Origin of the sequence: Adhaeribacter rhizoryzae (assembly GCF_008629685.1) — a bacterium.
GTDB classification, from domain to species: domain Bacteria; phylum Bacteroidota; class Bacteroidia; order Cytophagales; family Hymenobacteraceae; genus Adhaeribacter; species Adhaeribacter rhizoryzae.
Genome location: NZ_VWSF01000014.1, coordinates 1 through 115343, shown reverse-complemented (window position 1 = coordinate 115343; position 115343 = coordinate 1). Strand labels below are relative to the sequence as shown.

89 protein-coding genes and 1 tRNA gene (1 of these 90 running past the window's edge) are annotated in these 115343 nt (G+C 44.5%); 49 read left to right on the top strand and 41 right to left on the bottom strand.

The features are described from left to right. The 10 genes from uvrA to F0145_RS17130 form a co-directional block, all read left to right on the top strand. Positions 1–1181, top strand: the final stretch of a protein-coding gene (uvrA, locus tag F0145_RS17175) for an excinuclease ABC subunit UvrA (protein ID WP_150090163.1). The gene continues 1627 nt to the left of window position 1, outside the view; only the last 1181 of its 2808 coding nucleotides appear in the window; the start codon falls outside the window, past its left edge; the stop codon is at positions 1179–1181. 65 nt (positions 1182–1246) lie between these two features. Then, positions 1247–2041 carry a sialate O-acetylesterase gene (locus F0145_RS17170; RefSeq protein WP_150090161.1) on the top strand — a complete coding sequence of 265 codons (795 nt, stop codon included), beginning with the start codon at positions 1247–1249 and terminating at the stop codon, positions 2039–2041. A gap of 445 nt (positions 2042–2486) precedes the next feature. Continuing rightward, on the top strand, positions 2487–3182 hold the full coding sequence (locus tag F0145_RS17165; RefSeq protein ID WP_150090159.1) for a DUF3575 domain-containing protein: 696 nt from the start codon (positions 2487–2489) through the stop codon (positions 3180–3182). Between the two features lie 136 nt (positions 3183–3318). Beyond that, positions 3319–4080 carry a triose-phosphate isomerase gene (tpiA, locus tag F0145_RS17160; RefSeq protein ID WP_150090157.1) on the top strand — a complete coding sequence of 254 codons (762 nt, stop codon included), beginning with the start codon at positions 3319–3321 and terminating at the stop codon, positions 4078–4080. Between the two features lie 119 nt (positions 4081–4199). Continuing rightward, positions 4200–4586: a DUF6150 family protein gene (locus F0145_RS17155; protein ID WP_223816124.1), complete on the top strand. Its 387-nt coding sequence runs from the start codon at positions 4200–4202 to the stop codon at positions 4584–4586. 7 nt (positions 4587–4593) lie between these two features. Then, complete coding sequence (gene prmA / locus F0145_RS17150; RefSeq protein WP_150090155.1) at positions 4594–5427, top strand: 50S ribosomal protein L11 methyltransferase; 834 nt, start codon at positions 4594–4596, stop codon at positions 5425–5427. A 17-nt stretch (positions 5428–5444) separates the two neighbouring features. Then, a complete protein-coding gene (locus F0145_RS17145) occupies positions 5445–10706 on the top strand; it encodes a hypothetical protein (RefSeq protein ID WP_150090153.1) in 5262 nt (1753 codons plus the stop codon). 259 nt (positions 10707–10965) lie between these two features. Next, positions 10966–11610, top strand: coding sequence for a glycerol-3-phosphate 1-O-acyltransferase PlsY (gene plsY / locus F0145_RS17140; RefSeq protein ID WP_150090151.1), 645 nt, complete (start codon positions 10966–10968; stop codon positions 11608–11610). A 77-nt stretch (positions 11611–11687) separates the two neighbouring features. Beyond that, positions 11688–12179, top strand: coding sequence for a YfbM family protein (locus F0145_RS17135; protein ID WP_190277584.1), 492 nt, complete (start codon positions 11688–11690; stop codon positions 12177–12179). 74 nt (positions 12180–12253) lie between these two features. Next, complete coding sequence (locus tag F0145_RS17130; RefSeq protein ID WP_150090149.1) at positions 12254–13615, top strand: dipeptidase; 1362 nt, start codon at positions 12254–12256, stop codon at positions 13613–13615. 279 nt (positions 13616–13894) lie between these two features. On the opposite strand, the gene F0145_RS17125 is transcribed toward F0145_RS17130, so the two are convergent. Continuing rightward, positions 13895–14539, bottom strand: a complete 645-nt coding sequence (locus F0145_RS17125) for a porin family protein (protein WP_150090147.1) — start codon at positions 14537–14539, stop codon at positions 13895–13897. Positions 14540–14771: 232 nt separating this feature from the next. Continuing rightward, entirely contained in the window at positions 14772–15431 is a 660-nt protein-coding gene (locus F0145_RS17120; RefSeq protein WP_150090145.1) for a porin family protein, read from the bottom strand. 266 nt (positions 15432–15697) lie between these two features. Between F0145_RS17120 and F0145_RS17115 the strand changes: the two genes are divergently transcribed. Further along, the gene (locus F0145_RS17115; protein WP_150090143.1) at positions 15698–16846 is read left to right on the top strand and encodes an acyloxyacyl hydrolase; all 1149 of its coding nucleotides are present in this window, start codon (positions 15698–15700) and stop codon (positions 16844–16846) included. Between the two features lie 583 nt (positions 16847–17429). Next, a complete protein-coding gene (locus F0145_RS17110; RefSeq protein ID WP_150090141.1) occupies positions 17430–18851 on the top strand; it encodes a heparin lyase I family protein in 1422 nt (473 codons plus the stop codon). Between the two features lie 157 nt (positions 18852–19008). Here F0145_RS17110 and F0145_RS26280 read toward each other — a convergent pair whose 3' ends face one another. The 6 genes from F0145_RS26280 to F0145_RS17085 form a co-directional block, all read right to left on the bottom strand. Beyond that, positions 19009–19182, bottom strand: a complete 174-nt coding sequence (locus tag F0145_RS26280) for a hypothetical protein (RefSeq protein ID WP_190277583.1) — start codon at positions 19180–19182, stop codon at positions 19009–19011. A gap of 40 nt (positions 19183–19222) precedes the next feature. After that, complete coding sequence (locus F0145_RS17105; protein ID WP_150090139.1) at positions 19223–20197, bottom strand: hypothetical protein; 975 nt, start codon at positions 20195–20197, stop codon at positions 19223–19225. A gap of 109 nt (positions 20198–20306) precedes the next feature. After that, positions 20307–21845 carry a YifB family Mg chelatase-like AAA ATPase gene (locus F0145_RS17100; RefSeq protein WP_150090137.1) on the bottom strand — a complete coding sequence of 513 codons (1539 nt, stop codon included), beginning with the start codon at positions 21843–21845 and terminating at the stop codon, positions 20307–20309. A gap of 91 nt (positions 21846–21936) precedes the next feature. Next, positions 21937–22527 carry a D-sedoheptulose 7-phosphate isomerase gene (gene lpcA / locus F0145_RS17095; protein ID WP_150090135.1) on the bottom strand — a complete coding sequence of 197 codons (591 nt, stop codon included), beginning with the start codon at positions 22525–22527 and terminating at the stop codon, positions 21937–21939. Then, positions 22511–23005 carry a hypothetical protein gene (locus tag F0145_RS17090; protein ID WP_150090133.1) on the bottom strand — a complete coding sequence of 165 codons (495 nt, stop codon included), beginning with the start codon at positions 23003–23005 and terminating at the stop codon, positions 22511–22513. Before F0145_RS17090 ends, lpcA begins: the two co-directional genes overlap by 17 nt. 131 nt (positions 23006–23136) lie before the next feature. Next, positions 23137–24969 carry an ABC transporter ATP-binding protein gene (locus F0145_RS17085; protein WP_150090131.1) on the bottom strand — a complete coding sequence of 611 codons (1833 nt, stop codon included), beginning with the start codon at positions 24967–24969 and terminating at the stop codon, positions 23137–23139. 126 nt (positions 24970–25095) lie between these two features. Between F0145_RS17085 and F0145_RS17080 the strand changes: the two genes are divergently transcribed. Both F0145_RS17080 and F0145_RS17075 read left to right on the top strand, forming a co-directional pair. Beyond that, entirely contained in the window at positions 25096–25917 is an 822-nt protein-coding gene (locus F0145_RS17080) for a glycosyltransferase family 2 protein (protein ID WP_150090129.1), read from the top strand. A gap of 333 nt (positions 25918–26250) precedes the next feature. Next, the gene (locus tag F0145_RS17075; RefSeq protein WP_150090126.1) at positions 26251–26676 is read left to right on the top strand and encodes a DoxX family protein; all 426 of its coding nucleotides are present in this window, start codon (positions 26251–26253) and stop codon (positions 26674–26676) included. Positions 26677–26681: 5 nt separating this feature from the next. On the opposite strand, the gene F0145_RS17070 is transcribed toward F0145_RS17075, so the two are convergent. After that, positions 26682–28361, bottom strand: a complete 1680-nt coding sequence (locus F0145_RS17070) for a capsule assembly Wzi family protein (RefSeq protein WP_150090124.1) — start codon at positions 28359–28361, stop codon at positions 26682–26684. A 299-nt stretch (positions 28362–28660) separates the two neighbouring features. On the opposite strand from F0145_RS17070, the gene upp reads away from it, so the two are divergent. Beyond that, on the top strand, positions 28661–29302 hold the full coding sequence (gene upp / locus F0145_RS17065; RefSeq protein WP_150090122.1) for a uracil phosphoribosyltransferase: 642 nt from the start codon (positions 28661–28663) through the stop codon (positions 29300–29302). Positions 29303–29487: 185 nt separating this feature from the next. Beyond that, a complete protein-coding gene (locus F0145_RS17060) occupies positions 29488–29901 on the top strand; it encodes a hypothetical protein (protein WP_223816123.1) in 414 nt (137 codons plus the stop codon). A 288-nt stretch (positions 29902–30189) separates the two neighbouring features. Here F0145_RS17060 and F0145_RS17055 read toward each other — a convergent pair whose 3' ends face one another. After that, positions 30190–31527, bottom strand: a complete 1338-nt coding sequence (locus F0145_RS17055) for a DEAD/DEAH box helicase (protein WP_150090120.1) — start codon at positions 31525–31527, stop codon at positions 30190–30192. A 380-nt stretch (positions 31528–31907) separates the two neighbouring features. On the opposite strand from F0145_RS17055, the gene F0145_RS17050 reads away from it, so the two are divergent. From F0145_RS17050 to F0145_RS17030, 5 genes are all read left to right on the top strand, one after another. After that, complete coding sequence (locus tag F0145_RS17050) at positions 31908–33242, top strand: dihydroorotase (protein WP_150090118.1); 1335 nt, start codon at positions 31908–31910, stop codon at positions 33240–33242. Between the two features lie 73 nt (positions 33243–33315). After that, positions 33316–33392: transfer RNA gene (locus tag F0145_RS17045), tRNA-His, on the top strand. Positions 33393–33523: 131 nt separating this feature from the next. Further along, a complete protein-coding gene (gene vapB, locus F0145_RS17040) occupies positions 33524–33721 on the top strand; it encodes a type II toxin-antitoxin system VapB family antitoxin (protein WP_150090116.1) in 198 nt (65 codons plus the stop codon). A 9-nt stretch (positions 33722–33730) separates the two neighbouring features. Further along, positions 33731–34126, top strand: coding sequence for a type II toxin-antitoxin system VapC family toxin (locus tag F0145_RS17035; protein ID WP_317133189.1), 396 nt, complete (start codon positions 33731–33733; stop codon positions 34124–34126). A 74-nt stretch (positions 34127–34200) separates the two neighbouring features. Next, on the top strand, positions 34201–35235 hold the full coding sequence (locus F0145_RS17030) for a glycoside hydrolase family 5 protein (protein WP_150090113.1): 1035 nt from the start codon (positions 34201–34203) through the stop codon (positions 35233–35235). Positions 35236–35503: 268 nt separating this feature from the next. Here the strand turns inward: F0145_RS17030 and F0145_RS17025 are convergent, their stop codons facing one another. From F0145_RS17025 to F0145_RS17015, 3 genes are all read right to left on the bottom strand, one after another. Further along, positions 35504–36634: a glycoside hydrolase family 43 protein gene (locus F0145_RS17025; RefSeq protein ID WP_150090111.1), complete on the bottom strand. Its 1131-nt coding sequence runs from the start codon at positions 36632–36634 to the stop codon at positions 35504–35506. 780 nt (positions 36635–37414) lie between these two features. After that, complete coding sequence (locus F0145_RS17020; protein WP_190277582.1) at positions 37415–38065, bottom strand: response regulator transcription factor; 651 nt, start codon at positions 38063–38065, stop codon at positions 37415–37417. Then, complete coding sequence (locus tag F0145_RS17015) at positions 38058–39536, bottom strand: ATP-binding protein (RefSeq protein WP_150090109.1); 1479 nt, start codon at positions 39534–39536, stop codon at positions 38058–38060. The genes F0145_RS17020 and F0145_RS17015 overlap by 8 nt, the downstream gene beginning before the upstream one ends. A gap of 484 nt (positions 39537–40020) precedes the next feature. Between F0145_RS17015 and F0145_RS17010 the strand changes: the two genes are divergently transcribed. The 11 genes from F0145_RS17010 (at position 40021) to F0145_RS16960 (ending at position 58028) form a co-directional block, all read left to right on the top strand. Then, complete coding sequence (locus F0145_RS17010; RefSeq protein WP_150090107.1) at positions 40021–41385, top strand: alginate export family protein; 1365 nt, start codon at positions 40021–40023, stop codon at positions 41383–41385. Between the two features lie 98 nt (positions 41386–41483). Continuing rightward, complete coding sequence (locus F0145_RS17005) at positions 41484–42749, top strand: CmpA/NrtA family ABC transporter substrate-binding protein (RefSeq protein WP_150090105.1); 1266 nt, start codon at positions 41484–41486, stop codon at positions 42747–42749. Positions 42750–42848: 99 nt separating this feature from the next. Continuing rightward, positions 42849–43712 carry a nitrate ABC transporter permease gene (gene ntrB / locus F0145_RS17000; RefSeq protein ID WP_150090103.1) on the top strand — a complete coding sequence of 288 codons (864 nt, stop codon included), beginning with the start codon at positions 42849–42851 and terminating at the stop codon, positions 43710–43712. 178 nt (positions 43713–43890) lie between these two features. Further along, positions 43891–44712 (top strand): ABC transporter ATP-binding protein, encoded by an 822-nt coding sequence (locus F0145_RS16995; protein ID WP_190277581.1) that lies wholly within the window; start codon positions 43891–43893, stop codon positions 44710–44712. A gap of 189 nt (positions 44713–44901) precedes the next feature. After that, the gene (locus F0145_RS16990) at positions 44902–45810 is read left to right on the top strand and encodes a PfkB family carbohydrate kinase (protein ID WP_150090099.1); all 909 of its coding nucleotides are present in this window, start codon (positions 44902–44904) and stop codon (positions 45808–45810) included. A 750-nt stretch (positions 45811–46560) separates the two neighbouring features. Beyond that, positions 46561–49071 (top strand): nitrite reductase large subunit NirB, encoded by a 2511-nt coding sequence (nirB, locus tag F0145_RS16985; protein WP_150090097.1) that lies wholly within the window; start codon positions 46561–46563, stop codon positions 49069–49071. Between the two features lie 100 nt (positions 49072–49171). Beyond that, on the top strand, positions 49172–49543 hold the full coding sequence (nirD, locus tag F0145_RS16980) for a nitrite reductase small subunit NirD (protein ID WP_150090095.1): 372 nt from the start codon (positions 49172–49174) through the stop codon (positions 49541–49543). A gap of 32 nt (positions 49544–49575) precedes the next feature. Next, on the top strand, positions 49576–50955 hold the full coding sequence (locus F0145_RS16975; protein WP_190277580.1) for a NarK family nitrate/nitrite MFS transporter: 1380 nt from the start codon (positions 49576–49578) through the stop codon (positions 50953–50955). A gap of 410 nt (positions 50956–51365) precedes the next feature. After that, a complete protein-coding gene (locus F0145_RS16970; protein WP_150090093.1) occupies positions 51366–54890 on the top strand; it encodes a nitrate reductase in 3525 nt (1174 codons plus the stop codon). 344 nt (positions 54891–55234) lie between these two features. Continuing rightward, on the top strand, positions 55235–56692 hold the full coding sequence (locus F0145_RS16965; RefSeq protein ID WP_150090091.1) for a rubredoxin: 1458 nt from the start codon (positions 55235–55237) through the stop codon (positions 56690–56692). 124 nt (positions 56693–56816) lie between these two features. Continuing rightward, positions 56817–58028 carry a molybdopterin molybdotransferase MoeA gene (locus tag F0145_RS16960; RefSeq protein WP_150090089.1) on the top strand — a complete coding sequence of 404 codons (1212 nt, stop codon included), beginning with the start codon at positions 56817–56819 and terminating at the stop codon, positions 58026–58028. Positions 58029–58039: 11 nt separating this feature from the next. Here F0145_RS16960 and F0145_RS16955 read toward each other — a convergent pair whose 3' ends face one another. Next, on the bottom strand, positions 58040–58366 hold the full coding sequence (locus tag F0145_RS16955) for a DUF7009 family protein (protein WP_150090087.1): 327 nt from the start codon (positions 58364–58366) through the stop codon (positions 58040–58042). Positions 58367–58723: 357 nt separating this feature from the next. Here F0145_RS16955 and F0145_RS16950 point away from each other — a divergent pair, with 357 nt between their 5' ends. The 3 genes from F0145_RS16950 (at position 58724) to F0145_RS16940 (ending at position 61278) form a co-directional block, all read left to right on the top strand. Then, complete coding sequence (locus F0145_RS16950) at positions 58724–59542, top strand: Nif3-like dinuclear metal center hexameric protein (protein WP_223816122.1); 819 nt, start codon at positions 58724–58726, stop codon at positions 59540–59542. Positions 59543–59678: 136 nt separating this feature from the next. After that, on the top strand, positions 59679–60113 hold the full coding sequence (gene moaC, locus F0145_RS16945) for a cyclic pyranopterin monophosphate synthase MoaC (RefSeq protein ID WP_262719806.1): 435 nt from the start codon (positions 59679–59681) through the stop codon (positions 60111–60113). Next, positions 60094–61278, top strand: a complete 1185-nt coding sequence (locus tag F0145_RS16940; RefSeq protein ID WP_150090081.1) for an NTP transferase domain-containing protein — start codon at positions 60094–60096, stop codon at positions 61276–61278. Before moaC ends, F0145_RS16940 begins: the two co-directional genes overlap by 20 nt. Before the next feature lie 7 nt (positions 61279–61285). On the opposite strand, the gene F0145_RS16935 is transcribed toward F0145_RS16940, so the two are convergent. The 3 genes from F0145_RS16935 to F0145_RS16925 form a co-directional block, all read right to left on the bottom strand. Then, positions 61286–61696, bottom strand: coding sequence for a molybdenum cofactor biosynthesis protein MoaE (locus F0145_RS16935; RefSeq protein ID WP_150090079.1), 411 nt, complete (start codon positions 61694–61696; stop codon positions 61286–61288). Between the two features lie 102 nt (positions 61697–61798). Then, positions 61799–62065 carry a hypothetical protein gene (locus F0145_RS16930; RefSeq protein WP_150090077.1) on the bottom strand — a complete coding sequence of 89 codons (267 nt, stop codon included), beginning with the start codon at positions 62063–62065 and terminating at the stop codon, positions 61799–61801. Positions 62066–62248: 183 nt separating this feature from the next. Then, complete coding sequence (locus tag F0145_RS16925) at positions 62249–62491, bottom strand: MoaD/ThiS family protein (RefSeq protein WP_150090075.1); 243 nt, start codon at positions 62489–62491, stop codon at positions 62249–62251. Between the two features lie 125 nt (positions 62492–62616). Between F0145_RS16925 and moaA the strand changes: the two genes are divergently transcribed. Then, positions 62617–63606, top strand: coding sequence for a GTP 3',8-cyclase MoaA (moaA, locus tag F0145_RS16920; RefSeq protein WP_150090073.1), 990 nt, complete (start codon positions 62617–62619; stop codon positions 63604–63606). Positions 63607–63859: 253 nt separating this feature from the next. Here moaA and F0145_RS16915 read toward each other — a convergent pair whose 3' ends face one another. Further along, the gene (locus tag F0145_RS16915; RefSeq protein WP_150090071.1) at positions 63860–64474 is read right to left on the bottom strand and encodes a short chain dehydrogenase; all 615 of its coding nucleotides are present in this window, start codon (positions 64472–64474) and stop codon (positions 63860–63862) included. 303 nt (positions 64475–64777) lie between these two features. Between F0145_RS16915 and F0145_RS16910 the strand changes: the two genes are divergently transcribed. Further along, positions 64778–66001, top strand: a complete 1224-nt coding sequence (locus F0145_RS16910) for an NAD(P)/FAD-dependent oxidoreductase (protein WP_150090069.1) — start codon at positions 64778–64780, stop codon at positions 65999–66001. 101 nt (positions 66002–66102) lie between these two features. Here the strand turns inward: F0145_RS16910 and F0145_RS16905 are convergent, their stop codons facing one another. The 18 genes from F0145_RS16905 to F0145_RS16820 all read right to left on the bottom strand — a co-directional run bounded on the left by F0145_RS16905 (position 66103) and on the right by F0145_RS16820 (position 82229). Beyond that, positions 66103–67485 (bottom strand): NADH-quinone oxidoreductase subunit N, encoded by a 1383-nt coding sequence (locus F0145_RS16905; protein WP_150090067.1) that lies wholly within the window; start codon positions 67483–67485, stop codon positions 66103–66105. Between the two features lie 107 nt (positions 67486–67592). Continuing rightward, positions 67593–69041, bottom strand: coding sequence for a complex I subunit 4 family protein (locus tag F0145_RS16900; protein WP_150090065.1), 1449 nt, complete (start codon positions 69039–69041; stop codon positions 67593–67595). 12 nt (positions 69042–69053) lie between these two features. Then, positions 69054–71003 (bottom strand): NADH-quinone oxidoreductase subunit L, encoded by a 1950-nt coding sequence (nuoL, locus tag F0145_RS16895; RefSeq protein WP_150090063.1) that lies wholly within the window; start codon positions 71001–71003, stop codon positions 69054–69056. 103 nt (positions 71004–71106) lie between these two features. Next, complete coding sequence (nuoK, locus tag F0145_RS16890; protein WP_146894657.1) at positions 71107–71436, bottom strand: NADH-quinone oxidoreductase subunit NuoK; 330 nt, start codon at positions 71434–71436, stop codon at positions 71107–71109. A 147-nt stretch (positions 71437–71583) separates the two neighbouring features. Further along, positions 71584–72102 (bottom strand): NADH-quinone oxidoreductase subunit J family protein, encoded by a 519-nt coding sequence (locus F0145_RS16885; protein WP_146894656.1) that lies wholly within the window; start codon positions 72100–72102, stop codon positions 71584–71586. A 94-nt stretch (positions 72103–72196) separates the two neighbouring features. Next, positions 72197–72724, bottom strand: a complete 528-nt coding sequence (locus F0145_RS16880; RefSeq protein WP_146894655.1) for a NuoI/complex I 23 kDa subunit family protein — start codon at positions 72722–72724, stop codon at positions 72197–72199. A 147-nt stretch (positions 72725–72871) separates the two neighbouring features. Beyond that, on the bottom strand, positions 72872–73117 hold the full coding sequence (locus F0145_RS16875) for a DUF2442 domain-containing protein (RefSeq protein WP_150090061.1): 246 nt from the start codon (positions 73115–73117) through the stop codon (positions 72872–72874). Next, on the bottom strand, positions 73101–73334 hold the full coding sequence (locus F0145_RS16870; RefSeq protein WP_150090059.1) for a DUF4160 domain-containing protein: 234 nt from the start codon (positions 73332–73334) through the stop codon (positions 73101–73103). The genes F0145_RS16875 and F0145_RS16870 overlap by 17 nt, the downstream gene beginning before the upstream one ends. Before the next feature lie 49 nt (positions 73335–73383). Beyond that, on the bottom strand, positions 73384–74469 hold the full coding sequence (gene nuoH / locus F0145_RS16865; RefSeq protein ID WP_150090057.1) for an NADH-quinone oxidoreductase subunit NuoH: 1086 nt from the start codon (positions 74467–74469) through the stop codon (positions 73384–73386). A gap of 6 nt (positions 74470–74475) precedes the next feature. Continuing rightward, the gene (locus tag F0145_RS16860; protein WP_150090055.1) at positions 74476–75468 is read right to left on the bottom strand and encodes a 2Fe-2S iron-sulfur cluster-binding protein; all 993 of its coding nucleotides are present in this window, start codon (positions 75466–75468) and stop codon (positions 74476–74478) included. 164 nt (positions 75469–75632) lie between these two features. Further along, the gene (locus F0145_RS16855; protein WP_150090053.1) at positions 75633–76076 is read right to left on the bottom strand and encodes a hypothetical protein; all 444 of its coding nucleotides are present in this window, start codon (positions 76074–76076) and stop codon (positions 75633–75635) included. A gap of 48 nt (positions 76077–76124) precedes the next feature. Further along, positions 76125–77471, bottom strand: a complete 1347-nt coding sequence (gene nuoF, locus F0145_RS16850; RefSeq protein ID WP_150090051.1) for an NADH-quinone oxidoreductase subunit NuoF — start codon at positions 77469–77471, stop codon at positions 76125–76127. A gap of 131 nt (positions 77472–77602) precedes the next feature. Then, the gene (locus F0145_RS16845) at positions 77603–78112 is read right to left on the bottom strand and encodes an NADH-quinone oxidoreductase subunit NuoE family protein (RefSeq protein WP_150090049.1); all 510 of its coding nucleotides are present in this window, start codon (positions 78110–78112) and stop codon (positions 77603–77605) included. A 63-nt stretch (positions 78113–78175) separates the two neighbouring features. Next, positions 78176–79432, bottom strand: a complete 1257-nt coding sequence (locus F0145_RS16840) for an NADH-quinone oxidoreductase subunit D (protein ID WP_150090047.1) — start codon at positions 79430–79432, stop codon at positions 78176–78178. Positions 79433–79584: 152 nt separating this feature from the next. After that, a complete protein-coding gene (locus F0145_RS16835; protein ID WP_150090045.1) occupies positions 79585–80097 on the bottom strand; it encodes an NADH-quinone oxidoreductase subunit C in 513 nt (170 codons plus the stop codon). A gap of 3 nt (positions 80098–80100) precedes the next feature. Further along, a complete protein-coding gene (locus F0145_RS16830) occupies positions 80101–80643 on the bottom strand; it encodes an NADH-quinone oxidoreductase subunit B (RefSeq protein ID WP_146894646.1) in 543 nt (180 codons plus the stop codon). Positions 80644–80739: 96 nt separating this feature from the next. Next, entirely contained in the window at positions 80740–81120 is a 381-nt protein-coding gene (locus F0145_RS16825) for an NADH-quinone oxidoreductase subunit A (protein WP_150090043.1), read from the bottom strand. 206 nt (positions 81121–81326) lie between these two features. Further along, on the bottom strand, positions 81327–82229 hold the full coding sequence (locus tag F0145_RS16820) for a cation diffusion facilitator family transporter (protein ID WP_150090041.1): 903 nt from the start codon (positions 82227–82229) through the stop codon (positions 81327–81329). Between the two features lie 222 nt (positions 82230–82451). Between F0145_RS16820 and F0145_RS16815 the strand changes: the two genes are divergently transcribed. The 12 genes from F0145_RS16815 (at position 82452) to F0145_RS16760 (ending at position 103325) form a co-directional block, all read left to right on the top strand. Continuing rightward, a complete protein-coding gene (locus tag F0145_RS16815; protein ID WP_150090039.1) occupies positions 82452–85346 on the top strand; it encodes a triple tyrosine motif-containing protein in 2895 nt (964 codons plus the stop codon). Positions 85347–85599: 253 nt separating this feature from the next. Beyond that, a complete protein-coding gene (locus F0145_RS16810; protein WP_223816121.1) occupies positions 85600–88617 on the top strand; it encodes a SusC/RagA family TonB-linked outer membrane protein in 3018 nt (1005 codons plus the stop codon). Between the two features lie 20 nt (positions 88618–88637). Beyond that, positions 88638–90185 (top strand): RagB/SusD family nutrient uptake outer membrane protein, encoded by a 1548-nt coding sequence (locus F0145_RS16805; RefSeq protein ID WP_150090037.1) that lies wholly within the window; start codon positions 88638–88640, stop codon positions 90183–90185. 25 nt (positions 90186–90210) lie between these two features. Next, on the top strand, positions 90211–91101 hold the full coding sequence (locus F0145_RS16800; RefSeq protein WP_150090035.1) for a LamG-like jellyroll fold domain-containing protein: 891 nt from the start codon (positions 90211–90213) through the stop codon (positions 91099–91101). An 80-nt stretch (positions 91102–91181) separates the two neighbouring features. After that, positions 91182–92879, top strand: a complete 1698-nt coding sequence (locus tag F0145_RS16795) for a glucoamylase family protein (protein WP_150090033.1) — start codon at positions 91182–91184, stop codon at positions 92877–92879. Positions 92880–92924: 45 nt separating this feature from the next. Then, positions 92925–94298: a glucoamylase family protein gene (locus F0145_RS16790; RefSeq protein WP_150090031.1), complete on the top strand. Its 1374-nt coding sequence runs from the start codon at positions 92925–92927 to the stop codon at positions 94296–94298. A 278-nt stretch (positions 94299–94576) separates the two neighbouring features. Then, positions 94577–96904: a beta-glucosidase BglX gene (gene bglX / locus F0145_RS16785; protein ID WP_190277578.1), complete on the top strand. Its 2328-nt coding sequence runs from the start codon at positions 94577–94579 to the stop codon at positions 96902–96904. A gap of 120 nt (positions 96905–97024) precedes the next feature. Further along, positions 97025–99337 (top strand): DUF7133 domain-containing protein, encoded by a 2313-nt coding sequence (locus F0145_RS16780; protein ID WP_150090029.1) that lies wholly within the window; start codon positions 97025–97027, stop codon positions 99335–99337. Positions 99338–99650: 313 nt separating this feature from the next. Beyond that, positions 99651–100466: a formylglycine-generating enzyme family protein gene (locus tag F0145_RS16775; RefSeq protein ID WP_150090027.1), complete on the top strand. Its 816-nt coding sequence runs from the start codon at positions 99651–99653 to the stop codon at positions 100464–100466. 67 nt (positions 100467–100533) lie between these two features. After that, positions 100534–100782 (top strand): hypothetical protein, encoded by a 249-nt coding sequence (locus tag F0145_RS16770; protein ID WP_150090025.1) that lies wholly within the window; start codon positions 100534–100536, stop codon positions 100780–100782. Between the two features lie 226 nt (positions 100783–101008). Next, positions 101009–101710 carry a 3-keto-disaccharide hydrolase gene (locus F0145_RS16765; protein WP_150090023.1) on the top strand — a complete coding sequence of 234 codons (702 nt, stop codon included), beginning with the start codon at positions 101009–101011 and terminating at the stop codon, positions 101708–101710. Positions 101711–101810: 100 nt separating this feature from the next. After that, the gene (locus tag F0145_RS16760; protein WP_150090021.1) at positions 101811–103325 is read left to right on the top strand and encodes a sulfatase family protein; all 1515 of its coding nucleotides are present in this window, start codon (positions 101811–101813) and stop codon (positions 103323–103325) included. Positions 103326–104014: 689 nt separating this feature from the next. On the opposite strand, the gene F0145_RS16755 is transcribed toward F0145_RS16760, so the two are convergent. The 5 genes from F0145_RS16755 to F0145_RS16735 form a co-directional block, all read right to left on the bottom strand. Then, a complete protein-coding gene (locus F0145_RS16755; protein WP_150090019.1) occupies positions 104015–106453 on the bottom strand; it encodes an outer membrane beta-barrel protein in 2439 nt (812 codons plus the stop codon). 936 nt (positions 106454–107389) lie between these two features. Then, on the bottom strand, positions 107390–107722 hold the full coding sequence (locus F0145_RS16750; protein ID WP_150090017.1) for a hypothetical protein: 333 nt from the start codon (positions 107720–107722) through the stop codon (positions 107390–107392). Between the two features lie 641 nt (positions 107723–108363). Further along, positions 108364–110454: a M3 family metallopeptidase gene (locus F0145_RS16745; protein WP_150090015.1), complete on the bottom strand. Its 2091-nt coding sequence runs from the start codon at positions 110452–110454 to the stop codon at positions 108364–108366. Between the two features lie 543 nt (positions 110455–110997). Continuing rightward, complete coding sequence (locus F0145_RS16740) at positions 110998–112368, bottom strand: deoxyguanosinetriphosphate triphosphohydrolase (RefSeq protein WP_317133187.1); 1371 nt, start codon at positions 112366–112368, stop codon at positions 110998–111000. A 122-nt stretch (positions 112369–112490) separates the two neighbouring features. Beyond that, on the bottom strand, positions 112491–114560 hold the full coding sequence (locus F0145_RS16735) for a T9SS type A sorting domain-containing protein (protein ID WP_190277577.1): 2070 nt from the start codon (positions 114558–114560) through the stop codon (positions 112491–112493). Positions 114561–115343: the final 783 nt, after the last annotated feature.

Sequence of the window (115343 nt, the reverse complement as noted above, 5' to 3'; positions counted from 1 at the left end):
AAATGATGGAAATCGCCGACCAGATTATTGACATCGGGCCGGAAGCGGGTACAGGGGGCGGTAACCTCATGTTCCAGGGAACTTACGACGATATTGTAAAAACAGCGCAGACCTACACGGGCAAATATTTAAGCGGCAAGTTAGAAGTACCAGTGCCGGCCCAACGCCGCAAATGGCGCAACGCCGTAGAAATATTAGGTGCCCGCGAAAACAACCTCAAAAACGTGAGCGTTAAGTTTCCGCTCGATGTCATGACGGTAATAACCGGTGTGAGCGGCTCCGGTAAATCGACGCTGGTAAAAAAAATATTGCACCCGGCGCTAACCAAAATATTGGGCGGCCACTCCGATGCTACTGGCAAGTTCGATAAAATACAAGGCGATTATTCCAAAGTGGCGCACATAGAATTTGTGGATCAGAACCCAATTGGCAAGTCGTCGCGGTCGAACCCGGTTACTTACGTCAAAGCCTACGACAGCATCCGCACTCTTTTTGCCGACCAGCCTTTAGCCAAAGCTCGCGGTTTTAAGCCGTCGCATTTTTCGTTTAATATTGAAGGCGGCCGCTGCGAAGTGTGTCAGGGCGAAGGTCAGGTAAAAATAGAAATGCAATTTATGGCCGATATTTACCTCAAGTGCGAAAGCTGCAATGGCCAAAAGTTTAAGCAGGATATTCTGGACGTAAAATACCAGGATAAAAATATTGCCGAAGTGCTGGACATGACCATTGCCGATAGCATTGGTTTCTTTAAAGACCAACCCAAAGTAGCCGAAAAACTAAGACCGCTCGATGATGTAGGTTTAGGTTACATCCGGTTAGGGCAATCGTCGAACACGCTCAGTGGCGGCGAAGCGCAGCGGGTAAAATTAGCTTCGTTCTTAACCAAAGGCGCTACCGCACATTCCGAGAATATTCTTTTTATCTTCGACGAGCCTTCTACCGGTCTGCACTTCCACGATATCAGCAAACTGCTTACTGCCATTAACGCCCTGATTGATAAAGGCAACTCGGTACTAATAATTGAGCACAACATGGATATTATTAAGTGCGCCGACTGGATTATTGACATGGGCCCTGAAGGCGGCTTAAACGGCGGGCATTTATTATTCGAAGGCACCCCGGAAGAAATGGTGAAACTAAAAGATAACCAGACTGCTAGGTTTTTGAAGGAAAAATTATAAGCTTACTCCACGAGTTTAATATTTTAGTTACTACATTCACTTTATACCGAAAGCTCTGTAAAAGCATGAAATATTATTATAGCTGCTTAATTGTGTTTCTGCTTTTACTGGGTTGTCAGGTGCCGCATAAATCAGCTAACCAGCAAGCAGATCCCAACTTTCATTTATATTTACTTGTGGGGCAATCAAATATGGCGGGTCGGGGCGCTCCGGAAACAATAGATACTACTGCGGTGCCGGGTTTGTTGGTTTTCGCTAAAGATAAAACCTGGCAGCCGGCCAAAGAACCTTTGCATTGGGATAAGCCCGCTGCCGGTACTGGTCCGGGATTTTCTTTTGGCCGCGAAATGCTGAATAACGCCGGCAATAAAATCCGCATTGGGCTAATTCCGGCGGCGCACGGTGGCTCTTCTATCACAGCCTGGGTAAAAGGTGGCTACCACGACCAAACCAAAGGTTATCCTTACGACGAAGCCATTGATCGGGCCAAAGCAGCCATGCAAGCCGGTGTTTTAAAAGGCATTATCTGGCACCAGGGCGAATCCGATAGTAACCCGGAGGCGAGAGCCTTGCATCTTAACAGGTTAAAAGATTTGATTAACCGTTTCCGGACAGAACTGGGTGCGCCCAATGTGCCTTTTGTAGCCGGTGAACTGGGTTATTTTAAAGATGCTTATAAAAGCATGAACCAGGTTTTAATGCAATTACCGGCGGAGGTCCCGTTTACAGCAGTTATACGTGCCGATGGATTAGTTGATAAAGGTGATGCTACCCATTTTGACGCTGCTTCGGCCCGGGAACTAGGCAAAAGATATGCCCAAGCCATGCAAAATTTACAAAAAAATACTACTGCCAGATAATCACTACGGCCAGATAATCGTTCAAGCCCGAATAGATATTCAATATTTATCTATTTCGGTAAGGCGAAATATTCTTTTAAGAGTTAGGAACAGCTGCTTTGTAAATTCTAAAAGAGGAGGTCTAAGCAATCCATCACTGTCATTCAGGAGGAAACTATTTAGCAGGCAGCCAAATAGTTTCCTCCTGAATGACACCTGTGGACACCATAGCCTTACAAACAATATACAGGCAAATTGTGCGCATCAACAGTTAGTAATTAAGCGTCTTGTTATTTTGGTCTTTAAAATCAGAAAGCAAGACTTTTTTATGAACTCACCTTAATAGAACGAAATATTTATTTCTAAGAGGTTCCTATAGCCTTATGCCCAATACTATATTGGCTTAAGAAAATATTGCGGCTATAAGCAATTAAGCATCAAGGTTTTATTTTGTTGTTTCCTGCCTATGAAAAAAATAATATTCAGGAGAAATATTTTCCTGATTTTGGCGCTGCTTTTTAATCTGGCTAAAGTCCACGGGCAAAACAAGCTAAGCCTGCAATTCCGGGTATCACCTTTAAACTTACTCCACGTGCGGGCGGCAACATTGCAATTTGGCGTGCAGACTACTATAAATAACCGCGTGGGCTTTTCGGTTGACTATGGTTTACCTTACAAAGGGTTATCGAAGCAGTTTGTGAAGAATGAAGAGTACCAATACCGAAATCACGGATATTTTAAACTGCGCGGCGAAATCAAATATTTTTTTCCTCCAACCTGGGTGCAGGCCGAAGCAAATGTGAAGCCTTATGTGGGTGCCGAAGTATTTTTTAGCCCCGAAGAATACCGCAAACTTAATAATTGGTTAATAAAAGACGATGGTGATTATTATTATGAATACTCGGATGTGACCCGCCGAATGTGGGGCAGTTGTATAAAAGTTGGGCTGGAATATTATTTGGGGCAGCGGTTTTTGCTGGATGCTTTTGTGGGGCCGGGTTTACGCTGGATAAAAGTAGACCACCAGACCTTCGGCGAGCAGCCCGGTGATTACAAAGAACCAGCAGATTTTTATTTTGAACCCGTTGACCGGCAAGAAGGCAAATTCAGGCGCCTGCATCTGGGTTTTAACGTTAAGCTCGGCTTTGTAATAATAAAATAATTCACGCCCGAAATAAGGCATTAGTAGCTGTAAATTTAAATCCTGCTTTAACTTTTAGGCATTCCCCGGCAAAATTATTAATCTTACGCCGTATAACGCAATTTTAGATACACAACCCAAAACCAAATAGTATAATATGAGAAAGAAAATTGTTGCCGGCAACTGGAAAATGAATAAAACTTTTGAGGAGGCGCAGGCGCTGGTATCGGAAGTAGTAAATATGGTGCAGGACGAAGTAAACAACCAGGCCGAAGTAGTATTGTGCCCGCCATTCCCTTTTCTGAGCAGCGTAAGCAAGGCTCTGGGCGGAAACAGCAATATTCATTTAGGTGCCCAAAATTGCCACCAGAAAGAAAGTGGCGCATACACCGGCGAAGTGTCGGCCGCCATGTTGAAATCGGTGGGAGTGGAGTACGTAATTCTGGGCCACAGCGAACGCCGGCAATATTTTAACGAAGACAACCAGTTATTAGAAACAAAGGTGAAAGCCGCTTTGCAAGCTGGATTAATTCCAATTTTCTGTATCGGCGAATCGCTGGAGCAGCGCGAGCAGGATTTAACGTTCGACGTTATTGAAACCCAGCTAAAAGAAGGACTTTTCCATGTTACGAACGAAGAGTTTGCGCGCGTGGTAATTGCCTACGAACCTATTTGGGCCATTGGCACCGGCAAAACCGCTACGAGCCAGCAAGCCCAGGAAGTGCACGCTTTCATACGCGAGCAGATTGCCCGCCACTACGATGCCGAAGCTGCTGCGAACACAACTATTCTGTACGGTGGCAGCGCTAACCCGGGTAATGCCCGCGAATTATTCTCGCAACCCGATATTGACGGTGGCCTGATTGGCGGTGCTTCGCTTAAATCGCGCGATTTCACCGATATTATAAAATCATTCTGATAAAAATAAGAATTTTTTGTTCCGGAAATAGTTAATTTGTACCTTAGAGCGGATGTAATTGGGATTATTCTAATTCACTTGCATCCGCTCGGGTATAGTTGCAGTTTAGTTTTTCCGGAATGCTTTATTTTCTGCCTTTATTTTACTTGTTACTGGGCCTTGGCAGCCCGGCGGGTTCGGCTGTTGCCAAGCCCGAAACAATATCGATTGTAGCTCCCCGCGAACCCGAAATCTGCCGCATGTTCGGCTCTGTATACCTTACCGCCGATCCCAAACAAAAAAACTACGCGCGCTTTACCGTATACATCGATACCGAAGATACTTACGCCGATTTATCTGTTTTTAAAGAAACCAACAAGCTTTTTGCCGATGCTCCCGGCATTTGGCACATTACCACGAGCCGCAATTTTGCCGATCACGTTTTATTTATAACCACCAACCGGGCTTTCGCCGATTTTACCATTTATTACACCAAAGCGCGAACATTAGCCGGTTGTAGAAAATAACCTCTATATGGATTTTATCCAAATTACAATTTTTGCCCCCACTGCGTTTAACGACATTTTAACTGCCGAGCTGAGCCAGTACGGTTACGATACTTTCATGGAAACCGACGAAGGTTTGTGCGCCTACATTACCGAAGATATATTCTCGGAAACCGACCTGCAGGAAGTCTTAAATAAATACCGCGAAGCTGCCGGCGAAATAAAATATACCATCGAGAAAATCGAGAAGAAAAACTGGAACGAAGAGTGGGAAAAGAATTTTGAGCCCTTGCTGATTGCGGATATTTGTTCGGTGCGCGCTTCTTTTCACCCAAAACCCGAGGGTGTGGCTTACGACATTGTTATCAACCCGAAAATGTCTTTTGGCACCGGCCACCACGAAACCACTACCCTCATGATAGAGAACCAGCTAACCGTAGACCATGCGGGCAAACGTGTGCTGGATATGGGTTGCGGCACGGGTATTCTGGCTATTCTGGCCTGTAAACTAGGTGGCACCGAAATATTGGCCGTTGACATTGAAGACTGGACCGTAGAAAACGCTCGTGAAAACGCCGACTTTAACGATTGTGCAGCTATTGAAGTGCGTTTAGGCGATGCGGCGGTAATAGAGCAGGAACAACCATTTAATATTATTCTGGCTAATATTAACCGCAACGTATTGCTGGTCGATTTGCCGGTTTATAACAGAATATTAGCAGCTGGTGGTACGTTAATAATGAGCGGGTTTTATACCGAAGATTTAGACCAGATTAAAGAGAAAGCCGCTTCGGTTGGGTTGAATTTTACGAGTAATCGTATAAAAAATAACTGGGTATCAGTGGTTTTTGAAAAGGAGTAGTTTAGTGGGTTTATTATATGAAACAATTTTACTTTAGTTTATTTTTTTTACTGGGGGTGTTGGGCATGGCGCAGGCACAAACCCCAAAACTCTCGAAGGAACCGGCCCAGTTTATGCTGGACGTAAAAACCATGATGGCCGGCACCAAAAACGAAAACGCCATAAAAGTAGCTTCCCGCCTCGAAGAAATTTGGGGCACCAACACTTTAACCAGTAGTCAGCAGGCCAAAGTAATAGCACTTTCCCAGAATATGCTGGTTAAAAAATTAAAAGCCCGGCCGCATCTCGAAAATTTATACGGCGCGCTGGTAAGTGCCGTAAATATTCATAAATTAAATAATGCTGCTTTAGACCAGTTTTTAGTTGTTACGGAAAAAGCCCTCGCCAATGAAAAAATACCCCAGTTCGAAAAATTTCTGCAAACTTCTTATGCTTTCCTAAACACCAAAGTTGTTTACAAATCTTCGGTAAATACCTTGCGGGTATTGGGCGGCAATTTTTCGTTTGCTTACCGCGATGGCACCGAACCCCAGGAAGAACCTGCCCCGGTAAAGCCCGAACCAATTAAAGAAACACCGAAAAAAGCAGCAAAACCAGCCCCCAAAGAAGGCGAAATAGTCTGGAACGATGATTTTAAAGATACGCCACCAGCAACCGCCGCGAGTGAAGATAAAGGAACAATACCCACCAACGGGGCTATTCCGGTAATAATAGGTCCGGTACTTCAGCTGAATAATATTGATTTATTTTTTGTTTCGGGTCCCGATTCGTTGCTGTTAAAACAAACGGAAGGCGCTTTAATGCTGGCCCGTAACGTATTTGTGGGCAATAAAGGCGTATTTACCTGGGCACAGCCCGACGGCGAAGCCACTGCTACGCTTAAAAAGTTTAGCTTCGATATTAGCAAAACGGCGTTTAAAGCCAAAGATGTAACATTAACTTATCCGGCGGTGCTGGAAGCCCCGGTAGATGGTGTTTTTGAATTCCGGAATGTGCGCCGCAAAACCCCTGGTGCCGATACCGGATATCCTAAATTTATTTCCTATACCAATAATGCCCGCCTCAAAAGCATCGGTGAAAATATTAAATATACCGGTGGTATTACGCTGGCCGGTAATAAAATAAGTGCCGGGGCTTTAGACGGTAGCGGTTCCGAAATTACCGTTAGTCGCGAGGGAAGCCCCAAGTTTAAAGCCACTGCTGCTAATTTTATGCTCCAGGATAGCGTTATTTCTTCGGAAAATGCGGCCATCTTAATTTTTAACAAAGCCGATACCATTGCGCACCCTGGTTTAAGGTTAAAATACAGCAAGCCTAACCAAAAATTATTGCTAACCCGCAGCGACCAAACCATGGCGAGCCCGTTTTACAGCTCGCACCACCAAATGGAAATTAGTGCCGAAATGCTGACCTGGGTTTTGCCGGAGCCTACCATTAATTTCTCTATTTTAACAGCTAAAAACGAAGTGCCGGCGCGCCTGGCTTCTAAAGAATATTTTACTGAAGAACGCTACGAACACTTAAAAGGAACCGCCGATTTTCATCCGCTTATCGTGATTGCGAATTTTGCCGATAAGCGCCGCACCAATACGTTTTACCTGGCCGAACTGGCCCAAAGTACTAAAATAAAAGAAGACGAACTGCGCCTGGCGGCTTCGATGCTGGCAAAACAGAATTTTCTGGATTTTAATACCGTTACTGGCCAAATATCGGTAAAGCCTAAAGCCGTGCATTACATGAAAGCGGCGCGGGGCAAAAAAGATTTCGATTTTATTACCCTTAAATCTTTAATGCCATCGGGTAAAAATATTACCCTCGACCTGAATAAAGACGAGATGCTGGTGCGGGGGGTAAATAAATTTTACTTTACCGGCGATTCGGCAGCGGTTTATGCCAAACCCGACAGTAATCAGGTGCGCATTTTAAAAAACCGCGATATTAAATTTAACGGGGCGGTAGTAGCTTCTGATTTGCGGTTCCGGGGTTCTAAATTTACGTTTAAGTACAACGAGTTTCTGATCGAAATGGCTAAAATTGATACCATTGCCATTGCCGCTCCTAAAAAGAAGAAAAACGCCAAAGAAAAAAGTACCGGTAATGAACAATTCAGCAGCAACAGCCTTACCAAATCATCGGGTATTCTTTATTTAAACAAAGCCGATAATAAATCGGGCCGGAAAAAATACGCCAATTTCCCGATGTTTGATGCTATTGGCGGCGCTTACGTATTTTTTAATAAACCCGAAATATTGGGCGGCGCTTACGATACCACCGTATATTTTGCCATTCCGCGCTTTAAAATAGATAGCCTGGGTACCAGTATGCCGGGCGCCGTTGGTTTTCAGGGTAAGTTCTATTCCGGGGGTATTTTTCCGCCTATCGAAACCCAGTTAGCCGTAATGCCCGACCAATCGCTGGGTTTTGAGTATACCGCCCCCAAAAACGGTTTGCCGGCTTATGGTGGCAAAGGTAAGTTTTACAACAAACTTACCATGACCAACAAAGGTTTGCAGGGCATCGGCGAAGTAGATTACCTAACCACCAAACTAAAGTCTAATGCCTTTACTTTTTACCTCGATAAAGTACAGACATTGGGTACGGAGGCTACTATCCGGGAGGCTACCGTGGGTAAAGCGTATTACATGGGCGGTACCTTCCATAAATATGTAATGGAGTGGTTGCCCAAAAAAGATACTATGAATATTAGTACCGTAAGTGAGCCCTTTAAGCTGTATGCCGGCAAATATACGTACCAGGGTATTGCTATTTTAACGCCCGAAGGATTTTTTGGCGATGGGGTTGTAGAAGGCACCGACGGTTTAATTAAATCGCCGAACCTGGCTTTTGCCAAAGACCACTTTAAAGCCCAAAATGCCACCCTCGAAATTAAATCCAGCACGCCGGGCAAACCAGCTTTGCGGGCTTCTGATGTATTGCTGGATTTTAACGTAACCAAGGGCCAGGCCACCTTCTCGCCGGAACGTACCGGGGTAGCCAACACCGACTTCCCGATTTCTCAGTTCCGGACTTCGCTCAGCGGCGGTATGTGGGATGTAAACAAAAAAGTGGTAACCATGCGCCAGTCCGAGGGCAGTAATGGCAGCCAGGCTTACTTTGTTTCGGGTAGGCCGGCCCACGAAGGACTTAAATTTAAAGCTAAATCGGCCAGCTACGACATCAGCAAAAATACCTTAAATATTGGTGGGGTGCCTTATATTGCCGTAGCCGATGCGCATGTAGTACCCGATAGTGGCCGGGTATTTATTGAAAGCGCTAATCTGAAGTCATTGCAAAAAGCTGTTGTTATCAGCGATACTTTAAATAAATACCACCAGCTATACCAGGGCGAAGTAAATATTCTATCGCGGCTAAACTACCAGGGTAATGGCAGGGCCAATTACGTAAACGCCGCCGCCGATACGTTTGCCATCAAGTTCGACAAGTTTGCCATGAAAAACATGGACAAGGTAAAACCAGTGGTAACCGAAAGCGATTTAAATGAATGGAGCAACCGCGATAAAGTAGGTTTGATTAGTACCGAAATAATGCCCGATGATACCACTGCCGCAGTAGTAGCGCCCGTAAAAAAAGGTGGCCTGTTTCGGAAAGCAAGTTTGGTAACCAGTAAGAAAAAAGGCAAAGCCGCTACTGAAGATGCACCAGCCGGCGAAATGCCTGTAACCCCGGAATCTGATTTAGCAATGGAACCGGTGGTAGCTACCCGCAAAAAGAAAAAGAACGCTCCAAAAGTTAACGCGGAGATGCGGCCCGATTCTACGTTGTTAGCCATGAACACCGATGAGCCGGCCAAAAAAGAAAGGCTGCGCTTTTTACGGAAGTCTGATGCCCAGGACGAAACCATGCCGCATACCGAAGCCTTAGCTACCGTAACCGAAAAAGATAAATTTTTGATTGCGCCGGGAGTGGGGTACAAAGGTAATATTACCATGTCTTCGAACCAGCAGTTCTGGAATTTCGATGGCTATGTAAAAGTGGCGGTGAGCGGCGAAGCCGGTGCTTCGGACTGGTTTCCGTACAAAGCAACCGTAAACCCCGCCGAGGTAAAAATTAATATTGAAGCGCCCAAAACAGCCGATGGTACACCGCTTAAAACCGGTTTACACGTAAGCGTAGCCTCTAATAAAATATACAACACGTTTGTTTCGCAGAAGAAAGACGAAACCGATCTGGATATATTTGAGGTGGAAGGGCAATTGGCGTACAACAAAGATCGGAAAGAATTTAAACTGGGCAAAGAGGCCCGTATTGCCGGCCAGGAATATTCCGGTAACCTCATGACCTTTAACGACTCTACCGGTATAGCCAACTACGAAGGTAAGTTTAACCTGATTCAGGCAAGCAAAACGCTTAAGTTAGAAGCCGCCGGCGCCGCAACCGCTAAGCCTAAAGTTAATTTATACGTGCTGAATGCGTTACTGGCCTTTGATTTAAATATGCCGGAACAAGCCCTGAATGCCATGGCCACCGCTTTGGCCAACAATGCCGGCAATGCCCCCGAAGCCATTACCGATAATAGTTTGATGCTGAATAAATTGGCGCAGTTTGTGCCCGCTAAAGATGCCCAGGCCTTTGCTGATCAGTCTAAATATACCCCGTTGCCGGTATTTTCTTCTAAGTTTCAGAAGAGTTTCGTGTTCAGCAACGTAGAGTTACGGTGGTCCGATTCTACCAAAGCCTGGTACAGCAAAAATATGCTGAGCTTATCTAACATGCTCAAAAAAGATATTAATGCGCAGGTGCCCGGCTATATAGAAATCAAGCGCGGCCCGGAATCAGATATTGTTACGATGTATTTGCAGCCTAACCCGGGTTTGTGGTATTATTTCACGTATAACAATAATGTCATGATGGTGGCTTCTACCGACGAAGAGTTTAACCGCCTGGTAACTTCTAAACGCAACAGCAGCTTGCTTACCGCCGAAGAAATAGAGAAAAATCAGTTTGTAACCGATTACCAGAAAGCTTACCTGCAAAACAGCGCCCACGATCCGCTTAAAGGCGTTGCCGGCAGTAAGGCAGCTCCGGTAAAAACCGGTAATTTCGATTTTATGGAAGAAAGCGGCGGCAAGAAAAAGAAAAAAGATAAAGCTGCTAAGTCTGATGATTCGGATATGACGGATATGCCCGCAGCCCAGCCAGCTAAACCCGAAAAACAAACCGATAACATTGCCTTACCCGGTATGACCGAAGAGCCTAAAAAGAAAAAGAAAGGTAAAAAAGGCAAAGAAGATGAAGGTCTGCTGCCCGACATGAACTAATATTTATCTTCTGCAAAACAGAAAGCCGCTCCGTAAGAGCGGCTTTTTTGTGCCCGACGCTAGGCTTATATGCGCCAAAAGCTTTTGGTTAATGCGGTGAAAAATGAGCGTTGCTGCGAAGAACCCTAGAACGGAATTATAATTTGCAGCCCGGTTCGGGTTTGGTATTTTACTATATTTGGGCTAAACTTTCCCGCATAATATTTACTAGTCCGGTTTATTTGCGTTTATTAGGTATAAGTCCTTTCAGATAATATTTATGGATATTTTAATTATTGCCTTTTTCTTAATTGCTGCTTATTTAATTGGTGCTATCCCCACGGCCGTTTGGGTAGGCAAAAAGTTTTACGGGATTGATGTGCGCCAACACGGCAGCGGTAACGCCGGCGCTACCAATACGTTCCGGGTACTGGGTAAAAAGCCGGGTACTTTTGTGATGCTTTTCGATATTTTTAAAGGCTGGGCCGCAACTTCGCTCGCCAATATATTAGTTATGCAGGAATTAATTCCGGATGATAAGCTGGTATTGTTTAAATTAATAATGGGTGCCTTAGCCGTTTTAGGTCATATTTTTCCGGTGTACGTGGGCTTTAAAGGTGGTAAAGGTGTAGCTACGCTCATGGGTATGGTGCTGGCCGTACATCTGCCGGCTGCATTAATTTGTCTGGGTATTTTTATTGTGGTTTTACTTATCTCCAAATACGTGTCGCTGGGCTCCATGATTGCCGCCATTGCTTTCCCGTTGTTGCTTTTATTACCCGCTTTCCACCCCGATGAGCCGCTCTTACTGGTTTTTGGCGTGCTTCTCTCTATTATGGTAGTGTTTACTCACAAGAAAAATATTAATCGTTTGATGCAAGGTCAGGAAAGCAAGGCTAATCTTCCTTTTCTTGGGAGGAAGTAATTACTAGCAGTTATGTTTAGTTAACCTTAATAAAGAACCAGTTAATTAAAATATTAAAAAATAAATATTGTTGCATTATGAGTATGATAGGAAACTTACTTCGGGTGACTAGTTCTGAACTTGAAGAATATTTACAAGACAGTTCACTATTAGAAAACAGAGTCTATGACGACGAAGCCGAAGATCCTAATCTAGTGGACATAGATAAATCATGGGAAGGTATCCTTTTTTTGTTAACGGGACAAAATTTAGAAAATTCTAGTCATCCATTAGCTAAGGTTTTATTTAGTGGACAATTTATAGATGAGGACCAAGACTTAGGCTATGGCCCAGCTCAATATTTAACCCCAGAACAAGTAAAAGAAGTAAATGCTGAAATATCAAAAATTACCATCTCTGAATTAAGCAAAAACTACAATCCAAATAGAATGAGTGAACTGGAAATTTATCCTAATATCTGGGATGAAGAAGATAATCTGGAATATTTAACAGATTACTTCAAAACTGTTCAAGAAGTTTATTCAGAAGCAGCAGGAAGAAATGAAGCTGTAATTACCTTCCTTAATTAAAAATATTAAGGCTACTCACAATAATTACTTAATATTTTAGTCTTTACCTTAATTATAGGACATAGATAAATAAAATGAACAACTACATCCAGGAAAACAAAGACCGATTTATAGACGAATTATTGCAGTTACTGCGCATCCCGTCGGTAAGTGCCGACCCCAAGTTTAAAGGCGATGTGCGGCAAGCCGCCGAATTTATTGCCGAGAAACTGCGCGAGGCTGGTGCCGATAAAGTAGAACTTTGCGAGACCGCCGGCAACCCGATTGTGTACGGTGAAAAAATTATTGACCCAGCGCTGCCTACGGTGTTGGCTTACGGCCATTACGATGTGCAACCCGCCGACCCTTATGAATTGTGGCACTCGCCGCCTTTTGAACCGGTTATTAAAGACGAAAAAATATACGCGCGCGGTGCCTGCGACGACAAAGGGCAAGTGTATATGCACATAAAAGCCTTCGAGATGATGATGCGGCAAAACGAACTGGCTTGTAACGTGAAGTTCATGATTGAAGGCGAGGAAGAAATTGGCTCGAATAACCTGGGTATTTTCGTAAACCAGAACAAAGAAAAGCTGCAGGCCGATGTGATTGTTATTTCGGATACCGGCATTATTGCCAACGATATTCCTTCTATTACCACCGGGTTGCGCGGTATGAGCTACGTAGAAGTAGAAGTAACCGGACCGAGCCGCGATTTGCATTCAGGCTTATACGGTGGGGCGGTGGCCAACCCCATTAATATTTTGTGCCAGATGATTGCTGCGTTGCACGACGAAAACAACCACATTACCATTCCGGGTTTTTACGACAACGTAGAAGAATTATCTTCAGAAGAGCGGGCCGAAATGGCCAAAGCTCCTTTTAGCCTGGAGGAATATAAAAAGGCCTTGGATTTAGGCGATGTACACGGCGAAGCGGGTTATACTACCAACGAGCGGAATTCTATTAGGCCAACGCTGGATGTAAACGGCATTTGGGGCGGCTATATTGGCGAAGGCGCTAAAACCGTAATTGCTTCTAAAGCTTTTGCTAAAATATCGATGCGGTTGGTGCCTAACCAGACTTCCGAAGAAATTACCGAAAAATTTACCCGGCATTTCGAAAGTTTGGCACCGCCCAGCGTAAAAGTGGAGGTAAGGCCGCACCACGGCGGCGAACCAGTGGTTACCCCTACTAATTCGGTTGCTTACCAGGCGGCTAGTCGGGCTTTTGAACAAACTTTTGGCAAGAAACCTATTCCGGTACGCAGCGGCGGCAGTATTCCCATTGTAGCCATGTTTAAAGCCGAACTGGGCATAGATTCGGTACTAATGGGCTTTGGCCTGGATTCGGATGCTATCCATTCACCTAACGAACATTACGGTGTTTTCAACTTCCTGAAAGGCATTGAAACCATTCCGTACTTTTTTAAATATTTAGCCGAAATGAGCAAATAAAATAAAGAAGGCAATAAAAAAGCTGGCTGGTACTTTACCAGCCAGCTTTTTTATTTTAGTACAGTGCTACTTAAGCTAATACTAATTAATGTACTTAAAATATTGAGCTTGTCGAAACATCTAAATCTACTTTATAATGCTGTTATAGATCCTTCGGCAAGCTCAGGATGACAACAATAATGTAAGCCCATTTTCTATTTGATAGTGGTATAAAATAAAGTCAATAAAAAAGCCGGCTGGTAAAGTACCAGCCGGCTTTTTTATTAAGTAAAGGCCTAATTAATTGCCGCCAACCATAAAGCCAATAGTAGCCTGGAATAACGAATGACGGGCATTCATCAGGTCGTTGCCATTGTAATCGTTGGCCAGTTTGTTAAAGCTGCCGTTGTACCGAATGCCCAGGCTCAGGCCATTTTGGGCCATAAAACCCAAACCAGCGGCGTAGCCAACTTCAAACTTGGTTAAGCCATCTTTGTTTAATTCGGTGTAGCTGTTATTTTCAATGTCATTAATGCTTTCTTTTGTTTTGTCATTAATGTTTAATAAATAAGAAGCTATCGGTCCGCCTTCGAAGAATAAGCCGCCCGCATTAACTTTTAACAACACAGGCAAATCCAGGTAATTAAAGCCGCGGCTGCCTTCGCGTTTAATGGTATTGTTGCCAATTTTAAACGTTTCGTCGCGGTACTGGTAACCTTTCTGCGAATACAAAAGCTCCGGCGCCAACGACAAGAAGCCATCGCCTACTAACGGAATGCTGGTGGCAATACCACCTACAAAACCAACTTTACCTTCGTTGTTGGCTTCGTCGGTTAAATCGCCGGCAATATTAGAATAATTAATACCTGCTTTTATCCCAATTTTTTGGGCTTGAGCAAACGAAAAGCTAAAAAGCGCAATAGTGAGAATTAATAATTTTTTCATAGTTTTAATTTGTTAATGGTTTGTAATTCTAAATACAGGAATTACAAAAATCCTGCCTTATATCGTAAAACAGGGCTGTTAGGGTTCAGAATATTTATTACTATTATGTTAATAAACAGAAAACCCGGCCGGCTCATTTATGTATCCTGTTTATTATCTGATACTTAATTAGAGCCAGCCGGGTTTATTCTGGATGGATATTTAATATATCCCGGCCGTATTTTTATTTAAATTAACGACTGCCACCGAGTACATAACTCAATTGCAACTGAAAAGCCGAATGACGGGCATTTACCAATTCGTCGTTATTGGGGTCTGATTTGGCTAAATGGTTAATGCTGCCGTTGTAACGCAAACCAATACCTACACCCATTGGTGTTTGGTAACCTACGCCGGCTACATAACCAATTTCCAGTTCGGCCAGGTTGTCTTTTTCTATTTTCATCCGGGTTTTGTCGTCGTTGCCGGTGCCTTCGTTCTCCATTTCGGTTTTATCCCGGATAGCCAGCAAATAAGATGCCTGCGGACCGGCTTCAAAAATTAAACCGGCGGCATTAACCCGCAGCAGTACCGGTAAATCCAGGTAGTTAAAGTTTCTTTTTCCTTTTAACGAGTATTTTGCGTTGTTAATAGTTACTTCCTGATCCAGGTATTGATAGCCTTTCTGAGAATACAGTAATTCGGGCTGAAGCGATAAGAAGCCATCTCCCACCAACGGAATATTGGCAGTTACACCCCCTAAAAAACCAACTTTGTTGTCGTAGTTAATTTCATCTTGGAGGTTGCCGGCAACATTAGAGTAATTTATACCACCTTTAATGCCTAGTTTAACCTGGGCCTGGGCAATCGAAAAACTAAACAGTGCCACTAGCAGTAATACAATCTTTTTCATAGTTAATAATTTAAATTAATAGATATTGGTTAAGCGTAATAAATTTAAAATTTGTATTATAATAACATAATGTAATTCGGCATACTATACGTATTTTATAAATTTTGTTTCGTTTAATTGCTTATTTTATTTTGTTTAAGCGATTATATTACTTAATGCCAGTATTTTATTGATGATGTATGGTGTTTATAAAATATTTATTTTTTTGTACAAAAATAATTTTGTAGTGGTTTGGGTTGCTTAGCCTGACTGGTAATAACACTTAAGTGCCCCAATTGTTTAATACCTTTGGGTATTATTTAAAAATGATGCGGGCTTTGCTTTCAGGTTTTTTCCGTTTTGGCTTAGGAGTAATTTTATTACTGTTGGTAGGGTTTAAAGGTATAGCGCAAAACCAGGAACCTTTTATCTTGGGAGGCGCCCTGCAGCAAGGTTCTGTTATTGTACATACGCCCAAAATAGAACATTTTGCCGGCACCCACCCAATTGGCTTTGAGTTAAACTTACAAAAACAAACCACCGGTACCCAATATTGGCAACAGCTTTACCGCTATCCGCGTTTCGGCCTTTCGCTTACTTACTTCCAATACCAAAACCCGGTGCTGGGGCAATCGTGGGCTTTCAGTCCTTATTTAAGTTTGCCGGTGCTGCAAAAAAATAACAGCGCGGTTTATTTCCGGTTTGGTACGGGCCTGGCTTATTTAAGTAACCGGTACAATTTTGAACAAAACCCCACCAATAATGTAATCAGCAATAATATTAATGCCGTTATTCAAACCCGCCTGGAATATACCCGGAAAATAAGTGCGCACCTGGGGTTACTAACCGCCGTGGGTTTAAACCATTATTCTAATGGCGGCGACACTAAACCTAACCTGGGCTTAAATATTGCCACAGCTACCGTGGGCCTCAATTATTACCACCAACCCGCACTGCAATTTAAAACCCAGCCCAAGCCGCCCCTAACACAAAAGAATTTTGTTTTTATTAATACCAGCGTCGGGGTAAAGCAGCGCGCCGAAAATGATTTAAATAAATATATTGTAAACAGTATTGCCGTGGGTACGCTGCGCCGCCTGAACCAAAAAAGTACGTTGGCTTTGGCCCTGGAAGGTTTTTACGATCCGTCTTTATTTCCGCGCCGGGGCTGGGACCCACGCGTACCGGCTGGTACCAAACCCGATATCCGGCGCGCTTCCTTAACCGGCGGCCACGAACTAAATTTTGGCAACTTGGCCTTGGGTACGCATGTGGGTTGGTATATTTACCGGCCTTACAAAGCCGATGCCGGTACTTTCCAGCGCCTGGAAATTAAATGGCAATTCCATAAAAACCTGTATTTGGCCGGCGGTTTAAAACTGCACGATCTTATTAAAGCCGATATTTTTGAGTACCGGTTAGGCGTAAGAATTTAAGGCGCTTTCGCTTGCTCCCGTTGATAATCTGTTAAAAGTAATTGCTGGTTAGCTGCTTTTGATTTTGCTTCCCCTTCGAAAAGCACTTAATCTTTTTTGTCTGCCTGCTAATACCAAATAGTAATTATCACCTTCCAGAATCAGAATATAAAAATAGCTTGCTTGTCATGCTGAAAGCATCTATTATCTGGAAAGTAAAGGAGGTAATTCCCGCTCTACTAGAGTTACCTGTAAGAACTTTTGAGCAATAGTTCTTTTCAAGATGACAAATAGAAAGAAGTACTATGTCAGATAGTAAATGCTATTTGGTATAAGCCACGCGGCAAAGCCATTCTGGTGGTTTGTTTTAACTACCCGATTTGAAAGCAATATCTAATAAATACAAATAAATTTAATCAAGCTAGTTCTGGGTAATGCTAATCTTTATTTTCATGTTGTTCGAGCACATTTATATATCAATCATGTGTGTACGAGCACATTTTATTTGATTTTTGTTGTTATTGTAAAATGTAATTAATAAGTTAAGGCTGGTAAGTACAAAAAGTAATATTTTTTAACAACTAAACTAATTTATTAATGGCGTATGAAAAATTTACAACGTTTCAGAATTACTTCGTTTCTGCTGGTTTGGATAATGGTCTTAACCACATTTTGTAAAGAAAAAGAAGATTTAGTTATTGCGAAGGATGTTTCGGGGCAGTCAGTAACCGAGAATGCCTTTAAATTTCCGCCTTTTAAAATAGTAGTGCCCGGCGAAATGGTTACTACTCCGGCGGCTATTGATGGCGTAAATACCAAAGAAAAAATCGTAGATGGCAGTTTATCTACACGCTGGTCGGGTTTGGGCAACCCGCAGTATATTACCCTCGACCTGGGTAAACGCTACACCATTGCCCATGTAAATATTGCCTTCCATACGAGCGGCAGCGCTACCCGCACCTCTAATTTCGATATTGCCGTTTCTTCGGATACAACCAAAGAAAAGAAGTGGGAAATTGTGCTGGCCAACCAGAATAGTGCTCCTAATAACGTGCACCTCCAAACGTTTGATTTCGACGATTTAAAAGGCCGTTTTGTGCGCATTATTGGCCACGGAAACAGCCAGAGCCAGTGGAACAGTTATACCGAAGTAGAAGTTTGGGGCTGGGACAAACACAAATTACCCGACACTACAACACCCGACGATGGCACTGCTAACCTGGTAGCCGATTGGGAAACCGGTGATTGGAGCCAGTGGGATGGGGGCCTGATTGCGAAAGATCGGGCAGCTCAGTTTTCGGTGGTAACTTCGCCGGTGCGCCAGGGCAAATACGCGGCTAAGTTTGTGGTACGGCCCGGCGACCAGTATTGTAAGCCAGCGGGCGGCTGCACCAGCGGCGAACGCACCGAAGTATCGTTGTGGAATTATAAGCGCGAAGCCCTGAACGATGAATATTATTACGGCTGGTCTACTTTATTTCCGGAAGACTGGACCGAACCTTACCGTTGGGGAATATTTATGCAGTGGCACGCCCACACCACTATTTCGCCGCCCATTGCTTTTAATGCCCGCGCCAACCAAGTACAGGTAGATTTTAATTCCGGCAATATTGAAAAGTGGTGGCCTGCGGAGTACGGCGAAAGCTTTACCATCTTAAACGACTTAAGCAAAGGCAAATGGCACGACTTTATTGTGCGGGTTAAATTCCGGCCCGATGCTACCGGTATTTTCGAAGTGTGGCACCGCTTAGAAGGTCAGGCCGAGTTTACCAAAGTGCTATCGCTTCTAAATATTCCAACCTTGCAGTGGACGCCCAATATTAACCAGATTGAAGCCGGTTACGATGTGCCGTTTGTGAAAGATGGTGTAAACGGCTTTACCACCGGTTGCTATATTCAGCACGGTTTGTACCGCGGCAACGGCGATGCCAGCACCGGGACCGGCCAAAATACCAATACTTTATACCAGGATAACTGGAGCCGCGGCGCTACTTACAACGCTGTTCGGGAAAGATTCGCTAATTAAACCACAGCAAAGTTTGAAAACCGCATAAATAAAAAAGAGGCCTTTCGGCCTCTTTTTTATTATACTAAAATATTAAGGCAATGATATACAAATTTGCACCAAAGGGCAATAAAAAAGAGGACTAGTGTCCTCTTTTAAAATTATCTAATTTGAAAGTTTATTTACTCAGGTTAGATAAGACAAGGGTTTTTCCTTTCGTGAGAGCTTTAAGTTTCTCATTAACAACCTCTTTGTCCTTTTTATCTTTCATTCTCTGGGCTGAGATGAAATCGGAAATGATGTTCTCGTACAATCCCTTGTCCTTCACATCTTTTTTAATTGTTGCCATCATAATTTGTGCAATAATAATGATTTTTGGTTTACGAACAATTTTATAGATTGTTTGGTTTTGTTATTTCATCACCACTTACAAATCTAAAGCCTTTTCTGTCAATTACCGCCAGCTTTATAACCCCTCCTACTGAAGGAATTTTCTCAGTATATTTCTGAAGGTCCATTTCAATATGCATCAATAATGCAGCCAATTCTACAGCCTGTTGCAAGCTTAATTCGTTAAGCTTAGCAAGCTTCATTTCTTCTTGCATAGCTTCTGTAATTATTGAACCATCCTGAAGCAAGGAGTCAATATATCCTTCTGGCATATCTTTATCCTCTATATTGAAGTCTTTAAGAATTTTTTTTGCGATTGCAGGGACAAGATAGTAAGCTGTTAATAAATCGCCAAACAGAACTTTATCAGTAGTTCTATTCTGTCCTTCACAGACAACCTTATAAAAACTTGCATACTTACTAAAGTTTACAAGGATTTCCGCTCCCCTTATATCATTTTCGGTAAGCCCAGGGACTTCTACTCTAAATATAACAGTTTCGTTGGAAGAAACTATATAATGAGTAATAATAAATACAAGTGAGCCTATTGATTTAAAGGTAACAAGATGTTGTTTTACTCTAGCATCAATAAGGGATACGAAATTTTCAACTTTTTCTTCAATGGGTAAATCAATATAAGCCACATCTACCTCGTTAACGGCCTTTATTTCTGATATTACCGCCTCAATTCTTTTCCCGTTTAGAACTGCAGCACCTGCAGTAGTAATAGCTGTAAAATTGTCATATTCGAACAGCTTTTCCTCATAGTCCTTTGTAAAAGAGGGTTTTAACTTAAATAGGTTTGCTATTTCTTGGGCATCTAGTGCTATCTGATTACCACCTTGTGATTGTTCCTCTTTTTGTTCTATATATTTGGCAAAATCTTCTAGTTCAATAACTTGCCTAGATGATGTTACAAGTGAATCGGCTATAATTGCCACACCTTTTTTAGCTACTACGCTAGCGATAAACGTCATAATATTATTAAAAGTACATTATTTCGCATTATAATCAAACTTATCTTATTTAACAAATAAGTATATGATAATCTAAATATCTATTTTTTAAGCAAAAAGAAGAGTAAACCTACCCCGCCCAGCCTTCGCGGTCGAGGCTGCGGTACTGGATGGCTTCGGCCAAGTGCTCTATTCTGATTTCGGGGCTATTGGCGAGGTCGGCAATGGTGCGGCTTACTTTTAAGATGCGGTCGTAGGCGCGCGCCGAAAGGCCTAAGCGCTCCATGGCAGTTTTTAACAAAGCTTTACCGGCAGCGTTTATCTGGCAAATATCCTTTACCATTTGCGACGGCATCATGGCGTTGGAATGAATTTCGGGAAAATCTTTAAACCGTTCTTCCTGTATCTGGCGCGCATTTACTACCCGTTCCCGTATTTCGGCGCTGCTCTCCGAGCGGCGGGTTTCCGTCATTTGGTCAAAAGTTACCGGGGTTACTTCTACGTGCAGGTCGATGCGGTCGAGGAGGGGGCCACTTACTTTGTTTAAATAGCGCTGCACCATGCCGGGGCCGCACACACAGTCCTTGTCTGGATGGTTGTAAAATCCACATGGGCACGGATTCATGCTGGCAATGAGCATGAAGTTAGACGGAAAATCGATGGTGAGTTTAGCCCGCGAAATGGTTACCCGGCGTTCTTCTAAAGGCTGCCGCATAACTTCCAGCACGGTGCGCTTAAACTCCGGTAATTCATCCATAAATAAAACGCCGTTGTGGGCCAAGGATATTTCGCCGGGTTGCGGAATGCCGCCGCCACCCACGAGCGCCACATCCGAAATGGTGTGGTGCGGCGAGCGGTAAGGCCGGGTAGAAAGGAGCGAAGCGGCTACACCTAGTTTGCCCGCTACCGAATGAATTTTAGTTGTTTCCAGCGCCTCTTGCATGGTAAGGGGCGGCAAAATAGATGGCAGCCGTTTGGCCAGCATGGTTTTACCGGCACCCGGCGGACCAATCATGATGACGTTGTGGCCACCGGCGGCGGCAATTTCGAGGGCGCGTTTAATATTTTCCTGGCCTTGTACGTCGGCAAAATCGGCCTGGTACTGGTTTACCGTGTTTTGGAATACTTCGCGGGTATCTATTTTCAGCGGCGGTATATCAATTTTGTTATCAAAAAAATCAATGGCTTGCCGGATATTTTCTACACCCAAAACATCGAGTTTATTTACAATGGCGGCTTCTTTGGCGTTTTCGGCAGGTAAAATAAAGCCTTTAAAACCTTCTTTCCGGGCCTGAATAGCAATGGGCAGTACACCTTTAATGGGGCGCAACGTGCCATCCAACGAGAGTTCACCCATAATCAGGTAATCCTTCAGCTTATCACCCAGCATTTGGTCGGAAGCGGCTAAAATGCCCAAGGCAATGGGTAAATCGTAAGCGGAGCCTTCTTTGCGGATATCGGCGGGGGCCATATTTACCAGCACTTTCTGCCGGGGCATGCGGTAGCCGTGCTGTTTCAGCGCCGACTCGATGCGTTGCTCACTTTCTTTAATGGCGTTATCGGGTAAACCTACGAGGTAATAGCGGGTGCCGGGCGTTACGTTTACTTCAATGGTAATGGTGTAGGCATTTACCCCGTGTACCGCGCTGCCAAAAGTCCTGATGAGCATAAAAAAGAAATATTCTTGCTTAAAGTTTTTAGAATAATTGGATTACCAACACGGCCGCCGGCAGATAAATTCCACCGGAATTTTCAAAAATTTAAACCCGCTCGGCCAGGCTTTTCTCGATTAATAAAATTAAAATATGAATAACTTTTATATGAATTTCCTGGATGCGGTCGGCGTAGCGGAAGTGCGGCACGCGTATTTCTAAGTCGGTTAAAGGAGCTAGTTTACCGCCGTCTTTGCCGGTGAGGCTAATTACTTGCATGCCTTTGCGCCGGGCAGTTTCGGCAACTTTCAAAATATTGCTTGAATTACCGCTGGTACTAATGCAAAGTATTACATCGCCGGGCTGGCCCAAAGCCTCTACGTACCGCGAAAACACAGAATCGTAGCCGTAATCGTTAGATACGCAACTCATGTGGCTGGCATCGGAGATAGCAATAGCCGGAATGGCCGGGCGGTCATCGCGGTAGCGGCCGGTTAGTTCTTCGGCAAAGTGCATGGCATCGCACATAGAGCCGCCGTTGCCGCACGATAATATTTTGTGGCCGTTTTGCACGGCGGCAGCCATTAATTCGGCAGCCGCCTGAATGCGGTTAATATTTTCGGGATTGTTTAAAAAGTTGGTTAAAACCTGTTGCGCCTCGTTTAGTTCGGCCAGGATAATATTAGCGGTTTGGTTCACGGTAAGTATCAGAATCAGTATTTCGGGTTGGGTAATTGGTTGGGTTTACCGGTCTGGGCGGTAAAGGAGCCGGGGTAATATCAACATCCGGGTTAATGGGCGTGAGCACGGGCCGCGAAGTTGGCTGCGGATGTTGCACCAAAGGCGGTGCCGCATTTTGGTTAGCCCGGGCAATAGCCAGTTCTTCGTTGTGCTTTTTTATTAATTCCTGCGTTTCTTGTTTCTGGTCATACAGGCTGGCTTTAAGCTCGTTAATTTTGTTCTGGTATTGTTTTACATGGCTCCGTTTTAAGAACAGGATGTAAATATTCTCGGTTACTAGTTCCAGCAGCATCAGTAAGCCGCCCGCCAGGAAAAAGTTAGCGTAAAAACCCGGATTAGTGTTTTGCCCAATATTTAAAATATCTAAATAAATAAGCAGAGCCAACACCAGGTAAATCATTAACAGAATATTGACGGTTTTCTTTACTGTTTCCATAGTTTTTTTAGTTTATAGTAATAAAAGAATATATTTTCTTTTACGCAAGCTTAATCTTACAAGTAAGCCAACGGCCGCATAGCATATTAACTTACCAACGTAGCTTAAAGTGTAAACCAGCTACCAAATATTTAGCTCAGGGCTACCACCTGCATTTGGTTTAACCGGGTATAAAGTCCATTCAGGGCCAGCAATTGCTCGTGGGTACCGCGTTCCATTATTTGGCCTTTCTGCATTACTACAATTTCGTCGGCGTGCTGCACGGTACTCAGGCGGTGCGCAATTACAATCGAAGTGCGGTTTTTCATTAAGTTAGTCAGGGCTTCCTGCACCAGTTTCTCCGATTCGGTATCCAGGGCCGAGGTAGCTTCATCTAAAATTAAAATAGGCGGATTTTTGAGAATGGCCCGGGCAATGCTGATGCGCTGTTTCTGCCCGCCCGATAATTTGCCACCGCGGTCGCCAATAAGTGTATTGTAACCGTTCGGGGTTTGCATAATAAACTCGTGGGCGTTGGCAATTTTAGCCGCATTTATAACTTCGGCTTCGGTAGCGTTAGTTTTGTTAAAGGCAATATTGTTGAAAATGGTATCATTAAATAAAATGGCTTCTTGCGTTACAATGCCCATTTGCTCCCGCAAATCGGCTATTTTTAAATCCCGAACGTCTACGCCGTCAATTAATAATTGGCCACCGGTTACATCGTAAAAGCGGGGCAGCAAATCGGCGAGGGTAGATTTACCGGAGCCGGATTGCCCGATAAGCGCAACCATTTTACCTTTCGGCACCGAGAGCGAAATATTATTTAATACTTTTTCTTTCTCGTATTGGAAATCGACGTGACGGTACTCAATGCCGGATTTAAATTCGGTTAGCGGCAAAGAATTGGGTTTTTCGGTAACTTGTTCGGGGTAATCAATAATTTTGAGGATGCGGTCGCCGGAAGCAATACCCCGCTGAATATTGGTCATGGCGGTAGAAATATTCTTGGCCGGGATTAATATTTGGGAGTAGAGCGCAATAAAGGTAATAAATTCGCTGGCGCTTAAATCTGATTGCTGGTTAATAATTAAATGGCCGCCGTACAGCAGAACGCCTACTACTATCGTAATACCCAAAAATTCCGAAACCGGCGAGGCCAGTTCGCGCTTGTTCCAGACTGAGCTTAATACATCTTTGTAGCGGTTATTTTCTACGTCAAATTTATCCTGCACGTAAGTTTGGGCATTAAAGGCTTTTATTATGCGGTTACCCGAAATGGTTTCTTCCATTACGCTCAGCAAATTACCCAATAAGTCCTGGCCTCGTTTGGCATCGCGGCGTAATTTGCGCCCAATAAAAGCAATAATGCCGCCCGAAATTGGTAAAACAAGCAAAGTAAAAAGGGTAAGCTGGGCCGAGATCATGAACAGGAAAATAAAGTACCCGATAATCATGAGCGGTTCCCGGAAAACTACTTGCACCGAACTAACCACGGAGTTTTCAATTTCGCTTACATCGTTCGAAACGCTCGAAAGTAAATCGCCTTTGCGCTGGTGGTGAAAATATCCCACGTGCAGGTTCGATATTTTCTCGAACAAAGCCCGCCGCAGGTTTCGCACCACGTACGTCCGCATGGAAGTCATAACGCGCTGCGACAAATATTTGAACAGGTTCGATAAAAAGACCGAGACTAAAATAATGATGCAAACATATTGCAGTGCGCCCATTGGTCCTTTCTCGGCCCGGATATTATAAAATGTGTAGTTAAACAGGTCTTTAAAATATTCAATATTTAAGGCAAAAGTGGGTTTGGCAGGAGCCGCTACTTCGGGCGTGGTATTAAATAAAACGTTGAGTAAAGGAATTAGCAGCGAAAAGTTTACCAACCCGAATAAAACGGCCAATATTGCCAAAATAGCATAGGACGGTACAAACCGGCTATAAGGTTTGGCAAAGGCCAGTAAACGGAAATAGGTTTTCATCCGGAGAATAAATGGGTAACAGAAAAACGCTGCAAGTTACGCATTAATCTGCAACGGAACAGGAATGGTGGCGGGTTTAGGTTATTTTGGTACCTTTGCAGCCTGCTAATTACTTAAAAACACAACATGGTCAGTATTATTACAGCGGTGCATAACCAATTGGCAATGAACAAGCTGTTTTACGAAAAGCTGGTAAAATATACCCATAACCCGTTTGAGTTAATCATAATTGATAACAACTCTACGGATGGCAGCCGCGAATTCTTCCAAAGCGTAGGCGCCACCGTTATTCAAAACCAGCAGAATTATTCTTATCCGTACTGCCAGAACCAGGGCATTCGGGTAGCAAAATACGGGGTGCTGGCTTTTTTAAACAACGATATTATTGTGGCCCCGCACTGGGACCAACATATTCTGGAAGCTATGCAGGCCAACCAACTCGATATTATTACCAGTTGCGGCATTGAGCGGGTAGAAAGTGTGCCGGCAACTTTGGCTTTGGGCCGGCGCTGGAAATTAATCAAGAATATTATCAGCAATATTGCCCGCAACGGCTTTACTTTCAGACTCATGGCCAAACTGATGTACGGCGACTGGGAAAAATTCTGCGCCAAACGTTACGCGCGTTTTGGTAACCAGGTGCAGGAAGGCTTTGTAGGCAATTCTGTAATTATGACGCGGCGCGGCCTGGAAAAAGTGGGGCTCTGGGACGAGCGCATTCAGGGCGCTGATTTTGATTTGTATATGCGCAGCAAAAAACGGCATTTGGAGCAAGGCGATGTTAAACCCATGCATATTGCTTTGGGGGTTTTTAACCATCATTTCATCCGCCTTACTGTTAAATCCAAACCCGTAAAATTTGCCGATGCCGGTAATATTATTAAAATAGAACAAAAATGGACCCCGGAAGAAAGGGCACTTTACCTGAAAGATTACGTTGCGATTTAAATAATATTTAAATGTTAATCAAAATAAAAACGGCCGATAATTATTACCGGCCGTTTTTATTTTAACTTAATTATACCAAATAGTAAATTTTACCTTCCATAAAACGCACCTTTATTTTTGTCATCCTGGAAGGACCTTTTGGTTAGAAAATCAAGTAGGCAATATACCTTTTAACGCTAGTTGCCTGTAAGAACGTCTAAACAATAGATTTTTTCAAAATGACAGAGAGCGTATCTATGGAAGATAGCTTATATTATTGGGTATTATATCTGTTGCCGAGCCTCAAAACACTTGATTTATAACATTTAAGCAGGTTTTGAGGTATTATTATACATGGAAAGATATTATGACACAACAACTGCCGGATCTGGTGATACCGGAAGGTTAATATTGCGATTAGCGGTTGGTGGCCTTTTATTGTTGCATGGCATTAGTAAACTCATAAACGGCATTGGTTGGCTGGTAGGTATGCTGGAAGGCAAAGGCCTGCCCGGCTTCTTCGCATACGGTGTTTACATAGGCGAAGTAATTGCGCCCATCCTGCTCTTGTTAGGTTTCCGGACGCGCATTGCAGCTTTGCTGGTGGTTGGTAATATGCTAACGGCCATTATTTTATCGCATATGCAGGAAATAGGGCAGTTAGGTAAAAGCGGCGGTTGGGCCATAGAACTACCGGCTTTATTTTTACTGGGTGCTTTAGCCTTATTTTTCCTGGGCGGCGGACGTTATGCGGCTTCAACCCGCAACCGCTGGGATTAAAAATATTAAAACTCCTGTAGCCGTTGCGGAATATTCCAGCGGAATGATACCGAGGTAAACGAAGCATTGTTGTTCATCAGGTCTAACTCGCTTGTGCGCCGCCGCAATATTTGTTTTACATCGATAAACATGTTGTGCCGGAGCTGCCAGGAAGCTGTTAAATCCAGGTGTAACAGGTTGGTAGCGTTTTGTCCGGCTACTTTGTGCCCGTATTCCTGCTGATTGGGCGCTGGGTAGGGGCGCTGGTTATACGATTTTAAAACGTTAGAACCCCAATTGGCGCTGTCGGCATCTACGCCTTGTTTGGTATACAAAGCTTTGCCCGTCAGGAAAAGGCGGCCGGTGGGCTGGTAACGCAAAATACCAATAAACTCGTACAGGTTAGCCCCCATGGGGTGCGCCAGCGGCTGCCGGTAGTGCTGGTAATTCGTAAACTGATCTTCGTGCTGGTAAGTGTAGGGCCGTATAAAATTAAACTCGCCCTGCGCATCTAAGTTCCGGATGCCGGCCACATCAAAATATTTAGCGCCCAACTGAAAAGACTGCTTATTGGCCCACCAGCCATTGCCCGCCCGTACTTCACTCAGTAAAAACTCATCCAGCATAAATTGCCCGTAAACTTGCGCGGTGCGCAAAATATTGGCTTTAAAATCGAAGCCCAGCAAGGCATTATCGTTGGAGCCTAATTGTTGTTCTACGGAGCGGTAAAAAATAATGGGGTTGAGGTATTGCAACTCAAAGCGTCCTTTGCCCCGCGAAAATATTACTGATTCAAACAATCCCACATTTATGGCCGGGGTAATATTCAGGCTCAGATGGTGGTAAGCAAAATATTTCTTGGGCAGCAACTGATCGCGGAATTCAAAATCCGAATTCATTTCGGCAAATAAATTCATGTAGTGCAGCCGCCAGATTTTGGTGTTCAGCTTCAGGAAAAAGTAAGGCGCGGTATAATCCGATAACACCAATGAGCGGTAGCCATTGCCAATAAAGTTTTTATCGTGACCAAACTGCACGTTAATATCTTTGCTCAGGCCGTAATTAATATAGCCGCGGGCGGTAATAAAATCGTAGCCGGTGGCTTTAAATGGCTTGTAATAACCTTCGTTCGGCACAATATTGTCGCGGTCTATGCGCTCTTCTACGTAACCCGGAAAACGGGCCTGGTTATCGGCCAGAAAAGTGTAAAAGCCTAAGCGGTTGTTAATATTGCCTTCTACCTGCACCCCCCGCGTGTTAATATACCGGGAACCTTCGGTGTCGGAATCTTTGCCCACCTGAAACTGCAACACCGGGTTTACCCGAATGCTATAATCCTGGTCGTCTACGTGAAACAAATCGGGTTTATTGCGGAAAAAATATTTCAGAAAAGGTTTGCCGGTGTGGCGGGTTTCGCGGGTGGTATAATCCCAGTTATCGTTGAGTAAATATTCTTTGTTAAACTTATCGGCTTCCGATAAATTTTGCTGGTCCCAGTGGGCTTCTTCGGCTAGTTTGGCTACGTCCAGGCGCCGGTAGGGTCGGATGCCGGTATGTAAATCTGGTGCTTTACTCCCGTATTTTACCTGAAACCGATCAACAATATGGTAGATTTCGCGGTCGAGGGGAACAAAGGTGCCCTGGGCCAGGGTGCAAAAAGGTGACAACAACAGAAAATAAAGGAAGTAATTTTTGCGCAGGTTCATAGGCGGTAGCAGTCCGAAAAATCGGTTAAAGTAACGAGATATATTTCTAAATCACAATTTGTACTCGAATGGGCAAAATTAGTTTAGGTAGAATTTTTTGCGCGCTAATTACCTTAATTTTAGGCTATAATAGCGGGTAGCAGGCATAGCTAAATTACAAGCTGCCGGTTCTTGTTCTAAACATTTGCCTTTATTAGGTTTTTAGAAGCTATAAAATTTTAAGTTAAGGTAAGAACAAAGTCCGGGGGTTATGTATCTTTAGTCCACCAACTGCTTAACCGGAATTTTAAAGCCAGCCCATGATCTATATTCTTAACCAGGAACCTTCCGTAGCCAATCATTTTATAGCCGAGTTACGCGATATTAATATTCAGAAAGACAGCCTGCGTTTCCGGCGCAATATGGAGCGGATTGGCGAGATTCTGGCCTACAAAATATCAACCCAACTCACTTACGCACCCAGGCAAATCCGGACTTTGCTGGCTTTAACCGAAGAACAAACCTTAACGGATTTTCCGGTGCTGGCTACAGTTTTGCGGGCGGGTTTGCCTTTTCACCAGGGTTTCCTGAATTATTTCGATCAGGCCGGCAGTGCTTTTGTGGCCGCTTACCGCTTAGAAGCAACTACCGAAATAAGCGTGAATGTAGATTACCTGGTGGCACCCTCGCTCGCCGGAAAAGTACTAATTCTGGTAGACCCGATGCTGGCAACCGGAAAGTCGTTGGTTTTAACGTATAAGGCCATGCTGCGCTTTGGTAAGCCCCGCCAGGTGCATATTGCCTCGGTTATTGCCAGCCCCGAGGGGGTAGAGCACGTACAAAATGAGTTGCCAGATGTTAATTTGTGGCTGGGAGCCATGGATGAGAAGCTAAATGAGCATGCTTACATTGTACCGGGTTTAGGCGATGCCGGCGATCTGGCATTTGGAAACAAGTTGTAAATCCGGAAATATTACCATTTCTTTATCTGTTGTTTTCTTTTCAAGAACTTTTGGTTTCGGATAAAAAATGTTAGCCATGTGTATAATAATTGTCGTATGTTTAGCGATTAGTATACATACAAATTAGATTACTAAAGGTGGTGGCTGCCGAGATTTTTAAATATATATCTGTTTTTTTGCTGAGCATGGTCAAGTTCTTTGGCGGACCCTTAGCGGGTGTGTCGTTGGGTTTGTCGTTGGGGGCTACCATGGCCCTGACCGTTGCCGGCATGATGACGAGCGTTTTTATTTTCTCGGGTATTGGCACCCTTTTTTCGAAGTGGTACGCCGAGCAGCAACGCCAAAAACAAAAACCAATATTTACCAAAAAGAACCGCCGGATTGTAAGGGTTTGGCAGCGTTTCGGGATGGTAGGTATTGCTTTCTTAACGCCTATTCTTTTAACCCCGATAATTGGTACCGTAGTGGCTACAGTATTAGGCGCTTCGCAACGTCATATTCTGGTGCACATGCTTTGGAGCGCCGTGTTTTGGGGCGTAACCCTTACTTTCCTGGTTTCGCAGGTTAGCACTCTCAATTTACCTTTCCTGCACCGTTAATTACAATGGTCAGTTAACAGTATTCAGTAAATATTGATTGTTGGTTGTTGAGTGCTTGTGGCGTTGGCGTCTCACCTGTGTCTGTTTTTATCAGGCTTCTGGCCACTTCAACTAACTATTCTTTTAATAATTAATTACAGCGGCCAGAGGCCGGAAGAAAACCTCACGAGCGAGGACGCTCGCGATAGCTGCTATCGAAAAAAAACAGCCTCTTTTTGGTGAGCATAAAAATTACGTCAGTAAAAAATCGAACAACGAATAACGACCAACGAATAACGAATAACGAAACTAAGATTTATTCCGGCGGAAGCCCCTGATTTTGGTTGGTTTTTTCTCCTGGAAAGGCCGGCCGGTGCGCTTATCTATTACGCCTTCGTGGAGTTGTTCTTTTTTCTCGTGGAAAGCGCCTTTAAAGTTGGGGTCAGATTTACGCTTTTGTTTGTCCAGGTCGCGGGCAATTTCTTGCTTTTCCTCAAATCCGGTATCCGTTACAATTACTTCGGGCGGTAAAGTTGCTTCCGGAATCTGCATTTTAATCAGCTTTTCTATTTCGTGGATGTGGTGCATTTCGGCCTCATTGGCAAACGTAATAGAACTGCCGGTTTGCATCGCCCGGCCGGTGCGGCCAATGCGGTGCACGTAATCTTCGTAAATAACGGGCACATCAAAATTAATTACGTGGCTCACATCGCTAATATCAATGCCCCGCGAAGCCACATCGGTAGCTACTAAAAACCGTACTTCGCCGCTCCGGAAGGCTTCCATGGCGTTGATGCGGGTGTTCTGCCCTTTGTTGCCGTGAATAACCCGGGTTACACCGGCTACTTTCCGGTCCAGGAATTTCGAAACGTTTTCGGCGTTTTTCTTGCTTCGGGTAAAAATCATGACCCGGTTAAATTCTTCGGTATTCTGGAATAAATATTCGAGCATATTTATTTTAGTAGGCAAATTGGGGATTTGGTACAGCACCTGCGATACCGTTTCTACGGGCGTGGCCGATGGCGTTACTTCTACCTTCATCGGGAACTCCAAAAACTCTTCCGATAATTTTTCGACGCGTTCGTGCATGGTAGCCGAGAAAAGCAAGTTCTGGCGCTTACGCGGAATTACCTCCAGCAGCCGCCGGATTTGCGGCATAAAGCCCATATCCATCATTTTATCGGCTTCATCCAGCACCAGGGTTTTCAGTTCTTTTAGTACTAAATCGCCTTTCAGGTAAACTTCCATCAGGCGCCCCGGCGTAGCAATTAAAATATCTAATCCGGCTTTAATTTTTTCAATCTGGGTTTTGGGGCCAACGCCACCGTAAATAGCCAGGTAGCGGATATCGGTATATTTACCCAATAATTTTATATGGTCTTCAATCTGCATGGCCAGTTCGCGGGTGGGTGCCACAATTAAGGCCCGCGGGTGGGTGCCCTGCGCAAATTTTACCTTCATGAGCAAAGGCAACACAAAAGCGGCGGTTTTGCCGGTACCGGTTTGGGCAATACCCATTACATCGTGGCCGGCCGTAATCAGCGGAATGGTTTTTTCCTGCACCGGCGTTGGGGCAGTATAACCGGCTTCGGCAACCGCCATTAGCAATTGTTTATTTAATTTAAAATCTTCGAAAGTAGTGGCCATAGCAATAGTATTTACACAAAGGTACGGTAAATAAGCGGTTAGCGATTTGTTTTTAGTTGTTAGGGATTAGTTGTTGGTAATTGGTTGTTAGTTGTTGGTTCTGAATTGGATTTATTTCTGGCGAAAGCAGGCGAGTACGCAACGGCTTAGCTCCCCGCCTTTTTCCAGAAAGCTTGCTTTCCAGGAGGGGTAGGGTGGTATTCTGTCTTAAGTTTAAAGCTTATAACAGGGTTAGTTCTTTAATATTGGTTTGTTTTGTAAGTACTTCTTTGCTTGCTTTGTTACTGGGTTCCAAAATCTTTACCAAGTATTAACATAGCGAATCCATTATCTAGTATCTAATATCTAGTATCTAGCATCTAATATCTAGTATCTGCAACATGAAAACCTATCTCATTAAAAATGCCCAACTGGTTAATGAAGGCCGAATATTCCGGAGCGATGTGTATGTGCAAGATGGCCGGATAAGTCAGGTGGCGGAAAATATTACTTTAACAGCCGATGAAACCATTGATGCCAGCGGTAAATATTTATTGCCAGGCGTAATTGATGATCAGGTGCATTTCCGGGAGCCGGGCTTAACCCACAAAGGCGATATTTTCACGGAATCCAGAGCAGCGGTAGCGGGTGGCGTTACGTCGTTTATGGAAATGCCCAATACGGTACCCAACACCATTACGCAGGAATTACTCGCTCAGAAATACGAGATTGGTGCCAATACCTCGCTGGCGAATTATTCTTTTTTTATGGGCGCCACTAACGACAACCTGGAGGAGGTACTAAAAACAGATCCGCAGAATGTGTGCGGCATTAAAATATTCATGGGCTCGTCTACGGGCAACATGCTGGTAGATAACCAGGCCGTACTGGAGAAAATATTTAAAGAAGCGCCCATGCTGGTAGCGGTGCACTGCGAAGACGAAGCCACCATCCGGGCCAATCAGCAAAAATACGACGAACAATACGGCGAAAATATTCCGATGCGCTGCCACCCCGAAATTAGAAGTGCCGAAGCTTGTTATAAATCATCGTCGATGGCGGTGGAACTGGCGCAAAAGCATAATACCCGCCTGCACATTCTACATATTTCTACCGCCGACGAACTGGAATTATTCCGGAACAATATACCGCTAGCCGAAAAAAGAATTACCGCCGAGGTGTGCGTGCACCACTTGTATTTCGATAAGGATGATTACGAAACGCTGGGCTCTGGCATAAAATGCAACCCCGCCATAAAAGAAAAAAGCCACAAAGCTGCTTTGCTGCCGGCACTGCTAAACGATAAACTGGATATAATTGCCACCGACCACGCGCCGCATACCTGGGAAGAAAAACAGAACCTGTATAAAAAGGCGCCTTCGGGTTTGCCCCTGGTGCAGCACTCGCTGGCCCTGATGCTCGATTTTTATAACCGTGGCGAAATTTCGTTGGAGAAAATAGTGGAAAAAATGAGCCACGCCCCGGCTATTTGTTTTGATGTAGCCGAGCGCGGCTATATCCGGGAAGGTTACTGGGCCGATTTGGTGCTGGTAGATTTAAACCAGGAGCAAACCGTAGCCAAAGAAAATATTTTATATAAATGTGGCTGGTCGCCGCTCGAAGGCAAAACCTTTACGGGTGTAATTACGCATACCTTTGTATCGGGGCACCTGGCGTATGCCGAAGGCCGCTTCGACGAAGGTAAAATGGGCGAACGTTTATTATTTACCCGATAAAAAATTAAAAAATTTAACTTTGCTATTGAAAAACTAAAGATAGTATGTTACCTTTGCATCACTAAATAATACGGTGGTTGTAGCTCAGTTGGTTAGAGCACCAGATTGTGATTCTGGGGGTCGCGGGTTCGAGCCCCGTCTCCCACCCCAAGAAGCCTCTGCGAAAGCAGAGGCTTCTTTGTTTTATAACATATCCTGGTTTTCTTGATAAGATTCATTATCTTCTAATTATCAAAGACAACATTTTATTCCGGAGATTTTGTATTAAACAGAAAAGCCTTATGACAGATATTCAATTATTCTCCCAGATATCGTCTTTGCCACCTGATCTCAAGAAGGAAGTTTCAGACTTTGTGGAATTTCTTAAGCAGAAAGAGAAATCAAAAAAAGAAATAAAAGAACGCCAATTCGGGTATGCCAAGGGCTTTTTTGAGATGGCACCCGACTTTGATGAACCATTAGAAGATTTTAAAGAATAATTTTAAAGAATATATGTAATAGACTTATTCCTGAATAAGCATACGTTCATTTGGTTTATTAATGGTGATGAATCTTTACCGGAGCAAGTTCGAAGGGACATAAAGAATATCAATAATAAATGCTTTATTAGTATTGCCAGTATTTGGGAAATTGCTATAAAGCTAAGCCTTGATAAACTCCGGCTCCAATCAGGTTTTAATAAAATAGCAGACTTGCTGGCCGATAACGACATCGAAATTCTACCTATTATCTATCCACATATTCAGGTACTTTTACAACTGGAATATCACCATTGCGATCCGTTCGATATAATAATTTTAGCCCAAGGAGCTACCGAAAATTTATTAATCCTGACAAAGGATGAAAACTTTTATAAATATCGAGTTAAAATAAAGTGGGGGTAAGGGTTTAAAGCAGCGTTTAAGTTTACTTAATTTTTTATCTTTCTTGCCGAAATATTAAGTAGGATAAAGCCTTAATGAAAACACTACCTGTAATTTTAATTTCCCTCCTTCTGCTTGCTTGTAACCCTTGCTTTGCTCAAAACACCACCTTACCCCAAATAAGCGTGCAAGGCAATAAATTCGTTACCAGCGATGGCAAAACCATTGTATTCCGCGGCTTGGATACCAGCGACCCGGATAAACTCGAAAGAGATAAGCACTGGAACAAAGAATATTTTCAGGCTATGAAAAGCTGGGGCGCCAATGTGGTACGGTTTCCGGTACACCCGAATGCCTGGCGCAAGCAAGGCCAGGAAAACTACCTGAAACTGCTGGATCAGGGCGTGCAATGGGCCACCGAACTGGGCATGTACGTAATTATTGATTGGCACAGCATTGGCAACCTGCGCTCGGAACTTTACCAGCGCGGCAATTACGAGACAACCAAAAAGGAAACTTTTGAGTTCTGGCGCACCATGGCCCAGCATTATAAAGGCAATACCACGGTTGCTATGTTCGAGTTGTTTAACGAACCCACTGTAATGGGCGGGGCAGCCGGTACCTGCACCTGGGCGCAGTGGAAAGAAATAGTAGAAGAAATGATTGTAATTATCCGGGCAAACGGTTCTAAAGCGGTGCCGTTGGTAGCTGGTTTTAACTGGGCTTACGACCTTACCCCGGTGGCCCAGGACCCCATTAAAGCCGAAGGAATTGCCTATGTTAGCCACCCGTATCCGCAGAAACGCGAAAAACCCTGGGAACCAAAATGGACCGCCGACTGGGGCTTTGTCGCTAAGAAATACCCGGTAATCTTAACCGAAATTGGCTTCTGCGGCCCCGACGACAAAGGTGCCCACGTACCAGTTATCAGCGACGAATCTTACGGCGACGCTATTACCAAATACGCCGATGAAAATGGTATTTCCTATACTGTTTGGGTTTTCGACCCGCAATGGTCGCCTATGCTCATCAGCGACTGGCAGTTTACACCTACTCGGCAAGGCCGATATTTTAAAGGCGCACTGCAGAAATACAGCCAGAAACAGCCCGGCGCTCAAAGTAAAAAGTAAGCCAGTAATTATTCAGCAGTTTAAATAATTCCTTATCCTTAATTCAAATCTGTCATTCAGGAGGAAACTTTTTAGAAGATTCAGAAGCGGTAGCTATTGGCAAAATTGAGATTAGATTTATTTAATATTCAATTTAATTTGATCATAGCAACGGTCCTTGAATCAGCTACATAGGTTCCTCCTGAATGACACGCGTGGGTTGAATTCATAAAAAAGCCAGCTCTGTTTTTAGGCAGAAGCTGGCTTTTTGTATTTATTTTAATTGTTATTATTCCTGGTAAGCTGTAATGGTTTCGATGGTACCATCCGGACGGTGGGTAAGCTCGGTAACTTTTACGTTGCGCAGGTGTGTCTGGCCTTTTGAAAGTTCGGTATCGTGGTAGAACAAGTACCACTTATCTTTAACCTGTACGATGGAGTGGTGGTTGGTCCAGCCCAGCACCGGGTTCAGGATTATGCCCTGGTACGTGAAGGGGCCGTAAGGGCTGTCGCCAATGGCGTAGGCAATATTATGGGTGTCGCCGGTAGAGTAGGAGAAGTAATATTTGCCATTATATTTATGCAGCCAGGCGGCTTCAAAAAAGCGTTTATCGTTTTCTTTCGCTAACAAAGGCTTTCCGTCTTTGCCTAATATTTGTACGTTCTTAACCGGTTCGGCAAACTCCAGCATGTTCTGGCTGAGTTTTGCTACTTTTGGCGTTAAAGCTGGCTGGTCGTCGGCGGGGTATTCGTCTTTGGGGTTATATTTGCCGCTGCTCCAGCGTTGTAATTGTCCACCCCAAATACCACCGAAATACATATAAGAAGTGCCATCGGTATCGGTAAATACGGCTGGGTCCATGCTGTAGCTATTTGCGATTGGCTGCGGCTGGGCTTTAAACGGACCAGTCGGCGATTTGCTCGTAGCTACCCCAATCCGGAAAATATCCTGCTTGTCTTTCACTGGAAAATACAGATAATAAGTGCCATTTTTAAAGGCGGCATCGGGTGCCCACAACTGGCGGCCGGCCCACGGAATATCTTTAACATCCAAGGCTACGCCGTGGTCGGTAACTTTGCCGTTGATGCTGTCCATTGATAAAATATGGTAATCGCGCATGGCAAAGTGGTCGCCGTTGTCGTTCTGCGGAATGCCCGCTTCTATGTCGTGCGAAGGATAAATGTAAATGCGGCCGTTAAATACGTGCGCCGAAGGGTCGGCGGTGTAAATTTCGGAAATCAACGGTTTGTTCATGAATTTTCGGCCGGTAGAATCCGCAGTTTGAGCGGTTGTATCTGCCGGCTGATTCGTTGATGTTTCTGTTTCGGCGGCGGGTCTTTTTTGCTCGCAACCGGTTAATAAAGCAGCCGGCAGCGTTATAGCCAGCAAAGCTTTTTTAAGAGAGATAGATTTATACATTTTTATTTGTGTGGATGGTTTATTATTAATTACTGATGTACGAAAGCTAAAAAAGTAAGTCTTGCTTATACTTATTGTCAAAAATACAATAATTGAAAATAGCGCGCAAGTGAAAGTTTAAGGTAGAGGCATTGGAAGAGAAAACTTTTTAAAGAGTTTAATATTTGTGAAATATATTAAGGCCTGAAGTTGGCTTATATTGATGCTACTTACGTTTGGTAGAGGGTAGGCTAATCCTCGGTTTTATGATTTTGGGTTAGCTGCTGTTAATCCTCCCCCTACCCCCTCCAAAGGGGGACTGTTCGTGGTTCTTGTTTAATATTTTGTTTGCCCAAGTAGGTGTTATTAGTTAACACTTATTTTAGTTAGGTCGGGAAAGGCAGCAGCTCCGAAGCAGACTACAGCAGTTTGGGCAGCGAAGACCTTAAAGGATTCCGGTGCGCAGCATTGCGAGGTACGAGCAAAGGAAGACGTTACAGTCTGAGTGCCCAAACGGGGCCTTGCGGCCATGAGCAAACTTAAACAATAGCTAACTGTTAGCACCTATGTATTGAAAGATGAAATCTTTCAAAAGATAACCACTATACTTTCCTGATGTAATAATACTTATCCTATATAATCAGCTTAGAATAACAGATTTATGTTGTTTAATATCTTAAGTCGAAGAAATTGGTTTAAAGATGGATACGCTTTGAAATATATTTTAATAACATACATCACCAAATAATATAAATAAGCAAAAATATACTTCAAAAAAGCAGTGGTCTGTAAACAGCGAGCCTAAACTAATTTTTCTTCTAAAGCCTTCCGCACTAACTCTACAGCATTTTTTACACCCAGGCGTTTCATCATACTGGCCCGGTGGTTATCGATGGTGCGGACGCTGAGATTTAGTTTTTCGGCAATTTCGCGGCTGTTCGAGCCTTCTACAATAAATTTCAGAATAGCTTTTTCCTGTTTACTCAGCTTCTTTTTAGGCGGCAGCGCTGTTTCGGGTGATTTTACTTTTTGCAGGTAAGAAGAGATAATAATATTAGATACCGACGGGCTGTAATATTTCTCGCCGCTGGCCACGGTCCGGATGGCGCGCAGCATTTCGTCGCGGGTCGTATCTTTTAATAAATAGCCGTAAGCCCCGGCCTCTACCGATTTCAGAATATAATCTTCGTTGTTGTGCATCGAGAGCATCAGGCATTTGGTGCTTTTATGCAGTTTGCTGAGCTGGGCGGTGGCTTCCAGACCATTCATAACCGGCATGGCAATGTCTATCATCAGTACATCGGGCGTTAATTCTTTTACTTTGGTGAGGGCTTCGGCACCGTTTTGGGCTTCGCCTACAATTTCTATATCCGTAAGGCCTTCGAGTAAAGACCGAATGCCGTTGCGCACTATGGTGTGGTCGTCGGCTAATATTACTTTTATTTTATGCATGGTCGGTTAGGAGTAAAGGTACTTTTACGTGTATCTGGGTGCCCTGTCCGGGCTTGGAATTTATGTTAATGTCGCCGTTTATAATGTAAACGCGCTCTTTCATGTTGCTGATGCCGTGCGAGGGACCGGATTTACGGGATCGGGTAGATAATTTCTGCGGACTAAAGCCGCGCCCATTATCCAGGATGGTCAGGTGAATATATTTCTTTTTGTGCCAGAGCTCGACGGTAATATCAGTAGCTTCAGCGTATTTTACGGCGTTGTTGAGGGCTTCCTGACTTACCCGGTACAAGCCGATTTCGAGGTTGCGGGCCAGCCTTTTGCCGTTCCAGTTGGTATTAAAAGTTACGTTAACCGCAGCGTTGGAGGCCACCTGCGTAGTTAGTAATTTTAAAGCCGAAGAAATACCAAAATCGTTTAGTACAGCCGGCATTAAATTAAACGAAATGGTGCGGGCTTCTGTAATAGTTTGGCTCACGAGGCTGCGGAGTTCATCCAGGTTTTGTTGGGCGGTTTCGGTAGTGTTTACCGAATCGCCAATTTTCTCAATGCCAAATTTCAGGGCCGTTAGCATCTGGCCCAGCCCGTCGTGAATTTCTAAGGCTACCCGTTTGCGCTCTTCTTCCTGGCCTTCTATTAAGTACGCCGACCGCATTTTCTGCTCGTTTATTTGCTGCCGGTATTTTTCGTCGGTGGCTCGCAGTAAGGCTTCGCGGGTTTCTTCCAGCGATTTATTTACCGCTACCAATTCTTCGTTTACCCGGTGGGTGCGTTGTTCCGAATCGATGAGCAACCCAATGGTACGTTGAATTTGCCGCACGGCCGGCCGGAAAATAAACAAACCTTCCAGGGCCAGAATAATCAGCGTACATAATAATAGTATAAGCTCAATTTGCTGCGAAGCGTTTACCCGCCGTTTGGCTTCGGCATCGTACTGAAAAACAATCTGGTTCATGCCCCCAAGGTAAGCCCGCTCGTTGGCAAGAATTATCCGGATGTTATTTCGGATGTCCGCCGGAACTGGAATATTGGTTGCGTGCTGATGAAAATATTTACTTACAAACTTTGCATTATTATAGATAGCTCCAAAAAGCGGATTAATGGCCGCAAACATAGCCCGGGTAGAATCGCTGTTGTTTACCGGCGTTTGAATATAAGCCAGGTAACCGCTTTGCAATCCTTTATGGCTTTTCTGCCACAAATCCAGCGCTTCATCCAAATCAGCCAGGTAAGTAGCTAGTAGCAAGCTATCGGGTTGCTCCTGCAGCAACAAAACCGTTTTGGTTATTTTCTGGCTGAGCATGCGCTGCCGGCCCGCAATATTTACCACCCGCGAGTCATTGGATTGACTTTCCAGCGAACGCTGCACCAAATATTGCCCACCTATAGATAGTAATGCCACTGCCGTGAGAGCCAGCAAATACAGGCGGGTAATTTTACGGGCAATCTGTGGGTCAGCGGACAAATTCATAATAAGGCGATTAGATGCTGCGGTTTGGTAGTGGTAATTGGTTTTTGGTTTAGGTTAAAGCTATGGTGTTATTGAGCAGCGTAATCTTAACTAAGTAACTATAATAAGTTTAGAGAATTGTTACTTTTTAAGTATTTAATAAAAATACTATAAAGTTGATTATTTTACAAATATACTGTTCAAATGAGGTATGTTTTACAAGAAAACATAAATATTATAAAATAATGGTTAAATATTTAGGTGTATATTGATGTATTAAGTATAATTACTCAAAATTACGGTTAAAATATTAAGTAAATACCTGAGTTAATAAAATATTAATAAAGAGAGTGGCTTAATAAAGAGATAGGTAAGTGAGGAATAAGTAAAATTTTTCAGAAGCTTAAAAAACAGCAATAAAAAACCCTGGAAGAGCGGCAACTCTTCCAGGGCAATAATTAAAGGTTCATTTTAAATTATTTCTAACTTAAAACTATTCAAACTTATGAAAAAAAAGTTACGGAATCAACTTTTCGGCGCGCTATTGCTGGGGCTGTTGAGTAGTAATTTTGCCTTGGCGCAGTTTACCGTTTCGGGGCAGGTACGCACCCGCTCAGAGCTGCGCAACGGGCAGGGTACCCTAACCACCAAAGAGGCGGCACCCGCTTTTTTTACCTCCCAGCGCACCCGCTTAAATGTAGGTTACACCGGTTACCGCTTTAAACTTTTTACCGCTATTCAGGATGTACGGATTTGGGGACAAGATGCCTCTACCATTAACCGCATTACCCCTGATGCTAATGATGGTTTACTCGTGCACGAAGCCTGGGGCGAAATTATGCTATTGGATACTACCGCCGCCATTGAAAATCTCTCTCTAAAAATAGGTCGGCAGGAACTGGTTTACGATGACTCCCGCCTGTTGGGTAACCTGGACTGGCTGCAGCAAGGTCGGCGCCACGATTTGGCTTTGCTAAAACTGGAACACAAGGGTTGGATGGGGCATTTGGGTGTAGCTTATAATCAAAACCAGGAACGGAAGGCCAGTACTATCTATAATGGTATCCCGACCGGCTACACCGCCGGCACCAATGGCATAGGTACTTTGTATAAATCATTGCAGTTTCTGTACCTGGGTCGTAAATTTGGTAAAGGCAATGCCTCTTTTCTGATTCTGAAAGATGACTTTAATAAATACCATATGGATAGCACCGTGCGGGTGCTGGATAAAGGCACCTGGAGTCGGGTAACTTCCGGTTTTTATGTGGCCACCAACCTTTCGCCCAAAATTAGCTTTACCGGCAGCGCTTACCTGCAAGGCGGCAAAGATAAAAATGGCGGCAAACTGCGTTCGCACCTGGTGTCAGCGGCGGCCATGTATGCAGTTTCGCCGCAACTGAGCGTTGGGCCCGGTATTGATTATACTTCCGGCAATAACCGCGTTACGCCTAATGCTACCAACCGGCAGTTCGATCCGCTTTATGGTACGCCGCATAAGTTCTGGGGTAACATGGATTACTTTTACGTAGCCGATGGCTTTGGCAAAAACGGCTTAATTAATTATTACCTCAAATCGCGCTATAAACTAAAAGATAACTTGGTTATGAACCTGGATGCGCACCAGTTTGTGGCTTCTAATAACGTTGTAAACAACGACCGCGTAAGCCTGGATCGTAACTTTGGTACCGAACTCGATTTGGTGGTAAACTACGGCTTAACCAAAATGATAAATCTGGAAGCCGGCTATTCTCACTTCTTTGCTACTTCTACGCTGGCATCTTCGGCGGTAAAGAACGTTTCTAATCCAGATTTGCAGGCCGATTGGGCTTACCTGATGATTAACATCAAGCCAACTTTCCTTTCTAAATAAGTTTTCCGGAACATCTTTCTTGCTTCAAGCAGGCAGTTTTACGGCACTGCAGGGCTACCGCTTTTTATAATATTCTTTAGGACTCAAATAAAATAGAAATGAAAAAATTAAAATTTAGTTTCCCCGCCCTTTTTACGCTGCTATTGGCACTAGCTGCCTCGGCTTTATTCTCGTCGTGTAGTTCGGGCGGAAAATCAGCGGCCGAATCAGAATCTGCTACGACTTCAGAAACGGTTGCTACAGGTAAAAAAATAACCTTGGGTATTATTCCGCTTACCGATTGTGCGCCGTTGGTGGTGGCTTACGAAAAAGGTTTGTTTAAAAAATACGGTTTGGATGTACAGATATCCAAGGAAGCTTCCTGGGCCAATGTGCGCGACAAGCTTTTAACCGGCGAACTGGACGGCGCGCATTGTTTATTCGGGATGCCTTTCTCGGTATACACCGGGGTAAGCGGTAAAGCCGGTTCCGAAATGAAAATTGCCATGCTGCTGAATAACAACGGGCAGGCTATTACGCTCTCGAAAGATTTCTGCGGCAAAGTAGGTTTCCGGAATATTGATGGCGTAGCCGCCGCCGTAACCCAAATGCAGGCTCAGAAAGAACTCACCTTTGCCATGACTTACCCCGGTGGTACGCACGATATCTGGTTGCGTTACTGGCTGGCCGCCGCTAAAGTTGACCAGAATAAGGTAAAAATTATTACCATTCCGCCGCCGCAAATGGTAGCTAACATGAAGGTAGGCAATATGGATGGCTTCTGCGTGGGCGAGCCCTGGAACCAGGTAGCCGTGAAACAAGGCATTGGCTTTACGCATATTTCTACCCAGGATTTATGGAAAAACCATCCCGAAAAAGCTTTGGTGGTAAACAAGCAGTTTAGCGAAAGCCGCCGCGACGACCTGAAAAAAGTAATGAAAGCCGTTATGGAAGCTTCTATGTGGCTGGATGATATGAAAAACCGAAAAGAGGCCGCCGAAATAATTGGTCGTCAGTCGTACGTAAATGCCCCGGCCAAAGAAATTGAAGCCCGCCTGCTAGGTAACTACGATTTAGGCTGCGATTACGGCAAGCACACTTACCAGGACGATTACATGCTTTACCACAATAAAGGCCAGGTAAACTATCCGCGCAAAGCCCACGGCATCTGGTACCTGAACCAATATGTTCGCTTTGGTTACCTGAAAGAAACGCCCGATTACAAAGCCGTTGCCGACAAGCTGATTATGCAGGATTTATATACCGAAGTGGCCAAAGAAATGGGTGTTGCCATCCCGGACGACGACATGAAACCGTTCACCATAAACCTGGACAAAGTTACTTTCGACCCGAACAATCCCAGCGGTCCAGTGGCACAAAAATAAGTCTGTTTACTTATAATAATAAGTTAAAGCTCCTGGTGCCAGTTTTCCTACCTGGCGTCAGGAGTTAAACAAAATCATTTAAAATATCAAATATTTACCATGATGAACGCTCAAACCAGCACCCCCGCCATAGAATTACAGTCTTCAACTTCTTTGGCCAGCCGTATTTCGGTTAAACCTATATTTCAAAAACTGAAACCCTCTTTGGAATCTGCCGCTTATACGCTGGGTGGATTCGGGATTCTGTTATTAGGTTGGTACCTGATTAGTAAGGTTACGGCCGATGCTTTGCCCGGGCCTTTTGCTACGCTAGCTGTTTTCTGGGAATTAATAAAAGACCCATTCTACGATTATGGTCCCAACGACAAAGGTATTGCCCTGCAACTGATTAGCTCTTTGGGTAAAGTGTTTCTGGGTTTTAGCCTGGGTTCGCTGGTAGCTATTCCCTTTGGTATTCTGATGGGCGCAAATTCCTTTTGCCGGAAACTATTGTATCCCATTGTGCAAATATTAAAACCGGTTTCGCCGCTGGCCTGGTTTCCCATCGGTTTGGCCGTTTTTCAATCGGCAGGTTCTGCTACCATCTTTATTATTTTTATTACTTCGCTTTGGTCTACTTTAATCAATACGGCCTTCGGGGTAAGTACCATCCCTGCCGACCATAAAAACGTTGCCAAAGCCTTTGGTTTTTCTACCTGGCGCTACATTACCAAAATTCTGATTCCTTACAGCTTGCCGCATATTATCACGGGCTTGCGTCTTAGTATAAGTGTAGCCTGGCTCGTAATTGTAGCCGGCGAAATGCTTTCGGGCGGTATGGGTATTGGCTTTTTTGTGTGGGATAGCTGGAATGCTCTGAGCCTGGAAAAGGTAATCTGCGGCATCTTAATTATTGGCCTGGTTGGTCTGCTCCTGGACAAAATATTCACCCTGCTGGAGAAAAGATTCTCTTACAGTAATTAGGTGTTAGTTTTTAGTTGTCAGTTGTCAGCGATTAGTAATTAGGAACTAGCTGTTTACATCTCTCAGCTATTCCAGTCTGTCATTCAGGAGGAAACTATGTTGCAGGTGGCCAAATAGTTTCCTCCTGAATGACAGGAGTGAGTTCTTTTCCTTATTCAAAATTTCAAAACAGAATATTATGTACCTCGAAATAAAAAACTTAGAAATATCTTTTCCCACGCCTAAAGGCAAATATACTGCCGTTCGGAATATTGATTTGGAGATTAAAAAAGGGGAGATTGTATCGATTATCGGTCATTCGGGCTGTGGTAAATCTACCATCATGAATGCCGTTGGTGGCATGTTAACGCCTACCAAAGGTACGGTTACTATAAACGGCCAACCGGTAAAAGGTCCTGGTCCCGACCGGGGAATTGTATTTCAGAATTACTCTTTGCTGCCCTGGCTTACCGTGTACGAGAATATTTTTCAGGCCGTAGATGCCGCGGTAAAGAATAAAACCCGGGACGAGAAGAAAGAGATAACGGAAAAATATATTAAGATGGTAGGCTTATCGTCGCACCGCGAAAAGCTGCCGAAACAGATGTCGGGAGGTATGAAACAGCGGGTAGCCATTGCCCGGGCTTTTGCCATTAACCCCGATATGCTTTTGCTCGACGAGCCTTTTGGTGCCCTCGATGCCCTCACTAAAGGCGATATGCACATTGAATTGTTAAAACTCTGGAACCTGGAAAACCGGAGCAAAACCATTATTATGGTTACCCACGACATTGAAGAGGCAATATTTTTATCGGATCGTATTGTGGTAATGACCGATGGTCCGGCTGCCACCATCCGGGAAATTGAAGAATTGCACCTGCCCCGCCCCCGCAATAAAAAAGAGATTGTAAGCATGCCGGAATACAAAATTATCCGCGAACGATTATTAAGCCTGCTGATGGATAAGGTAGAAATTGACCAGGCCGACTTTTACCAAGCTGCAGAAGTGGAGGTAGGATAAGTGCAGTTATCGACAAATTTCGTCATTTTATTTCGGGGTAAACCTAATTAGTATTTGGCTCAATCCAAAATCCTAACACCCTCTTAAGAATTTTATCAGGCTCAGAACCAGGCGTAGGCATAAGTTTAAATTAATATCTTATTTTTGCCGCTTGTTCTAAATCCGAAATAAAATTCTTAAATCTATAAAATGAGCTTATTAGTAATTGGGTCGGTAGCTTTCGATGCCCTGGAAACGCCTTTTGGCAAAACCGATAAAATTGTAGGCGGCGCGGCTTCCTATATTTCTTTGTCGTCGTCGTACTTTGTAAAACCGGTAAACCTGGTGGCCGTGGTGGGCGGCGATTTTCTAAAGTCCGATATCGAATTATTTCAGGAGCACGGGGTAGATACTGCCGGTTTACAGATTAAAGAAAACGAAAAGTCCTTTTTCTGGTCCGGTCGGTACTTCAACGACATGAACAGCCGCGAAACGCTGGTAACCGAGCTGAACGTGTTAGGCGATTTCGACCCAATTATTCCGGAGGCTTATCAGAACTGCGAGTACCTGATGCTGGGTAACCTGGCGCCCCAGGTGCAGCGCACGGTAATCGAGCGACTGCAAAACCGTCCGAAACTGATTGTGATGGATACCATGAATTTCTGGATGGATATTGCTTACGATGAGTTAATCAAAACCATAGCGCTGGTAGATGTGCTTTCTATTAACGATGAAGAAGCCCGGCAGTTATCCGGAGAATATTCGTTGGTGAAAGCCGCTCGGAAGATTATGGCCATGGGACCTAAATATTTAATTATTAAGAAAGGGGAGCACGGTGCTTTACTTTTCGGCCAGAACGAAATATTTTATGCCCCAGCATTGCCGTTGGAAGATGTGTTTGACCCAACCGGAGCTGGCGATACATTTGCCGGTGGTTTCATTGGTTATTTAGCCAAGGCGGGCGATGTAAGCTTTAACAACATGAAGAGCGCCGTTATACATGGTTCGGCTATGGCTTCTTTCTGCGTAGAAAAATTCGGTACCGAGCGATTGGTTAATTTAAGTCAAGAAGAGATAGACGCCCGGGTACAGCTATTCGCCGATTTAGTGCGTTTCTAAAAAATAATTTAAGTAAAAAGCGAAAGCCTGCTGATTAGTAATCGGCAGGCTTTTTTGTTGGTAATGCTTTTTCTATAGGATAAACCCTGAATATTATGCTTTGTAAAACTTGAGTATTTCTACTCATAGTTTTTTATAAGTAATGCAGTCTAAATATTCCCGAACTGTTGATTAGTTCTGGATATAATTCTAATCTTAAAATAGCTTGTTCGGGATAATATTGTTCCACCAAGCTTAAAAAAATACGCCCCCCAGATTAATTACAATGGACAAATACAGGTTATGCTGTTCTTTTTGCACCTGATTTAATACAAAAGGTATAAAAATTAGGCCCTACTGAGGTTAGGTTAGCAGCATTAAAGGACTTTTGTCGGGAAATTAGGAAGAATTGTAATACCAGGTTTCTAATAATCTTGCTCAAAATCTGAAATATTTAAAATAATAGTCTGTTTTTGAAGGTGGTTTTATAGAAAAACATAAATTTTATAAAAAAGTAGTTATAAAAATAACCATGTATAGATGATTTGAGTATTTTTACTCAACAAAAGGTTAAAAATAAAGGCACTTGTCAATAAAAGAGTAGGTTTTTAAATAAAAGAGGTTCAAAAGTAAACCTGTTTGGCTGAAAACTCTACTAAAATGAAAAGTAAAGCCTGAATTTATAAGATACATCCTTAGCAGGAGCGGCAACTCCTGTTAAGGCAATAATTAAAGGTTCATTTTATAATTATTTTTTAAGACTTAAAACCTATGAGCAGTTCTCCAGCACATCCGCAGCGTATAGTAGTAATAGGCAATGGCATGGTCGGCTATAAGTTTTGCGAAAAGCTAGTAGCAAAAGCCCAGCCCGGCGCCTATCAGATAACTGTTTTCGGAGAAGAGCCTCGGCCAGCTTACGACCGGGTACACCTGAGTGCTTATTTTTCCGGTACCACCGCCGAAGAATTAACCATGGCTCCCGTTTCGTGGTACGAAGAGCACAATATTAATCTGCATTTAGGCGAGCTGGTTACCGGCATTAATGCTGCCAGCAAAATAATCACAACGCATAAAGGATTAGAAGTTAGCTACGATAAATTAATTCTGGCTACTGGTTCCAGCGCTTTTGTACCGCCGATAAATGGGGTAGAAAAAGAAGGTGTATTTGTATACCGCACCATCGAAGACCTGGATGCCATGCTCGCCTATGCGCCTAAGGCCAGAACAGCGGCGGTAATTGGCGGCGGTTTACTGGGCCTGGAAGCGGCTAAGGCGGCTATGGATATGGGACTGACTACCCACGTCATTGAATTTGCTTCCCGGTTAATGCCGCGGCAGTTAGATGAAGCGGGTTCCGAAACGCTGAAGAAAAAACTGGAGAGCCTGGGCATCAGCATTCATTTAAACAAAAGTACTACTGCTATTCTGGGTGACCCCGGCGTACGTAAAATGACTTTTGCGGACGGCAGCGAACTCAATGTTGATATGCTGATTGTTTCGGCGGGTATTAAGCCGCGCGATGAGTTAGCCGTAAAAGCCGGTTTATCGGTGGGGCCGCGGGGTGGTATCCTGGTAAACGATGCTTTACAAACTTCCGACCCCGATATATTTGCTATTGGCGAAAGCGCTTTGCACGGCGGCATGATTTACGGCTTGGTAGCACCCGGCTACGATATGGCCGAAACAGTTGTAACCAACCTGGTAGGCGGCGAAAAAACCTTCAAAGGTTTTGATATGTCTACCAAGCTGAAATTAATAGGCGTAGACGTTGCCAGCTTCGGCGATCCGTTTATCTCGGAGCCTAATGCCCGCACCATTGTATTCGAAGACCGGATTAAAGGTATTTATAAGCGCGTTAATATTTCGGAAGACGGAAAATATTTACTGGGTGGTATTTTAGTAGGCGAAGCGGCTAACTACAACATGCTGCTGCAAACGGTGCAAAACCGGATAATCGTGCCACCAGATGCCGAAGATTTAATCCTGGGTAGCCGGGGTGGTAGCTCAGAATCTGCCGGAGCCGGGGTATTGAGTTTACCCGAAGAAGCTACTATTTGCTCCTGCGAAGGCGTAAGCAAGGGCACTATCTGCAATTCTATTAAAGATGAAAAACTGTGCGATGTAGCCTCAATTAAAAAATGTACCAAGGCCGGCACCAGTTGCGGCGGCTGTGTACCCATGCTCGGCGATTTACTCAATGCCACCCTGAAAGAAATGGGTCAGGAAGTAAAACAAGTTTTGTGCGAGCACTTCCAGTATTCCCGCCACGAAATCCTGGATATTGTAAAAGTAAACAATATCCGCACCTTCGACGAGCTAATTAGCCACCACGGCAAAGGCGATGGCTGCGAAGTTTGTAAACCAGCCGTAGCTTCCATTTTGGCCAGCACCTGGAACGAACTCATCTTAAAACAAGCCACCATCCAGGACACCAACGACCGTTACTTAGCCAATATCCAGAAAGGCGGAACCTACTCAGTCGTTCCCCGGATTGCCGGCGGCGAAATAACTCCTGAAAAACTGATTGTAATCGGACAAGTAGCGGCTAAATACGGCCTGTATACCAAAATAACCGGTGGCCAGCGCATCGATATGTTTGGTGCCCGGGTAGACCAGTTGCCTGATATCTGGGAAGAACTGGTAAACGCCGGTTTCGAGAGCGGCCACGCCTACGGCAAAAGCCTGCGCACGGTGAAAAGCTGCGTAGGTTCTACCTGGTGCCGTTACGGTCTGCACGATTCGGTAGGCTTTGCCATCCAGATAGAAGAGCGTTACCGGGGTCTGCGGTCGCCGCATAAATTAAAAGGCGGGGTATCGGGTTGCGTACGGGAATGTGCCGAAGCGCAATCAAAAGACTTTGGTATTATTGCCACCGAAAAAGGCTGGAACCTGTACATCTGCGGCAACGGCGGCGCCAAACCCCAGCACGCGCAACTTTTCGCCACCGACCTCGACACCGAAACCTGCCTCCGTTACTTAGACCGGTTCCTGATGTTCTACATAAAAACGGCCGAACCATTAAACCGCACCGCTACCTGGCTGAATAAAATGGAAGGTGGCATCGACTATTTGCGGCAGGTAATCATCGAAGACTCATTGGGTATTTGTGCCGACCTGGAACGCGAAATGGAATTTATGGTGGATACTTACGCCTGCGAGTGGAAAGAGGTGGTAAATAACCCCGAGTTACGCAAGCGTTTCCAGCACTTTGTCAATACCCCCGAACCAGACCCATCCATTAATTTCCGGCCCGAGCGCGGACAAAAAGTGCCTGTCATCTAAACAGAATAAAATTTATTAAAGCCCAAAATAGGTGGCCAGAAAGGCTACCCTTGGAAGGCTTTTTCCTAAATAATCAATTATTAAATATTCAATTACAGCTATGTTAAGCACACAAAACCCCGATACCCGCTCCTCAGAAGTTACCTATTGGTTTAAAGCGGCCGAAGTAAGTGCTTTCCCCGAAGACGGCGGCGCTTGTGTTAAATACCAGGACCAGCAGATTGCGGTTTTTAACTTTACCCGCCGCAACGAATGGTACGCCTGCCAGAATATGTGCCCCCACAAGCAGCAAATGATTCTGGCCCGCGGCCTCGTAGGCGACCAGTGCGGCGAGCCCAAAGTAGCCTGCCCTTTCCACAAAAAAACCTTCTCGCTTATTACCGGCGAAAACTTGAACGGCGAATGCTACGAGATACAGACGTACCCCGTGAAAGTAGAAGATGGCTTTGTGTACATCGGGATATCAGAATAATATAAACCCAAACCATCGAGATTAAATATTCCATGAAAGCAGTCTCCACTCCTAAAGTAGGCAAAGCCTCCCGTATTAACCTTTTCAGTCTGGCAACGCCGCACATGCGCACGTTTCATGTTACCTGGTTTGCCTTTTTTCTGTGCTTTTTCGGCTGGTTTGGTGTGGCCCCGCTCATGCCCATTATCCGGGAAGAACTGGCGCTAACCAAATCCCAGATTGGCAATATTGTAATTTCGTCGGTCGCCATCACCATTTTTGCCCGCCTGTTAATTGGCTGGCTCTGCGATAAATTTGGTCCTCGTATTACTTACACGTATATATTACTGTTAGGCTCGTTGCCGGTAATGTTTATCGGCCTGAGCAACAGCTACGAATCGTTTTTATTATTCCGGTTGGCCATTGGTGTTATTGGAGCCTCTTTCGTGGTTACCCAGTTTCATACTTCCATGATGTTCGGGCCTAATGTGGTGGGCACCGCCAACGCTACAACCGCCGGTTGGGGCAATATGGGTGGTGGCGTTACCCAAATTATTATGCCGCTTATTTTTGCCGGCTTTGTAGGCTTGGGTTTTGTAGAAGCCAGCGCCTGGCGCTATGCCATGGTGGTGCCTGGTGTAATGTTGTTTTTGATGGGTATTGCCTATTATAAGTTTACCCAGGATACCCCCGAAGGCAACGTCGCCGACCTGAAAAAATCAGATCCAGAATACCGCATGAAAGCCGCCGAAGCCAAAGGCGCTTTCTGGAAGGCCTGCAAAGATATTCGGGTGTGGATGCTGTTCTTAATCTATGGTGCTTGTTTTGGCATCGAAATTACCATCGATAATATTGCCGCCATTTATTACTTCGATAAGTTTAAGCTGAGCCTGGAAACGGCTGGATTAATTGCCGGTTTGTTCGGGATGATGAATATTTTTGCTCGCACCCTGGGGGGGTATTTCGGCGATAAATTTGGTATCCGCTACGGCTTAAGAGGCCGGGTGTTGTTCCTGGCCTTCGCGTTGTTTATGGAAGGTATTGCGCTCCTTTTATTCTCCCAAATGACCGTGCTGTCTATTGCCATAGCTACCATGCTATTCTTTAGCTTGTTCGTGAAAATGTCGGAAGGCGCTACTTACTCCGTGGTTCCTTTTATCAATAAAAAAGCCATTGGTACAGTTTCGGGTATTGTAGGCGCTGGCGGTAACGTTGGTGCGGTGTTAGCCGGATTCCTGTTAAAAGACGAAAGCTTAACCTACAGCGATGCCTTATTTATTATTGGGTGTGTAGTAATAGCCGTTTCTTTTACATCGTTTTTGGTTAAATTTTCCAAAGCCCACGAAGCTGAAGCACAATCTGAAATGGATGCTTCTTTGGGTGATATTCCGGTAACAGAAGGTAAGTTGAAACCGGTTTTAGCAGAGGTGTAAGAAAATTTACCCTTCCGCCCTCCGGGCACCTTCCCTAAAATAGGGAAGAAGTTGCGCCTAACCGAGACGTTGCTACTAAACTTAAATAAAACGCTATCAATATTTTAAGGAATATTTATTAAGACCTGTTAAGAGGGTTGCTACTGGCATACTTCAGCAGTTTGGGCGATGAGGGCCTTTAAGAGTTCCGGTGCCGACGGAGGAGGCATTGCGAGGTACGAGCAAAGGAAGGCTTAACAGCCCGAATGACCAAACGGGGCCTCGCGGCCGGGAGCAAACTTAGGCAGTAACTAACCTTTAGCACATTTACATTGAAAGATGCAATCTTTCAAAAGATATCAGCTACAAAAACAATACTCAGCAAGAATAAAATATTAGCCCTAACCAGCTAAAAAAAGCTTAAGACCAAAATGAAAAAGAGCAAAGAAAAAAGCTTTAAAACCACGTGTTCTTACTGCGGAGTAGGGTGCGGCATCATCGTGCAGCAGGATGCCAAAGGTAAAATCCGGGTAGAAGGTGACCCCGAGCACCCCACCAACAAAGGCATGCTTTGCTCCAAAGGCTTAAACTTGCATTATGTAGCCTCCGATTATTCCGACCGCCTGCTTTACCCAGAAATGCGTTGGGCCAAAAACCAGCCGCGGCAACGGGTAAGTTGGGATACCGCTTTAGACCGGGCCGCTGCCGTTTTCAAATCTATTATTGCCAAGTACGGTCCGGATTCCGTGGGTTTTTATGCTTCCGGCCAGTGCTTAACCGAAGAATATTACGTAGCGAATAAATTGGTAAAAGGCTTTCTGGGTACAAATAATATTGATACCAATTCACGCCTGTGCATGAGCTCGGCGGTAGTAGGTTATAAAATGGCCCTCGGCGAAGATGCCGTACCTACCTGCTACGACGATATTGAACTAGCCGATTGCTTCTTAATTGCTGGTGCTAACCCGGCCTGGTGCCACCCCATCGTATTCCGGCGCATCGAAAAGCACAAAGAAGAAAACCCGGATGTGAAGATTGTGGTGGTAGATCCCCGCCGGACCCAAACCTGTGCCCTGGCCGATTTGCACCTGCAAATTAATCCGGGTACCGATATTGTGTTGTACCATGCCATTGCCCGGCACCTGATAGAAGAAAATTTAATTGACGAAGCCTTCCTGTCGCAGCACACTGATGGGTTCGAAAAGTTTAGAGAGTTTGTGCTGCAGACTTCGCTGGAAGAAGCAGCGGTTATCTGCGATGTTTCCGTAACCGATATCAAGTTGGCGGCTACCTATATCGGCCAGGCCAAAGGTTTTATTTCTATGTGGGCCATGGGCCTGAACCAGAGTGTAATTGGCGTTGATAAAAATTTAGCATTATTAAATTTATCCCTTATTACCGGGCAAATTGGCAAACCAGGGTCTGGTCCTTTTTCCCTGACTGGCCAGCCCAACGCCATGGGTGGACGCGAAGTAGGGGGCATGGCCAACCTGCTTTCGGCCCACCGCGATTTAGCCAATCCGGTACATCGGCAGGAAGTAGCCGATTACTGGGGCGTACCGAGCGTACCGGCGCAACCCGGCCTGACGGCTACCCAGCTATTCGAAGGCCTGCGCGATGACAAAGTAAAAGCCGTTTGGATTATTTGTACCAACCCGTTGGTGAGTTTGCCGGATGCCGCGATGGTAGAAGCAGCCCTAAAGAAAGCCCGGTTTGTGGTGGTGCAGGATATTTCGGGCCGCTCCGATACCCTGCAATACGCTGATTTGGTATTGCCAGCGGCTGGCTGGCTCGAAAAAGAAGGCACTATGACTAATTCGGAGCGTCGCATCAGCTACCTGAATGCCGTATTGCCGCCACCCGGCGAAGCTTTGCCGGATGTGGAAATATTATGCCGCTTCGCCCAAAAAATGCAGTTCACAGGCTTTGATTACGAAAGAGTAAGCGAAATTTACGAAGAGCACGCCGGCTTAACCAAAGGTACTAATATTGATGTTAGCGGCTTAAACTATGCTGATTTAATAGAAAAACAGACCATTCAGTGGCCGGTACCGGTAAGCGGCAATGCCGGTACGCCTCGGTTGTTCCAGGATAAAAAGTTTTATACGCCTAACCAGCGGGCTCAAATTCATACGCCGGCCAGCGTGGTTAACCAGTCGGAACCGTTAACCGGCGAGTTCCCATTGGTGCTCACCACCGGTCGTATCCGCGACCAGTGGCACACCATGACCAAAACCGGCAAGGTTAACAAACTGAACCAGCACCTGAGCAAACCTTTCATTCAAATAAACCCCATTGATGCGGCCTTGCGCGGCATTAACGACGGCGATACGGTGGAAATTTGCAGTGCCCGCGGCAAGGTGTGTGTAAATGCGGTATTAACCACTGATATTAAAACCGGCGTAGTTTTCCTGCCGATGCATTGGGGCAAAATATTAAACCGCGATTTCGGCCGCACGAATAACCTCACGAACAACTTAGTAGATCCCAAATCCAAAGAACCGGATTTTAAATTTTCGGCGGTACAGGTGCAGAAGTACGAAAAGCATTTTGAGAAAATAGTAGTTATTGGGGCAGGGGCGGCGGCCTACCGCTTAATTAATACTTACCGGGAGAAGAACCGACGGGATGAAATTCATGTGTTTTCCCAGGAAGAATATCCGTTTTACAACCGGGTATTGCTGCCGGAATATTTAAATGGTCACCTGGATTGGCAACAACTTGAAAAATTTAAAGCCGGCGAATTAGCCAAACTGGATGTGCATTTGCACCAGGCTACCGGTATTGCGGCCATTAACCGCGAAGACAAAACCGTTACGGATACCAAAGGCCAGGTACATTCTTACGATAAACTAATTATTGCCACCGGCAGCCGGGCCTTTGTACCCAAAGATGTGCCGATGAATTTGCCAGGCATTTTTACCATGCGTAACCGCGGCGATGCTGACCGCCTCAAGACTTTCCTGAATTACAAAGGCCACGTGGTAATTGTAGGCGGAGGTTTGCTGGGCCTGGAGTTGGCGGCTTCGCTGCGCGAAATAGATATCAACGTTACCATTGTTCAATTAAGCTCCCGCCTGATGGAGCGCCAACTCGACCAGATTTCCGGCGATTTACTTCGAGAGTATGTGGAAGAATTGGGCATTCAGGTTTACTTCAACGACCAGGTACAAACCATCTTCCCGAACAAAAACGAACCTGGGCTGGTGGTAAATTTAAAAAGCGGTAAAAACATAACCTGTAATGCGGCGGTTTATGCCATTGGTACCCGTCCGAATATGGAATTAGCCCTGGAGGCGAAGCTTCAGTGCGGCCGGGGCGTAGTGGTAAACGATTATTTACAAACCAGCGACCCCGATATTTTTGCCATGGGCGAGGTAGCCGAGTTTAACGGGGTAGTAAACGGTATTACGATGGCCGCCGAAGCGCAGGCCGACGTAGCCGCCCGCTTCCTGACCGGCGACCAGAGCAGTTATTATACCGGTTCTATCTTCATGAATATTCTAAAACTATCAGGTCAGGATTTATGCTCCTTAGGTATGGTAGAAGCGCCGGATAATAACCCGGATTACGAAGAAGTAATTTTCACCGACAAAGCAAAACGCTACTATAAAAAGTGTATTATTCACCAGGACCGCTTGGTAGGTGCTATTTTAATGGGGGATAAAAGCGAGTTTGCCGAGTTTAAAACGCTCATCGAAAACAAGCTGGAGCTATCGGAAAAACGGATGGAATTGCTTCGCTCGGGTAAAGCAGCCGCCCCGGTGTTGGGTAAACTGGTTTGCTCCTGCAACAACGTAGGCGAAGGCAACCTTACCAATATGATAAAAGGCGGCTGCACCGAGTTCCGGCAACTCTGCCAGCAATCCGGCGCCGGAATGGGCTGCGGCAGTTGCAAACCCGAAGTAAAAAATATTCTGGAAAAGCTGAAAGAAGTGGATGCAATGGTGGTGTGAAATTTACCACCCCTAGCCCCTCCTAAAATAGGCGGGGAACTGCGGCTAACTAAAAGCTACATTCCATCCAGAGCATTAGCCGCAACTCCTTCCCTAATTTAGAGAAGGTGCCCGGAGGGCGGAAGGGTAAAAACTTAGATAGTTACAGGCCAGAAAATACGAAGCAAAGCACTGTCGCGAGCGTCTCGCTCGTGACGGTTTTCATCCGGCCTCTGGCCGCTAGTAATTTTAAATGAATTTTATCGGCCAGAGGCCGAAGAATAAAAAGACACGAGGCGGAGCCTCGCGCCAGCAATGACTAGCATGGCGTAAATACAATAATTAAAAGGTAAGGTTAAAACGGTATGGAGAAGAATGATTTAATCCGGGTATTTGCCAGAGGCGGCGTAGTCTCACCGGGCGATATGAAAAAAATTCTGGAAACGGCCGAAGACTTTGGCAATGAAAATATTCATTTCGGGTCCCGCCAGGATATATTATTCCCGGTAAATATCCGCAGTAAAACGATTCTGGACCATACCTTTCAGGCTATCCGGACCGAGTACGACTTCGACGGAAATAATTACCAAAATATTGTGAGCTCATACGTGGCCGCCGATATGCTGCCCAATACCAGTTGGCTGCATTCCGATACTTATCTTTATATCCTCGACGATTTTGAGCAGTACCGGAGCAAGCTGAAGATAAATATTGCCGATCCGCGCCAAACATTAGTACCGTTGTTTACCGGCAATCTTAATTTTGTTGCTTCTAAACAGGATAATTATTGGTACCTCTATTTGAGTCTGCCCGAACTGGGCGAGGAACTGGTGCTTTGGCCGGCCCTGGTTTTTACCTTTGATGTGGTCCGGACGGTGAAAGCCTTGGAAGCGGTTTATTTGGCTCATCCCGATTTGCCCGTTAACGAATTATTCTCCCAAACCAACGCCCGCATGAAGGCTAATAACCGGCCGCTAGACGGTGGTTTAGAGCTTTCCAAAACGCCGTTCCCGTCTTACGAGGGCATGAACAAAATGGCCGGTGATAAATATTGGTTGGGGCTTTACTGGCGCAACAACTGCTACACCATTAAATTTTTAAAAGCGCTGTGCGATTTGTGCGTCGAAACAAATATTGGTAAAATCAGCCTTACTACCTGGAAGTCATTTATTATAAAAGGTATTGCGGAGAAAGATAAAATTAAGTACGAAAAGCTGCTGGGGAAATACGGTATAAACATGCGGCACTCATCCCTGGAGCTCAACTGGCACTTACCGGTCCTCGACGAAGAAGCCTTGCAATTAAAGCGTTACCTGGTCCGGACTTTTGACCAAAACGATATTAGTACCGAAGGCTTAACTTTTGCCGTTAAAACCGTGCCGATGGTATTATTTACGGCAGTTGTTATCGAGAAAAACCCGGTTTCGCAGTACGCCAATAAATACGATTTATTGGATACTTACAACGTGCTGTATTGCCAGGACTTTAACCCGAATAAACGGAAATATAAAACGTTTGCGAAGGATGTGCTGAAGGAAGATTTAGCGCCTTTGCTAATGGAACTGAGTTGTTTGTATTACGAGCAGCTAAACTACGAGCCCGAAGTAAAAGTAAATAAACCAATAGTTGAAAGTAAACCGCAGCCAAACCTGCACCAATGTCCGGATTGCCTTACCGTTTACGACCCGGCTTTCGGCGATGGCAATATTCTGCCAGGCGTACCTTTCCTGGATTTACCAGCCGATTATACCTGTCCGCTTTGCGATGCTCCTAAAAGTGCGTTTAAGCTAATGCCGACCCATGAAAGCGAAGTAGCTGCTTAAAGTTACAATTGGTGAAAGTAATCTTAGCCAAACTTATTATTTGCAAATAATATTAATAACGGGCTAGAATTAGGCTTTTTCCAGCCGAAATAAAATTTGTAGGTTTGGCTTCCGTTTCCAAGATATGATAACCGTTACTGAAGCCGTCCGCTTAATTGGCGAAAATACTCTAACCTTACCCATAACCGAAGTTACGTTAACAGCGGCTAATGGATCAGTTTTAAGAGAGCCGATTTCGGCCGATCGCGATTTCCCGCCATTTCACCGGGTAAGCATGGATGGCATAGCCATTCGGTTTGCCAATTTTCAGGCCGGTGAAGATACTTTCCGGATTGAAGGTGTGCAACTGGCCGGCGCGCCGCCCCAAACGTTGCATCAAAATGATGGTTGCCTGGAAGTAATGACCGGTGCCATATTACCCGGTAATACCGATACTGTTATTCGGTATGAAGATTTAAAAATATTTGACCGGAATGGCATCCGGTACGCGCATATTTTTGCCGCACCAAAAGGCCGGATGCAGAATGTTCACCAACGCGGTTCCGACCGCCAGGCAGCTGATTTATTAATTCCGGCAGGTACTTTATTGTCGCCCGCTGAAATTGCTGTTATTGCTACTGTGGGTAAAACCACCGTACAGGTTAGTCAGCCGCTCCGCGTAGCCATTATTTCAACCGGCGATGAACTGGTTGAAGTAACAGAAATGCCGCTGCCACACCAAATCCGGCAATCGAACAGCTACCTGTTGCAGGCCGCTTTGCAGGAGCAGGGTGTAAAGGCCCAGCGTTTCCACCTCCGCGACGACAAAGCCGCTTTATTAACGGAGTTGAAAGATTTGCTGTCCCGCTTCGATGCGTTAATATTAAGTGGTGGCGTTTCGAAAGGCAAAGCAGATTTTATTCCGGAAGTTTTAGCCGAATTAGGCGTACAGAAGCTGTTTCACGAGGTGGCGCAACGCCCCGGTAAGCCTTTCTGGTTTGGCCGTGTGGCCAACGGGCCGGTAGTATTTGCGTTGCCGGGCAACCCGGTTTCTACGTTTGTTTGTTTTTATAAATACGTCCGGCCGTGGGTACGGGCTAGTTTGAGCGCGCCGGCCGCCTTAGTACCCAAAGCCATTTTGCAGGAAGAAACAGTTTTTCGGCCCGATTTAACTTATTTTTTACCGGTGAAAGTTGCCATTGGTACCAGCGGCATGCTTACGGCTAAACCGGTCCATATTGGTGGCTCCGGTGATTTTGCCGCACTACTTTCGGCCGATGGTTTCCTGGAATTACCGCAAAAACAAAGTACTTTTTCGGTGGGCGAGGTTTATGCTTTTTATGGTTTTCGTAGTTAGAAATAAAGTTTTTAATGAATACAGTCCAAATCCTTTTCTACCAATATTTTTAAACCTTTGTCGGTACCATTGGGGAGTTTGACTTCAAAACCATTGTGTTCGGAGTTTGCCCAATCTTTTGCAATGGCTGCCGGAACACTAATGGTAATATTATTTTCAGAAAAGGAAGCGGTTACCTCTGTATTTTCATAAGATTTAATCAGCAAATAATTTAAAGTTTCTTTCTGGGTAGGGCCAAATACAACAGACTCTTCCAGGTGGCCAATTTCCCGGAATTTTGCCACTTCGGTTTCCGAAACCCGCACCCGCAGGCTGTTACCCTGAATTCTTAATTTCATAATATTAATTTAAAAAGTAAGATTAGGCTTACCACTGGGTAAAAGCAGTAAACGGTTAAGCTAATTTACTAAAATATTATGCAACATTTTACTATTTAAAAGTATAGTCAACAGCCAGCGGCAACACAAATTACTTTAGAAGCTTTTCTTTCCTTAAGTTGAATCCTAAACTTTAATTAAAATTAGTACTTTAAAGAATAACTACTTAAAATATTCGGAAGGAAAGAACACCTTAAATTAAATGCAGGAATGGCCTCAAATAAAAAGAATATTAACCAGCTAGGAAGAAGAAAATTTATAACTGCATTAGGCAATACCGTTGGGGCTTCGGGGCTAATAACTACACCAATAGTAACAATGGCTAATAATTTATTCCGGCAAAACCAAACCTTTACGGTGCGGCAAATAATAGCGTTATTTTTGAAAGAAGTGCCCGGTGCACCCTTCAATACTACCGTAGATACTTTAGAATCTGGTAGTTTAGACACTAAAGTTACTGGTATTGTAACTACGATGTTCGCAACCTTGGAGGTTATCCGGAAAGCCATTGATTTAGGTGCTAACTTTATAATTGCGCACGAGCCTACCTTTTATAATCACCAGGACGATACGGCCTGGCTGGAGCAGGATGATGTTTACCGGTATAAAGCCGATTTGCTGAAAAAACATAATATTGCCGTTTGGCGCAACCACGATTATATTCATAGCCACAAGCCGGACGGTGTACAGACCGGTTTAGTAGCCGCTTTGGGTTGGCAGAAATATTACAATCCGGAAATCCGTAACCGTTTTGTTATACCGGCTATATCTTTAAAAACAATAATCTCACTCACAAAAGAAAAATTAGGTATCCAGATGGTTCGGTATATAGGCGATCTATCGCAAAATTGCGAACGTATATTACTTTTGCCTGGTGCTTCCGGCGGCAAAAGACATATTGAAGAAATAATTAAGGAGAAGCCCGATGTGATTATGGTAGGGGAGGCGCAGGAATGGGAAACAGTAGAGTACGTGCGCGATGCCCGGGCTAAAGGTAATAAGCTGTCGCTGGTTTTATTGGGCCATGCCGTAAGCGAGGAACCCGGCGCAGAGTGGCTGGTAGCCTGGTTAAAACCCAAAGTGCCCGGCCTTAAAATAACCCATGTGCCATCCCGTAATCCGCTAAGTTTTATCTAATAGATACCTAAATTTTTGTCCCCTTTAAAGGAGGACTTCGAATATTTTGCAAAAAAATTGTTTATCAAGCTTTTTACCTGACGTGAACGAACAAGAAAAAACATTTTCGCATTTAGATGCCGGCGGTAACCCGGCTATGGTAGATGTAAGCGCCAAAGCCGAAACCAAGCGTACGGCCCAGGCCCAGAGCATTGTGGTGCTGGGCGAAGAAATTATGCAACATTTAACCAACGGCGATATTCAAACCAAAAAAGGACCGGTATTTCAGACGGCCATTATAGCCGGCACCATGGGTGCCAAAAAAACTTCCGACCTGATTCCGTTGTGCCATCCGCTGGGGCTGGAAAGCTGCAAATTTAATATTCAGGTAAACGAAGCCAACGAAGTAGTAATTGATTGCACCGCCAGCATAACCGGAAAAACCGGCGTAGAAATGGAAGCCTTAACCGGTGCCACCGTAGCGGCGCTAACTATTTACGACATGTGCAAAGCTTTTTCGCACGACATCGTTATAAAAGAAACAAAACTTATGACCAAAACCGGCGGCAAAAATGACTTCGAACGAAAATAAAGCACCGCATCAGAAACATACACAATTGGCCCGGGCCGCCATTGGGCACTTTGGCCGGGTTGAACTGGCTATTTTGGGTACGCCTTGCGGCAACATAAAAAAGCTGGCATTTGCCATTTCCGAAAATCTGGGTAATAAGCTAAAAATAGCTTATGTAGATGCCGATCATAAAAATGCGGATGCCGAAGCAGCTAATGGCCCGGATTTAAATGCTGCTTTAGGAAATGGAGCGACATTAGAATATACCGATAAAATTACGTTTCAGCGGTTCGATAATAAAATTGGCTGGAATGCGTACGAACAGAAAGCATTATTCCGGCAGGCCGATTTAGTGTTGGTAAACGGCAACCATTTTCCCGCACAAGCGCAGATTATTGTTATTGATCCGGCTAAACCCCTCGAAAAAAAGCTGGATAAACTCACTCGGGTAAAGCTAATATTATTACAGGAAGGTGTAACGGAAGTACCAGATTTTATTCAAAATCATGTAGTAAATTTTCCGGATATTCCGGTTTACCGGTTAACCGATATAGAGAATATTACTGGCTTTGTAGAGCATTATTACCAGGAAAATATACCGCCGCTGCATGGTTTGGTGCTGGCCGGCGGCAAAAGTACCCGGATGCAAAGAGATAAAGGCTCGCTGCAATACCACGGCGCAGACCAGCGTACCCACGTACATCAGTTGATAAGTAACTATTGCCCAGAAGTTTATGTATCGTGCAATGCGGCGCAAGTAACCGAAGTAGCCGGTAAATTACCTTATCTGCAGGACCAATTCTTAAACCTGGGACCAAAAGGTGGTATTTTAACGGCGCTGCAATCTAACCCCAATGCAGCCTGGCTAACTGTAGCCTGCGATTTGCCATTTTTAACTACTGACACTTTAGAATATTTAGTGCAGCACCGCGATTCTACCAAAATGGCTACCGCTTTTTACGATTCAGACGGAAAGTTTCCGGAGCCTTTGCTCACTATTTGGGAGCCGCGTAGCTACCCGCAACTCTTACAGTTTTTAAGTTTAGGATATTCCTGTCCGCGTAAGGCCCTCATTAATTCTGATGTGAAATTATTGACGATTCCGAATGTGCGGGATTTACGTAATGTAAACGATCCGGTGGCTTACGAGCAGACTTTGCAGGAATTAGAAAGAAGAGGAGAGTAGAAATGTTTTATGGATGTGCGGCTACCCACACATCGCCATCTTCAAATTTTTCTTTTTTCCAGATAGGTACAACTTGCTTGAGGGTATCAATAATAAATTCGCAGGCTTCGAAAGACGCTTTGCGATGGGGGGTAGAAACGGCAATTACCACAGCGGCTTCACCAATTTGTAAGGCTCCTTTGCGGTGCACGATAGCTACTTTCTGGATGGGCCAGCGGGCTGTAGCCTGATCAGCAATCTCCTGCATTTTCTTTACGGCCATAGAATCGTAAGCCTCAAAATCTAACTGAATAACCGGTTTGGCCTGCGTCTGGTTACGAACAGTACCAATAAATACATTAATCGCCCCGGCGCCGTCGGCTTGTACGGCATCAATAACAGCCTGCGTGTTAATTGGTTCTTCAGTTATGGCAATCATTTTTTAGTATCAGGTAGTTAGTATTAGGTATCAGGATTTTAACTTTTATTTTGATGATAATGGACTGCTGCTATCGTACATTTTAATGTGTTTAAGTAGACGTTAGGGACGGGTATTTTTTAAGCTGTTTAGTATCATTCTGCTGAATAATAAGAATAAAAATTTTAATACTAAAAGGTCGAAAGCAATTATAAAAGAATGCTCTTCTATTCCTGTTCCACTACAGATTGATTCATAAAGTGCGAAAGGAATAAAATTAAACGGGCTTGGTGGGATTAATATTAAGTAACCAATCGGAACTACAACTATTAATGGAAGTACTATAGCCAAAGCTAAGTTTTTGACATTCATTTCTGCTATATCTATCAAACTAAATTCATTTCTGATTTAAAATAGAACCATCGCAATAAAAATCAGTGTTAAAAGTAGTTTACTAGTATTGTAGTTTACTAAAGGTAGAAATATATTATCAGGTATCATCAAGCATTTAATATCCAAATGATTCAAATACATATAATCCAGATACTTGATACCTGCTACCTGCTACAATATTTACCCACCACAAACCGGCGGAATTAAGGCAATTTCGTCGTGCGCTGATAAAGTTTGCTCTGGCGTAGCGTAGTCATCGTTCACCGCAATCATTAGTGAGGTGAGCTTTTGCAGAGCGGGGTAATCGGCTTTTAAGCTGCTTAGTAACTGATTTACATCAGCTTTTTCGCTTAACTGATAATTCAGTTTAGAAGCCCCAATTATTTCTTTTGTTATGCCAAATAAAGCTATTTTGACTTGCATATCTAATAAAACCTGGATAATGATACAATTTATCTAATTTTAAGTTAACTTGTGCTATATAAATGTAAGAAGCCTGAACTTAAGTTCCACACCGGGAGTTTTGGGAAGAGATGCAAATGCAAAACATGATAGTTGATAATCACGGTCGGGTTTTAGATTACGTGCGCTTGGCGGTAACCGATCGATGCAATTTGCGCTGTTTTTATTGTATGCCCGAAGAAGGCATAGATTATCTGCCCAAAAAGCAATTACTTACTTACGAAGAAATGGAGCGCATGCTGCAGGTTTTGGCCGGCATGGGTATTCGCAAAGTGCGTATTACGGGCGGTGAGCCTTTCCTTCGGAAAGATTTGCTTGCTTTTCTGTGGCGCATCAAAGCCATTCCGGGCATTGAAGAAATTCATATTACCACCAATGGCGTACTCACCGCTCCACTGATACCAGAATTGAAAAAGCTTGGTATAAAATCGGTTAATTTAAGCCTGGATAGCCTGGACCGGGAGCGTTTCTTTAAAATTACCCGCCGCGACGAATTGGACCGGGTAATGGCTACTTTCTACGCTTTACTGCAACACGACATTCCGGTTAAAATTAATGCGGTAGTAATGGAAGGCCAGAATACCGAAGATATTATTCCGCTAGCCCAACTCACCGAAAAATATCCGGTGTCGGTAAGGTTTATTGAAGAAATGCCTTTTAATGGCGGCGCCAATAATCATCCTAGCCTTACCTGGAACTATCTCCGGATTCTGGATGAACTACAGGAAATATACCCCGGCATTACCAAAGCAGCCAATGCGCCTAATGCTACCGCCGAACACTTCTCTATTCCGGGACATGTGGGTAATATTGGTATTATTGCTGCTTATACCCGAACCTTTTGTGGTACCTGCAACCGCATCCGGGTAACCGCCCAGGGCGGCCTTAAAACTTGCCTCTACGGCGACGATGTATTAAATATTCGGGATTTATTGCGGGCCGATACTTCTGATGATAGCTTAAAAGCTGCTTTTTTACAAGCCTTTGGCAATCGGGCCAAAGATGGTTTCGAAGCTGAAGACCACCGCCGGTTTTTATTACCGGTATTTCAATCTATGTCTACGATTGGTGGTTAATTAATACTATAAAAGCTTATCCTGCCTTACCAATAGGTAGCAAAAATCAGGCACACTTTCGGTGAGTAAAGTTAAGCTGCTCTTTTGTTTAAAGGCAGGTGCCAGCTAGTTTTGCGGTTAAGGAATATTTATCCAAATCGTATAAATATTCTTTCCTAGCCGCACTATAATAATAGCTTTTGAACAAACCTCACAGGTCTTTAAGACCTGTGAGGTTTTAAACTATGGCAGCTTTTTAGGGCGTAAATATTTATTAGAAGCCAGCCGGCGCATAACCTTCTACAAAAATCGCTTCTCCGGTTTTGGTACTTTCAACAGCGGTAAGGTAAGCTTGGGCGGTTTCGGCGGCATTGGGCCACGGCGCTGGGTCCATGCCTAAAGCGGCGGCTGTTTCGGCTACCCACGGCGGATGCACAATTAAAATCCGGCAGCCTTGGGTTAAATCCAAGGCGGCTGCTTTGGTAAATCCTTCTAAACCAGCATTTACCATTGCAATCATAGCTGTTTGCGGCGCAGGATTGTAAGCCAGGAAACCCCCGGTAATAACAGCCACGCCGTTCGGGCGCAACCTGGATAAGCCTTTCCGGACCATGTTAATCTGGCCTAAAAGTTTGCTGTTTACACTTAACTGAATTTGATCGTCGGTTAGTTTATCTACCGGTACAAAGGCCGCTTCACCCGCAACACTTACAATGGCATCTACTTCGCCAATTTGTTCATAAAACTGCTCAATGGTAACCGGATCGGTAATATTTACGGATGGGTTGGTAGAACGCGAGGCCGCAATTACTTCGTGCCCTTTACTTTGCAGCAGCTCCAAAACGGCTTTGCCAATAGTGCCGGTAGCACCTAAAACAACTATTTTCATGCTATAATATTTATATGTAAGAGAATATTCTGAACTAAGTTAGCAAGCATTAAACCTTTACATTAGTTTAGCGCTAAGGCCCAAATTATTAATTAAGAGTGGTAATTAAAACGTGGTTTAAAATTTTTTTAAGAAAATTTACTTAAACTGTTAGGAGATAGTTGCCTGGTGTACCAACGGTATAAAAAGGAAGTAAGTTAGCCATTATGCCATATTTTAGGCATGGTCAGCAATTAATTTTACCGGGTTTAAATTAATATTTTTAAGTTCGCATACCATTCCGGATTGAATATTTTTTAACGCATGCAGGCACAAAATTTTGATGTTATAATAGTGGGAGCCGGACCGGCCGGAGCAGCTTGTGCCATTAAATTAGCCCATAGTGGTTTAGCCGTGGCGCTACTCGATAAAGCCGTTTTCCCCCGCGATAAGACCTGTGGCGATGCCTTAAGCATAGATGTGGTGAACCAGTTAGCGATGCTCTCGGATAAATTGGCGGTAGAATTTAATTCCTTAGTTGCAAAAGTACCTTCCTACGGAGTAAAAATATTCTCGCCTAATCATCAGCATGTAGATATTCCGTTCGTTTATAAAAAACAGGAAAGTTGTGGTTATATCTGTCAGCGCCTCGATTTTGACAATTTGCTTTTTCAGCATTTGAAAGAATACCAAAATATTCAGGTTTTCGAGAATTGTGCAGTAGAAAAAGTGGAGCAGCAAACCGGGGGAATATTGGCTCAAACCAGTTTGGGCGATTTTACCGGAAAGATAATAATTGGAGCCGATGGTGCCCATTCCGTGGTATCAAAAAATTTGGGGCCGATTAAAGTAGAAAAGAAACACTACAGTGCCGGGCTGCGGGTTTACTACGAGGGCGTAACTTCTTTTCACGACGATAATTATATTGAGCTTCATTTCTTTAAAGATATTTTGCCGGGCTATTTGTGGGTTTTTCCGCTGCCCGATAATAAGGCCAATGTGGGCATTGGGGTATTGTCGTCGGTTGTATCGGAGAAGAAACTAAACCTGAAAGCATCTTTGCAAAAATTGCTGGAAACTACGCCTAATCTGAAAGAAAGATTTAAAGATGCCCGGCCTTTAGAAACCATAAAAGGTTATGGCTTGCCATTAGGTTCTAAGCCCCGGAATATTTCGGGAGAACGATTTTTATTGACCGGCGATGCGGCTTCGTTAATAGATCCTTTCTCGGGCGAAGGAATAGGCAATGCGATTAGAAGCGGACGGGTAGCGGCCGAACATATTCTGAAGTGCTTTGAGCAGCAAAATTTCTCTGCCCAGTTTAACCTGGCCTACGACAAAGAAATTTACCGGCGTATGTGGAAAGAATTAAAGGTGAGCCACAGTTTACAAAAATTGTGTCGTTATCCGTGGCTTTTCAATTTTGTGGTTAAAAAAGGGAATCAAAGTAAATATTTAAAACAGTTTCTGGTAGAAGCGCTCGCCAACGTAGAAATTAAGCGATTGCTAACGAAGCCGGCTTTTTATTACCGTATGCTGTTTAAATAAAAACAAGCAATCAAGCGGCGCTATTTTCACTTACCGAACTACAATAAAAAAGCGGATGAATAATTTCACCCGCTTTTTTTATTTCTAAATAATATTTCGGTTTATAAAATATTGCTCAGTAAACCAGGAGCAATGCCTAGCACAAAGGTAAGTACGGTCATGAATATTAAAGCGAAAGTAGCTACACTACCTACTGGCACACGGTCGCCGCTTGGCTCGCGCATGTACATGGCAATAATTACCCGGAAATAATAATAGAAACCAACCGCTGCCATTAAAATGGCTACAATAATCAGCCATAATAATTCTTGTTCTAAAGCCGCGCTAAAAATAAATAGTTTGCCAAAGAAACCGCCGGTTAACGGAATACCCGCCAGCGAGCACATCGAAATGGTCATGACCGCTGCCAGCAAAGGATTCGTGCGGCCCAAACCGTTAAAGGCGTTGTATGAAACATCGTCGCGCTGATCGGCTACTAGTTTAAGAATACCGAGAGCGGCAACCGTAGAAACTGAGTAAGCCAGCGAGTAGAAGAAAATAGCGTTTTCGGAGCGATCGTTGAAAGAAAGCAAGGCAATCATTAAATAACCGGCGTGCGAAATGCTGGAATAAGCCATCATCCGCTTAAAGCTGTTTTGTGCTACCGCGCCAATATTGCCAATAGCCAAGGTAACTACGGCCATGGCAATAAGCGTTGGGAACCAAATATTCTGTGCACCGGCAAAAGAAACCGACATTAACTTGTAAAATCCGGCAAAACCAGCGGCTTTCACTACCGTCGACATAAAAGCCATGAAGAAAGTAGGCGTACCTTCGTAAACGTCCGGCGTCCAGAAGTGAAACGGGGCGGCCGAAACTTTAAAGGAAATACCAATTAGGGTAAACAACAAGCCCATGCCCAGGAGCGGTGAGGTTAATTCGTTGTTGCTTTGGGCCGTTGCCGCTGAACTGATTTCAGAAATATAGAAAGTACCGGTAGCGCCGTAAATGAGCACAATCCCGAAAAGCAAAATGCCGGTGGCAAACGAGCCCATCAGGAAATATTTAAGTCCGGCTTCGTTCGATTTCAGGTTTTTCTTGTCGCTGCCCGCCAGTATGTACATACTAATGGATAATATTTCGATACCCACAAAAAGCATCAGCAGGTTTTCGTAAGCTACCATCATAATAGCGCCTACCAGCGAAAACAAGAGCAAAGAATAGTATTCGGCTAAACTATCGTTTTGCTGATCGATGTAGCTTTGCGAGAATGGCAGCACCAGAATAGTGGTTAAAACTACCACGGCGGTAAAGGCTATCGCGAAGTTATCAATCGTCAGCATCCGCTCGAAGTACGTTTGGGTATCGTTCCAGCCGGTTAGGTTTACCACGAAAACAATAGCCAGGAATAACAGCACCAGCGGCATAATTATTTTTTTGGATTTGCTGAACCCAATGAACAAGTTCAGAATACCAAAAGAAGTAAGTAAAATAATTGAATTCATATTTTAGCGGTTAGCTATTAGTGATTAGCTGTTAGTAATTAGTATTATTTAATAATTAAAACCAGCTTTCCTCTTTAATCTAAAATCTAATATCTAGTATCTAAAGTTTATCTGTTAATAATGCCTAATAAATGACCAACCGCTGGTTCGGTCAGGCTTAAGAAGGTGTTCGGGTGTAAACCAATCCAGAAAACCATTACTACCAGCGGAACTAAAACAGCGGTTTCTAAACCGGTTAAATCCCGGAAATTTGCGGTATTGGCATTTTGCTCCCCGAACATTACGCCCTGGAACATACGCAACATATAAACTGCCCCCAGAATAATGGTGGTACCGGCTATAGCGCCCATCCAGTTATTATATTGAAATACCCCGGACAGCAATAAAAATTCGCCCACAAACCCGTTGGTGAGCGGCAAGGCCACGGTACCTAATAATAATATCATAAAGAAAATCGAAAGCGCCGGGGTAGTTTGGGTAATACCGCCCAGGTTTTTAATGTCGCGGGTGTTGGTGCGGCGGTAAATAATATCGATGATAAAGAATAAACCAACTACGTTAACGCCGTGGCTCAGCATCTGAATAATGCCACCCTGCAGGCCGTGTTCGGTTAAGGTAAAAATACCGGCAGCAATCAGGCCCACGTGACCGATAGAAGAATAAGCTACTAAGCGTTTCAGGTCGCGTTGACGTATAGCAATAATAGAACCGTACACAATACCGATTATAGAAAGAACCAGCACCAAACCGTCCCATTGACTTACGCCCTGCGGCACAATAGGCAATAACCAACGGATTACGCCGTAAATACCCATTTTCAGCATAATACCGGATAGCAGCATTGTCGCCTGGGTAGGCGATTCGGTGTAAGTATCGGGTTGCCAGGTGTGGAAGGGGAAAACCGGCATTTTAATGGCGAAAGCAATAAACAAAAACCAGAATATCCAGCTTTGCTGCGTAGTATCTAAGCTTAACTGGTAAAAGGCATTAATATCGGAAGTATGCGTGCCGGGTGTTTGGAAATACAGGTAAACAAACCCCACCAGCATAAACAACGAACCAAAAATGGTATATATAAAGAACTTAAAGGTAATGGGAATCCGGCGCTCGCCACCCCAAACGGCTGAGATAAAATAAATTGGAATAAGGGCTACCTCCCAGAAGAAATAGAACAGGAACGCATCAAACGCAGTGAAAACGCCAATTAAGCCCATTTGCATAAACAGGATTAAAGCGTAAAATACATTCGGGTTTTTGTAGGAGTGCGGGAAAGACGATAAAATAATTAAAGGCACCAGGAAGGTAGTCAGGAAAACCAGTAACAAACTGATGCCGTCCATACCAATGGCAAAATTAATCCCGAAGTTCTCGATCCAGGGCTGAAAATATTGGAACTGCACCTGCGCATTGGGCTGGTACTGCAGCATGGCATATAAAGCAATAATAAATTCTACTACGGCTGCTCCAAATGCCGCCCGCTTGGCGTTCTGGCCTTTTATGAACAGAACCAGTACACCAGCCAGGGCCGGCCAGAAGAGTAATAAGGCTGTAATCATGTTGGGGTTAACTTATCTTATAATAAAGTTCAGGAACAGAATAAGGGCAATGCTGAGCACCATGGCAAAAAGATAAAAGCCAATGGCGCCGGTTTGCAGGAAGCGCAGGTTCCGGCCGCCCAGAATAACCCCTTTGCCGAAGCCATTCACTATCGGGTCTACCAACCCTTTCTCTACAAAGCGGTACAAGCCCGTAGAAAGCCACATTAATGGCCGCACAATTAGGGCATTATAAATTTCGTCGATATAATATTTATTGTAAACCAGTTTGTGCAGCGGCGAAAGCTCGGTTCTTTCATCGGCCGGAACTGATTTTTTACTCACGTAAATTACATAAGCCAGAATAATAGCAACTACCGCTACAGCTACCGAAATAGCCATCAGCATATATTCCGTGGCATGGTCCAAATGAGCCGCTTCAAAGGCCGATGGCACTGCCTGACGGGCATACCCGAATATAGGGCTTAGGAAGTTAGATAAGATATGGTTTTCGCTGAATACCGCCGGCAACCCCATAAATCCACCAACGGTAGAAAGAATAGCCAGGATAATCAGCGGAATGGTCATGCTGGCCGGCGATTCGTGCAGGTGATGCCGTTGCTTATCGGTACCCCGGAAGGTGCCAAAGAAAGTCAGGAACAGCAAACGGAACATGTAAAAGGCCGTCATGAAAGATGTTAACAGACCAAAGGCCCACATGATTTTGCTATGCTCGTATACCTGCGCCAATAATTCGTCTTTGGAGAAGAAACCGGCAAACGGCGGAATACCCGAAATAGCCAGCGTACCAATTAAGAAAGTAATAAACGTAACGGGCAAATATTTGCGAAGGCCACCCATGCTGCGGATATCCTGCTCGCCGCTCATGGCGTGAATAACGCTACCCGCGCCTAAGAATAATAAAGCCTTAAAGAAAGCGTGCGTCAGCACGTGGAACATAGAAGAGGTATAAGCCATTACGCCCAGCGCCAAAAACATATAACCCAACTGGCTTACCGTAGAATAGGCCAGTACTTTTTTAATGTCGTTCTGAAATAAGCCAATAGTAGCGGCAAAAACCGCGGTGGCTAAACCAATAATGGCTATAAAATCCAGTGTAGCAGGCGCGAGGGTATATAATACGTTGGAGCGGATAACCATGTAAATACCGGCGGTAACCATGGTAGCCGCGTGTATCAGGGCCGAAACCGGGGTAGGACCGGCCATTGCATCGGGTAGCCAGGTATATAAAGGCAACTGGGCACTTTTACCCATCGCCCCTACAAATAATAACATGGTAATGGCGACGATAACCGGTTGGTTTACGTCGTGTAACTGTCCGGCCTGCTGGAAAATATCGGCAAAAGTAACACTGCCGAAGGTGATAAATAACAGGAAGATGCCTAACAGGAAACCTAAGTCACCGATGCGGTTAACAATAAAAGCTTTTTTAGCGGCATTATTATACGGCGTAACTTTGTTCCAGAAACCAATAAGCAGGTAAGAGCACAAACCAACACCCTCCCAACCAATAAACATCATTACGTAGTTAGAACCCAGCACGAGCAGTAGCATCGAGAAAATAAACAGGTTCAGGAAAGCAAAGAACTTGCCAAAGCCGGCATCGTGGCTCATGTAGCCCGCCGAATAAACGTGAATGACAAACCCCACACCCGTTACCAACAGCAACATAATCAGCGATAATTGGTCGATCATGAAGGAGAACGGAATCCGGAGGCTGCCTACATTAATCCAATCGAAAAGATCTACCACGTAAGGACGGCCATCGAACTGGAAAAACAGGATAAGCGAAATTATAAAAGCGGCCAGTACGCTGCCGCAGCCAATTAAGCTAATCAGGCTTTTGGGTAATACACGGTTGCCTAAGCCGTTGATCAGAAATCCGAGTAAAGGTAAAAGCGGGATAAGTAAGCAGAACAATGCCATGTCGGAATTAGTGGCGGGTAAGAGGTCTGTTTGCATGCTTTAGTTTTGTTGTTCGTTATTCATTGTTCGTCTTTTGCGAACGAGAAATATTTTATTAAAAAAATCTTGATACCAATGTCTCGCTACCAATGGCTAATTATTACCACTTCAGGTTGCTCAGAATATTAATATCCGTAGAGCGTAAGTTGCGGTAAATCATAACAATAATGGCCAGCCCCACGCACACTTCGGCAGCTGCTACGGCCATGATAAAAAATACAAAAACCTGTCCGTTGGCATCGGAGCGATACGCCGAGAAAGCCGTTAATAATAAATTTACGGCATTCAGCATCAGCTCAATACACATAAAAATTATAATAGCGTTGCGCCGGGTAAGTACGCCGATAATACCAATAACAAATAAGGTGCTGCTGAAAAACAGGTAGTACTGTAAAGGAATGGTTCTGATTACCTCCGGAATTTCGTTCATTTTTAATTAGCTGTAGTAGCTTTTAATATAAAATTGTGTGCTGCAAAAGCGGCGCAAAGTTACCGGCATTTTGCTATTTACCCAATAAATCGGGCTTTTATCTAAATACAAATGGCGGCAATACCGGCCGCCATTTGCATAAATATTTTAAAAGTGACGTTGCTGCGTTTCTTTCTTCCCTAACATTACCGCACCTACCATGGCTACCAAAAACAACACGGATGCCAATTCAAACGGTAATAAATATTTCGTGAACAGCAGGTGGCCCAGGTTTTCAACCAAACCAATTTGCGAATCGAAGTTTTCCGGATCGTAAGAACCTACTTCAGCATCTTTTAAAACGGCAATCATAATAACCAGTAGCAGTCCGCCCGAAATGGCTCCGGCTACTTTGGTCAAGACCGATTTTTTTTGTGCCTGCTCCGTATCCATGTTCAAGTTCAGGAACATAATCACGAACAGGAACAACACCATGATAGCACCCGCATACACAATAATATTTACCGCCGCCACAAACTGGGCATTGAGTAAAATATAGTGCCCCGATAAACTGAAGAAGGTCAGGATTAAGAATAGAACACTATAAACCGGGTTCTTCGAAAACACCACGCCCAGTGCGGCAAACAAGGTTAAAAAGGTCAGGAAATAAAATAAACTACCAGTCATTCGTTTCAATTATGAGTTATGAATTAGAAATTATGAGTTAATGGTTAAGCAATAATTTCTAATTCGCACATTAGCAAATCAGCACCTTAAATAATTAGTACCGGTATTTAATATTATCTTTTGAGTTAGCCTGGTTCAATGGCTCTACCAAACGGTCTTTGCCGTAAATAAACTCGTCGCGCTCAAAACGGGGCGGTACGGTTTTATCGTTCTGCAAAAACACGGCTTCTTTCGGGCAGGCTTCTTCGCACAAGCCGCAGAAGATGCAGCGCAGCATGTTAATTTCGTACGATACCGCGTATTTCTCTTCGCGGTACAAGTGCTCTTCGCCTTTTTTGCGCTCACCCGCTACCATGGTAATGGCTTCGGCCGGACAGGCTACCGCACACAAACCACAGGCCGTACAACGCTCCCGGCCTTGTTCATCGCGGCGCAATACGTGTAAGCCCCGAAATTCCTTGCCAAATTCTCTGGTTTGCTCCGGATATTGGATAGTCGGCTTTTTCTTGAAAAAGTGGCGCATGGTAATAGAAAGTCCGTTGAAAATAGCCGGAAGATACATCTTCTCCGCTACCGTCATGGGTTTCTGTTCCAGTACTTTTTTTCTATTGGTTAACTGCATTTTCTGATTAATATTAAAGTCTCTGGCAGCTTATAAAAATTTAAGAAGCTTTACGGAGAACAATATTCTTAACTAATTTTAATTTAATTCTACTTCGTTCTTACGCCTTCATTCAAGAGTAAGAATCTGGTAAAGTACTTCATCCGCTTATTTAGTTCGTAAAAGCCCCGAAACAGATAAATCTTCATCAATAGATTCCCAATGGATGCCTTTTCCCCGGCCAATAAACCGCCAGTTGTTTCTTTCCTCAGTTGAAGAATCCCTTAATTTAGGAAACCAATCAAGGGGCACACCTAACTCCCGACCATCTACTAACCTAACGTACATTTTAATATCGTCAAACCAAACCGCTACGGCTGATGCTTCTGCTATCTTATCAACTAAAATCTTCATGCCAAGCCTTATTAAATAGTTGTTGATGGTCTAACGTTAATTTCCTTAGTTGATTTATCTCTTTAGCCGAAAATCCATTTGAATACACCAGTTCAACAGGCTCTAACCAAAATTTAGCTTCACAATCACCTTTTTCAACATGAATGTGGGCTGGTTCAGTACCCTCATTGCTATAAAAGAAAAATCTGAATCCAAGTAGTCTTAAAACTGTCGGCATCTGGTTTTACTTTTAAGCCGAAATGGTTATTCCCAATTATTTCGGAGTACTACCAGCCAAAATGCTCGGATAACAAAATAAAGCCGCCAGTTAAAACAATATTAATAATGGCCAATGGAATCAATCCTTTCCAACCCAGGTTTAACAACTGGTCGTAGCGGAAACGCGGTAATGTCCAGCGTACCCACATAAAAAAGAAGATAAATGCAAATATTTTCAGGAAGAAAACCACGGTTCCTAAAATGGTAATAATATTATGCGCAATACGCGGGTCGTTGGAAAGCAACGCTCCAATCTCGTTCTGGAACGGGAAATTAAAACCGCCAAAATACAAGGTGCTCATTACAGCCGATACCACAATAATATTTACGTATTCCGCAAAAAGGTATAAACCCAGTTTCATAGAACCATATTCGGTGTGGTAGCCACCTACCAGTTCCGCTTCCGATTCCGGTAAGTCAAATGGTGTCCGGTTCGTTTCGGCAAAAGCACAGGTTAAAAATATTATAAAGCCCAGGGGCTGGTAAAAAATATTCCAGTTCATGCCCGAAATACCAAACAAAGGTTCGGCTTGCTGCAAGGCTATTTCCCGCAAAGACAAGGTGCCACTCATCATCAAAACCGCTATTAAAGACAAGCCTAAGGCAATTTCGTAGCTAATATTTTGCGAAGCTGCCCGGATAGCACCTAATAAAGAGAATTTATTATTCGAAGCCCAACCCCCAATCATAATACCGTAAACGCCCAGCGAAACCACGCCAAAAATATAGAGCATCCCGATGTTTACCTCAATGCCCTGCAACCGGATTGGCCCGAAATCTTCGAGTACCAACGTATTGCCAAAAGGAACCACGGCGCTGCTCATAAGGGCTGTTAACATAGCCAGCGAAGGGCCGGCAATAAATAACCACTTATTCGCATTGGCCGGTATAAACTCTTCTTTAAAAAACAACTTCACGGCATCAGCTAAAGGCTGGCCTAATCCCCAGAGGCCAACCCGGTTGGGTCCCGGACGATCTTGCAGGAAACCAGCAATCCGGCGCTCGGCCCAGGTGCAGTACGTAGCAATTAGTAAGGTTATACCAAAAATGGCGAGGATAATAAGCGCTTGTATGGCAATTACGGGTATTTCCATCAGGGTTTAAATAGGTCTTGGAATAAGGTGCAATTCTTTGGTGGTACTTTCGGGCAGGTCGGCAATAATTTGCGGATTTACCACGGGCAATTCGTAATGGTTTGCCGAAATGACAGACGCACGGGCAATGTGGCGCGGGCCATCAATAATCCAGTCCGACATTTCTTTTTTCTCGAACCGGCACTCGTTACAGATAAATTCTACCACCTCGCCGTACTCGTTTTTGCGGGCCGTTACGCGTAATACATCGCTGCCCCGGTTCCACAACACTACTTTACCCGAACATTTCGGGCAATCGCGGTGCGCATCAACGGGTTTGGTAAACCATACCCGGTTTTTAAACCGGAAAGTTTTATCGGTTAAAGCGCCTACCGGGCACACATCTATTACATTACCGGAGAAGTCGTTATCAATTACATTTTCGATGTAAGTGCCAATTTCAGCAGCATCGCCGCGGCCTAATACGCCGTGTACCCGTTTGTCGGTAATCTGGTCGGCGGTATACACGCAACGGTAGCACAGAATACAACGGTTCATGTGCAGCTGAATCAGCGGACCAATATCCTGGCGGTCGAAAGTACGGCGCTCTTCTTCATAACGGGTGCCGGAGGTGCCATGCTCATAAGAAAGGTTTTGCAAATCACACTCACCCGCCTGGTCACAAACCGGGCAATCCAGCGGGTGGTTAATTAACAGCATTTCTACTACGCCTTTGCGGGCTTCCAGTACCTGCGGCGATAAGGTGTTTTCTACCACCATGCCATCCTGTACCGGCGTTACGCAAGACGCTACCAGTTTAGGCATTGGGCGCGGGTCTTTTGCCGAGCCTTGGGTTACTTTTACGAGGCACACCCGGCATTTACCGCCGCTGCCTTTTAAAGGCGTATAGTAACACATGGCCGGCGGCACCACTTTACCGCCAATTTTACGCGCAGCATTCAGGATGGTAGTTCCGTCTTCTACCTCTACCTCAATGCCGTCAAAAGTTATTTTAGCCATTTTTATTTAATTATCAGTTGTCAGTCATCGGTTGGTTTTACAACATTAAACTAACATATATTTATTCTTGTATATTTCTTTTTAAAAGGATAATTTATTGTCCCCTTATTTATTATTTAGTGTTAGGTGAGAATCTCAAGTTTATTATTAGAAATGGAATCCTCTCAATCTGAATATTTTTCAATAACAACAACAGGCAGAGGGATATCACCTATGAATTCAGGACTTGTTTTATCGTTTATAACCCTTACAGGCATTGATGTAATATCTCTATATGTCACCTTTAAATAATATGTCTCATCCAAATACTTAAATTCTTGTTTTTCGGAAAACTCCTTTTCTCTAATCTTTAAGTATCTTACCTGTTGATGGTCTACCTCCTTTATATCTAAAACTTTATTAAAGGCTTCATTTAGGTTCTTATATTCATCTATTCCTCCACCTCGTTTAATTACATTAGCTACTCCATCAGTTTTTTCAAGGTATTTAATTATTTCATTTACAATCTTATCCTCTTCAACTCTTTTTTGATGATTGGCAAAATTTAGAATTAGTGGCATTAAACATTTACGTCCAACGTTTTCAAATTGGATTATCACTAATTCCATGCTAATTTGTACTAACATAGTTTAAGAAATTTTATTCCTTAATTTTAGTTAAGCAAACGCCAAATCTTCGGCTCCGCTGTACACGGCCCCTGGGGCAGTTGCTTTTTCCGGGTGTTTCACGTGCCATTCAAATTCATCGCGGAAGTGGCGTACCGCACTGGCTACCGGCCAGGCTGCTGCATCACCCAACGGGCAAATGGTATTGCCCTCAATCTGCTTCGACACGTTTACCAATAAATCAATGTCGTGCATATTGCCGTGGCCGTGTTCGAGGCGATGCAATATTTTCTCCATCCAGCCGGTTCCTTCGCGGCAAGGGCTACACTGTCCGCACGATTCGTGGTGATAAAAGCGGGAGAAGTTCCAGGTATTGCGCACAATACAAGTGGTATCATCCATTACAATAAAACCACCGGAACCCAACATGGTACCGCTTACAAAACCACCTTCGGATAAAGATTCGTAAGTCATTAACCGGGGCGTACCCTCGGCGGTTTTCAGGAATAATTCACCGGGTAAAATAGGCACCGAAGAACCACCGGCTACAATCGCCTTAAATTTTCGGCCTTTCCAGATACCGCCGCAATATTCATCCGAGAACAAAAATTCCTCAACCGGTAAGCCTAATTCAATTTCGTAAACGCCGGGGTTATTGATGTGGCCAGAAGCCGAAATTAGTTTGGTGCCGGTACTGCGGCCAACGCCGATTTTAGCGTATTCGTCGCCGGTATTGTTTATAATCCAGGGCACCGAAGCAATAGACTCCACGTTGTTTACTACGGTTGGGCAGCCATAAAGGCCCCAAACCGCCGGGAAAGGCGGTTTATTCCGCGGGTTACCCCGCTTGCCTTCCAATGATTCTAATAAAGCTGTTTCCTCGCCACAGATATAAGCGCCACCACCGGGGTGCACGTGTAAATCTAAGGAGTAACCGGAACCCAGAATATTTTCGCCTAATAAACCGGCAGCATAACATTCGGCAATTGCTTTTTCTAAAATCCGCAGCACAAACATTAATTCGCCGCGAATATAGATATAAGAGGTACGCGCACCCAACGCATAACTGGAGGTTATCATGCCTTCAATTAACGCGTGCGGAATTTTCTCCATCAGTACGCGGTCTTTGAAAGTTCCCGGTTCCGATTCATCGGCGTTGCACACCAGGTAACGCGGTTTGCCTTCGGGCTTCGCCAGGAAGCTCCACTTTAAACCAGTCGGGAAACCAGCCCCGCCGCGACCGCGCAAACCCGATTTCTTCACCTCTTCCACTACTTCTTCGGACGTCATGGTTTTCACGGCTTTCTCCACGGAGCGGTAGCCACCCATTTTGCGATAGGTTTCCAGGGTATTAATGCCTGGTACGTTTATATGTTCAGTTAATATTTTTAGTCCCATTGTCTATACATTTAGACACTAGTATCAGGACACTAGTATCAAGACTTTGCTATATTATTTATTTTTCAGGCTGAATTTTCAAGTATCTGTTTATAATTTCTGATACCTGCTACTTAATACCTGATACCAATTTATTCTTTACTTAAATCGTCAAGTAATTGGTCCATTTTCTGCGGGTCCAGGTTCTCGTAATATTTTTCCCGGATTTGCAGCATCGGTCCCATACCGCAAGCGGCCAGGCACTCAACTGTTTTTAGGGTAAACAGGCCATCAGCACTATTTTCGCCTACGTGGCAGCCTAAACGGCTCTCCAAATGTTCAATCAGGTGGTCGGCACCGCGCAACATGCAAGGGCCGGTGCGGCATACTTCCAGCACGTGTTTGCCAACCGGTTTCAGGTTGAACATGGTGTAAAAAGTAGCTACTTCGTATACCTCTATTGGTTGAATATCTAATATTTCGGCTACTTTATCTTGCACCTCTGGGCTAACCCAACCACCAAATTCGGCCTGGGCAATGTGCAGAATAGGCAAAATGGCCGATTTTTTCCGGTCGGCCGGATAATGTGAAATATATCTTCTGATTTCGGCCATGGCCGCATCCGAAAATTGTACTTCGTTTTGCGTTGTTGTTTGCTCCATGTATGTATAAGCAATTTCAGCAGGCTTCTTTAACTGGAAAGAAGTCTGCTGATTAAATTAATTTTAAGCGTCTAATTCGCCGGCAATAACGTTCATGCTACTCAAAATCAGAATAGCATCGGAAAGCTGGCTGCCTACCACCATTTCGGGGTAAGCCTGGTAATAAATAAAGCAAGGGCGGCGGAAGTGCAGGCGATACGGCGTACGGCCGCCATCACTCACCAGGTAAAAGCCCAACTCACCGTTACCACCTTCCACGGAGTGGTACACTTCACCAACCGGAGCATCAATTTCGCCCATTACAATCTTGAAATGGTAAATCAAAGCTTCCATGCTGCGGTAAACTTCCTGCTTCGGTGGCAGGAAATATTCCGGTGCATCGGCGTGGAAAGGACCTTCGGGTAAGTTCTCCAAAGCCTGTTGAATAATCCGGAAACTTTGCCAGATTTCTTCGTTACGCACCATAAAGCGGTCGTACGTGTCGCCGGTAGTGCCCACCGGAATTTCAAAATCGAAATCTTCGTAGGAAGAATACGGGTTCATTACGCGCACGTCGTAATCAACGCCAGCCGCCCGCAGGTTAGGGCCGGTAAAGCCATAATTCAGGGCGCGTTCCGCCGTCATCGGACCAACGTCTTTAATCCGGTCCATGAAAATGCGGTTACGGGTAAACATCGACTCGAACTCCTTCATTACTTTCGGGAATCCGGCCATCCAGTCGCGCAGTTTCTGAATGGCAACCGGCGTAAAATCACGCTCCATGCCACCAATGCGGCCCATATTGGTAGTTAAGCGAGCCCCGCTGATTTCTTCGTAAATTTCGTAGATTTTCTCCCGCTCCTGAAACACGTATAAAAAGCCGGTAAAAGCGCCGGAGTCCACGCCCAGAATTGAGTTACAAATCAGGTGGTCGGTAATGCGGGCCAGTTCCATTACAATTACGCGCATGTAATCGGCCCGCTTCGGGGTTTTTACCCCCAATAATTTTTCTACCGTCATCCACCAGCCCATATTATTAATAGGCGAGGAGCAATAGTTCATGCGGTCGGTAAGCGGGGTAATCTGGTAAAACGGCCGGCGTTCGGCAATTTTCTCAAAAGCCCGGTGAATGTAACCAATGGTTGGAACACCCGAGATAATTTTCTCGCCGTCCATTTGTAATATATTCTGGAAAATACCGTGCGTGGCCGGGTGCGTTGGCCCCAGGTTCAGCGTGGTAAGTTCGCGTTCGTTTTCGTTATACTGAGCAGGCAGCGAATCCGGAATTTTTTCTAATCCCAGATTGGTTTTCACCTTCTCTTCTGTTTTATATTCTGCCATGTTTGCGTTGTTCGTTGTTCGTTATTTGTTGTTCGACTGCTCTAATTCCTTAAGACACAATAACAAGTAACGCATTGTTGTTTTTATATTTATTCGTTGTTGTACTTTGTTAAATCCGAGTAACGAACAACGAATAACGAATAACTATAAAATTATCTGCCGAAGAACACGTCTACTTTGTCTTCGCGGGTACCATCTTCCAGCGGATATTCTCTGCGCATGGGATGATAGGTCATGTCTTCAACATTTAAAATGCGGATAAGATTGGGATGACCTTCGAACTGAATGCCGTAAAAATCAAAAGCTTCGCGCTCCATCCAGTTAGCAGTAGCGTACAACTTGGTGGCCGTGGGTACTATCGGGTCTTCAATCGGGAAGAATATTTTGATGCGCAGGCGCTTATTATGTACCAGGCTGTGAACATGATAAATAAGGCCTAATTCCTCTCCTTTGTTCTCCGGATAATGAATGCCGCACATGGTGGTGAGGAAATTCATTTGCAATTCCGCATCGTGGTACAAATGCGTTAAAAGCGGAATAATCTGGTCGCGGGTAGTGGTTACGGTTAGTAAACCATAAGGCTCGTGCGCGTTAAAAATAGCGTCGCCGAATCTGGCTGTAATATTTTCTAGAACTTGCTGATTGGTTAAACCTTGTTCGGCCATTATTTATTGGATGTTGTAAGACGCTAATAGTTCCTGGTATTCCGGAGAATTACGACGGCGCAGCGATTCATTTCGGGCTAAATCCTGTACGCGCATTAAACCATCCAGTACCTGCTCGGGGCGCGGTGGGCAACCCGGTATGTAAACGTCAACCGGAATAATGCGGTCGATGCCTTGCAATACGCTGTAAGTATCGAAAATACCGCCGCTGCTGGCACAGGCACCCATGGCAATAACCCAGCGGGGTTCGGCCATTTGCTCGTAAACCTGCTTCACAATCGGCGCCATTTTCTTCGCAATCGTTCCCATAACCATCAACAAGTCGGCCTGGCGGGGCGAGAAGCTGGGGCGTTCGGAACCAAAACGGGCAATATCGTAGTGGGCGCCCATGGTAGCCATATATTCAATGCCGCAGCAGGAGGTAGCAAAAGGCAAGGGCCACAAAGAGTTACTGCGGGCTATACCTACCACCTTTTCCAAAGAAGTAGCAAAAAAGCCTTGTCCCTCTACGCCGGCCGGCGCCTCAACCATATTTATCTTACTCATGTTAGTCTTATTTTGGTGCTTAGATTAGAAATATCCTAATATCTAACACACTTAAAGCTATAAAAGTTTACGAACCGGGAATTAGGAAAACCAGGATTACTCCCATTTTAATATTCCCTTTTTAATTACGTAGTAGAAGCCCAACATCAGCATGGTCATAAAGACTATCATCTGAATAAAACCTTCCATGCCCAGGCCCCGGAAGTTCACCGCCCATGGGTACAGGAAAATTACTTCTACATCAAATATTACAAAAAGGATGGCCGTCATAAAGTATTTGTACGATACCGGCGTACGGGCATTCCCTACCGATTCTACGCCACATTCCCAGGCAGCATCTTTAACTTTACTGTGGCGTTTCGGGCCAATCAGGTGGGTTACTACAATGGCAAATATTACAAAGCCTAAAGCGGCGGCAAATTGTATTAAAATTGGTAAATAATCCGAAGGTAAATGCGTGGTTGCAGTTGTTTCCATGTTGTCTGCGCTCTCTCGTTAAAATTTGGTGCAAAATTAGATATTATTCAGGGATATTCAAAGGATACCGGCAGGCATCTCGGGTTTAAAGTAAATTTAGAAATTGTTTAAATTAAGATAGTATTGCTTAAATTAATTAACGATACTAAACCGGTTTTAATATTTTTTGTTCAATGTTGTTGCGTAATGGAGTATGCATTGCCTTATTAATGGGTGTGCAAACATTGTTCTTTGTTGCCTGGTTCTTCTAACTGAATAGTGGCGTGCGCAATATTAAATTTATGAAAAAGGTCGTCGTGAATGCGGGGTAAGAGGTTTTCCTGCTGGTCTTCGGTGAGTACTAAGTGGGCGGTAAGCGAATTATCGGTAGTGCTTAGGGCCCAAACGTGCAGGTCGTGTACTTCCTGTACGCCTTCAATATTTATTAAGTATGCCCGAATGGCGCCTAAGTCTATTCCGCGGGGCACCCCGTCGAGCGAAAGCCTTAACGATTCTTTAAGCAACCCCCAGGTGCCGGCAATAATAACCAAAATAATAAGTAAACTCACCACCGAATCTATCCAGTACCAATTAGTATATATAATAATCAGGCCCGAAATAACCACGCCCAGCGAAACCAGCGCATCGGCGGCCATGTGCAGGTAAGCGCCTTTCACGTTCAGGTCATGGTCTTTGTCTTTAAAAAATAATAATGCCGTAACGCCATTAATTAAGATGCCGGCTACTGATACAATAGTAATCCATTTGCCGTTAAGCGGTTGCGCCTGGCCAAACCGGTTAAAGGCTTCCCAGCCAATGGCGCCTACCGCTACCATTAACAAAATAGCATTAAATAAAGAAACTAAAGTAGTAGATTTGCTGTAGCCAAAGGTAAAACGATCGTTAGGCTTTTTTTGTGAGATTTTAATAGCTACCAAAGCCAACACTAAGCTAATTACATCGCTCAGGTTATGCCCGGCATCCGATAAAAGCGCCAGCGAATGCAGCCACAAACCGGCCCCGGCTTCTAAAATTACAAATACCAGGTTTAGCCCAATACCAATTACGAAAGCTTTGGTTAAGTTAGTTGGTACGTGGTGATGGGTATGATCGTGGTGCGCGTGCGACATGATATATAGATAACATTAGGCCGTTCGTTTAGTTTTTGCTACCCTTAAATTAACGGGTTACTATTACTTTTGTTATTTAGTAGCAAATAGCGCTTAAGTACCTGTTTTATTTGGTGGCGGCGGTAAATAAAATAAAAAGCATGGCCTTACCGCTGTGTGTTTCCTGCTTCTTGGGGTTTAATCAAGCCCGCAGCAGGCAATTTTAGTAGGTTTATATTCAAGATGAGTAATATTTTTAAGTTCTTTTTATTTCTACTTTTTTTTACCCAATTAACCGCAACTGGTGGACCGGTCCTGGATATGCAAAATATTGGGGTGCCTTACGTACAGAATTACAGCAAAAGAAATTACCTGGCTGGCAATAAAAATTGGTCGGTGGTAAAAGATAAAACCGGGGTAATGTACTTTGGTAATTCTGATGGTTTACTAACTTTCGATGGCAAATTCTGGAACCTTTACCGGCTGCCCAACCGGCAAATTGTAAGATCTGTAGCTACCGATAACCAAGGTAGTATTTATACCGGCGGTTTTAGCGAATTTGGGTTTTGGGCTTATAACCAAGCCGGAAAGTTTACTTACCACTCCTTAATTAAACTGCTGCCCCGCCACCTGCGGCCTTCTGACGAAATTTGGAAAATATACGTAGACGGCGACCGGGTATTATTTCAATCGTTTGGCGGCATATATATATATGAGAACGGCAAAATTAAAGTGGTACAGGGCCAACAGCCGTTTTTATTTTTGTTTAAGGCCAATAACCGCTTTTTCGCCGAAGTTATAGGCGAAGGCCTTTACGAGCTGAAAAACGATTCGCTACATTTTATAGCGGCTAGTAAAATTTTGGGCAATTCCGGGGTGCTATCAGTTTTGCCTTTTCAAAAAGATAAATATTTAATTGGTACGGCTAAAAACGGCTTGTTTTTGTACGATGGTCAACAAATTACGCCCTGGCAAAACCAAGCCGATAATTTTCTGAAAACCTATCAGTTAAATAATGGTGCCCTGGTTCTAGGTAAATATTTTGCTTTTGGCACCATCCTGAACGGGGTAATAATTCTGGACGAAGCGGGTGGTATTGTGCAGCGGCTGAATAAATCGAGCGGCTTGCAAAATAATACCGTTTTAAATTTATACACCGATAACGAACAAAACCTGTGGGCGGCGCTCGATAATGGCATCGACCGGATAGAAGTAAATTCGCCGCTATATTTTTATTTCGATCAGACCGGGAAATTTGGTACGGTTTATACCAGTTTGGTACACGATAATAAAATTTACCTGGGTACCAATCAGGGTTTGTTTTACAGTAACTGGCCGGCAAATAACGAACGGTTTTTCCATGCTTTCGATTTTACCTTGGTGCCCGGTTCGCAGGGGCAGGTCTGGCATTTATCGGTGCAGGATGGGCAATTGCTTTGCGGCCACAACGAAGGTACGTACCGGGTGCAGGGCAATCAACTAACAAAAATATCGGATGTAAAAGGCGGCTGGGTAATAAAAAAACTAAATGCTAACCCCAATTTATTAATTCAGGGTACTTATACAGGGTTGGTTATTTATAAAAAAGATGCCGCCGGCAATTGGGTGTTTAGCCATAAAATACCCGGTTTTAACCAGCCTTCGCTGTACGTAGAGCAAGATAAAGAAGGCAATATTTGGGTAAGCCACGCTTATAAAGGCGTATACCGGCTTAACCTGAATGCTAATTTAACTAAACTAGCGCATAGTACTTTGTACGGGAAGGCCCAAGGCTTACCCAATAATTATAATGTTAATATTTTTAACCTGGAGGGCAATATCCTGTTTTCTTCGGATGCCGGATTTTACGTGCACGATGAAATCAGCGACCGGTTTGCTCCTTATACCCAGTTAAACAAGAAACTGGGGGCTTTTGCTTCCTCTAACAAAATAATTAAAGCCGGCGATAAAAAATATTGGTTTATTAACCATGGCAAAGTGGCTTTGGTTAATTTATTAGAGCCCGGAAAATTAAAGATTAAAACCAGCCCGTTTGATGTTTTAAACGACCGTATGGTGCAATATTACGAAAACATCAGCCAGATAAATAAGCATATTTACCTGATAAGCGTAGATGACGGCTTTGTTTTTTATAATACCCACACCCGGCTTCATAACCAGAATTCCCTGCCAAAAGTATTAATCCGGAAGGTAGAAAATATTACCGAAAACACGGCGCTTATTACCGAAGTGGGCAGTACGCCCGTACAAATTCCTTACGCCCAAAATAATATCCGGATTGCTTATGCTTTGCCTTATTATAACCAGGCTAAAGTAAAATACAGTTATTTGCTGGAAGGTAATGCCGCCCGGTGGTCTGATTGGCATACCGAAACCGCTAAAGAATTTACCAACCTGCGTTATGGCAAGTACCGGTTTTTAGTGAAAGCCCGGGTAAACGACGAAGCCGAATCCAAAATAACCGTTTTTACTTTTACCATTCTGCCGCCCTGGTATGCTACCGGTTGGGCTTATTTCTTATATGTTGTTTTATTAATTGGCCTGGTTTTTCTGCTCCGGCACCTCTACCGTCGCAAATTACTGCGCGATCAGCAACACATTCAGGCAAAACTGGAAAAAGAAAAAGAAGAATTTCTGCAACAGGAAATTTTAATTAACGAGCAACGCATTGTAAAATTAAAAAACGAGCAACTGCAAGCCGAACTGGCCAGCAAGAGCCGGGAACTGGCCAACTCGGCTTTAAATATTGTGTATAAAAACGAGTTGCTGCAAAATATTCAGGAAGAAATAGTGCAGCTAAAAGATACGGCCGGCAAAAAAATAGCCGCCGACCAACTCCGTAAAATTCAGCGGGTAATAGACGAAGGTAAAACCGATGAGCGGGATTGGAATTTGCTGGAGCACAGTTTTAACGAAGCCCACGAAAATTATTTTAAAAAGCTGCGCTTAGGCCACCCGGAATTAACGCCCAACGATCTTAAATTATGCGCTTACCTGCGCATGAACATGAGCAGTAAAGAAATTGCATCGCTGCTAAATATTACCGTGCGCGGAGTGGAAATACGGCGTTACCGGCTGCGCAAAAAACTGAATTTAGACCACGATAAGAACTTGGTAGAGTTTTTACTGGAGCTTTAAGCTAATTTAAGTACTACATCATTACCTCTCATACTACTTCAAACGCTTTCTCAAAGTACTTTTTTAGGTATATAATATTTACTGAATGAGCTAAATACTTGAAAAATATTTAAGCTTAGAATCGCAAGTTTAAACAAATAACAAAAAATGCAGATATAGGGTTTTTGATGTAGTGATGTAGTGGACCTTTTTTCGGATTTGGGGGTATAATAATAAATATTTGAACCATAATTGTTAACTACCCAAATTCTATATGATGAAAAGAGTCCTACTGTTGTTGTTTTGTTTGTTTACGGTTAACCTGCTCTATGCTCAGGAAAATATTACCGTAACCGGCAAAGTTACAGATGCGGGCACCGGCGATCCCCTGCCGGGTGCAACTGTACAAGTAAAAGGTACCACTTCTGGTGGCGTTGCTGATGTTTCAGGAACTTATACCGTATCGGCGCCGGCTAACGGCACGCTGGTATTTTCTTTCCTGGGATTCATAGACCAGGAAATAGCCATTAATAATCGCACTACCATAAACGTTGCGCTGGCTACCGATGCCAAAGCCCTGGAAGAGGTAGTGGTAGTAGGTTACGGCGTGCAGCGTAAAAGAGATCTTACCGGTTCTATTACTTCGGTAGAAGGCGAATCAATTGCCCGGCAGCCCAACGTTAACCCTTTATCTTCTTTGCAAGGTAAAGTAGCTGGTTTAACGGTGGTTAACAGCGGCCAGGCCGGTGCCAGCCCAACCGTACGTATCCGGGGGGTAAACAGTACCAGCAATACCAACCCGCTGTACGTAGTAGACGGTGTTTTTCAGACCAACATCGATTACCTGAACCCGGCAGATATTGAAAGTATGGAAGTGCTCCGCGACCCATCCTCAATTGCTATTTTTGGCTTGCAGGGTGGTAACGGGGTAATAATTGTAACTACCAGACGCGCGGCCAAAGGCGAAACCCGGATTAATTTCCAGAGTTCTGTTGGGGTACAACGCGTTAGCAAAAAAATTGATGTGGCAGATGCTGCGGGCTTCAGAAGGTTATACAACGCCCAGTTAACTAACCTGAATGCAGCGCCTTTCGATTACACCAATTACACCGGCAACACCAACTGGCAGGATTTAATATTCCGGGATGCCTTAATTACGAACAATAGCCTAAGTATTTCTAACAGCGGCGAAAAAAGCTCGACCCTGATAAACTTAGGTTATAACGAGCAGGAAGGTGTTGTAAAATACAATAACTACAAAAAGTTTGTTGCCCGCGTTAATGAGGAAATCCGAATTAACCAAAATATTAAAATAGGCGGCGATCTTACCGGTTTCCACTGGCGGCAGCAAGGAGCAGGAGTGGGCATCACCAATGCTTTATGGGCAGCGCCTATTGTACCGGTGCAGGCCGGCGAAAACTTGTATTACAGCATGCCTTCTTTCCAGCGGGCGCAGGTAGGTAACCCTATTGCCAGCTTAAACCGGAATACCGGCAATGCGGTTGACCAAGGTTACCGGGTGGTTGGTAGTTTATTTGCCGAAGTTAAATTCTTAAAAGATTTTACAGTGCGTTCATCGGTATATACCGACTTAGGTTTTAATAATTTGCGTAGTTATAGCCCCCTGGCCAACCGGTTTGTAAACCTGGGCGAAGGTACAGCCGCTACCGATACTACTTACGACGCACTTGTCCGGACCAGCGTTTCCCAAACGCAGCAGCAATTCCGGAAATATCAGCAGGACCATACCTTAACGTACAACAAAACCTTTAAGGAAAAGCACAGCGTAACGGCCCTGGTAGGTTTTACCACCTTGTTCAACGGCAGTACGGCGCTTTCGGGCATGCGGCGCGATACTACTTTAAATATTCCGCGCGATCCTAATTTCTGGTACCTGAATGTAGCCGATGCTTCCATGCCTTTGTCTAACAGCGGCAGCGGCGGCGAAGAATCTTATATGTCTTTTTTAGGCCGGATTAATTATTCTTTCGCCGGCAAATATTTAGTAAACGCTACTTTCCGGCGCGATGGCAGTTCTAAGTTTTCACCGAGCAACCGCTGGGGTAATTTTGGTAGTGTTGGTTTAGGTTGGGTAGTAAGCGACGAAGGCTTCTTCCAGAACATTAATCCTTTCGACTTCTTAAAACTGCGGGCAGCCTGGGGTACGGTAGGTAGTGGTTTAGGGTTGCCGGCTAACCTGTATTTACCAGGGCTGGTTACTTCCGATAGGGCCGTGTTTGGCGATAATGTAAATACCTCGGTTTCGCCGGCGTATGTACCCGACCCTAACTTGCACTGGGAAGTTGTGCGCGGGATAGATGTGGGCTTGGATTTGCGCGCTTTAGATAACCGGTTTAATGCCGAAGTTACCTTCTACGACCGTACCACCAAAGATATTCTTACTTCTTTAACCTTGCCGGGTACTGCGGGTAATTATACCTACCGTACCAACCTGGGTAATATTAGCAACCAAGGTATCGAGGTTTCTATGGGCTGGAACGACCAGATAGGAGATGCTTTTACGTACAGCATTGCGCCTAATTTTAGTTACAACAAAAACAAAGTAGAATCTATCGGGCCAAACCTGGAATTCGAAATTTTAGGTAACGGTGGGGTCAATGTTACCAGAACCGGACGTTCTATCGGGTTTTTCTATGGCTACGAGCAAGTGGGTGTTTACCAGTCTACCGCCGCTTTAGACAATCAGCCTAGCTTTACTAACTCGCTGCCCGGCGATATTGCTTACGCTGATAAAAACGGCGATGGCGTAATAACCCCGGCCGACCGTACTTACTTAGGAACGCCTTTCCCGACCTGGAACTATGGCAGTACTTTTTCGGCGGGTTACAAAGGTTTTGATGCCCTCGTAGAAATTCAGGGTGTAGCCGGTAACAAGGTATATACCCAACGCCGCACCGCTACCTTTGCCACATTAAACTACGAAACCAACCGCTTATACGCCTGGAGCGGACCCGGTACCAGCAATATTGAGCCTATTCTGGATAATACCCGCGCTAATAATTACTTGTTCAGCAGTTATTTTCTGGAGCCCGGCGATTATTTCCGTTTCCGTACCGTGCAGTTAGGTTATACTTTCCAGTCTGAGCGCATGAACAAAGCCGGTATAAAGCAATTGCGCTTATCTATCAGCGGCCAGAACATAGCTACTTTCAGCCGGACTTCAGGTTATTCGCCGGAGGCTTCTTTGGCCGATCCAATTGCCAGCGGCGCCGATAATGGATCTTTCCCGGTACCTACTATTTATTCTTTTGGTATTAATGCATCATTTTAAAATTTCTTAGATAATTATATATGAAATTATTTAACAAAGTTCCACGACCTAACAGCATTGCCGTATTATTGCTGGCGGTTGCTTCTACGCTGGCGTCGTGCGACAAAGACTTTTTAGACCGCGCCCCGCAAGGCCAGTATACCCAGGATAATTATCCGTATCCGGGTGGGTCCGGACCTTACGATCAATATTTGTTTGGCGCTTACTCCAGCCTGCGCGATTTTAATGTGCACAGTCAATCGTTTATTGCTATTACCAGTATCCGGAGCGACGATGCCGATAAAGGTAGTACCCCGGCCGACGGTGGCGCTAATGCCATTGACATGGATAATTTTCCGGTAGCGGTAAACAACGGTTTTGCCAATGCCATGTGGTCGGGCTATTTTAACCTGGTAAACAAAGCCAATATTGCTTTAGATCAGGTGGCCAACAACGATGAAATTGTAGCTACGCCCGAAGTAAAAGTACAGTCTGAAGCCGAAGCTAAATTTCTCCGGGCTTACGCTTATTTTATGCTGGTGCGGGTATATGGCCGGGTACCACTCATAGATAAGGTATTTGAAGACCCGGCAGCGCAAGCCAATGTGCCGCAGAGCACCCCCGAACAAGTTTATGCTTTAATCGAAAGTGATTTGCAGTTTGCCGCTGCCAATTTACCTATGAGCTGGTCGCCTACTTTTGTGGGCCGGGCTACCAAGGGTGCTGCTAGTGGCTTACTGGCTAAAGTTTATTTAACCCAACGCAAATGGGCACCGGCCATGACGGCCGCTAATGCGGTTATTACTTCCGGCCAGTATAGCCTGTTTCCTTCTTACGACCGGTTGTTCCGGGAAGAAGGCGAAAACAGCAGCGAATCAGTGTTTGAAGTGCAGGCAACCAGTAGTCCGGCTTTCCCGGATGCCAATGGGGTGCAATACGCCCAGGTTCAAGGGGTAAGAGGAACCGGAACCTGGGATTTAGGCTGGGGCTGGAACACACCAAGCACTAATCTGGAAGCTGAGTACGAAGCAGGCGACCCGCGTAAAAACCGTACCATTTTATATACCAGCACCACCAGCAGCCCCACCGAAGGTTTAACTATTTACGGCGAAAAAACCCCACTGGGCTTACCCAACCCCCGCTACAACCAAAAAGTTTATACCAATCCTTCCCGCAGAGCAGCGGTTAATAATCGGTTTGGCCACTGGTTTAATGTTAGGGTATTACGTTACGCCGATGTGTTGCTGATGTACGCCGAAGCTGCCAACGAAACGGGCAATACGACCGAAGCCTTAGAAAAATTAGAAATGGTGCGCGCCAGAGCCCGCGCCGGCAATAATGCTATTCTACTGCCGGTTACCACTACCAACCAAGACGAATTACGCGCCGCTATCCGCCACGAAAGACGGGTAGAGTTAGGCATGGAGCACGACCGCTTTTTTGATTTGGTGCGTTGGGGTATTGCGGGTGAAACGCTACGCGCCGCCGGTAAAACTAATTTCAATGATGCCCGGGATATTTTATTGCCCATTCCGCAAACGCAGATTGATTTAAGTAAAGGCGTATTAACGCAAAACCCTGGTTATTAATCTTAAATATTACCTACAGAAGAAGATGAAATTCTCTTATTTATATACAAAAGGTTGCTGCCTGGGCATGGCCCTGGCAGCAACCATGCTGGTGTCCTGCGAGTACGATGGCAACCCGAATAAACTGGACGATGTAAGTCCGGCAGATTACGAAGGTAAAATTGATGGCTACACCAGCTCCGAAGAAATTTACCCGGATAACCTGATTGCCTACTGGTCTTTCGACGATACCAAAAACGAAACCATTAGCAATACGGCACCTACTTCTACAGCAAACGATTCGTTTGTAGCCGGTGGCGTTAGAGGCAAAGCGTTAAACCTGAATGCCGGCTGGCTGTATTATGCCAAACAGTTCGAAAACTTTAAAACCGATAAATTAAAAAGTTTTACCATCAGCCACTGGGTACAAATTCTGAATAACGGCTCTAAAAGAACCATGACTTTTCAGTTGGCCCGGCCGGGTATGTTCAACGGCAATATTAACCTGGCTTTAAACACCAATGCTAACCCCGCTTCTAATACCGATATTCTGCGCATTCAGCCTATTTTTAACACCGTGGGCGGCGGCACGCAGGATAACCTTAATAATAATTTATCGCCTAAAATTGGGGCCGATAAATGGACCCACATTGTAATTACCTACGATGGCAACTCCGGTGTTTTTAATATTTGGGCCGATGGCGTAAAAGTAGGTGGTTTCCCCAACCGGGGTGTAGGCAATAATTTATTTAAGGCTTATGAACCAAGCGAAGTAATTATTGGCGCCAATTATAACAGCATACCAGGCAAAGAAGTAAATACCGATGCCAATTTTGCGCCCATGACCGGCCGGATAGACGAAATACGGGTTTATGACATTCCTTTACCCGATGCCCATATTCGCAGCTTATACAATTTAGGAAAAGCGAATAAATAAAGACCAATGCAGCTACCTGTACTTGTGCGTAATGCCGCAACTACAGGTAGCTTTTATTAAGTTCAGATACCCCGCATGCAATGATATATGTTAAACATACCAATGGCAAATGGCTGGCAAAACGCTGTAATGTAACGTTATACTTGTTTTATTTAAGCTGTTTGCTGTTGTGGGCGGGATGTAAAAAAGAAAAAGAAAATACGCCGGCCGATACCTCGCTCTCGTTTACTGTTAACGGGGTTTATAACGGTACTTTAAAATATACCGGCCTCAATACCAAACCAACTATTCAATTCAGCTTTACCGAAGCTGTTAACAGTACCACGCTTGCCACAGGCGTGAAACTAAGTACGCCTTCGGGTGCGCCGCTGCCACTAACTTTTAATTTACAAAATAACGATCAAACCTTAATCGTTACCCCACAAAACAGTTTAAGCGCCTTTTCAGATTATATTTTAACGGTAGATAATTCGTTGCGCACCGTTAGCAGCGGCCGTCTTATTAATCCCGTAACCATAGCGCTAAGCACCGGCCTGGATAGTACCGATAAATTCCCCCGGTTAACCGACGACGAACTCCTGACCTTGGTACAGCGCCAAACCTTTAAATATTTCTACGATTTCGGGCATCCGGTTAGTGGTTTAGCGCGCGAGCGGAATACCTCGGGCAATACGGTTACAAGCGGCGGCTCTGGTTTTGGCATTATGGCTTTAATTACCGGGGTACACCGCGGCTTTATTACCCGGGCCGAGGGGTTGGCCCGGCTGCAGGTAATCGTTGACTTTTTAAAAAATAAAGCCGAGCGTTTTCACGGGGCTTACCCGCACTGGCTCGATGGTAATACAGGCAAGGCAATTGCTTTTAGCGCCAAAGATAACGGAGCCGATCTGGTTGAAACTTCTTTTTTAATACAAGGGCTTTTAACGGCCCGGCAATATTTTAACACCAACAGTGCTGCTGAAACAACGCTCCGGAAAGATATAAATACAATTTACCAGGAAGTAGAATGGGACTGGTTTCGGAAAGACAACAGCAATACCCTGTACTGGCACTGGAGCCCCGATTATAAATGGGAAATGAATATGCCCATCCGGGGCTGGAACGAGAGTTTGATTACGTATGTGCTGGCGGCGGCCTCACCTACGCATACCATACCCAAAAGTGTTTACGACAACGGCTGGGCGGCTAATGGTAGCCTGCGCAACGGCAATATTTATTACGGCCTAACCCTGCCGCTGGGCCCCGAACTGGGTGGGCCATTATTTTTCGAGCATTATTCTTTTTTAGGCCTCAACCCAAAAGGCTTAACCGATGCTTACGCCAATTACGAAGTACAAACCCGAAACCACACCCTCATCAATTATAATTACTGCAAAGCCAATCCAAAAAAATATTACGGGTATAGCGAAAACTGCTGGGGTTTAACGGCCAGCGATATTCAGAACGGCTATACCGCCAGTTCGCCCACCAACGACCGGAGCTATATTGCGCCCACGGCAGCGCTTGCTTCTTTCCCTTACACGCCCCAAGAATCGATGCAGGCGCTTAACTTCTTTTATTATAAACTGGGCGATAAAATCTGGAAAGAATACGGGTTTGTAGATGCTTTCTCTTTGCAGGAAAAGTGGTTTGCCGATTCTTTCCTGGCCATCGATCAGGGGCCAATTATTATTATGATCGAAAACCATAGGAGCGGCTTGCTTTGGGATTTATTTATGAGCGCGCCCGAAGTAAAAAACGGCTTACAAAAGCTTGGTTTTACCAGCCCTAATATTTAAAAGTAAAACACCCCAGTAGTTTTAAATTTTAAAATCTAAAACAACATGAAGAAATACCTTTTACTAGTTGTAATTTTTTTAACCGGAAGTTTTTGGAGCTGCCAAAAGCCGGGCAAAACTTCAGCAACTGAAAATTCCAATGCTTCAGCAACCGAAAATTCGAAGAAATTAAGCGATGATGAACTGCTTACGCTGGTGCAGCGCAACACCTTTCAATATTTCTGGGATGGCGCCGAACCTACCTCTGGTCTGGCCCGCGAACGCATTCACCTGGATGGTGACTACCCGCAAAACGACCAGAACGTAATTACCACCGGCGCCTCGGGCTTTGGGGTTATGGCCATCTTAGTTGGTATCGAACGCAAATTTATCACTAGGCAAGAAGGGTTCCAGCGGTTTCAGAAAATAGTAAGCTACCTCGAAAAAGCCGATCGTTTTCATGGGGCCTGGCCGCACTGGATACAAGGCGAAACCGGTAAAGTAAAACCTTTCAGCCGCAAAGATGATGGCGGCGACCTGGTAGAGTCGGCGTTTCTGGTGCAGGGTTTATTATGCGTACGGCAATATTTTGCTAACGGCAACCCCGAAGAAAAAGCCCTGGCGGCCCGCATAAATAAATTATGGGAAGAAGTAGAATGGGATTGGTATCGCAACGGCACCAACGCCTTGTTCTGGCACTGGAGCCCAAAATACAACTGGGAAATGAATTTTGCCGTGCGCGGATTTAACGAATGCCAGATAATGTACGTGTTGGCGGCGGCTTCGCCTACCCACACCATACCGGCCGAAGTTTACGACCAAGGTTGGGCCCGCAACGGCGATATTAAAGCAAACGCCGAGCAATACGGTTTTAAAATTCCGGTAGATCATCAGGGGGCAAAAGGTAGTGTAGGGCCGCTTTTCTGGGCGCATTATTCTTACCTGGGCTTAGACCCGCGCGGGCTGAAAGACCGCTACGCCGATTACGGAGAAAACAACCGCAACCAAACCCTTATTCACCGGGCGTATTGCATCGATAATCCTAAAAACTACAAAGGCTACGGCGAGAAAGCCTGGGGTTTAACTTCCAGCTACTCGCCCAAAGGCTACGATGGCCATAGCCCTAACAACGATTTAGGGGTTATTACGCCTACGGCGGCCTTATCGTCGTACCCTTATACGCCCAAAGAATCGATGCAGGTAATGCGTTATTTATATGAAGAGTTAGGCGATAAAGTCTGGGGCAAATACGGCTTTTACGATGCCTACAGCGAAACTGAAAACTGGTTTCCGCAACGCTACTTAGGCATCGACCAAGGCCCAATTGTGGTGATGATTGAGAACCAGCGCAGCGGCTTGTTATGGAATTTATTTATGAGTTGTCCCGAAGTACAAAATGGGTTGAAAAAATTAGGTTTCCAAAGTCCGGCTATTAAATAATTGGTTTAAGGCGCAGATCAAAAATTAAAGAATGAGCCGGGTTTGGGCCTTAAATATTAAAATTATTAAGAAAATCAGCTTAAGACACCAGGGTAATCTTCAGGTGTAAGCTTAAAGGAACCAAAATATTCCTTTTGCAAGCAAGGCCGATTTTAAAGCTGCGTCGGGTTTAGAAGCTTTAATAAAGACTTAAGTTAATTTATAAGGCAACCAACCTGCATAACGGATGAATATTAAACGATTAGGTAAATGTGAGAAGGGCCGTTAAAAAATAAGGAATGAGAAATTTAATTATTTACCTGCTTTTAGTTCTAGGCATGGGCTGCCGACCGTTGGCAAACCAGCCTAATAACACAGCGGCTGTTCCTGCCTCATCGGCAATAAACCAGGTTAAAGATCCGGAAATGGACCGCTTTGTAAATGATTTATTGGCGAAAATGACCCTGGAAGAAAAAATCGGGCAGCTAAATTTGTTAGCGGTAGGGTTTGATGTAACGGGGCCGGTGGTCAGCAAAAACGTAGATGAAAATATTAGGCAAGGCAAGGTGGGTGGCGTTTTTAATACCTTTACGCCAACGGCCGCCCGTAAACTCCAGGAATTTGCCGTAAATAATACCCGCCTCAAAATTCCGCTGCTGTTCGGGTACGATGTTATTCACGGCCATCGCACCATTTTTCCTATACCGCTGGGTTTGTCTACCAGTTGGGATTTAACCGCTATTGAAAAGAGTGCCCGGATTGCGGCCGAAGAAGCTTCGGCCGATGGCCTGAACTGGGTATTTTCGCCGATGGTAGATATTGCCCGCGATGCCCGCTGGGGCCGGATTGCCGAAGGTTCCGGCGAAGATCCTTGGTTCGGTGCGCAGGTAGCCAAAGCTATGATAAAAGGTTACCAAGGCAATGACTTAACCCAAAATAATACCGTATTGGCTTGCTTAAAACACTTTGCCTTGTACGGAGCCGCCGAAGCGGGCCGCGATTATGGCACTACCGATATGAGCCGGCAGCGCATGTACAATGAATATTTTCTGCCCTACAAAGCCGCCGTGGAGGCTGGAGTAGGCAGCGTTATGACTTCTTTTAACGAAGTAGACGGCATACCCGCTACGGGTAATAAATGGCTCCTGACCGATGTTTTGCGCCAGCAATGGGGTTTTAACGGCTTAGTGGTAACCGATTATACCGCCATTAACGAAATGGTAGCGCATGGCGTAGGCAGCGAAGCTGAAGCCGGGGAGTTGGCCCTGAAAGCCGGCACCGATATGGACATGGTAGGCGAAGTGTTTATCAAACATTTGGGGCGGTCGGTGAAAGAAAATAAGGTAACGGAAGCCGAAATAAACCAGGCGTGCCGCCGGATTTTAGAAGCCAAATATAAATTAGGGTTGTTCCAGGACCCTTACCGCTACACCAACGAAAGCCGCACTGCTATTATCATGCAACCGGAATTTCTGGCCGCCGCCCGCGATATTGCCCGCAAAAGCATGGTGCTGCTCAAAAACAAAAATAATGCCTTACCTCTGAAACAATCGGGTTCCATTGCGTTAATTGGCCCGCTGGCTAACCGGCAACGCGATTTAATTGGTAACTGGAGTGCCGCCGGCGACTGGAAACAAGCCGTTTCGGTGGAACAAGGCATCCGTAACGTGGTGGGCAATAAAGTTAAAATAAATTATGCCCAGGGTGCCAATATTGCCGATGATGAACAAATGATAAAAAGGCTGAACGCGCACGGCGGCAACCTGGATATAGATAATCGTTCGTCCGCAGCCATGATTCAGGAAGCAGTGCGGGTAGCCCGGTCTTCCGATGTAATTGTGGCCGTAGTGGGCGAGTCGCAGGGTATGAGTGGCGAGGCCGCCAGCCGGTCCGATATTAGCTTGCCGGGGCAACAACTCGAATTATTAAAAGCCCTGAAAAAAACTGGTAAACCGTTAGTGGTGGTGTTAATGAATGGCCGTCCGCTGGCTTTGCCTTGGGAAGAACAAAATGCCGATGCCATTCTGGAAACCTGGTTTGCCGGTACGCAGGCCGGTAATGCCATTGCCGATGTCTTGTTTGGGCTGTATAATCCGTCGGGTAAACTTACCACCACATTTCCGCAGGCAGTAGGGCAAGTACCTTTGTTTTACAACCACAAAAACACCGGCCGGCCGTTTGGCGGCGACCTGCTCGATAAATATAAATCGCGTTACCTCGATGTTACCAACGAACCGCTTTATCCTTTTGGTTTTGGGCTCAGTTATACCACTTTTGGCTACGGCAAACCCCAGCTAAGCAAAACCGCCATTAAAGCCGGCGAGTCGCTGGAAGTAACCGTGGCCGTTAAAAATACCGGAAATTACGATGGCGAAGAAGTAGTACAACTTTATATCCAGGATTTGGTGGGCTCGGTAACCCGGCCCGTGAAAGAACTTAAAAACTTCCGGAAAATAAGTTTAAAGAAAGGCGAATCGCAGGAAGTAAAGTTTGCTATTACACCCGATGACCTGAAATTTTACAATAGTGCATTGGAATACGTGCTGGAACCCGGCGATTTTAAAGTATTTATTGGCCCCAATTCCCGCGATGTACAGGAGATGCGTTTCAGCGTACAGAAAAATTAAAAAAGATAGCAGTAAATTTTTTCATAACCTAAACGTAGGTTCAGCAACCCAGAGAATATAATTATTAAGTAGATTAAGTAGTTTATTTAGCTATTAATCAGAATATTAAAAGAAGTGCAAATGAAATACAAATTGGCTTATTTAACTAAAAATAATGTACGTAAGGCTTTAGGTGTAGCAACTACGGCCTTGCTTATTTACGCTTGCAGTAACCCGCCCCAAACCACAATTGCCGAAAAGCCTTTTGAGCGGGTAGTAGTAGATAAAAATCCGCCGGTAACGCCGCTTTCGCCGGAAGAAAGCATGCAGAAAATTCAGTTGCCGCCGGGCTACCGCGTAGAACTGGTGGCCGCCGAGCCGATGGTGCAGGAACCGGTAGGCATGGCCTGGGATGCGAACGGTCGCTTGTATGTGGTAGAAATGAATACCTACATGAAAGATTCCAAAGCTACCGGCCAGTTTGAACCCCTAAGCCGCATTAAATTACTGGAAGATACCGACGGCGATGGCAAAATGGATAAATCTTCTATATTTATCGATAGCCTGTTATTGCCCCGTACCGTTTTGCCGGTTGGCGATGAATTATTAGTTACCATTACCAATATTCAGCACATTTATAGCTACCGCGATACGAACAACGACGGCAAAGCTGACCAGAAGAAAATTGTGTTTAAGAACGATGCCATTGATTTGCGCAACGTAGAGCACCAAAACGGCGGCATGATGTGGAACCTCGATAACTGGATTTACCCGACCCGCGATAAATTCCGGTACAAATACCAGAACGGCGTACTCGTAGCCGATACCATGATCGATAACATGACCGGCCAATGGGGAATTACCAGCGATAATTACGGCCGCTTATTTTTCTCCGAAGCCGGTCCAGGTTTGCCTGCCGTACAAATTCAGCAGATGCCGGCTTACGGTGCTTTAAATTTTAAAGACCAATATGCGCCCGAGTTTATGATTCCGTGGCCCATTATTGGTACCCTCGATGCCCAGGGTGGACCAAATGCCTTGCGTCCCGAAGATAATACGCTGAATCGTTTTACCTCGGGTGCCGGCCAATCTATTTTCCGCGGCGACCGGTTGCCCGCCGATTTGCAAGGCGATTATTTTATTCCGGAACCGGTAGGCCGTATTATTAAACGGGGCCGGGTTACCAACCAGGACGGGAAAATAATATTGAAAGACGTTTACGAGAAAAAAGACTGGCTGGCCTCTGCCGATTTTAATTTCCGGCCCATGAATACCTACACCGGCCCCGATGGTACTTTTTACATTGTAGATATGTACCACGGCATTATTCAGGAAAGCGAATGGAGCGGACCGGGTACCTATTTAGGTAAAATAATCCAAGAAAAAGAGTTGTATAAAAACCGGGGTATGGGCCGTATTTACCGCGTGGTGCACGAAAATATTAAACCCGATAAAACCCGGCCCAACATGCTGAATGAACCGGCGGCGAAACTGGTTACCTACTTAGACCACCCCAACGGCTGGTGGCGCGACAATGCCCAACTGCTGCTGGTAGTGCGTAACGATAAATCTGTAGTTCCGGCTTTAAAACAAATAGCCCGCGGCGAAAAAGGCCCGTTAAAAAATAAACCCAGCCTTCTGGCCCGCATTCACGCCCTCTGGACCTTAGAAGGCTTAAATGCCATGGATAAGCCTTTGTTATTTCAGGCCCTGGCCGATGCGGAACCCCAGATTAGAAAAACTGCCGTTTGGATAAGTGAAATGTATCTGAAACAAAGCGATGCGGAAGTGCTGGAAAAACTTAAAGCCATGCAAAACGATGCCAGTCCGGATGTGCGGGTGCAACTAAGTTTATCGCTGCGGACGCATAAAACGCCGGCTACCCAGGCGTTGCTAACCAGTTTGTTAGCCGCTAACCCCAACAACGAATTAATGCAGCTCTCTTACAAATCGCATGAGCAAACTTTAAAAATGCTGGCTGCCGAACGCGAAAGAGTTAAAAATATTAGTCCTAAAGAAAGAGAATTGGTTTCTAACGGCTCGGTTATTTTTAAACAACTGTGCTCTAACTGCCACGGCTCTGATGGTAAGGGTCGTATTATTGCCGGTGCTCCCATGATGGCGCCACCTTTGTATAAATCGCCCCGCTTGAGTGATCCCGATAAAATCGTGCCCATCGAAATAATGCTGCACGGCTTAAAAGGGCCCATCGACGGGAAAACTTATCCGGATATAATGCCTTCAATGGCCGGCCAAAGCGACGAGTGGATTGCTTCGGTACTGAGTTACGTGCGCAACAGCAGCGAACTCGGCAATAATGCCTCGGTTATTACCCCGGAAGAAGTGAAGAAAGTACGGGCGAGCATTAAACAACTTACCCCTGGTGGCGAAACTATGCAGAAACTGGAAGTACACAAAGGTTACCGCAATACCAAACGCAACTTCGTAGAATAAAAGTAGCCAATAAACAGATAATTATTCCCCCAGCATTAGCCGAAAGTTTCCATCCTAAGATTAGGATGGAATTGATTTACTAAATAACTGATGTTACACAAAAGCCAAATAAATGGAAGTTTAAGTAACAAGTTTCTGTCATTCAGGAGGAAACTATGTAGCAGACAGCCAAATAGTTTCCTCCTGAATGACATAAATGGGCATCAAAGACAAGTGGAAAGTATACAGTTTAATTTTGCGTAACATCAGTTAATATATATCTATCCTGGAAATCTGGTAATGAAGATAATTAGCCTTGAATTGGTTTAAAATCATGCATAAAAGAATATTAGTGCTGCTCTTTTGGGTATTTACAGGTGCCAGTTTACAGGCGCAGGCACCAACCTTTACCAATTCCGTCGGGATAGAATTTGTTTTGATTCAGCCAGGCAGCATGGTAGTAGGTAAATTTGAACCGGCGGTAAGTCGGCTCAAAAACAAACCCGCTAACCGGAGAACCTTACCCGAATCGACGTACGTGAAAGCCGACGAAATGGCCCGGCAGGCAGCTCAACCAGGTTTTACTGTTACGTTAGATAAGCCTTATTACATTGGTAAATTTGAAGTAACGCAGGCGCAATGGCAAAAAGTAATGGGCAATAATCCGTCCTTCTTTAAAGGCGATAAGGTGGTGGATGATGCCGGCAAACACCCCGTAGAAAATATTACCTGGCAGGACACCCAGAAATTTATTCAAAAATTAAATAAACTTGACCCAGCGCACCGCTACCGGCTACCTACCGAATTTGAGTGGGAGTATGCCGCCCGGGCCGGAGCTGAAGGCGATATCCCTTGGCCGGATGCCCGCGCCATGGCTGTGCTGGGCGGTACTACTACCAGTACTATCGGCCAAAAGCAACCCAACGCCTGGGGCCTATACGACATGCTGGGCAACGTATGGGAATGGGTGCAGGATTACTACAACGAAAAAATATTCCCCGACCCGGTTCCCCCGCGCTCCGGCAAACAACACGTACTAAAAGGCGCTTCTTTTACCGGCGACTCCAAAAATGCCACCTACATGACCCACGCTGCCGGACCCGGTAATGGCTACGATATTGGTTTCCGGTTGGTAATGGAAGTGAAGTAGCAGTTAGTTAATAGATTGGCTTAATTTTAATGAAGGTGTCTATATTGTTAGTATTTAACAAAAACCTATGAAGACTCTAAATAATCAAACTAGTAAAGTTATTTTTAATAGTCGAGAGATAGTTAAGACAACCCCGGAGTATCAGCAAAAAGTTGGCATTATTAGAGATAAAATTAATTTGAAGTACCAAGTTGTAATAAAGAATGAAAGAAATCCAATTAAAAAATTTTTTCTAATAATTAAGAAGAAAATTGAATTAAAAAGAGCTATAGAACAATTAACCTCCTTGGACAAAATGTATTTAACTGTGAAATAGGATGTTTTTTTAATCATACCTGTTAATATTTTTAGAATCACTTTGCCTAAACACTTACCCTGGCGCAAGTTTAGCGAAGCGTAACTTGTGTCTATAGATTACAGGAAGTTTTCAACTTCCGGAAGTCGGAGACTTCCTCTTTGAATATTTACCAGCCAGAAACTGACACGAATGAAAAAGTGAGCAACTTATTACTTAAAACTTTTAACTTATTACTTGAAGGCCTTTGAAACTACTCCTGAACCTACTTATACTTTTGCTGCTAACCAACTGCACGGTAGCCCAGATTCCGGCCGGCTATAAACGAATATTTAACGGCAAAAATTTAAAAGGCTGGCACATCAGCCGCACCACGCATCAGGGCACCACGCCCAGCGTACAGGTAAAAGATGGCGCCATTGTCCTGACGCAGCAGCCGTTCGGCCAGGGTGGCGTGTTGTTGTCGGATAAAAAATACAAGAATTTCGAATTGTACCTCGAAGCCAAAATTGATTCTTTTACGAACGGCGGTATTTTTATTCGTTCCTCCGAAAGCGGCATTGCTTACCAGATTGAGTTAGACGATGCCGCCAACAGTACGGGTAATTTATTGGGCGAACGCATGCCGGTAAGTAAACCTATGCGCGCCACCGATCGGGCAAAAGTATGGCGGCCCAACGATTGGAATTCCTTCAGGATAAGAATGGTAGGGGAGGTTCCGCATATTACACTCTGGATTAATGGCGTGCAGATGTGGGACGTGACCCAACCCAAAAACGACTTTACCGCCGGGGCCACTACCGGCATGATTGGCTTACAATCGCACTGGACAACTTTGTTCTCGCCGGCCGAAGTAAGCTGGAATATTCTGGATTCCTGGGCCCCTGGTGCGGTGCATCGCTTCCGGAATATTGCGGTTAAAGAATTGCCTGCCGACCTGAAAGAATAAATTATTGCTGGTACAGAATATTACTGCTGCTTGGTGGTTGCGGAACAACTCGAAGCATTGGTATTATTAATAAAATAATCAATTCATAATATTTATAGGAATGAAAGCAACGTCTGGTCTTGCTGTAAAATATTGCCTTGGTTTAATCTTGTTTTTAAGTTTTTTGGGTTGCGGCCGCTCAAAAGAAAATACCGAAAATACTAAACGTCCGAATGTGGTGCTTATTTTAACCGATGACCAGCGTTGGGATGCGCTGAGTGTAAACGGTAATCCGCACCTGAAAACGCCTAATATTGATAAACTAGCGGCCGAAGGCGTTAATTTCAAAAACTATTTCTGTACCACTTCACTTTGTTCGCCCAGCCGCGCTTCTATCCTGAGTGGTAAATATGCGCACGCGCATGGAGTGGTTAATAATTTTACCGAATTTCCGGCGGGCTTACCCAACTTCCCAAGCGTGCTGCAAAAAGAAGGTTACGAGACAGCGTATATCGGAAAGTGGCACATGGGCGAGGGAAACGACGAGCCGCGGCCCGGCTTTGATTATTTCGTTACCCACAAAGGACAGGGCAATTATTACGATACCGAGTTTAATATAAACGGCGCGGGCAGTAAACTTATAAAAGGCTATTACACCAATGTGGTTTCTAAACTGGCCAACGATTGGCTGCAAAAAGACCATACCAAACCTTTTATGCTTATTTTGGGCCATAAAGCACCGCATAGCTTCTACACGCCCGAACCCAAGTACGCTAAGGCTTTCGAAAACGTCCGTATAACTTACCCCGAAAGTGCTTTTGATTTGCAAGATAAACCCAACTGGATTGCCCAGCGGCTGCCCACCTGGCACGGCATTTACGGCCCGCTATTCGAATGGCGTAAAAACTTCCCGGATTCTTCGGCAGCGGCAGTAAAGGATTTCCAAAACATGGTGCAGGCTTACTGGGCTACCATTCTTTCGGTAGATGATAGTGTAGGCGAGATTTACCGGACGTTAAAAGAGAAAGGCGAACTGGATAATACCATTTTTATTTTTACTTCGGATAATGGTTTGCTGAACGGCGAACATGGCATGGTAGATAAGCGCACCATGCACGAGCCTAGTATTCGTATTCCGTTGGTAATACGATACCCGGGTTTAACGCCCGTAGAAAAGCCGGTGGTGGTTGAAAAACAAGTTTTAACCTTAGACATTGCGCCTACCATCCTGGAGCTATGCGGCGCGCCGCCTTTGCAAAATATTCACGGGCAATCTTTTAAAAACTTAGTGCAGGGCGATACCGCTAACTGGCGCACGGCGTGGTTTTACGAATATAATTACGAAAAGCAATTCCCATACACACCCAACGTGCGGGGCATTCGCACCGACCAATGGAAATATATGCATTACCCCACCGGCAATGGCTCCCCCGATAAGCACTTGGCCGAATTGTACCACCTGGCGGTTGATCCGGGCGAAAATAAAAACCTGATTAATGACCCGGAATATGCGGCTAAGATAACAGAATTGAAAAATCAACTGGCCCAATTGCTAAAACAAACCGGCGCTGACCCGGATAAGATGCCGGTTGATGAAGGTATCAAAACTGCCTTACCTGAGAAATCAATCCGGTAATATTTTGTAATTTCTGAGATAGAATATTCTGGAGTTATACCAAATAGGAGGTTCCAAAACAGCACGGCGAATAGCTTTTCCTACCCGTCATTCTGCAGAATTCGAAGAATTCCAAAAGAATCTTCTGCATAAGTTGGATAAACAGGTAATAAACCTAGCCTGATATTTACCTGTAACGCTTTCTATGCAGAAGATTCCTTCGGAATGACCGAGAGGAATGTATTTAGCTCCAAATATTGCGGTCAGCCTGAGTGGGAATTTTTTCAAACACTGAAGAAGAAATGACCTAATAATGTATGTCATAGGTAGCCTGTCGAAGGATCTAAATCTACTTTTATAATGCTGTTATAGATCCTTCGACAGGCTCAGGATGACCAAGAGCAAACATTCAAGCGCAGCAAGCATTTTATTTTGGTATTATATTATTAGCTATGGAAGGTACTTCATACTAACTGGTACTAAAATAAAAAACCTCCCAGGGCTTAAAGACCGGGGAGGTTTAAGCTGAATAATACCATTAAAAAACGAAACTTACGCTTAGGTGTTTACTACTGGGTCATCCTGAGCTTGCCGAAGGATCTATTACAATTATATAAAAAGTAGATTCACCTATTTCGACAAACTTAGGATGACTACAATAATGTAAGCGCAATACCCAAATAAATAATAAGGGTATGGCGCTTACTTTCTTAGTTGCCGCCAGCCCGGTTTAGTTCTTCCAGGTTGGTGTTACGTTTTTTAGCTTCAAACTGGCTGCCTTTGTTAAAGCGGTAACGCAGGTTAAACCGTACGCTTTGCTGCCCAAAATATTGATTAAACTCATTAATATTGCCGTTGTAGTTAGCCTTACCAATCACCCGGCGGGTCCGGAAAATATCGGTAACATTTAAGCTGGCTTCGAGTTTATCGGTCAGGAAAGTTTTCTTAATGCCCGCATCCACGCCCCAGTTAGCCGCTATTTTGTATAAACCATACGCCCCAGCCCCCTGGTAAACACCATTTAATTCTAACCTAAAGTTTTTAGGTAACTGAATATTGCTCGTAGACTGGGCGTAGAAGAAAAGCTGTTCGTTGCGCATGGCTTGTTCGTTCATTATAATAGTATAATCCTGGTGCGATAAAGTCAGGTTGTTGCTGATATCCCATTTAGGCGATACTTTAACGGGAGCCACCAGCGTAGCGCTTAAATCTTTAAACTGGTCTACGTTGCGTTGCTGGAAAACCGTGATGCGGGTTTCTACAAACTGCTCCGGAATTTCGGCCATAAAATCGTTGGTAACGGCGTAACCCAGCGTTAAGTTATAGGTGTTTTTAAACATTTGCACCACCTGGAACGAATTGGTGTATTGCGGCCGCAAATAAGGGTTGCCGCTGGCGTAAGTATATTTATCGAGGTAGAATACAAAAGGGTTAAGGGCTTCGTAGCGGGGCCGGTTAATGCGGCGGCTGTAGTTGTAGGTAACCTGGTAGTCTTTGTTTACTTTCTGGGTAATAAACAGGCTCGGAAATAAATTTAAATAGTTACGGGTGTTGGTAGAATCGGTGGTAACAGAGTAGCCTTCGGCATCAGTTTTTTCGGCCCGTAAACCAGCTTGTATTTTAAATTTTTCGCCAAGGTTGGTGCTAAAATTAGCGTAGCCGGCAAAAATATTCTCTTTGTAAATAAAATGGTTGCTCTTTCTTAAATCCAGGCTTTTTACTTCGTCGGGGTAATTAAAGAATTTCAGGTCGCTGTCGGAGGTTACGTGGCTGGCTTTGGCGCCTAGCTCAAACTTGGTATTTTTGTTTAGCGGTTTAGTAAAATCTACCTTAGCCGAATAAATATTAAACACGGGCCGGTTTTCGCTGGTGAGTAAATCCAGGCGGCCTAAGCCGGGGTCAGTTACTTTTTTGGTATAATTAATAAATTCGGCTTCTCTTTTGTCGTGCAAAGCCACGTAATCTAAATCGGCGGTAAGCGTGGTGCCGGTAGTATCTAGCTTGCCGGAATAATGCGCGTTAAAAGTAGTGTTGTAAAAGCTGCCGTTAATTAAGTTAGTAGCGCTGGTTAAAGAGTCCTGCTGCACGTTGCCGTTGCGGAGGTAGGTATCGGTCCGGAAATCATTATCGGCCCGGAAAAGCATTAAATTAGCCATTACACCTACGCTGTGTTTTTTATTGATGTCGTAATCGGTGCCTAAGCGCAGGGTCGGAATATCCCGGATACCTTCTTCGCGGGCGTTCTGGTCGAAGTTGGTGCTAAGTTCTTCGCCTTTAAACAAGCGGGTAAAAGTAGCAATACGCAACTGGGTACGGCGGGCCACATCTAAATTAGCAAAAGAATTCCACTTGCCTTTTTTGTAGTTAATATTGCCGCCGCCCGAAAAGCCTTGCAAGCCATTATTCTGCAAACCCCCGTAAATGCTGCCGTTAATGCCGGTCAGGTCGTTTTTCTTTAAATTAATATTAATAATACCGGCCGTACCTTCGGCATCGTACTTGGCCGAGGGGTTGGTAATTATTTCCAGGTCTTTCAGATTCTCCGCCGACATGCCCTGCAGCATGGTTTGCAGCTCCTTGCCCGATAAATAAGTCAGTTTGCCATCTATCATTATCCGGACGCCGGCTTTGCCGTTTAACTGAATATTGCCGTCTTGGTCTACAAATACGCCCGGCGATTTAGCCAGTACATCGTAAGCGGTGTTGCCAGCGGTTAAAGCCGTGCCTTCTACGCTCACCACCATTTTATCCGGATGGTTAACAATGGTGGGGCGCAGGGCCTGCACTTTTACTTCGGCCAGTTGTTTGGTGTTTTCTTTTAAGGTCAGGGTGCCGAAATTTTTCGAAAAATTTTCGTTGGTTACTTCAAAAGCAGGAGTATTAATGTTGGCATAGCCAATTAAGCTTATCCGTAGCAAATATTTTCCGGCGGCAGGGGTTTTTATCGCAAAGCTGCCGGCTGCATCGGTAATGGCTCCCGTAACTGCCACCGAATCAGAAGTGCGCAGTACCGCCACATTGGCAAAACCAACGGCAGCGCCTTTGCTATCTTGCAGCATACCCGTCAGACTACCGCTAGCCTGGGCACTAACCAGGTGCGTGCTTGCCAGGAAGAAAAATAAAATCAGACGAGAGTACCAAGTTTTCATAGTATGTTTTTTTATTAAGGGTTTGGGTGATAAGAATTAAACTTGTTTAAACCAGCATTGTGCCATATTGTAAAAAGCTGTTTTAAAGCTATTTAAGGAGTAAATGCTCGTTATGTGTGTCCGGAAACAATACACATTTCGTTCGTTTCCGCACAATGGAAGCCAACAAAATAGCTATGTATATTTTCAGCTTTGGTTTTAACCAGGTTTACTGTATTACCCAGATGCAACCGCGGCTAATTGCGTTGCCTGTGCTTTTATATTTTTACTGAGAGTAAGCTTTTATTCCGTTCCGGAAAGAGCACACTGTTCATTTTGTAAAAAGTTACAGCAACCTTATTGCCTTAGCTTAAAATTTTTTAGGTAGCTATTGGCTTAGCTTCACGCAATTCTTGTTTTGTAAAAGCCTGCACTATTGCTATCGTTTTTGATACAATTATCCGATACGCTCAAGCTAATTGAAAGTAGTATTGTCTGAACAGCGGAAATTAAGGGGCGAATGGTAGATTTTGCGGGTTAAAATGCCGGACAAATCGGGCCTATGCGTGCGGTTTTATTTAAATATTTAAAGCGGTAAAAGCAGTTAAGCTGAATAAAGTTGAGCGGAAGGAATGGGAATTGGTTATTCTGGCAAATTATTGCTTACCGAAATTATTGAGCATGTTTAAGCAAATTAGCCGGTTGAAAGCTGGCTTTAGTTCTTGGTTACAAGTTGCCATTGCGCTTAAACTTAAACCAGATAAGGCCATATTCTGGTGGTGCAGCAAAGAAATACTACTAATATTAAATAAGAATTGCGCTTACATTATTGTTGTCATCCTGAGCTTGTCGAAGGATCTATAACAGCATCGTAAAATAACCAATCAGGAATAAAAAAACCTGCCCGTAAGGGCAGGTTTCGCGTTTTTGCTGTGTGTTGTTAAATAAGGGGGAATATTAATTTGTTTGCAGCATAGCTACAAAGTTTTCTGATTGTTTCGGCGATAAAACGGCTACCACATTTTTCTGGTAAGCTTCTTCAATGTCTTTTAATTTTTTAGCCCGCATCGCAGAGTCGTTTGCATACATTTCGTTTACTTCTTTAGCTGCAATCAGTTTTTCCAAAGTGTAAGCTTTTACTCTAATGTATTCTTGTTCGTTAAAACCAATTTTTTGGGCTAACTGGCGGGTAGTTTCAGTGGCTTTGGCTCTGATTTGCTCGGGTGTATCGGCAGCCTGGGCAGATACTAAAACAAAAAGTAAGAAGGCGGAGGTAAGTAGTTTTTTCATGGCGTAAATGTTTGCTATAATATTTAAGTTTTTAAGTAGGTGTTTTTTGCTTTGTAAATATTGTTAATTAAATATATGCAATTATATATAATTAAGCTTACATAATCAAAATATTTTGAGTAAAATAATTTAAATTATTTTTTAAATAATACTATTCCTTAGAAATGTGAATAATTGTCCAGAATTTGGAAAATTATTGCCTCGAAATTGCCTATTTTTAATCTGAATTCTACAACCCAAAAGTAGTAAAATATTTACTAAAACGCATTCAAGAAGCAATTTTATATTTAATATACGTAAAAGTATATATTTAGTTAAGGCATCAATTAAGGCTAATAATATTCTGCATAAGTAATTGCTAAAAGAGTTAGAAATATTAGAATGTTACTAAAAAAAATATGGTTTTATAAGTTTTAGATATTACAAAAGCTGATAAATATTGGTGGTATAAGAGCTACCAGGTTCAATTTTTTTAGGTGAGCAAGAGAAAGGGTGGCTGATATTATTTAAATAAATGCGTAGTAAGCTGGCTGGAGAAACTAGTTACCAGACGGGTATTTAGTTAAACTATTCACCTAAAAAGAAAAGCTACAACCAAACGCTGGTTGTAGCTTCTCTTTTTAGGCGAAATATTGGAGTCTTTAGATACCTAACGATTTAAAGAAAGCTTCGGGGTTCGGTTCGCGGCCCAGAAATTCTTTCACCAATTCGTATTCATCGCGGCTGGCGCCGCTAGCCAGAATAATATCGCGGTACCGGGCACCGGTTTTAGCATCCAGAATGCCATTTTTTTGGAATACCGAGAACATATCTTCGGCGTATACTTTACTCCACAAGTAACCGTAATAACTGGCACCATAGCCATTTAAGTGACCAAAAGCAGCTTGCATGTTGGTGCCTTCGAGGTAAGAAAAGGGCAGAATACTGTTTTGCAGTTCTTTTACCAGGTCGGTGGAAGTTTGGGTGCCGTTGGGGTTAAATTTATCATGCAGCGTAAAATCCAGAATACCGTAAAATATTTGCTGCGAAGCGGCAATGCCGGAACCCACGTTGCGGGCCGCCAGCATTTTCTGGTGTAGTGCCGCGGGTAATATTTCGCCGGTTTTATAGTGTTTCGCAAATAATTTTAAGGCATTGTAATCCCACACCCAATTTTCAAAAATCTGGGAAGGAGCTTCCACAAAATCGCGTTTAACCGAGGTGCCCGATTGGCTGCCTAATTCGGCTTTGGTGAGCATGTTGTGCAACACGTGGCCAAACTCGTGAAAAAATGTATTTACCTGGCTGTGCGTTAAAAGCGCGGGTTTATCGGCGGTAGGAGCATTAAAATTACAAATAAGCGCAGCGGTTGGTAGCTGGTAAGTTTTACCGTACTGCTTGCCCTTCCGGATGGGGAAACAGGCGGCATGGGTATATTTATTATCGCGCGGGTGCAAATCTAGGTAAAAGCGGCCAATGGTAGCGCCATTCTGTTTTACTTCAAATAACCGCACCTCGGGGTGCCACACCGAAGCATTTTTTACTTCGCTGTATTGAATGTTAAAAAGGTTTTGGGTAATCTGGAATAAACCGCTTAGTACATTATCCAAAGCAAAATATTCTTTTAACTGCTCCTGGTCTAGTTGGTATTTGGTGCGCATGAGCTGGTCGTTGTAAAAGGCGGTTTCCCATGGGCTGAGCGTTGTAGCGGTCGGATTTTTCAGGTAAGCTTGTTTTACGGCCAGCAATTCGGCTACATCTTGCTGGGTTTTTTGCTTTACGCGCGCTATCAGGTTGTTTTCGAACTGCCAAACGGCATCGGGGGTTTTTACCATGCGATCGGCGGTGCGGTAAGCGGCATAAGTAGGGTAGCCCAGCAGGTTAGCCATTTTTTGCCGTTCCGCTAATAATTGCTTCAGCACGTCCAGGTTTTTATCGGCAGCCCGGTTATAATATTTAATATATAACTGCCGGCGCGCCTGCTCCGAAACAGCATACCGCATAAAAGTAGTGTAAGAAGGCCCATCCAAAGTAATAATATATTTATCGCCTTCTTTTTTCCGGCTCTTCCGGTAGTCTTCGGGCAACCCTTGCATATCGGCTTCGGATACGAGCAAGTAATCTTTGTGCGCCGCAATATTTCTATCAAAGGCCAGGCCCAGTTCCGAAATTTTGTTATTTATTTCCTGCAGCTCTTTCCGTTTTTCTGGCGTTAGGGCAAAGCCGTTGCGTTCATAAGATTCTATTGTTTCCCGGACAAATTTTTGCCGGGCACCAGTTAGTTTTTTTGCTTCCACTGATTGGGAATAAGCTTTAACGGCCGCGTACAGCTTTTCGTCCAGCTCCAGTTCGTTGCTCAGTTTATCTAATATTTCCAGGCTTTTCTGGGCTTGTTTTAGCAGAGCCGTATCGGGGCTGGCATTGGCCAGAATATTAACGCCGGTCAGCACCGAAACAAATTTATCCGAAAGGTTATCGGAGGCCAGCATGGTGTTGGCAAAAGTGTGTTGGCCGGGCTTAATGGCATAAATATTCTGCAAATTGGCTTTGGTATCGGCAATGGCCTGGTCGGTGGCATTTTTAATATCGGCAACTGTTACCGCTTTAAAATTTATGACGCCATTTAGTTCGGGCAACAACGGGTTGCGCGGTTTAGAATTTTGGGCAGTAGCCGGACAACTGGCAAAAACCAGCAGCAAAGCCATAACCAGCAGGAATGGCTTAATAGGTTGAATATTGATTGTTGGGTGCATGTTAATTAGGAGCTTAGATATTTATTAAAGATAATCATATTAGTCCGTGCTCAGGCAAATAGGCAGGTAGTTTATTTCCTAGCATATTAGTAATTTTTGCTTTCAAAAATAAGCATTAAAATAGCTCAGATTTTTTTGAATAGCATTTGCTAACCGTCATCCCGAGCTTGCCGAGGGATCTATTACCGCCATGCTAACAGGAATTGCTCTACTCCTGACCGAGCGGGAAGATCAGCAGCTCCAATAACTGTTCAAAAATTTAGATAGGGTGAAATGAGCCATTAATCTATACTAAAGCACTCCACTTGAATCGAATTGCTAACTTAAGTATCAAAAGCCATTTCCTTCTATATGAAGCTTCATTTTTATAAGGGTAATAGATCCCTCGACAGGCTCGGGATGACGGTTAGCAAATGCTATTCAAAAAAATCAGGGCTAACCCTATATATAAAGGTTTTCTAGTTAATAAGTTTGGATTATCAAACAATTAATAATATTTCATAGAAATATAGATGTGACATTCCGACAAAAATGCATTTTGGATTAATATACTTTTGGTAAAGAAATTCCTTTAATTTTCCGGTACAGCGAAATGGCAGCTTGGTCGGTCAAGCCCGAGATAAAATCGGTGATGCGTAAAATGCGGTCATACGTATTGGAACTAATGGTACGGTTGACATCTAAATATTGATCGGGTACTAAGTCGAGTAGTTTCTGGTGGCGACGGGAGCTAGGTTCAAATACGGCTTTCAGGAAAACTTCTAATAACCCGCCCAGTACTTCAAAGCCGGCCGCTTCAATTTCCAGCACGGGCCGGTTGCGGTAAATTTCTTTCACCGATAAAGTTTTAATTTTATCCAAAACCGCTTTTACCGAAACTTCCCCGATTAAAGGCTTATCGTATGCACCGGTCAGGATAGCGGCTTCGTTTTGGATAAATATATCGGCTGTCTCGTTTATGAGTTTATCAATAATGCGGGCCCGCAGGTAGCCAAGTTGCTCGCGCCAGTCGTAAAAAGTAAGTCGCGATTGCCGTTCCGATGTTTCTTCTAATATTTCGCGCAATAGACCAATGCCTTGCTCCGGCGGAATAAGGCCCAGGCGGCAGCCATCTTCAAAATCAATAATGCGGTAACAAATGTCGTCGGCGGCTTCTACTAAAAATGCCAGCGGGTGCCGATGGTAAAATACCTGGTTATCGGTAGCTTTCGGCAGTAAGCCCAGCTCGTCGGCAATAATCCGGAACCAGTCTTTTTCGCTTTGGAAGAAACCGTATTTTTTCTCGCTGGTGTTGGCGGTGCCTTTTAGTTTGGGTAAGCTTTCTTTGGGATATTTGGTAAATGTAGCCAGGGTAGTATAAGTCAGGCGCAGGCCGCCGGGCATGTTGCACTGCGCCGGGTAAGTATGGGTTAATATCCGGAACCCGGAAGCATTGCCTTCGAAATTCTGAAGGTCGGCTTTTTGCGCATCGTTAAGTTCGGTAATAAATGGCTGGGCCTCGTTGCTCTGGAAAAAGGCCGAAATAGCGTCTTCGCCGGAGTGCCCGAAGGGTGGGTTACCAATATCGTGGGCCAAACAAGCGGCCGCTACAATATCGCCAATATTAGAGTCGTTTACCTGGTTGGTTTTACTAAGGTTGGGGTAGTTCTGCAATATTTGTTTGCCCACCAGGCGACCTAGCGAGCGGCCCACGCAAGAAGTTTCGAGGCTGTGGGTTAAACGGGTATGCACAAAATCGCTTTCGGGCAAGGGCATTACCTGGGTTTTATTTTGCAGCCGCCGGAAAGCCGAAGAAAAAACAATCCGGTCGTAGTCGCGCTGGTATTCGCCCCGTACCCATTCGTCGGAACTGGTTAGCACCTGATTTTGGTAACGCTTGCGGGAAAGCAGTTTTTCCCAATGCATTTTATTCATACCGCATACACTCATTTGTTGCCGGCAAGTAAAGGCTAAATCTTTTAAAGTAAAATACTTTGGCCGGAATTAATGCCTAAATAAATCTGGTGGTTAAAAACAAGTGCTAGTAATATATTAAGTTACCTTTTAATAAATCTGGCTTGGTGCACTTCTTTTTCCTGAATAATTTGGAGTACATACAATCCGCTTTTCAGGCCGGGTACATCGAGGTAAAAAGGGTTGTTGCCCGGAGTTACATTCCGGGCCAGCAAAGCATGTTCGCGGCCAATAATATCGTAAACCCGGATGAGTATGCGGCCGTTGGCCGGTGTCTGGTATTCGAAATGCAGGCTGTTTTGAGTAATAGGGTTTGGAAAAAGCTGGAGCCCGAAGGCTAAATTTGTTTCGGTACCCACCCGACGCGATGGCGAATAATTATACAGGTCGTTCTGAGTTACCAGCCGCAGGCGGTAATAGGTAAAACCCGTAGCAGGGCGGGAATCGGTAAAGGAATATGTACGGCCGGCGCCCGCCACCGTCTGGCTGCCGAGCGGGTACCACGCAATGCCATTAATGCTTTTCTGAATTTCATAGAAAGCCAGGTTGGTTTCGGTTTGACTCACCCAGCTTAACAAAGCAGTACCGTTGGTTTGCAGGGTAGCTTCAAAAGAAAGTAACTCGGTTGGTTGCGGACAATTAGTCGCCACCAAAGGCACCATGCGCGTAGGGCTGCAAATATTATTCTGGAAACTTCGGCTAGCCACGTGGTTGCCGCCTTCCACATCGTTGCGGCCACTAAGGGTGCGGGTAACCTGCGCGCGCGCAATAGAATAATGCATCACCGACCGGGGCTGAATAATGTGGGCCAGTTGGTGCGCATGGCCTAATTCGTGTAAGGTAGTTGTCTGGAAATCGTACTGGTTAGCGGTGGGCGTAGCCGGCCCGAATTGCCAGTTGGAGCGGTCGTTAAATTCAAAATCAAATTCGCTGACCAGGTAAGAAAAGGTGGTGCCGGTTTGGCAGCCTTCGTAGCGGCTAACGGTGCGGCCTAATACGTTCGTGGGCAAGTCGCCGGGGCCGGCTAACCTTACCAGGTTAATATTATCTTCGGCGGTGGTATTAGCGGTAGAGGTAACGGCATCGGCTACCCAGTTAATATTGGTGTAGCAAGTCCAGGTTTGCATAGAACGGTTAAAAGCACTCCGGGCCGCCGCCGGCATATTGGCCGCAAACTGGATGCTATAGCCGCCCTGTCCATTGGCATTAATATGGTACGGCTGGTAAGCTTTGTCTTCTTTTAAAACGTTCGAAACTGCGTACCGGATGGCTAGTTCGGCGGTGCTGGTAGCTATGCGCGTATCGTTGCTGTTCATTACCCGTATTTGGCCGGTTCCGGCTACGCCGTTCCCGCCGCCCGCCGGAATAGAAGGTACCTTTAATTGAATGATATTATCGCTCCAGGAAATATAATCTGCATCTAAGGGCCGGATAAAAGTGCTGCCGCCATCGTTGGCATTTTTAAATTCCACAAACCCGGTCCCGCGCGTATTGCCAAAGTTCTCACCCGTAATGGTTAATATTGCCCCGGTACCGGCGGTAATTGTGTCCGGCGAAAACCCCGTAATAGCCGGTATGGCCTGGGTGCGGGCAGCACGGTTAGATAGGGGAGTTGTATAAATTGGAATATTTTTTAAATCAGGATTTTCTTTAATGGTTTTTAAAGTTATTTCGGGGAAAGCCAGCAGCGCCGGATAGACGTCGGTTGAAATGCTGCGGTACGCTTGGAATGGCTCGCCGGCGGTGTGGGAAGGAATATTATATCTAATAAAGCCTTGTAAACTACCATAAACACTGTAGCGGGTACTGCCCGGGAGCGCCTGATTAGCATTGGTAAAGTTAGATGGTTCCAGAAAAAATATTCCTTGTTGCCCTTGTTGCAAAGAAAGCGTAGCCGAATACACGTGCATTTTATTACCGACGGTGCCACCTTCGGTAATAATTTCTATTTGGGTTGCATTAGCTAACTGGCCTTTAAATATTTTGAAAACTTCTACGGTGTTGGCTGTGTAAATATTCTGTTGCCTTGCATCCCAGAAACTCTTCTGGGCTAAAACCTTGCCTTCCAGAATAACCGTAGCCTGTTCTACGCGTTGCGCCAGCGGCATTGGAATCAGCATACAGGCATCTTGCGCTTTACCTGTTTCCGGCATAATTGCTAAAAACCAAAACAACATAAATGCTTTGATCCCGATAAACCAAAAACGCAGAAAACAACTGATTTTGCCGGACATAGTGCTAAATAAAATTTTTGCTGGTTAAGTTACGGTTTTGCCGCTTTTAATAAAACTAGCATTACACTGGTTTATTAACGCGGCAAGTTACAGGCCGGCTACAACTAATGGCAAAAATAATTTAGGTTAAAGATTAGAGGAAAACCTGTAATGCCAATGTGCCTTAACGATATTTCATAAATAGCCTGGTATTCCTGTTTATCTTTTGAAAGATTGCATCTTTCAAGGCGGAGGTGCTAACTGTATTTGAAAGTCTAAGTTTGCTCCCGGCCGCGGGGCCCCGTTTGGTCATTCGGGCTGTCTAAGCTTGTTTTCCTCGTACCTCGGAATGCTAAAGCACCACACCTTAGAAGGCCCTCATCGCCCAAACTGCTGTAGTTTACCAGTAGCTACGGCTTTTCTAGGTTCTATAATAATTATAAAAAATCAATGAACAAGCCTGCTCAACAAAGCAAATCCGCAACAAGACAGATAGGCCGAACTCCTTCCCTAATTTAGGGCTACGATTAGGACACAAAATGGAGCGGGGAGCTGTTGGGGGTAAATGGCAGATGCAATATTTAGCAACATTCGGATAGCGCGACGGGTCAAGCAAGTAGTAGAAAAGATAATAGAAAAGCAAAGTGTGGTGATACATCAGCTAAGTGCGAGCGAAGCCGAGCAGCGGAGTTACTACCGTCTGCTGCATAACCCCCGTTTGCA

Excerpts from the sequence above, each read along its gene's own strand:
- nirB (WP_150090097.1), top strand. The coding sequence starts at position 46,561 with ATGAGCAGTTCTCCAGCACATCCGCAGCGTATAGTAGTAATAGGCAAT.
- F0145_RS26280 (WP_190277583.1), bottom strand. The coding sequence starts at position 19,182 with ATGATGGCAACAATTAAAAAAGATGTGAAGGACAAGGGATTGTACGAG.
- F0145_RS16960 (WP_150090089.1), top strand. The coding sequence starts at position 56,817 with ATGATAACCGTTACTGAAGCCGTCCGCTTAATTGGCGAAAATACTCTA.
- F0145_RS17100 (WP_150090137.1), bottom strand. The coding sequence starts at position 21,845 with ATGCTCATCAGGACTTTTGGCAGCGCGGTACACGGGGTAAATGCCTAC.
- prmA (WP_150090155.1), top strand. The coding sequence starts at position 4,594 with ATGGATTTTATCCAAATTACAATTTTTGCCCCCACTGCGTTTAACGAC.
- F0145_RS17025 (WP_150090111.1), bottom strand. The coding sequence starts at position 36,634 with ATGTATAAATCTATCTCTCTTAAAAAAGCTTTGCTGGCTATAACGCTG.
- upp (WP_150090122.1), top strand. The coding sequence starts at position 28,661 with ATGATCTATATTCTTAACCAGGAACCTTCCGTAGCCAATCATTTTATA.
- F0145_RS17060 (WP_223816123.1), top strand. The coding sequence starts at position 29,488 with ATGGTCAAGTTCTTTGGCGGACCCTTAGCGGGTGTGTCGTTGGGTTTG.
- F0145_RS16860 (WP_150090055.1), bottom strand. The coding sequence starts at position 75,468 with ATGGCTAAAATAACTTTTGACGGCATTGAGGTAGAGGTAGAAGACGGA.
- F0145_RS17125 (WP_150090147.1), bottom strand. The coding sequence starts at position 14,539 with ATGAAAAAATTATTAATTCTCACTATTGCGCTTTTTAGCTTTTCGTTT.
- F0145_RS17105 (WP_150090139.1), bottom strand. The coding sequence starts at position 20,197 with ATGACGTTTATCGCTAGCGTAGTAGCTAAAAAAGGTGTGGCAATTATA.
- plsY (WP_150090151.1), top strand. The coding sequence starts at position 10,966 with ATGGATATTTTAATTATTGCCTTTTTCTTAATTGCTGCTTATTTAATT.
- F0145_RS16760 (WP_150090021.1), top strand. The coding sequence starts at position 101,811 with ATGAAAGCAACGTCTGGTCTTGCTGTAAAATATTGCCTTGGTTTAATC.
- F0145_RS17050 (WP_150090118.1), top strand. The coding sequence starts at position 31,908 with ATGAAAACCTATCTCATTAAAAATGCCCAACTGGTTAATGAAGGCCGA.
- F0145_RS16940 (WP_150090081.1), top strand. The coding sequence starts at position 60,094 with ATGACTTCGAACGAAAATAAAGCACCGCATCAGAAACATACACAATTG.
- F0145_RS16840 (WP_150090047.1), bottom strand. The coding sequence starts at position 79,432 with ATGGCAGAATATAAAACAGAAGAGAAGGTGAAAACCAATCTGGGATTA.
- F0145_RS16820 (WP_150090041.1), bottom strand. The coding sequence starts at position 82,229 with ATGTCGCACGCGCACCACGATCATACCCATCACCACGTACCAACTAAC.
- F0145_RS17110 (WP_150090141.1), top strand. The coding sequence starts at position 17,430 with ATGAAAAATTTACAACGTTTCAGAATTACTTCGTTTCTGCTGGTTTGG.
- F0145_RS17075 (WP_150090126.1), top strand. The coding sequence starts at position 26,251 with ATGGAAAGATATTATGACACAACAACTGCCGGATCTGGTGATACCGGA.
- F0145_RS16925 (WP_150090075.1), bottom strand. The coding sequence starts at position 62,491 with ATGCAAGTCAAAATAGCTTTATTTGGCATAACAAAAGAAATAATTGGG.
- F0145_RS17030 (WP_150090113.1), top strand. The coding sequence starts at position 34,201 with ATGAAAACACTACCTGTAATTTTAATTTCCCTCCTTCTGCTTGCTTGT.
- F0145_RS16990 (WP_150090099.1), top strand. The coding sequence starts at position 44,902 with ATGAGCTTATTAGTAATTGGGTCGGTAGCTTTCGATGCCCTGGAAACG.
- F0145_RS16755 (WP_150090019.1), bottom strand. The coding sequence starts at position 106,453 with ATGAAAACTTGGTACTCTCGTCTGATTTTATTTTTCTTCCTGGCAAGC.
- F0145_RS16935 (WP_150090079.1), bottom strand. The coding sequence starts at position 61,696 with ATGATTGCCATAACTGAAGAACCAATTAACACGCAGGCTGTTATTGAT.
- F0145_RS16775 (WP_150090027.1), top strand. The coding sequence starts at position 99,651 with ATGCATAAAAGAATATTAGTGCTGCTCTTTTGGGTATTTACAGGTGCC.
- F0145_RS17145 (WP_150090153.1), top strand. The coding sequence starts at position 5,445 with ATGAAACAATTTTACTTTAGTTTATTTTTTTTACTGGGGGTGTTGGGC.
- F0145_RS16805 (WP_150090037.1), top strand. The coding sequence starts at position 88,638 with ATGAAATTATTTAACAAAGTTCCACGACCTAACAGCATTGCCGTATTA.
- F0145_RS17015 (WP_150090109.1), bottom strand. The coding sequence starts at position 39,536 with ATGAATTTGTCCGCTGACCCACAGATTGCCCGTAAAATTACCCGCCTG.
- nirD (WP_150090095.1), top strand. The coding sequence starts at position 49,172 with ATGTTAAGCACACAAAACCCCGATACCCGCTCCTCAGAAGTTACCTAT.
- F0145_RS16975 (WP_190277580.1), top strand. The coding sequence starts at position 49,576 with ATGAAAGCAGTCTCCACTCCTAAAGTAGGCAAAGCCTCCCGTATTAAC.
- F0145_RS16855 (WP_150090053.1), bottom strand. The coding sequence starts at position 76,076 with ATGGAATTAGTGATAATCCAATTTGAAAACGTTGGACGTAAATGTTTA.
- F0145_RS17020 (WP_190277582.1), bottom strand. The coding sequence starts at position 38,065 with ATGCATAAAATAAAAGTAATATTAGCCGACGACCACACCATAGTGCGC.
- F0145_RS16905 (WP_150090067.1), bottom strand. The coding sequence starts at position 67,485 with ATGAATTCAATTATTTTACTTACTTCTTTTGGTATTCTGAACTTGTTC.
- F0145_RS16910 (WP_150090069.1), top strand. The coding sequence starts at position 64,778 with ATGCAGGCACAAAATTTTGATGTTATAATAGTGGGAGCCGGACCGGCC.
- tpiA (WP_150090157.1), top strand. The coding sequence starts at position 3,319 with ATGAGAAAGAAAATTGTTGCCGGCAACTGGAAAATGAATAAAACTTTT.
- F0145_RS16790 (WP_150090031.1), top strand. The coding sequence starts at position 92,925 with ATGAAGAAATACCTTTTACTAGTTGTAATTTTTTTAACCGGAAGTTTT.
- F0145_RS17120 (WP_150090145.1), bottom strand. The coding sequence starts at position 15,431 with ATGAAAAAGATTGTATTACTGCTAGTGGCACTGTTTAGTTTTTCGATT.
- F0145_RS17090 (WP_150090133.1), bottom strand. The coding sequence starts at position 23,005 with ATGGAAACAGTAAAGAAAACCGTCAATATTCTGTTAATGATTTACCTG.
- F0145_RS16900 (WP_150090065.1), bottom strand. The coding sequence starts at position 69,041 with ATGATTACAGCCTTATTACTCTTCTGGCCGGCCCTGGCTGGTGTACTG.
- F0145_RS17010 (WP_150090107.1), top strand. The coding sequence starts at position 40,021 with ATGAAAAAAAAGTTACGGAATCAACTTTTCGGCGCGCTATTGCTGGGG.
- nuoF (WP_150090051.1), bottom strand. The coding sequence starts at position 77,471 with ATGGGACTAAAAATATTAACTGAACATATAAACGTACCAGGCATTAAT.
- F0145_RS17085 (WP_150090131.1), bottom strand. The coding sequence starts at position 24,969 with ATGAAAACCTATTTCCGTTTACTGGCCTTTGCCAAACCTTATAGCCGG.
- F0145_RS16875 (WP_150090061.1), bottom strand. The coding sequence starts at position 73,117 with ATGAAGATTTTAGTTGATAAGATAGCAGAAGCATCAGCCGTAGCGGTT.
- F0145_RS16955 (WP_150090087.1), bottom strand. The coding sequence starts at position 58,366 with ATGAAATTAAGAATTCAGGGTAACAGCCTGCGGGTGCGGGTTTCGGAA.
- F0145_RS16825 (WP_150090043.1), bottom strand. The coding sequence starts at position 81,120 with ATGGAAACAACTGCAACCACGCATTTACCTTCGGATTATTTACCAATT.
- F0145_RS16880 (WP_146894655.1), bottom strand. The coding sequence starts at position 72,724 with ATGCAGTTAACCAATAGAAAAAAAGTACTGGAACAGAAACCCATGACG.
- bglX (WP_190277578.1), top strand. The coding sequence starts at position 94,577 with ATGAGAAATTTAATTATTTACCTGCTTTTAGTTCTAGGCATGGGCTGC.
- F0145_RS16810 (WP_223816121.1), top strand. The coding sequence starts at position 85,600 with ATGATGAAAAGAGTCCTACTGTTGTTGTTTTGTTTGTTTACGGTTAAC.
- F0145_RS16970 (WP_150090093.1), top strand. The coding sequence starts at position 51,366 with ATGAAAAAGAGCAAAGAAAAAAGCTTTAAAACCACGTGTTCTTACTGC.
- F0145_RS17055 (WP_150090120.1), bottom strand. The coding sequence starts at position 31,527 with ATGGCCACTACTTTCGAAGATTTTAAATTAAATAAACAATTGCTAATG.
- F0145_RS17170 (WP_150090161.1), top strand. The coding sequence starts at position 1,247 with ATGAAATATTATTATAGCTGCTTAATTGTGTTTCTGCTTTTACTGGGT.
- F0145_RS16835 (WP_150090045.1), bottom strand. The coding sequence starts at position 80,097 with ATGGCCGAACAAGGTTTAACCAATCAGCAAGTTCTAGAAAATATTACA.
- vapB (WP_150090116.1), top strand. The coding sequence starts at position 33,524 with ATGACAGATATTCAATTATTCTCCCAGATATCGTCTTTGCCACCTGAT.
- F0145_RS16750 (WP_150090017.1), bottom strand. The coding sequence starts at position 107,722 with ATGAAAAAACTACTTACCTCCGCCTTCTTACTTTTTGTTTTAGTATCT.
- F0145_RS16995 (WP_190277581.1), top strand. The coding sequence starts at position 43,891 with ATGTACCTCGAAATAAAAAACTTAGAAATATCTTTTCCCACGCCTAAA.
- F0145_RS16745 (WP_150090015.1), bottom strand. The coding sequence starts at position 110,454 with ATGCACCCAACAATCAATATTCAACCTATTAAGCCATTCCTGCTGGTT.
- nuoK (WP_146894657.1), bottom strand. The coding sequence starts at position 71,436 with ATGAACGAAATTCCGGAGGTAATCAGAACCATTCCTTTACAGTACTAC.
- F0145_RS16735 (WP_190277577.1), bottom strand. The coding sequence starts at position 114,560 with ATGCCGGAAACAGGTAAAGCGCAAGATGCCTGTATGCTGATTCCAATG.
- F0145_RS16965 (WP_150090091.1), top strand. The coding sequence starts at position 55,235 with ATGGAGAAGAATGATTTAATCCGGGTATTTGCCAGAGGCGGCGTAGTC.
- F0145_RS17165 (WP_150090159.1), top strand. The coding sequence starts at position 2,487 with ATGAAAAAAATAATATTCAGGAGAAATATTTTCCTGATTTTGGCGCTG.
- F0145_RS17130 (WP_150090149.1), top strand. The coding sequence starts at position 12,254 with ATGAACAACTACATCCAGGAAAACAAAGACCGATTTATAGACGAATTA.
- F0145_RS17005 (WP_150090105.1), top strand. The coding sequence starts at position 41,484 with ATGAAAAAATTAAAATTTAGTTTCCCCGCCCTTTTTACGCTGCTATTG.
- F0145_RS16740 (WP_317133187.1), bottom strand. The coding sequence starts at position 112,368 with ATGAATAAAATGCATTGGGAAAAACTGCTTTCCCGCAAGCGTTACCAA.
- nuoH (WP_150090057.1), bottom strand. The coding sequence starts at position 74,469 with ATGGAAATACCCGTAATTGCCATACAAGCGCTTATTATCCTCGCCATT.
- F0145_RS17080 (WP_150090129.1), top strand. The coding sequence starts at position 25,096 with ATGGTCAGTATTATTACAGCGGTGCATAACCAATTGGCAATGAACAAG.
- F0145_RS16770 (WP_150090025.1), top strand. The coding sequence starts at position 100,534 with ATGAAGACTCTAAATAATCAAACTAGTAAAGTTATTTTTAATAGTCGA.
- F0145_RS16780 (WP_150090029.1), top strand. The coding sequence starts at position 97,025 with ATGAAATACAAATTGGCTTATTTAACTAAAAATAATGTACGTAAGGCT.
- F0145_RS17070 (WP_150090124.1), bottom strand. The coding sequence starts at position 28,361 with ATGAACCTGCGCAAAAATTACTTCCTTTATTTTCTGTTGTTGTCACCT.
- F0145_RS17135 (WP_190277584.1), top strand. The coding sequence starts at position 11,688 with ATGAGTATGATAGGAAACTTACTTCGGGTGACTAGTTCTGAACTTGAA.
- F0145_RS16885 (WP_146894656.1), bottom strand. The coding sequence starts at position 72,102 with ATGACTGGTAGTTTATTTTATTTCCTGACCTTTTTAACCTTGTTTGCC.
- F0145_RS16830 (WP_146894646.1), bottom strand. The coding sequence starts at position 80,643 with ATGAGTAAGATAAATATGGTTGAGGCGCCGGCCGGCGTAGAGGGACAA.
- F0145_RS16800 (WP_150090035.1), top strand. The coding sequence starts at position 90,211 with ATGAAATTCTCTTATTTATATACAAAAGGTTGCTGCCTGGGCATGGCC.
- F0145_RS17155 (WP_223816124.1), top strand. The coding sequence starts at position 4,200 with ATGCTTTATTTTCTGCCTTTATTTTACTTGTTACTGGGCCTTGGCAGC.
- moaA (WP_150090073.1), top strand. The coding sequence starts at position 62,617 with ATGATAGTTGATAATCACGGTCGGGTTTTAGATTACGTGCGCTTGGCG.
- F0145_RS16845 (WP_150090049.1), bottom strand. The coding sequence starts at position 78,112 with ATGGAGCAAACAACAACGCAAAACGAAGTACAATTTTCGGATGCGGCC.
- nuoL (WP_150090063.1), bottom strand. The coding sequence starts at position 71,003 with ATGCAAACAGACCTCTTACCCGCCACTAATTCCGACATGGCATTGTTC.
- ntrB (WP_150090103.1), top strand. The coding sequence starts at position 42,849 with ATGATGAACGCTCAAACCAGCACCCCCGCCATAGAATTACAGTCTTCA.
- F0145_RS16815 (WP_150090039.1), top strand. The coding sequence starts at position 82,452 with ATGAGTAATATTTTTAAGTTCTTTTTATTTCTACTTTTTTTTACCCAA.
- F0145_RS16950 (WP_223816122.1), top strand. The coding sequence starts at position 58,724 with ATGGCTAATAATTTATTCCGGCAAAACCAAACCTTTACGGTGCGGCAA.
- F0145_RS16915 (WP_150090071.1), bottom strand. The coding sequence starts at position 64,474 with ATGAAAATAGTTGTTTTAGGTGCTACCGGCACTATTGGCAAAGCCGTT.
- F0145_RS16870 (WP_150090059.1), bottom strand. The coding sequence starts at position 73,334 with ATGCCGACAGTTTTAAGACTACTTGGATTCAGATTTTTCTTTTATAGC.
- moaC (WP_262719806.1), top strand. The coding sequence starts at position 59,679 with ATGGTAGATGTAAGCGCCAAAGCCGAAACCAAGCGTACGGCCCAGGCC.
- F0145_RS16795 (WP_150090033.1), top strand. The coding sequence starts at position 91,182 with ATGATATATGTTAAACATACCAATGGCAAATGGCTGGCAAAACGCTGT.